At 67.3% G+C, this 115,343-nt stretch carries 100 protein-coding genes and 4 pseudogenes (1 of these 104 cut by a window edge); 55 read left to right on the plus strand and 49 right to left on the minus strand.

Annotated elements, in window-relative coordinates:
- Window positions 1–35: 35 nt before the first annotated feature.
- Complete coding sequence (gene chrA, locus KY49_RS30475; RefSeq protein ID WP_042588038.1) at window positions 36–1,271, plus strand: chromate efflux transporter; 1,236 nt, start codon at window positions 36–38, stop codon at window positions 1,269–1,271.
- A 33-nt stretch (window positions 1,272–1,304) separates the two neighbouring features.
- On the opposite strand, the gene KY49_RS30480 is transcribed toward chrA, so the two are convergent.
- Together KY49_RS30480 and KY49_RS30485 are read right to left on the minus strand one after the other, a co-directional pair.
- The gene (locus KY49_RS30480) at window positions 1,305–1,754 is read right to left on the minus strand and encodes a CBS domain-containing protein (RefSeq protein WP_042588039.1); all 450 of its coding nucleotides are present in this window, start codon (window positions 1,752–1,754) and stop codon (window positions 1,305–1,307) included.
- Window positions 1,751–2,388: pseudogene (locus KY49_RS30485) on the minus strand (dienelactone hydrolase family protein). The gene KY49_RS30480 and the pseudogene KY49_RS30485 overlap by 4 nt, the downstream one beginning before the upstream one ends.
- A gap of 350 nt (window positions 2,389–2,738) precedes the next feature.
- Between KY49_RS30485 and phaZ the strand changes: the two are divergent.
- Complete coding sequence (gene phaZ, locus KY49_RS30490) at window positions 2,739–3,959, plus strand: polyhydroxyalkanoate depolymerase (protein WP_042588040.1); 1,221 nt, start codon at window positions 2,739–2,741, stop codon at window positions 3,957–3,959.
- A gap of 50 nt (window positions 3,960–4,009) precedes the next feature.
- Here the strand turns inward: phaZ and KY49_RS30495 are convergent, their stop codons facing one another.
- From KY49_RS30495 to KY49_RS30515, 5 genes are all read right to left on the minus strand, one after another.
- Window positions 4,010–4,459 carry a CBS domain-containing protein gene (locus KY49_RS30495; RefSeq protein ID WP_042588041.1) on the minus strand — a complete coding sequence of 150 codons (450 nt, stop codon included), beginning with the start codon at window positions 4,457–4,459 and terminating at the stop codon, window positions 4,010–4,012.
- A 147-nt stretch (window positions 4,460–4,606) separates the two neighbouring features.
- Window positions 4,607–5,254, minus strand: coding sequence for a flavodoxin family protein (locus tag KY49_RS30500; RefSeq protein ID WP_231636549.1), 648 nt, complete (start codon window positions 5,252–5,254; stop codon window positions 4,607–4,609).
- 28 nt (window positions 5,255–5,282) lie between these two features.
- Window positions 5,283–7,679 (minus strand): phosphoenolpyruvate synthase, encoded by a 2,397-nt coding sequence (gene ppsA, locus KY49_RS30505; protein WP_042588043.1) that lies wholly within the window; start codon window positions 7,677–7,679, stop codon window positions 5,283–5,285.
- Window positions 7,680–7,710: 31 nt separating this feature from the next.
- Window positions 7,711–8,184 carry a hypothetical protein gene (locus KY49_RS30510; RefSeq protein ID WP_042588044.1) on the minus strand — a complete coding sequence of 158 codons (474 nt, stop codon included), beginning with the start codon at window positions 8,182–8,184 and terminating at the stop codon, window positions 7,711–7,713.
- Window positions 8,185–8,422: 238 nt separating this feature from the next.
- A complete protein-coding gene (locus KY49_RS30515; RefSeq protein ID WP_042588045.1) occupies window positions 8,423–8,899 on the minus strand; it encodes a hypothetical protein in 477 nt (158 codons plus the stop codon).
- A gap of 433 nt (window positions 8,900–9,332) precedes the next feature.
- Here KY49_RS30515 and KY49_RS30520 point away from each other — a divergent pair, with 433 nt between their 5' ends.
- Window positions 9,333–9,845: a lecithin retinol acyltransferase family protein gene (locus KY49_RS30520; protein ID WP_042588046.1), complete on the plus strand. Its 513-nt coding sequence runs from the start codon at window positions 9,333–9,335 to the stop codon at window positions 9,843–9,845.
- Between the two features lie 129 nt (window positions 9,846–9,974).
- Here the strand turns inward: KY49_RS30520 and KY49_RS38330 are convergent, their stop codons facing one another.
- From KY49_RS38330 to KY49_RS30545, 6 genes are all read right to left on the minus strand, one after another.
- Entirely contained in the window at window positions 9,975–10,136 is a 162-nt protein-coding gene (locus tag KY49_RS38330) for a hypothetical protein (RefSeq protein ID WP_197083622.1), read from the minus strand.
- 46 nt (window positions 10,137–10,182) lie between these two features.
- Window positions 10,183–12,552 (minus strand): serine hydrolase, encoded by a 2,370-nt coding sequence (locus KY49_RS30525; RefSeq protein WP_042588047.1) that lies wholly within the window; start codon window positions 12,550–12,552, stop codon window positions 10,183–10,185.
- Window positions 12,507–13,793 carry a putative glycoside hydrolase gene (locus KY49_RS30530; protein WP_442854659.1) on the minus strand — a complete coding sequence of 429 codons (1,287 nt, stop codon included), beginning with the start codon at window positions 13,791–13,793 and terminating at the stop codon, window positions 12,507–12,509. The genes KY49_RS30525 and KY49_RS30530 overlap by 46 nt, the downstream gene beginning before the upstream one ends.
- On the minus strand, window positions 13,756–14,547 hold the full coding sequence (locus KY49_RS30535) for a polysaccharide deacetylase family protein (protein ID WP_415867822.1): 792 nt from the start codon (window positions 14,545–14,547) through the stop codon (window positions 13,756–13,758). The genes KY49_RS30530 and KY49_RS30535 overlap by 38 nt, the downstream gene beginning before the upstream one ends.
- 174 nt (window positions 14,548–14,721) lie before the next feature.
- Window positions 14,722–16,053, minus strand: coding sequence for an ABC transporter ATP-binding protein (locus KY49_RS30540; RefSeq protein WP_042588050.1), 1,332 nt, complete (start codon window positions 16,051–16,053; stop codon window positions 14,722–14,724).
- A gap of 22 nt (window positions 16,054–16,075) precedes the next feature.
- Window positions 16,076–17,809, minus strand: coding sequence for an ABC transporter permease (locus KY49_RS30545; RefSeq protein WP_042588858.1), 1,734 nt, complete (start codon window positions 17,807–17,809; stop codon window positions 16,076–16,078).
- Here KY49_RS30545 and KY49_RS37875 point away from each other — a divergent pair.
- A complete protein-coding gene (locus KY49_RS37875; protein ID WP_156162642.1) occupies window positions 17,798–17,983 on the plus strand; it encodes a hypothetical protein in 186 nt (61 codons plus the stop codon). The genes KY49_RS30545 and KY49_RS37875 overlap by 12 nt on opposite strands.
- Window positions 17,984–17,999: 16 nt before the next feature.
- Here KY49_RS37875 and KY49_RS30550 read toward each other — a convergent pair whose 3' ends face one another.
- Window positions 18,000–18,959 (minus strand): hypothetical protein, encoded by a 960-nt coding sequence (locus KY49_RS30550; protein WP_042588051.1) that lies wholly within the window; start codon window positions 18,957–18,959, stop codon window positions 18,000–18,002.
- Window positions 18,960–18,998: 39 nt separating this feature from the next.
- Between KY49_RS30550 and KY49_RS30555 the strand changes: the two genes are divergently transcribed.
- Window positions 18,999–19,985 carry a ribose-phosphate diphosphokinase gene (locus KY49_RS30555; protein ID WP_197083623.1) on the plus strand — a complete coding sequence of 329 codons (987 nt, stop codon included), beginning with the start codon at window positions 18,999–19,001 and terminating at the stop codon, window positions 19,983–19,985.
- Here the strand turns inward: KY49_RS30555 and KY49_RS30560 are convergent.
- Window positions 19,963–21,039: a hypothetical protein gene (locus KY49_RS30560; RefSeq protein WP_042588053.1), complete on the minus strand. Its 1,077-nt coding sequence runs from the start codon at window positions 21,037–21,039 to the stop codon at window positions 19,963–19,965. The genes KY49_RS30555 and KY49_RS30560 overlap by 23 nt on opposite strands.
- The gene (locus KY49_RS30565; protein WP_042588054.1) at window positions 21,036–22,394 is read right to left on the minus strand and encodes a nicotinate phosphoribosyltransferase; all 1,359 of its coding nucleotides are present in this window, start codon (window positions 22,392–22,394) and stop codon (window positions 21,036–21,038) included. Before KY49_RS30565 ends, KY49_RS30560 begins: the two co-directional genes overlap by 4 nt.
- Window positions 22,395–22,701: 307 nt before the next feature.
- On the opposite strand from KY49_RS30565, the gene groL reads away from it, so the two are divergent.
- Window positions 22,702–24,336 carry a chaperonin GroEL gene (gene groL / locus KY49_RS30570; RefSeq protein ID WP_042588055.1) on the plus strand — a complete coding sequence of 545 codons (1,635 nt, stop codon included), beginning with the start codon at window positions 22,702–22,704 and terminating at the stop codon, window positions 24,334–24,336.
- Between the two features lie 503 nt (window positions 24,337–24,839).
- Window positions 24,840–25,187, plus strand: a complete 348-nt coding sequence (locus KY49_RS30575) for a hypothetical protein (protein WP_042588056.1) — start codon at window positions 24,840–24,842, stop codon at window positions 25,185–25,187.
- A gap of 185 nt (window positions 25,188–25,372) precedes the next feature.
- On the opposite strand, the gene KY49_RS30580 is transcribed toward KY49_RS30575, so the two are convergent.
- The 3 genes from KY49_RS30580 to KY49_RS30590 form a co-directional block, all read right to left on the minus strand.
- Entirely contained in the window at window positions 25,373–27,664 is a 2,292-nt protein-coding gene (locus KY49_RS30580; protein WP_042588057.1) for a heavy metal translocating P-type ATPase, read from the minus strand.
- A 125-nt stretch (window positions 27,665–27,789) separates the two neighbouring features.
- Window positions 27,790–28,329 carry a hypothetical protein gene (locus KY49_RS30585; RefSeq protein WP_052495808.1) on the minus strand — a complete coding sequence of 180 codons (540 nt, stop codon included), beginning with the start codon at window positions 28,327–28,329 and terminating at the stop codon, window positions 27,790–27,792.
- Window positions 28,330–28,646: 317 nt separating this feature from the next.
- Complete coding sequence (locus KY49_RS30590; RefSeq protein ID WP_042588058.1) at window positions 28,647–29,585, minus strand: 1-phosphofructokinase family hexose kinase; 939 nt, start codon at window positions 29,583–29,585, stop codon at window positions 28,647–28,649.
- Between the two features lie 260 nt (window positions 29,586–29,845).
- Here KY49_RS30590 and KY49_RS30595 point away from each other — a divergent pair, with 260 nt between their 5' ends.
- A complete protein-coding gene (locus tag KY49_RS30595; protein WP_042588059.1) occupies window positions 29,846–31,639 on the plus strand; it encodes an adenosylcobalamin-dependent ribonucleoside-diphosphate reductase in 1,794 nt (597 codons plus the stop codon).
- 22 nt (window positions 31,640–31,661) lie between these two features.
- On the opposite strand, the gene ftsH is transcribed toward KY49_RS30595, so the two are convergent.
- Genes ftsH through KY49_RS30610 form a run of 3 tightly spaced genes read right to left on the minus strand, consistent with a single transcriptional unit; the run spans window position 31,662 to window position 34,946 of the window.
- The gene (gene ftsH / locus KY49_RS30600; protein ID WP_042588060.1) at window positions 31,662–33,590 is read right to left on the minus strand and encodes an ATP-dependent zinc metalloprotease FtsH; all 1,929 of its coding nucleotides are present in this window, start codon (window positions 33,588–33,590) and stop codon (window positions 31,662–31,664) included.
- A gap of 23 nt (window positions 33,591–33,613) precedes the next feature.
- Entirely contained in the window at window positions 33,614–34,261 is a 648-nt protein-coding gene (locus KY49_RS30605) for a BON domain-containing protein (protein ID WP_042588061.1), read from the minus strand.
- Window positions 34,262–34,295: 34 nt separating this feature from the next.
- The gene (locus KY49_RS30610) at window positions 34,296–34,946 is read right to left on the minus strand and encodes a BON domain-containing protein (RefSeq protein ID WP_042588062.1); all 651 of its coding nucleotides are present in this window, start codon (window positions 34,944–34,946) and stop codon (window positions 34,296–34,298) included.
- Between the two features lie 242 nt (window positions 34,947–35,188).
- Between KY49_RS30610 and KY49_RS30615 the strand changes: the two genes are divergently transcribed.
- The 5 genes from KY49_RS30615 to KY49_RS30635 are packed head-to-tail and all read left to right on the plus strand — an operon-like array spanning window position 35,189 to window position 39,796.
- Entirely contained in the window at window positions 35,189–35,380 is a 192-nt protein-coding gene (locus KY49_RS30615; protein ID WP_042588860.1) for a DUF2964 family protein, read from the plus strand.
- Between the two features lie 28 nt (window positions 35,381–35,408).
- On the plus strand, window positions 35,409–36,545 hold the full coding sequence (locus KY49_RS30620) for an ABC transporter permease (protein WP_042588063.1): 1,137 nt from the start codon (window positions 35,409–35,411) through the stop codon (window positions 36,543–36,545).
- On the plus strand, window positions 36,542–37,246 hold the full coding sequence (locus tag KY49_RS30625; RefSeq protein ID WP_177316767.1) for an ABC transporter ATP-binding protein: 705 nt from the start codon (window positions 36,542–36,544) through the stop codon (window positions 37,244–37,246). Before KY49_RS30620 ends, KY49_RS30625 begins: the two co-directional genes overlap by 4 nt.
- Window positions 37,243–38,328: an HlyD family secretion protein gene (locus tag KY49_RS30630; RefSeq protein WP_042588065.1), complete on the plus strand. Its 1,086-nt coding sequence runs from the start codon at window positions 37,243–37,245 to the stop codon at window positions 38,326–38,328. The genes KY49_RS30625 and KY49_RS30630 overlap by 4 nt, the downstream gene beginning before the upstream one ends.
- Window positions 38,306–39,796, plus strand: coding sequence for an efflux transporter outer membrane subunit (locus KY49_RS30635; RefSeq protein ID WP_042588066.1), 1,491 nt, complete (start codon window positions 38,306–38,308; stop codon window positions 39,794–39,796). Before KY49_RS30630 ends, KY49_RS30635 begins: the two co-directional genes overlap by 23 nt.
- A 10-nt stretch (window positions 39,797–39,806) precedes the next feature.
- Here the strand turns inward: KY49_RS30635 and KY49_RS30640 are convergent, their stop codons facing one another.
- Window positions 39,807–40,253: a hypothetical protein gene (locus KY49_RS30640; RefSeq protein WP_042588067.1), complete on the minus strand. Its 447-nt coding sequence runs from the start codon at window positions 40,251–40,253 to the stop codon at window positions 39,807–39,809.
- Between the two features lie 173 nt (window positions 40,254–40,426).
- Between KY49_RS30640 and KY49_RS30645 the strand changes: the two genes are divergently transcribed.
- The 3 genes from KY49_RS30645 (at window position 40,427) to KY49_RS30655 (ending at window position 43,545) form a co-directional block, all read left to right on the plus strand.
- Window positions 40,427–41,377: a universal stress protein gene (locus tag KY49_RS30645; RefSeq protein ID WP_042588068.1), complete on the plus strand. Its 951-nt coding sequence runs from the start codon at window positions 40,427–40,429 to the stop codon at window positions 41,375–41,377.
- 31 nt (window positions 41,378–41,408) lie between these two features.
- Window positions 41,409–42,050 carry a hypothetical protein gene (locus tag KY49_RS30650; RefSeq protein WP_042588069.1) on the plus strand — a complete coding sequence of 214 codons (642 nt, stop codon included), beginning with the start codon at window positions 41,409–41,411 and terminating at the stop codon, window positions 42,048–42,050.
- 91 nt (window positions 42,051–42,141) lie between these two features.
- Window positions 42,142–43,545, plus strand: a complete 1,404-nt coding sequence (locus KY49_RS30655; protein WP_042588070.1) for an MBL fold metallo-hydrolase RNA specificity domain-containing protein — start codon at window positions 42,142–42,144, stop codon at window positions 43,543–43,545.
- Between the two features lie 57 nt (window positions 43,546–43,602).
- Here the strand turns inward: KY49_RS30655 and KY49_RS30660 are convergent, their stop codons facing one another.
- From KY49_RS30660 to KY49_RS30670, 3 genes are all read right to left on the minus strand, one after another.
- Complete coding sequence (locus KY49_RS30660; RefSeq protein ID WP_042588071.1) at window positions 43,603–44,643, minus strand: zinc-dependent alcohol dehydrogenase family protein; 1,041 nt, start codon at window positions 44,641–44,643, stop codon at window positions 43,603–43,605.
- 80 nt (window positions 44,644–44,723) lie between these two features.
- Complete coding sequence (locus tag KY49_RS30665) at window positions 44,724–45,722, minus strand: bifunctional enoyl-CoA hydratase/phosphate acetyltransferase (RefSeq protein ID WP_042588072.1); 999 nt, start codon at window positions 45,720–45,722, stop codon at window positions 44,724–44,726.
- 82 nt (window positions 45,723–45,804) lie between these two features.
- Entirely contained in the window at window positions 45,805–46,353 is a 549-nt protein-coding gene (locus tag KY49_RS30670) for a hypothetical protein (protein WP_231636551.1), read from the minus strand.
- A gap of 184 nt (window positions 46,354–46,537) precedes the next feature.
- Here KY49_RS30670 and KY49_RS30675 point away from each other — a divergent pair, with 184 nt between their 5' ends.
- From KY49_RS30675 to KY49_RS30690, 4 genes are all read left to right on the plus strand, one after another.
- The gene (locus KY49_RS30675; protein WP_042588073.1) at window positions 46,538–47,377 is read left to right on the plus strand and encodes a universal stress protein; all 840 of its coding nucleotides are present in this window, start codon (window positions 46,538–46,540) and stop codon (window positions 47,375–47,377) included.
- An 8-nt stretch (window positions 47,378–47,385) separates the two neighbouring features.
- Complete coding sequence (locus KY49_RS30680) at window positions 47,386–48,585, plus strand: acetate/propionate family kinase (RefSeq protein WP_042588074.1); 1,200 nt, start codon at window positions 47,386–47,388, stop codon at window positions 48,583–48,585.
- Between the two features lie 69 nt (window positions 48,586–48,654).
- Window positions 48,655–49,158: a universal stress protein gene (locus KY49_RS30685; RefSeq protein ID WP_042588075.1), complete on the plus strand. Its 504-nt coding sequence runs from the start codon at window positions 48,655–48,657 to the stop codon at window positions 49,156–49,158.
- Window positions 49,155–49,988, plus strand: a complete 834-nt coding sequence (locus KY49_RS30690) for a universal stress protein (RefSeq protein WP_042588076.1) — start codon at window positions 49,155–49,157, stop codon at window positions 49,986–49,988. The genes KY49_RS30685 and KY49_RS30690 overlap by 4 nt, the downstream gene beginning before the upstream one ends.
- A gap of 42 nt (window positions 49,989–50,030) precedes the next feature.
- Here KY49_RS30690 and KY49_RS30695 read toward each other — a convergent pair whose 3' ends face one another.
- Window positions 50,031–50,501, minus strand: a complete 471-nt coding sequence (locus KY49_RS30695) for a universal stress protein (protein ID WP_042588077.1) — start codon at window positions 50,499–50,501, stop codon at window positions 50,031–50,033.
- Window positions 50,502–50,733: 232 nt separating this feature from the next.
- On the opposite strand from KY49_RS30695, the gene KY49_RS30700 reads away from it, so the two are divergent.
- Window positions 50,734–52,731 (plus strand): PAS domain S-box protein, encoded by a 1,998-nt coding sequence (locus tag KY49_RS30700; RefSeq protein WP_042588078.1) that lies wholly within the window; start codon window positions 50,734–50,736, stop codon window positions 52,729–52,731.
- Window positions 52,728–53,375: a response regulator gene (locus tag KY49_RS30705; RefSeq protein WP_042588079.1), complete on the plus strand. Its 648-nt coding sequence runs from the start codon at window positions 52,728–52,730 to the stop codon at window positions 53,373–53,375. The genes KY49_RS30700 and KY49_RS30705 overlap by 4 nt, the downstream gene beginning before the upstream one ends.
- A 117-nt stretch (window positions 53,376–53,492) precedes the next feature.
- On the opposite strand, the gene KY49_RS30710 is transcribed toward KY49_RS30705, so the two are convergent.
- Window positions 53,493–53,738 (minus strand): hypothetical protein, encoded by a 246-nt coding sequence (locus KY49_RS30710; RefSeq protein WP_042588080.1) that lies wholly within the window; start codon window positions 53,736–53,738, stop codon window positions 53,493–53,495.
- Between the two features lie 220 nt (window positions 53,739–53,958).
- Here KY49_RS30710 and KY49_RS30715 point away from each other — a divergent pair, with 220 nt between their 5' ends.
- From KY49_RS30715 to KY49_RS36545, 10 genes and pseudogenes are all read left to right on the plus strand, one after another.
- Window positions 53,959–55,344, plus strand: a complete 1,386-nt coding sequence (locus KY49_RS30715; protein ID WP_231636558.1) for a phosphatase PAP2 family protein — start codon at window positions 53,959–53,961, stop codon at window positions 55,342–55,344.
- A gap of 12 nt (window positions 55,345–55,356) precedes the next feature.
- On the plus strand, window positions 55,357–55,545 hold the full coding sequence (locus KY49_RS37880) for a hypothetical protein (RefSeq protein WP_156162643.1): 189 nt from the start codon (window positions 55,357–55,359) through the stop codon (window positions 55,543–55,545).
- 41 nt (window positions 55,546–55,586) lie between these two features.
- Window positions 55,587–55,715: a hypothetical protein gene (locus tag KY49_RS39080; protein WP_269433333.1), complete on the plus strand. Its 129-nt coding sequence runs from the start codon at window positions 55,587–55,589 to the stop codon at window positions 55,713–55,715.
- A gap of 38 nt (window positions 55,716–55,753) precedes the next feature.
- Window positions 55,754–57,832, plus strand: coding sequence for a copper-transporting P-type ATPase (locus KY49_RS30720; RefSeq protein ID WP_042588081.1), 2,079 nt, complete (start codon window positions 55,754–55,756; stop codon window positions 57,830–57,832).
- 235 nt (window positions 57,833–58,067) lie between these two features.
- Window positions 58,068–58,634 (plus strand): hypothetical protein, encoded by a 567-nt coding sequence (locus KY49_RS30725; RefSeq protein WP_042588863.1) that lies wholly within the window; start codon window positions 58,068–58,070, stop codon window positions 58,632–58,634.
- Between the two features lies 1 nt (window position 58,635).
- Window positions 58,636–59,064 (plus strand): hypothetical protein, encoded by a 429-nt coding sequence (locus KY49_RS30730; RefSeq protein WP_042588082.1) that lies wholly within the window; start codon window positions 58,636–58,638, stop codon window positions 59,062–59,064.
- Between the two features lie 426 nt (window positions 59,065–59,490).
- Window positions 59,491–60,264, plus strand: coding sequence for a fumarate/nitrate reduction transcriptional regulator Fnr (gene fnr / locus KY49_RS30735; protein WP_042588083.1), 774 nt, complete (start codon window positions 59,491–59,493; stop codon window positions 60,262–60,264).
- Between the two features lie 224 nt (window positions 60,265–60,488).
- Complete coding sequence (locus KY49_RS30740; RefSeq protein ID WP_080493366.1) at window positions 60,489–61,490, plus strand: Acg family FMN-binding oxidoreductase; 1,002 nt, start codon at window positions 60,489–60,491, stop codon at window positions 61,488–61,490.
- A 33-nt stretch (window positions 61,491–61,523) separates the two neighbouring features.
- Window positions 61,524–61,859, plus strand: coding sequence for a c-type cytochrome (locus KY49_RS30745; RefSeq protein WP_042588084.1), 336 nt, complete (start codon window positions 61,524–61,526; stop codon window positions 61,857–61,859).
- A gap of 383 nt (window positions 61,860–62,242) precedes the next feature.
- Window positions 62,243–62,542, plus strand: a pseudogene (locus KY49_RS36545) (STAS domain-containing protein); the annotation flags it as partial.
- A gap of 37 nt (window positions 62,543–62,579) precedes the next feature.
- On the opposite strand, the gene KY49_RS30760 reads toward KY49_RS36545, so the two are convergent.
- Window positions 62,580–62,819 carry a hypothetical protein gene (locus KY49_RS30760; protein ID WP_042588087.1) on the minus strand — a complete coding sequence of 80 codons (240 nt, stop codon included), beginning with the start codon at window positions 62,817–62,819 and terminating at the stop codon, window positions 62,580–62,582.
- A 60-nt stretch (window positions 62,820–62,879) separates the two neighbouring features.
- On the minus strand, window positions 62,880–63,530 hold the full coding sequence (locus KY49_RS30765; protein WP_042588088.1) for a BON domain-containing protein: 651 nt from the start codon (window positions 63,528–63,530) through the stop codon (window positions 62,880–62,882).
- A gap of 226 nt (window positions 63,531–63,756) precedes the next feature.
- Between KY49_RS30765 and KY49_RS30770 the strand changes: the two genes are divergently transcribed.
- Window positions 63,757–64,422 carry a nitroreductase family protein gene (locus KY49_RS30770; RefSeq protein WP_042588089.1) on the plus strand — a complete coding sequence of 222 codons (666 nt, stop codon included), beginning with the start codon at window positions 63,757–63,759 and terminating at the stop codon, window positions 64,420–64,422.
- A 108-nt stretch (window positions 64,423–64,530) separates the two neighbouring features.
- Here KY49_RS30770 and KY49_RS30775 read toward each other — a convergent pair whose 3' ends face one another.
- The 5 genes from KY49_RS30775 to KY49_RS30790 all read right to left on the minus strand — a co-directional run bounded on the left by KY49_RS30775 (window position 64,531) and on the right by KY49_RS30790 (window position 71,388).
- Window positions 64,531–64,968: an Hsp20/alpha crystallin family protein gene (locus KY49_RS30775; protein ID WP_042588090.1), complete on the minus strand. Its 438-nt coding sequence runs from the start codon at window positions 64,966–64,968 to the stop codon at window positions 64,531–64,533.
- A 182-nt stretch (window positions 64,969–65,150) separates the two neighbouring features.
- Window positions 65,151–65,426 (minus strand): DUF1488 domain-containing protein, encoded by a 276-nt coding sequence (locus tag KY49_RS30780; RefSeq protein ID WP_042588091.1) that lies wholly within the window; start codon window positions 65,424–65,426, stop codon window positions 65,151–65,153.
- A gap of 803 nt (window positions 65,427–66,229) precedes the next feature.
- Window positions 66,230–67,597, minus strand: coding sequence for a TniQ family protein (locus KY49_RS36550; protein WP_082062477.1), 1,368 nt, complete (start codon window positions 67,595–67,597; stop codon window positions 66,230–66,232).
- A gap of 1 nt (window position 67,598) precedes the next feature.
- Window positions 67,599–68,759 carry an AAA family ATPase gene (locus KY49_RS30785; RefSeq protein WP_042588092.1) on the minus strand — a complete coding sequence of 387 codons (1,161 nt, stop codon included), beginning with the start codon at window positions 68,757–68,759 and terminating at the stop codon, window positions 67,599–67,601.
- Window positions 68,725–71,388, minus strand: coding sequence for a DDE-type integrase/transposase/recombinase (locus KY49_RS30790; protein WP_082062478.1), 2,664 nt, complete (start codon window positions 71,386–71,388; stop codon window positions 68,725–68,727). Before KY49_RS30790 ends, KY49_RS30785 begins: the two co-directional genes overlap by 35 nt.
- A 301-nt stretch (window positions 71,389–71,689) precedes the next feature.
- Between KY49_RS30790 and KY49_RS30795 the strand changes: the two are divergent.
- A pseudogene (locus tag KY49_RS30795) lies at window positions 71,690–72,445 on the plus strand (mechanosensitive ion channel family protein); the annotation flags it as partial.
- Between the two features lie 38 nt (window positions 72,446–72,483).
- Here KY49_RS30795 and KY49_RS30800 read toward each other — a convergent pair.
- The gene (locus KY49_RS30800) at window positions 72,484–73,905 is read right to left on the minus strand and encodes an aminotransferase-like domain-containing protein (protein WP_042588094.1); all 1,422 of its coding nucleotides are present in this window, start codon (window positions 73,903–73,905) and stop codon (window positions 72,484–72,486) included.
- Between the two features lie 158 nt (window positions 73,906–74,063).
- On the opposite strand from KY49_RS30800, the gene KY49_RS30805 reads away from it, so the two are divergent.
- From KY49_RS30805 to KY49_RS30825, 5 genes are all read left to right on the plus strand, one after another.
- Window positions 74,064–76,388, plus strand: coding sequence for an FdhF/YdeP family oxidoreductase (locus tag KY49_RS30805; RefSeq protein WP_042588095.1), 2,325 nt, complete (start codon window positions 74,064–74,066; stop codon window positions 76,386–76,388).
- A gap of 13 nt (window positions 76,389–76,401) precedes the next feature.
- Complete coding sequence (locus tag KY49_RS30810) at window positions 76,402–77,319, plus strand: bestrophin family protein (RefSeq protein WP_042588096.1); 918 nt, start codon at window positions 76,402–76,404, stop codon at window positions 77,317–77,319.
- Between the two features lie 117 nt (window positions 77,320–77,436).
- Entirely contained in the window at window positions 77,437–77,766 is a 330-nt protein-coding gene (locus KY49_RS30815) for a hypothetical protein (RefSeq protein WP_042588097.1), read from the plus strand.
- Between the two features lie 235 nt (window positions 77,767–78,001).
- Complete coding sequence (locus tag KY49_RS30820; protein WP_042588098.1) at window positions 78,002–78,346, plus strand: hypothetical protein; 345 nt, start codon at window positions 78,002–78,004, stop codon at window positions 78,344–78,346.
- Window positions 78,347–78,453: 107 nt separating this feature from the next.
- Entirely contained in the window at window positions 78,454–80,052 is a 1,599-nt protein-coding gene (locus KY49_RS30825; RefSeq protein ID WP_042588099.1) for an ABC transporter substrate-binding protein, read from the plus strand.
- A 42-nt stretch (window positions 80,053–80,094) separates the two neighbouring features.
- On the opposite strand, the gene KY49_RS30830 is transcribed toward KY49_RS30825, so the two are convergent.
- The 3 genes from KY49_RS30830 to KY49_RS37885 form a co-directional block, all read right to left on the minus strand.
- Entirely contained in the window at window positions 80,095–81,402 is a 1,308-nt protein-coding gene (locus KY49_RS30830) for an Nramp family divalent metal transporter (RefSeq protein WP_042588100.1), read from the minus strand.
- Between the two features lie 75 nt (window positions 81,403–81,477).
- Window positions 81,478–82,734, minus strand: coding sequence for an oxalate decarboxylase family bicupin (locus KY49_RS30835; protein ID WP_042588101.1), 1,257 nt, complete (start codon window positions 82,732–82,734; stop codon window positions 81,478–81,480).
- 222 nt (window positions 82,735–82,956) lie between these two features.
- Window positions 82,957–83,109 carry a hypothetical protein gene (locus KY49_RS37885; protein ID WP_156162644.1) on the minus strand — a complete coding sequence of 51 codons (153 nt, stop codon included), beginning with the start codon at window positions 83,107–83,109 and terminating at the stop codon, window positions 82,957–82,959.
- 27 nt (window positions 83,110–83,136) lie between these two features.
- Here KY49_RS37885 and KY49_RS30840 point away from each other — a divergent pair.
- From KY49_RS30840 to KY49_RS30870, 7 genes and pseudogenes are all read left to right on the plus strand, one after another.
- A pseudogene (locus KY49_RS30840) lies at window positions 83,137–84,747 on the plus strand (ABC transporter substrate-binding protein).
- Between the two features lie 10 nt (window positions 84,748–84,757).
- Window positions 84,758–85,828: an ABC transporter permease gene (locus KY49_RS30845; protein WP_042588102.1), complete on the plus strand. Its 1,071-nt coding sequence runs from the start codon at window positions 84,758–84,760 to the stop codon at window positions 85,826–85,828.
- Window positions 85,829–85,906: 78 nt separating this feature from the next.
- Entirely contained in the window at window positions 85,907–86,821 is a 915-nt protein-coding gene (gene nikC / locus KY49_RS30850) for a nickel transporter permease (RefSeq protein WP_042588103.1), read from the plus strand.
- Window positions 86,811–87,695: an ABC transporter ATP-binding protein gene (locus tag KY49_RS30855; protein WP_080405544.1), complete on the plus strand. Its 885-nt coding sequence runs from the start codon at window positions 86,811–86,813 to the stop codon at window positions 87,693–87,695. Before nikC ends, KY49_RS30855 begins: the two co-directional genes overlap by 11 nt.
- On the plus strand, window positions 87,692–88,468 hold the full coding sequence (locus KY49_RS30860; RefSeq protein WP_042588105.1) for an ABC transporter ATP-binding protein: 777 nt from the start codon (window positions 87,692–87,694) through the stop codon (window positions 88,466–88,468). The genes KY49_RS30855 and KY49_RS30860 overlap by 4 nt, the downstream gene beginning before the upstream one ends.
- 86 nt (window positions 88,469–88,554) lie before the next feature.
- Window positions 88,555–88,809, plus strand: coding sequence for a GlsB/YeaQ/YmgE family stress response membrane protein (locus tag KY49_RS30865; RefSeq protein ID WP_042588106.1), 255 nt, complete (start codon window positions 88,555–88,557; stop codon window positions 88,807–88,809).
- A gap of 322 nt (window positions 88,810–89,131) precedes the next feature.
- Window positions 89,132–89,467 (plus strand): type 1 fimbrial protein, encoded by a 336-nt coding sequence (locus tag KY49_RS30870; protein WP_042588107.1) that lies wholly within the window; start codon window positions 89,132–89,134, stop codon window positions 89,465–89,467.
- A 57-nt stretch (window positions 89,468–89,524) separates the two neighbouring features.
- On the opposite strand, the gene KY49_RS30875 is transcribed toward KY49_RS30870, so the two are convergent.
- The 3 genes from KY49_RS30875 to KY49_RS30885 form a co-directional block, all read right to left on the minus strand.
- The gene (locus KY49_RS30875; RefSeq protein ID WP_010089606.1) at window positions 89,525–90,397 is read right to left on the minus strand and encodes a LysR substrate-binding domain-containing protein; all 873 of its coding nucleotides are present in this window, start codon (window positions 90,395–90,397) and stop codon (window positions 89,525–89,527) included.
- Window positions 90,398–90,530: 133 nt separating this feature from the next.
- Window positions 90,531–91,427, minus strand: a complete 897-nt coding sequence (gene bla / locus KY49_RS30880; protein ID WP_042588108.1) for a class A beta-lactamase — start codon at window positions 91,425–91,427, stop codon at window positions 90,531–90,533.
- A gap of 152 nt (window positions 91,428–91,579) precedes the next feature.
- A complete protein-coding gene (locus tag KY49_RS30885; protein ID WP_042588109.1) occupies window positions 91,580–92,425 on the minus strand; it encodes a peptidoglycan DD-metalloendopeptidase family protein in 846 nt (281 codons plus the stop codon).
- A gap of 454 nt (window positions 92,426–92,879) precedes the next feature.
- On the opposite strand from KY49_RS30885, the gene KY49_RS30890 reads away from it, so the two are divergent.
- On the plus strand, window positions 92,880–93,776 hold the full coding sequence (locus tag KY49_RS30890) for a LysR substrate-binding domain-containing protein (RefSeq protein WP_042588110.1): 897 nt from the start codon (window positions 92,880–92,882) through the stop codon (window positions 93,774–93,776).
- A gap of 320 nt (window positions 93,777–94,096) precedes the next feature.
- Here KY49_RS30890 and KY49_RS30895 read toward each other — a convergent pair whose 3' ends face one another.
- Window positions 94,097–95,113 carry an aldo/keto reductase gene (locus tag KY49_RS30895; protein WP_042588111.1) on the minus strand — a complete coding sequence of 339 codons (1,017 nt, stop codon included), beginning with the start codon at window positions 95,111–95,113 and terminating at the stop codon, window positions 94,097–94,099.
- A 141-nt stretch (window positions 95,114–95,254) separates the two neighbouring features.
- On the opposite strand from KY49_RS30895, the gene KY49_RS30900 reads away from it, so the two are divergent.
- Window positions 95,255–96,166 (plus strand): LysR family transcriptional regulator, encoded by a 912-nt coding sequence (locus KY49_RS30900; RefSeq protein ID WP_042588112.1) that lies wholly within the window; start codon window positions 95,255–95,257, stop codon window positions 96,164–96,166.
- Between the two features lie 72 nt (window positions 96,167–96,238).
- Here KY49_RS30900 and KY49_RS30905 read toward each other — a convergent pair whose 3' ends face one another.
- Window positions 96,239–97,402: a porin gene (locus tag KY49_RS30905; RefSeq protein ID WP_042588113.1), complete on the minus strand. Its 1,164-nt coding sequence runs from the start codon at window positions 97,400–97,402 to the stop codon at window positions 96,239–96,241.
- A 382-nt stretch (window positions 97,403–97,784) separates the two neighbouring features.
- On the opposite strand from KY49_RS30905, the gene KY49_RS30910 reads away from it, so the two are divergent.
- Complete coding sequence (locus tag KY49_RS30910) at window positions 97,785–98,882, plus strand: OpgC domain-containing protein (RefSeq protein WP_042588866.1); 1,098 nt, start codon at window positions 97,785–97,787, stop codon at window positions 98,880–98,882.
- A gap of 61 nt (window positions 98,883–98,943) precedes the next feature.
- On the plus strand, window positions 98,944–99,825 hold the full coding sequence (locus KY49_RS30915; protein WP_042588114.1) for an alpha/beta hydrolase: 882 nt from the start codon (window positions 98,944–98,946) through the stop codon (window positions 99,823–99,825).
- Window positions 99,826–99,942: 117 nt separating this feature from the next.
- On the opposite strand, the gene KY49_RS30920 is transcribed toward KY49_RS30915, so the two are convergent.
- The 3 genes from KY49_RS30920 to KY49_RS37890 are packed head-to-tail and all read right to left on the minus strand — an operon-like array spanning window position 99,943 to window position 102,533.
- Window positions 99,943–100,476 carry a gamma carbonic anhydrase family protein gene (locus KY49_RS30920; RefSeq protein ID WP_042588115.1) on the minus strand — a complete coding sequence of 178 codons (534 nt, stop codon included), beginning with the start codon at window positions 100,474–100,476 and terminating at the stop codon, window positions 99,943–99,945.
- Between the two features lie 15 nt (window positions 100,477–100,491).
- Window positions 100,492–102,102: a 3-keto-5-aminohexanoate cleavage protein gene (locus tag KY49_RS30925; protein WP_042588116.1), complete on the minus strand. Its 1,611-nt coding sequence runs from the start codon at window positions 102,100–102,102 to the stop codon at window positions 100,492–100,494.
- 53 nt (window positions 102,103–102,155) lie between these two features.
- Entirely contained in the window at window positions 102,156–102,533 is a 378-nt protein-coding gene (locus tag KY49_RS37890) for a hypothetical protein (RefSeq protein WP_156162645.1), read from the minus strand.
- On the opposite strand from KY49_RS37890, the gene KY49_RS30930 reads away from it, so the two are divergent.
- Window positions 102,517–103,995, plus strand: a complete 1,479-nt coding sequence (locus tag KY49_RS30930) for an aminotransferase class V-fold PLP-dependent enzyme (RefSeq protein WP_042588117.1) — start codon at window positions 102,517–102,519, stop codon at window positions 103,993–103,995. The two genes, KY49_RS37890 and KY49_RS30930, sit on opposite strands and share 17 nt — an antisense overlap.
- Before the next feature lie 330 nt (window positions 103,996–104,325).
- Window positions 104,326–106,314 carry an RNA polymerase sigma factor RpoD gene (gene rpoD / locus KY49_RS30935; RefSeq protein ID WP_175550654.1) on the plus strand — a complete coding sequence of 663 codons (1,989 nt, stop codon included), beginning with the start codon at window positions 104,326–104,328 and terminating at the stop codon, window positions 106,312–106,314.
- Window positions 106,315–106,422: 108 nt separating this feature from the next.
- Here the strand turns inward: rpoD and KY49_RS30940 are convergent, their stop codons facing one another.
- Both KY49_RS30940 and KY49_RS30945 read right to left on the minus strand, forming a co-directional pair.
- Complete coding sequence (locus KY49_RS30940) at window positions 106,423–106,626, minus strand: cold-shock protein (protein ID WP_042588119.1); 204 nt, start codon at window positions 106,624–106,626, stop codon at window positions 106,423–106,425.
- Window positions 106,627–106,797: 171 nt separating this feature from the next.
- Window positions 106,798–107,892, minus strand: coding sequence for a potassium channel family protein (locus tag KY49_RS30945; RefSeq protein ID WP_042588120.1), 1,095 nt, complete (start codon window positions 107,890–107,892; stop codon window positions 106,798–106,800).
- A gap of 557 nt (window positions 107,893–108,449) precedes the next feature.
- Between KY49_RS30945 and KY49_RS30950 the strand changes: the two genes are divergently transcribed.
- From KY49_RS30950 to KY49_RS30960, 3 genes are all read left to right on the plus strand, one after another.
- Complete coding sequence (locus tag KY49_RS30950) at window positions 108,450–110,642, plus strand: type I secretion system permease/ATPase (protein ID WP_042588121.1); 2,193 nt, start codon at window positions 108,450–108,452, stop codon at window positions 110,640–110,642.
- Window positions 110,626–112,050: an HlyD family type I secretion periplasmic adaptor subunit gene (locus KY49_RS30955; RefSeq protein ID WP_042588122.1), complete on the plus strand. Its 1,425-nt coding sequence runs from the start codon at window positions 110,626–110,628 to the stop codon at window positions 112,048–112,050. Before KY49_RS30950 ends, KY49_RS30955 begins: the two co-directional genes overlap by 17 nt.
- Before the next feature lie 93 nt (window positions 112,051–112,143).
- Window positions 112,144–115,343: the 5' portion of a beta strand repeat-containing protein gene (locus KY49_RS30960; protein WP_231636562.1), read on the plus strand. Its footprint extends 1,558 nt past the window's final position; only the first 3,200 of its 4,758 coding nucleotides appear in the window; its start codon is at window positions 112,144–112,146; the stop codon falls past the right edge of the window.

Below are 115,343 nucleotides of genomic sequence, written 5' to 3' on the forward strand. Positions count from 1 at the left end.
ATCAGCGTTTTTACTTCTCCGGGATCGCCAGCCAAATGGAAGCCGGCAGGTCAACGTCCAGTACGGTCCGGGCCGGTTCGGCGCTCGAAGTGTTGCGGGTATTTCTGAAGCTCGGCGTCACGTCCTTCGGCGGACCGGTCGCGCACATCGGCTACTTTCACCGGGAGTTCGTCAAGCGCCGCGGCTGGCTCGACGACGCAGCCTTCACCGACCTGATGGGCCTTTGCCAGTTCCTGCCCGGTCCGGCCAGCAGCCAGCTGGGCTTCTCCATCGGCCTGCTGCGGGCCGGATGGCGCGGCGCGCTGGCGGCATGGTGCGGCTTCACGCTCCCGTCCGTCGCGTTGCTGCTCGCCTTCGCCGCGATCGCGCCGGCGCTGAACGGCCCGGTCGGCAGCGGACTGATTCACGGCCTGAAGCTCGTGGCGGTCGCCGTCGTCGCGCAAGCCGTATGGGACATGGCCCGCCGTCTGTGCCCCGACCGTCGCCGCGCCGCGATCGCGCTCGTCGCGGTCGCGCTTCTGAACGCACTCGCCACGGTGTATGCGCAGCTGCTGGTCATCGTGCTCGGCGCGGTGCTCGGGTTCGCGTTGTGCGAAACCTCGGCGGCGGCCGCCACGGCAACCGCGCGCCGGCATGCCGACGCAGTCCGCCTATCGCGAACGGCAAGCGCAATCGCGCTGGCGCTTTTCTGCGCGCTGCTGTTCGGGCTGCCGGCACTCGCGGCGGCCGACCCGACCGGCGCCGTTCGCGTGTTCGACGCGTTCTATCGCTCCGGCGCGCTCGTATTCGGCGGCGGCCACGTAGTCCTGCCGCTGCTGCAGCAGGCGACCGTCGCGCACGGATGGGTGTCGTCCACCGATTTCCTCGCGGGATATGGCGCGGCGCAGGCGGTGCCGGGGCCGCTGTTCACCTTCGCCGCGTTTCTCGGCTGGATCATGGGGCCCGCGCCCAATCATGTGTGGGGCGCAGTGTTGGCCACTGCCGGCATTTTCCTGCCCGGCTTGCTGCTGGTATTGGCCGCGTTGCCCTACTGGCAGTCGCTGCGCGCCCGTCCCGCGGCGGTCGCGGTGCTGTCGGGCGTCAACGCCGCGGTGGTCGGCGTGCTGGCGAGCGCGCTTTACGCACCGGTCTGGACCAGCGCCGTGTTTTCCGGGATCGACTTCACGATCGCGACCGTGGGCTTTTTCCTGCTGACGCGCTGGAAAGTGCCACCGCTCGTCATCGTCGTGCTTTGTGCGGCGGCTGGCATCGCCGAGGCGATGCTGCGCTGACGCGCGCTGGCCGTTGCAGCGACCGAGCCGGCGCTACGTGCGCCGCTTTTCCTCGAGATGCGGCTGGCGCGCCGCGACGAGGCGCAGTTCGTCGAGCAGGCTTGCGGCGGCATGCAGCAGGTCGTCCAGCGTGACGACGCCGATGAGCCCGCCGTCGTCCGCGACCACCGGCAGCCGGCGCACGCCATGCCGACGCATCCGTCGCGCGAGCAGCCAGACGTCGTCGTCGCCGTGCGCGACCACGGCCGGCTCCGACATCACGTCGCCGACGAACAGCGCAGCGGCATCGGCGTCCGGGCTCACCACCGCGAGCACGATATCGCGGTCGGTCAGCACGCCGACCGGCACGCGCACGCCGTCCTGTTCGCGCACCACCACGAGGTCGCCCGCATGCAGGCCGCGCATCCGCTCGGCCGCCTCGATGACGGTCGTCCGTGGGCCGCAGGTGGCGACCTCGCGCGTGCACAACGTGGCGGCGTTCATTTGTCCTCCTTCCGGCCGCCGAGCCAGCGGGCGAACCATGCGGCGGCGAGCCGCGCGACCGCGTCGAGCGCACCGGGCTCCTCGAACAGGTGGGTTGCCCCCGGCACGATTTCGATCACCGTTTCGCACGTCAGCCGCGCGGCCGCCAGCCGGTTGAGATGCAGCACCTGTTCGTCCCTTGCACCGACGATCAGCAGCGTCGGCGCGGCCACGCGCTCGAGCGCATCGCCGGCCAGGTCGGGGCGGCCTCCGCGCGACACGACGGCGCCGACGGCAGGTTCGCGCGCGGCCGCGACGAGGGCGGCCGCCGCGCCCGTGCTCGCGCCGAACAGGCCGAGCGGCAGCGGCCGGCATTCCGGCAGCGCGCGTATCCACGCAATCGCGGCGCACAGTCGACGGGCGAGCAGGTCGATGTCGAAACATAGAGCGCTGTGACGCAGTCGACCTGCTCTTCGTCGCGATCGAGCAGGTCGAACAACAGTGTCGCGAGTCCGGCGTTCACCAGCGTCTGCGCGACCGCGCGGTTCCGCGGGCTGGAGCGGCTGCTGCCGCTGCCGTGCGCGCGCTGTGGCATCGTCAGCACACCGTCGAGCCTGGTCTGGTCGATCGGGATTGCGATCTCACATGTCTGCATGTCGCGCCTCGCTTGCCACGTACCGCGCCGGCTACGGGACCGTCAGCCAGCGGACCGCCTCGCGCACGCGCGACGCCTGTCCCACGACTCTGCGCAATTCGCCATCAGTCTTCACGATCGTTCGTCTGCGGTTGCCGTCGATGCATGTCACGGTATGTCGTGCGAAACAGGGCGAAATTGATCCAGGTCAGCCACGGATGGGTGCGCTGCGTGATGGATCAGCGCATATGCGGGGGCCGGTGATTTCCGCGCCCGCACTTGACGCCCGTCAAATCGAACTCGGGACATGCGCCGACAGTGATCGTGCAGAGACATCCGCAACTTTCTGAAGGACTTTCTGAAGGCCCGCCATGTGGTACGACCTTGTCGAACAACAGCGTCAATGGCTGCGCGCGTGGCACGCGGCGACCCGGCACGCGTGCGATGCGTGGCCCGCGGCGGCATTGGCCCATGCCGCGTCGTCCTGGTTCACCGACCTGTACGCGCCCCTGCTCGGCGTGCCGGCCGACCCGCCGCCATTCGCGATCGGCGCCGTCGCGCCCGACGGCCGCCGCGTCGACGAGCAGATCGTCGCGCGCATGCCGTTCTGCCGCCTGCGCCGCTTCGCACGCGCCGGCGCGCGGCGCACGGTGCTGCTGTGCGTGCCGCTGGTCGGCCATGTGGCCGCGATGATGCGCGATACCGCCGAGGGGCTGCTGGCCGACGGCGACGTGTGCGTCACCGACTGGCTCGATGCGCGCGACGTGCCGCTCGACGCGGGCCGCTTCGGCCTAGACGAATACGTGGCGATGCTCGACGGCTTCATCGACGCGCTCACACGCGACGGCCGGCCGCTGCACGTCATCGCCATCTGCCAGGCTACGTTTCCCGCGCTCGGCGCGCTGGCGCTGCGCGCGCGGCGCGGCTGCGCGCAGCCCGCGAACGTTACGCTGATCGGCGGCCCGCTCGACGCGCGCCTGCATCCCAGCGCGCTCGGCATCGCGGCCCGGTCGCATTCGCTCGATTGGTGCCGCCATCATCTGATCGACGTCGTGCCGGCCGGTTTCGCGGGGCACGGCCGCCGCGTGTTTCCGGCGTACCTGCAGCGGGCCGAGATCGCGATTCTCTATCCGCATCGCTATCTGTCACTAATGGAGCGCTATGCGCAGGCGATGTCGCGCGGCGACGCGCAAGCGCTCGCCGACGCGCAACGGGAATTGCGCGCGTACGCCGCGCTGCTCGATATGCCGGCCGAATACTTCCTCGATACCGTCGACGTCGTATTCCAGCGCGCGAGCCTCGCGAACGGCGACTGGCACGTCGGCGGCAAGCTCGTCGAACCGGCCGCGCTGCGCGGCGTTTTCCTGCTGACCGTCGAGGGCACGCGCGACGCGGTCACCGGGGCCGGGCAGACGCATGCGGCGCTGGAAATGTGCTGCGGTCTGGCGCCGCACGAGCGGCGGCGCCTCGACGTCGACGGGTGCGATCACTACGGACTGTTCACCGGCGAGCACTGGCGCGACGACGTGCATCCGGTGCTGCAAACGATGTTCGCGCAGGCCGAAGCCGCTCGGGCGCGGCGACGTGCCTGACGAAGCAGGGTTCGTCGCACCGGCGTGCCGGCACGCAGCGGAACCGCCCGCTAAGCGCGGAACCGTTGTTCCTCGATCTGCTGCAGCTTGCCGATTTCCGCGATCCCGCCGAACAGCGCCGCAAGGTATTCGACGATATCGTCGAACGTGACGATGCCCGCGAGCCGGCCCGCATCGTCGACGACCGGCAGGCGGCGGATGCCCGAGCGGCGCATTGCATCGAGCGCGACGCCGATCTCGTCGGTGTCGGACACGACGATCAGGCCGCGCGACATGATCTGGCCGGCCGTGACCTGCTCCGGATCGTCGCCGCACGCCATCACCTCGAGGACGAGATCGCGATCCGTCACGAGGCCGATCGGCACGGCATCGCCGTTGCGATACTCGATCACAACGATGTCGCCGACGTGAGCGCGGCGCATGCGCTCGGCCAATTCAAGGGCGCTGGAATCGACCGTGCAGGATTCGACCGGCTGGGTGCTGACTCTTCCGACATGCATGATGTGTCTCCTGTTTCGCAGACCAATGACGACATGCGCGCAAGCCGTCTGCCGGCGGCCGCACGCGGCTGCGTGAGATCAGGTTAGGTGCGGCTGCCCCGCGGTGCTTGATGCACGTCAACGCACCCGACGAGGCATAGGCTGGCATCAGCGTGCCGCGGTCGTCGGCGTCGCTTCCGCCAATCTGCGCATGGCCTGTTCGGCAAACGCCGTCAGAATCGGGCTGGCCTCGCCGTGCAACGCCTCGCGCGCGGTCACCCGACACTCGGCGAGCGGCGGCCTGGGCGCAAGCATGCGCATTTGCGCGAGCGCGGAGTCCGCGCCGCGTTGCGCGAAACTGCAGAAGAACGCGACGCGCGGCAGCCGCTGCCGATTTGCATCGAGATAGGCGAGCACCGGCGACGACACGCTACCGGCCCAAACCGGGGTGCCGATCACCACGAGGTCATAGGCGGACGGATCCTGCTTCGACGCGGCGATCTCCGCCGGTTTCCGATTGATCGCCTCGACGAGCGAACGCAGAAAGCCGAACGGGCCGATGCGGCTGCGCGTCTCGACGATCTCCTCGACGTCGGCATGCAGCATCGTCGCCAACGCGGCTCCGACCCTGCGGGTCGTGCCCGTGCGCGAGTAAAACACCACGAGGATCTTGTCGGCATACATGGCTTGCTCCTTGACATCCGCACCCACGCGGGTGCTTCCCCTCTGTGTCGAGGTTAGGTGCCGAGACGCGGCCGCTCGCTGATCGAAATCAATCGCGCATGTCGTGACGCGGCACGCCGACCATCGGCGCATCGGCCGACGTCTTCGGCCTGCCGGTCAGCTATGCGGCCCGCCCGGCCTGTTCCGCTACCGCGACATGCCGCTTGACTGCGATGAAGCTGTCGGGGCTTACCGAGATCGAATCGATCCCGCAGCCCACCAGGAATGCCGCGAACTCGGGATGATCGCTCGGCGCCTGTCCGCACAGGCCGACCTTGGCGCCCGCATCGTGGGCGGCCTTGATCACGCTCGCGATCATCCATTTCACGGCCTCGTCCTGCTCGTCGAAGAGGCTCGCCAGCTCCGCGGAATCGCGATCGACCCCGAGCGTGAGCTGGGTCAGGTCGTTGCTGCCGATCGAAAACCCGTCGAAGCGCTGCGCGAAGGCGTTCGCCAGGATCACATTGGACGGTATCTCGCACATCACGTAAACCTGCAGCCCCGCGTCGCCGCGCCGCAGCCCGTTCTCTGCCAGCACCGCGAGCACGCGGTCGGCTTCGGCCGTCGATCGGCAGAACGGAATCGTCACGATCACGTTCGTGAAGCCCATCTCGTTGCGCAGGCGCGCAATCGCGCGGCATTCGAGTGCGAAGCCGTCCCGGTAGCGCGGCGAATAATAGCGCGACGCGCCCCGGAACCCGAGCATCGGATTTTCCTCGCGCGGCTCGAACTGGGCGCCGCCGATCAGGTGCGCGTACTCGTTGGTCTTGAAGTCGCTCATACGCACGATGACCTGCGCGGGATGGCAGACCGCCGCAATGCGCGCCAGCCCGCGCGCGAGCCGGTCCACGAAATAGGTCGTCGGATCGCCGTACCCCGCCGTCAACGCCGAGATGGCCTGCCGCGCGTCGTCGTCCTTCAGCGCGTCGAAGTGCGCAAGCGCCATCGGGTGGACCCGGATGTGGTTGCTGATGACGAACTCCATGCGCGCGAGCCCGATCCCGTCAGCGGGAATTCGCCACCAGCGAAACGCTGCGGCCGGGTTCGCCAGGTTCAGCATCACCTTGGTGCGGGTGGCGGGAATGCTGCCGAAATCGATCTCGTCGACCTCGTATTGCGCGATGCCGTCGTAGACGAAACCCTCCCCGCCTTCCGCGCACGATACCGTCACCTCCTGCTGGTCGTGCAGCATGCGGGTCGCATCGCCGGTACCGACGATCGCGGGCAGTCCCAGTTCGCGGCTCACGATGGCAGCATGCGAAGTACGGCCGCCGTGATCGGTGACGATGGCCGCGGCGCGACGCATGATCGGCACCCAGTCGGGGTCGGTCGTCTGCGTCACGAGTATCGCGCCATCGACGAAGCGCGCGCTATCGCGCGGACTGTCGATCACGCATACACTGCCGGCCGCGATCGCCTCGCCGACACTCACGCCCGAAAGAATCCTGGCGCCCGTCCTGCCGAGGCGCCAGGTTTTCACGGCGCTGGCCTCACGCCGCGACTGCACCGTTTCGGGACGGGCCTGGACGACGAACAGCTCGCCGCTCGCGCCGTCCCTTGCCCACTCGATGTCCATCGGCTGGCCATAGTGCGCCTCGATCAAGCAGGCCCAGCGGGCAAGCATCAGGATCTCGGGGTCCGACAGCACGAAGGCCGCGCGCTCGGCTTTCGACGTCGGCACGTTGCGGGTCGGCGCACCGCCGTCGTGCGCATAGATCAGCTTGTGCGCCTTCTCGCCGAGCGTCTTGCCGATGATGGGGCTCAACGACGGATTGGCGAGCAGCGGCTTGAACACCTCGTATTCGTCGGGATCGACCGCGCCCTGGACGACGTTCTCGCCGAGCCCCCATGCCGCACTGATCAGAACCACCTTGTCGAAGCCGGTCTCCGTATCGAGCGAGAACATCACGCCGGCGCCTCCAAGGTCGGAGCGCACCATGCGCTGCACGCCGATCGACAGCGCGACCCGCAGGTGGTCGAAGCCCTTCTCGTCGCGATAGCTGATTGCGCGGTCGGTGAAGAGTGACGCGTAGCAGCGACGGCAGGCGTCGAGCAGCGCACGCTCGCCACGCACGTTCAGATAGGTTTCCTGCTGGCCCGCGAAGCTCGCGTCCGCGAGATCCTCGGCCGTGGCGCTCGACCGCACGGCCACGTCGACGTCGTCCTGCCCGGCACGCCGGCACAGCGCGCGATAGGCGTCCCGAATCGCATTGGCGATGTCCGCTGGCCATTCGCCGCGCAGGATTGCGCGCCGAATCGACGCGCCCGCCTCCGCGAGCGGGATCTTGTGCGCGTCGAGCTCGGCGAGCACGTTGCCTATGGTCTGCCGCAGCCCGTTCGCATCGATGAAGCGCCAATAGGCGTCGGCGGTCGTTGCAAATCCGGGTGGCACTTTCACGCCTTGCGCAGAAAGATGGCTCGTCATTTCGCCGAGCGACGCGTTCTTGCCGCCGACGCGCGGCACGTCGCCGCGCCGCACGTCGTCGAACCACGCGATGTGCGCGAACTGGTCGGTCATCGCCAGTCCCTCCCGTTCGTGTCGTGCGCCGCTAGATACTGAGATAGCCCTGGAACGTCCACGGCAGTTCCATGCGCTCCGCGGCGCCCAGGTCCTTTTCCTGCGCTCGGCACGTCCCCGAAAACCCAGGCGCGCCATCCCGCGAAAACACCGGCACGAACATGTAGATGCCGTTGATCGTCACGAGGAAATCGGGATTGAAGGCCGACGGCGCATAGATCGTGATCGTGCGGAAAAACGCGGTCGCATCGCCCCGCTCGCCGGGTCCACCCGCACCTGCCGCGAGCAAGCCTGCCGCGTCGTAGCGTGCCGGCAGGTCTTCGGTCAGCTCGCCGCGCCTGACCTTGTCGCCTGGCGTCAAGACAAGACGGACGCCCGGATACGGCAGGCAATAGGCCGGCGGAGCGACAGGGCCGTCCGGGCCGAGCACGAGCGGTGAGTAGGCCCACATTGACAGGAAAAGCGAACGTGTGCGTTGCGCAAAGTATTCAGAAAGCCAGTTCATTACCGGTCTCCGTTCGAACGGTTCGGTCGCCAGCGCACTGCGTATCACGATCGCGCGGTCGGGTTCCGCGCGCCGTCGCGCATGCACCTCCAGTGAAACCAAGCGTGGCACCATCGTCCGGCGGCGGCTTGATGAAGATCAAGCCTGCCGGGGTGAGACGCTCACGCCCACCCCGGCAGGCGCGCGGCATTCCCGGGCCGACCCGCCGCAGCCGGAATGAGCGCGAGAATCGAGCCCTTTACGGCGTTCCGGGTTCGCGCGGCTGCGGACATCCCGGACACTGGCGTGCGACGTCGCGCCGATCCGGGTCCGCCCAGTACAAGCGCACGTCGACACCACCACGGCCCGGCACGACGACATGCCGCACCTCGAGCGCGTTGCCACTCCGCGCCAGGACCGTGTAGCGCCCCGGCGGCACGCGGGTAAACAGAAACGGACCCGCCGTCTGCACGTCGAGGATGGGCTTCGTTCCCGACTTGATCGTGACGTCGATGTCAGACAGGTATTCACCGGTCCTCGACGCCAGCGTGATCCGCAGGTTGTATCGGGGCGCGACGTCGAGAAACGCGATGGCGTCGTCGGCGCCGATCCCTCCCGTGATGTACTCAATGCCGCTGAGCTCGATCCGCACGGGTGACTGGTCCGCCAACGCGGTCGCACCGGCGCCGAGCAAGCACATTGACGCGAGCAATGCGCGCACGATTCCGATCGACATCTCTTCCTCCAGATGGTCGTGACATGCATGCGCGTCGCACCGTCCGTCGTATCGCACAACGCACTGTTCCCGCGCCGCTGCATGTCCGTTTGGTAACGATGTCAGCGTCCCGCTGAATGCCGAAATCCGCTTGACTCAGGTCAAGCCGGCAGTCCCGATCGGAAAACTGGCCCGACCTCGCCCAAGCTCGCAACCGCCGACATTTGTCCGCGACGGCTATCGGCAAACATTCCGACGCACGTCGGAAATTTCTGACACGACGGCCGCACATCGGACAGCAAGTTCAGGCCACGCTGATTGTCGCTGCCCGCCCCGCCGCCAATACTGAAGGCGTGACAGGAAGCAACGTGTTCAGCGGTCACGCGACGGGCCCGGCCGGCATTCCGGCTCCGCCGACGGACCGGGCGCAAGCCGCCACGCAAGGGAGCAGGCAATGAACCATTCGATTCACACGCAATCCGGCGACGCTGCATACGGCCCCGACCTGCCGGTTGGCGCGCATCTGATGGCCCAGCGCCTCGGCTATGCGCATCACGGAATCCACATCGGCGGCGGCAAGGTGATCCACTACGCGGGGCTGTCGCGGGGCGCGAGCGGTGGCTCGGTCGAGGTGGTCTCCGTCGACTGTTTCGCCGCCGGTTCCGGGCTAGTGATCATGCAGCATGACTGCACCCCTTATAGCGGAGCCGAAGTCGCGCGCCGCGCGGCGTCGAGGCTCGGCGAATGCCATTACCGGCTGCTCACGAACAACTGCGAACATTTCTGCCTGTGGTGCCTGTTCGGCGTGGCGCGCAGTGAGCAGGTGGAAGCCTGCCTGCGCAATCCGGCCCACGCGGCGGTGGTCATCGTCATGCTGGTCATGTGCAGGATCGCCGGCACATGGCATGCAGCGACGCACGACGAAGCCACCGGGAGCCAGGATCCGTCTTGGCGATGCGCCGCCTAACGTCACGCACCGGCCGGATGAATTGACGTCGAGCCTCAACCCGCGCATCGGAACCGGCAGGCGGGTGATGCCGGAACACGCGCGCCGGAAGCCAATCCGATGTGGCGAAGCGCGACCGGGACCGCCGCTTCACCAGAGATCACGGCGTGCGGCTCGCGCGCCGGCCCAGCGTTTCGCCTGTGCGATCGCGATGCGAATCGCGCTGCCTTCGCTTCGGCCCTGCCGAAGCAACGCGTTCGCGTTCGCGATCTCGATCGCCGTGTCGCGGACCCACAGCGGCAAGTTTCGCATCGAAGGCTGGTAACGGCCGGAATCTCAGAGCATCTTCGCTTGCCGGTCAATACAGCAGAAACGCGCCCCGCTCGCGCGCGAACGCCGCGTTCTGCGCGTCGACAACCCGCTCGATCTCATCGAGCGGCCGCCCGTCGCGCAACAGGTCGGCCACCGCCTGCGAACCGACCGACGCGCGGATCGCGTCGATGTTAAAACGTTCCGGATAGCGCCGATGCAGCACCAGCGCCAGCGCAAGACCCACGGTCCCGGGCCGCCACGTCCCCGGCAGCCGCGCGATCCGCACGCCTTCGCATAGCGCGCCGCGATGCGTCCCTTCCGTCGGCACGAAGCGGATCGGTACGAATGTCGCGCCGACGTGCATCGCGCGGAGGTCGTCAGCCAGCACACGGCCATCAATCCACGGCGCGCCGATCACGCCGAACGGGGTCGCGGTGCCGCGTCCGACGCTCACATCCGCGCCCTCGACGAGCCCCAGGTCCGGATACAGCGACAACGCGGCCGCGTCGCGCAGATTCGGCGACGGCGGCACCCAGCCGAGCCCGGTATCCTCGAAGCGCATCGATCGCCGGTAGTGCTGCATCGGCACCACCGTCAGATCCGCGCCGATCCGCAGCCGTGCGTTGAACAGCCTCGTCAGCTCGCCGACCGTCATTCCGTGCATCAGCGGCAACGGGTAATAGTTCGTGAACGACGCGGGCCCGGCGTCCGACACCGGCCCGCCGACCGTGTCCGCGCCGAGCGGGTCCGGCCGGTCGAGCACGAGCACCGGCACCTGCGCGGCCGCCGCCGTTTCGAGTGCGTAGCCGAGCGTCGCAATGTAGGTGAAGAAGCGCACGCCGGCATCCTGGAGATCGAAGACGAGCACGTCCACGTCCGACAATGCCGCCGGCGCGATCCGCCGCCGCTCGCCGTACAGGCTGTGAACGGCTACGTTGGTGTGCGCGTCGAGCGTGTCGCCGAACGTCGTGTCGAGCTCGGTGTCGATCCCGTGCTCCGGCGCGAAGATCGCCGTGAGCCGCGCTCCCGGCGCCTGCGCCAGCAGGTCGATCGTGCGGCGGCCCGCGCGGTCGAAGCCGCTGCGATTCGTGACGAGACCGATGCGCTTTCCGGCGACGGCCGCGAAGCCGCTCGACGCGAGCACGTCGATGCCGGCGAGCACCGGGCCGGACGACGTGGGCAAACGCGCCGCGCGCGCAACAGCTGGCGCCGTCGCGGGCACGCGCGCGGCGATTTGCGCGCCCGACACCGGCGGCGCGCTGCTGGACACGATGCCGAGCACGGCGCCGCGCAGCGGCTGCGCGTCGCCCGCCGCATCCGGATACAGGCGGCTCGTCAGCACGACGACGAAGCGGCGGGTGACGAAGTCGATCCACAGGCCGGTGCCCGTATAGCCGAGATGCGCGAGCGCGCCTGCCGCCGGCAACCGGTAGCGATTGGCAACCAGCGGCGGCTGCAGCGCCCAGCCGGCGGTGCGGGCGTCGCCTTGCGCGTCGAGCGTCGCCGACGTTGCCAGCACGGCGACGCTCTCGGACCGCAGGATGCGCTGGCCGTCGAGCGCGCCGCCCTGCAACAGCATGCGTGCGAAGCGTGCGAGATCGTCCGCGGTCGAGAACAGGCCCGCATTGCCCGAGACGCCGCCCAGCGCCGCCGCGACCGGATCGCTGACGCGGACGCGCGCCGCAAGGTCCTCCCGCCGGCTGGTGGGCGCGATGCGCGCCGCCGCGCGCAAGCCGGGCCGGAACTGCGTATCGCGCATGCGCAGCGGCGCGAACACATGCGTCGCACACCATGCGTCGAGCGGCTTGCCGCTCACGCGCTCGACGATCTCGCCGAGCGCGACGTAGTTGATGTCGCTGTAGATCACGCGCGCGCCCGGCGGCGCAAGCAGCAGCATCGCCGCGACGTCGGCCAGCACCGCCGCGCGCGTGCGCAACGCCCGCGCCGACGACACGCCGGCCGGCAGGCCCGACGTATGCGCAAGCAGTTGCCGGATCGTGATGCCGTCCTTGCCGTGCGCGCCGAAAGCCGGCCAGTATCGGGCAGCTGGCGCGTCCAGCGCGAGCCTGCCGCGCTCCGCGAGCTGCATGATCGCCGTCGCGGTGGCCACGGCTTTCGTCAGCGAAGCGAGATCGAAGACGGTATCGGCCGTCATGGCTTCGGACGCGGGTCCGGTCGTGCGCACGCCACGCACGACCCGATCCCGCACGCCGTCGGCGTCGCCGACCAGCACGACCGCGCCGGCGAGATGGTGGTCCGCGATCTCCGCGGCAATGGCAGCGTCGATCCGGACCGCCTGCCCGCTTGCGTCGTGAAGCGTTGCATCGCGCGCCGCACCCGTGCCGGGCAGCGTCAGCATCAGCGCGCAGATCAGCGCGGCAACGTGTCGGGATCGTAGCGGTTGCGCGGGTTCCATAGCATCCACCCGTCGGTGCCGGCCGCGTCGGCGGCGTCCACTTGCGCGCGAATCTCGTCGGCATCGAATACGCGATGATCGAACGCGTAGTCGCGAAACGCCTGCAGCCACGGCCGGAAACGCACGCCGTCCAGGCCGGTGCGGCGCATGGCTTCCGTGAGCGAGCGGGACACGATCTCCCCCGGCCGGTCGGTCGGCTTGCGGCAGCCCGGCAGCCCCCACGTGAACCCGGACGGATACAGCATCGGCGAAATGTAGTCGACGACCCGCCCGAACGTCTCGATCCGCTGCCCGATCGCGGTGTCGTTGAAGTTCCAGCACACGTAGCCGAAGATGTCCGCCGACAGGTAGACGCTGTACGGCCGCAGCCGCTCGCGCGCGCCCGCGAGGAACCCGGTGATCGCCGCCACACGGTTGGCCTCGGTGTTGGGCTCGCCGAACCGCAGCCCGTTCGCGTCCGGAAAGCGCAGATAGTCGAACTGGATCTCGTCGAAGCCCATGCGGGCGGCCTCCTCCGCGACGTCGTAGTTGTGCGCCCATGCGGCGCGCGCGGTCGGATCGATCCAGCGCTGGTGCTCGCGGTCGCGCCAGATCTCGCCGGCGGCGTCACGCACCGCCCAGTCGGGATGCGCGCCCGCCAGGCGGTCGTCCTTGAACACGACGATGCGCGCGATCAGGTAGAGGCCGCGCGCGTGGAAGGCCCTGAGCAGGTTCGGCAGCTCCGCCGCGTCGCGCCCGCTGCCGGGCACCGGGTTCGCCGCGCCGGCGGCTTCGCGTGCCACGCTGCGGTAGGGCGTTGCCCCGCTGTCGCCCTTCACGTCGATGACGAGCGCGTTGATGGCGGTCCTGCCCTGCAGCGCCAGCGCCGCGTCGCGCAGCGTGCGGTCCGTGACGCCGTATGCCGACAGATAGACGGCCTTCGGCCGCAGCGCCGTCATGCGAATCGTGCGCGCGGTCGCCTGCCCGTCCAGCGTGATCGCAGCACGCGCGTAGCCGGGCGTCGTCACGCTGACAGGCGTGTCGATTCCGTCGGTCGGCACCGCAAACGCACCGTCGGCATCGGCGACGCGGGTCGCCCCCGACGCGTAGCCGACCGCGCCCGCGAGCGGCCGGCCGCTCGCGGCATCGACGACGGTGACGGTCACCGTCGCCGCCTGCGCCGGGAGCGCGGCGAGCAGCAGCAGGAGCCGTAGGATCGCGTGCCTAACCACGGCAGTCTCCGGCAGTGCGCAGCAGACCATTGATGCAGCGCGTGTCGCACGCGTCGGTCATCAGGTAGCGCGGCAGCGCCAGCGCTGGGTCGGCAAGCCGCACGGGGCGCGCGTCGAGCGTGAATGCGGCGACGTATCCGGCCTGAGCCGCGAGCTGCTCCGTGTCGGCGTCGTGGATGCCGAACGGCCAGGCCAGCAGGCGGACCGGCCTGCCGGTCGCGGCTTCGAGCCGGTCGCGCGACCGGCTCAATTGCCAGGACGCGAAGCGCCGGAAGTCGTCCGGCGTGCGCCGCGCGCGCTCGGTCCTGAAGTTCGGATGCCAGTACGTGTGGGACTCGATGTCGAAGCCGCCCGCCCCGTCGAGCGCGCGCAGTTCGTCCCAGGTCATCGCGTAGCTTGCGTTGGAGATCGCCGACGGATAGATGAACAGCGTGACCGGCGCCGGATGCTGCGCGAGCAGCGGGCGCAGCACGTCGTAGACGGAGCGATGCCCGTCGTCGACCGTGATCGCAACCGCGCGCGCCGGAACCGCGCCGGAGTCGCCGGCATGCCAGCGCACCACGTCGGCGAGCGGCACGATCCGGTAGCCGGCCGCGTCGATCGCGCGAAGGTGCGCGCGGAACGTGTCGACGCGCACCGTCATCGAATCCAGCTTCTCACTGGCGAACCGGTGATAGGCGAGGATCAGCACGCGCGGCGGCGGCGCCGGGAGCGCATCGTCGCCGAACACGGCCGACGGCGCGAACGACAGCAGGAACAGGCAGATGATCAATCGGACGGTCACGATGCACCTCGCGCAATAGCCGTTCCTCATTCTTGGCGATTGCGTCGGATGCGCGTTGAGTCAGATCAAGCGGCCGCGCAGCGCATGCGACGGCAGGTCACGCGACGGTTCCGAACCGCGCGCCGGCGCCTCCGACGAAGCCGGCAACGAGCGTGCCGTCCGCGCCCGTCGCGCTCAACGGCCGAAGGTGCGCGTATGGTCGTCGTAATCGAACAGCCCCGCGTAGCGGCCCCAATCGATCACCACGCGCAACACCTGATCCGCGTTGCGCGCGTCGAGATGATCCTCCAGCTCCAGCTCGAAGCGTGCGCGCGGCGCGCGATGCCCCTCGCGCTCGCCCAGCACTTCGTCGATATGCGCGGCGAGCGGCACGAACCGCACGAGATGCTCGCGAAACAGGCGCCGGCGCGCGTCGTCGTCGCCGCGCGCGAAAACGTGCCCGGCCGCCGTCAGACGGATCGTCTGCTCGCGCCATTCGGCGAATTCCAGCATGTGCAGCGCCGCCGCCAGCGGAAACAGCGCGTCGACCCTGAGCGCCAGCGCCGACGCGAGGCCGCCGAGCGCCGCGTGGCCTTCGTGCGGCGCGGCCGCGAGCGCGTCGATGAAACCGGCCAGATGATGGCTCGACACGTCGGGAAGCCGCGTCGCCAGCCCGCCGCGGGCCGCGTCCCCGCTGTCGCCCGCGCCGGCGGACCGGGCGGTCAGCGCCGCGTAGATCTCGCCGACGATCGCCTGGAAGGCCGGATCGCGCCGATTGCGCGGATGCGGCAGGCCGACGCGCAACGTCGCCTCGACGTGCCCGGGGCCGGTGCCCAGCACCTGGATGCGGTCGCACATGAGGACCGCCTCCTCGATGTTGTGCGTGACCATCATCACGGCCTTGATCGGCAACTGGCGCGCGTTCCACAGGTCGAGGAAATCGGTGCGCAGCGTTTCCGCCGTCAGCACGTCGAGCGCCGAGAACGGCTCGTCCATCAGCAGCAGCACCGGGTCGCTGACGAGCGCGCGCGCAAAGCCCACGCGCTGGCGCATGCCGCCCGACAGCTCGCGCGGAAACGCCGATTCGAAACCGTCGAGGCCAATCAGCTCGATCGCGGCAAGCGAGCGCTCGCGCGCGACGTCCGTGCCGACGCCGAGCGCATCGAGGCCGAGCTCGACGTTTTCGAGCACGGTCAGCCACGGGTACAGCGCGAAGGTCTGAAACACCACGGCGATACCGTCCGTCGGGCCGGCCAGCGGCCTGCCGCGATACCACACGGCGCCGGACGACGGCTTGACGAGGCCCGCCGCGATGCGCAGCAGCGTCGACTTGCCCGATCCGGAGCGGCCGAGCAAACCGAGAATCTCGCCCTCGCGCAACGCCAGGTCGACATTGGCGAGCACGCGCAGCGGCGCCCCGGACGGCATCGCGAAGGACTTGCACACGGCTTCCAGTTCGAGCACGGTCGCGTCCGTGGCCGCGGGCGCGGCTTCGATCGGCGCTTCGTCTCCAGCAAGGTTCGACATGGCGCCTCCGGGGCATCGGGTGTCAATCCAGCCGCGTGCGGCGTTCCGCGAACGCGTACATCGGGCGCCACACCAGCCGGTTCGCCGCGGTGACGAGCAGCGACATGACCGCAACGCCCAGCGCGATGCGCGGATAGTCGCCGGCCTCGGTCATCCGCGCGACGTACGCGCCGAGCCCGCCGGCGGTGAGACGCGTGCCGCCCCAGCTGACGGCCTCGGCAACGATGCTCGCATTCCATGCGCCACCGGACGCCGTGATCGCGCCGGTCACGAAATAGGGAAACACGCCGGGCAGCATTACCCGGCGCCACCACGCGCCCGGCCGGACCCGGAAGCTCTCCGCCGCTTCGCGCATGTCGGCCGGAAACACGCTCGCGCCGGCAATCACGTTGAACAGGATGTACCACTGGGTGCCGAGAATCATCAGCGGACACAGCCAGATGCGCGGATCGAGCCCGAACCGCACGATGCCGAACACCGCGACCGGAAACAGCAGGTTGGCCGGGAACGCGGCAAGGAACTGCGTGACGGGTTGCACGCGCGCGGTCAGCCCGGGCCGCAGGCCGACCGCAATGCCGATCGGCACCCAGACCAGCGACGCCAGCACGATCAGCACCGTCACGCGCGCGAGCGTCAACAGCCCTGCGTGGGCGACGACGCTTACATCCGTCCAGGACAGCGTCGAACGGCCGAACCGGACCAGCGAGACCGCCGCGTAGGCGACTCCTGCGCCGCACAGCGCGAGCCAGAGGGCATCGCCCGCGCGCGACGGCATCGCGATGCGCGGCCGCCACGCGAACGCGCCGGCCGCGAGCCGCGCGCGCGCGGCCCGGTGCAGCAGCGCGCCGGCCGGCGCGCGCAAGCGCGCGACCCACCGCGAACGCTGGAACAGTTCGAGCACCCAGCTGCGCGGCGCGACCTGGACTGCAGTGTCGCCGTAGCGGAAGCGGTCCGCCCATGCCACCACGGGCCGGAACAGCAATTGGTCGTACAGGACGATCGCGACGCTCATCGCGACGATCGCCCAGCCGACCGCGGCGAGGTCGCGATGCGCAATCGCCTGCGCGACATAGGCACCCACGCCCGGCAGGTCGATCCGCAGGCTGCCGACCGCGATCGCCTCCGACGCGGCCACAAAGAACCATCCGCCCGACATCGACATCATCATGTTCCACACGAGCCCCGGCATCGCGAACGGCACCTCGAGCCGCCAGAAGCGCTGCCATGCGGACAGCCGGAAGCTGCGGCTCGCCTCGTCGAGATCGAGCGGCACCGTGCGCAGCGCCTGGTAGAAGCTGAACGCCATGTTCCAGGCCTGGCTCGTGAAAATCGCGAAGACCGCCGCGCATTCCGCGCCCAGCACGTTGCCCGGGAACAGCGACAGGAAGAACAACACGGTAAACGACAGGTAGCCGAGGACGGGCACCGATTGCAGCACGTCGAGCAGCGGGATCAGCACCCTTTCGGCGCGGCGATTCTTGGCGGCGGCTGTCGCGTAGGTGAACGTGAACACGAGCGACGCGACGAGCGCCGCGAACATCCGCGTCACGGTGCGCAGCGTGTAGCCGGGCAGCGCCGCGGGCGATAGCGAGATCGCCAACGGATGCTCGATCGTCAGCGGCCCCGTCATCTGGCGCGCCGCCACGCCCAGCAGCAGCATGAAGCCGAATACGAGCAGCGTCGCGACGGCGTCCCGCCAGCCCGGCGCCGGCAGCGCCCAGCGCCCTCCCCGCAACACTTCCGCATGGTGTTCCACGCCGCGCCTCCCGCCCGTTACGGGCGATTCATCTTCGCGGCACGCCGCGCCGTCGCGCTTGACATGCGTCAAGCGGGATGTCACGGCATCGATTTCATCGCGGGCGCGCCGCATCCGCGCGAATTTGATGTCCGTCAACGCACCGTTGCCGCTTCGTTCGTAGATTCGCGGTGAGGGCTCCCTTACGCGCTCAGGTGGCACGATACGCGGCGCTGAGCGCGGCGACGAACGCGTCGAGGCGGTCCGGCGCGAGCCGATTGATGCCGGCCGCCCCTTCCCGCCCGCCGCCGCCCGGGAACGCGCGGCACAGCCGGTCCGCGCCGCGCGGCGCGGCGAGCGGCGCGCGCACGCTGACGGTGTAGTTGCCGTCCGGCGCGATCGTCAGCACCGCATGCGCGCGGTCGGGCGCGTCGCGCGCTAGCTGGTTCGCGAACGCGCCGCGCACCCGGCGCGCCCAGCGCGCGTCGGGCAGCACATACGCCCGCGCGCCCGGCATCACGAACGCCGCGCGCTGCCGAGCCGCGCAGGCGAGGTCGCGGCGCCGGTTGTCGTCGAGCTGCAGCGCGAGCGGCGAGGCCGCGAAATCGAGCGGATTCACGCACGAGCGCAGCGACGCGTAGACGGCGAGCGGCGGCATGAACAGATCGTCTGCGGAATCGCCGTAGGCGTTGTAGTTGATCGCTTCGCCGAGCGCCTGAAGCCGGCGCGCATCGGGCTCGGCCAGCCCGGCCTGCGCGGCGCGCCGGCCGGCGGCCTCCACGAGGTTGTCGCCATAAGCACCCACCACGGCCCACAGGCGATGCCGCCCGGCCAGGTGACGGTCGACGATGAGGCTCGTGCAAACCGTCGGCGCCGTGTCGATGCATGCATGAAGGCAAGCGTGAACCGGCACGACGCCCGGCTCGTGGTGGTCGAAGTACACAACGTCGACGCCGCCGTCGAGCAGCGCCGTCAGGGCTGCGCCGTTCGCGTCGAGCGAGATGTCGAGCACGGTCACGGCGTCGCCGCGCACGGCCGGCACGCGCGCGAGCAGCGCGATGTCGCGTTTCGGTCCGGTCACGAGAATCGACGCAGCCGGCGATGCGAGCCGCAGTTGCTGCAGCGCGCAGATGCCGTCCGCGTCGCCATTGAATACGTCGTAGCGTTGCATCGTTCGTCCCCCCGGTCACCTGAAGCGAGGATGTCCGTCATGTCGCACAGCACCTTCGATCTCTTTGCATTCTCGACCAGCCGGTCATTCGGCGAACGAATCGCCGCGCATCTCGGCGTTGCGCTCGCGCCGCACGAAGAACGGCCGTTCGAGGACGGCGAACACAAGACCCGCCCGCTCGTCAGCGTGCGCGGGCACGACGTCTATGTCGTGCAATCGCTGCACGGCGAGCCGGGCAGCTCGGTCAACGACAAGCTGTGCCGGCTGCTGCTGTTCATCGGCGCGCTGAAGGACGCATCCGCTGCGCGCGTCTGCGCGGTCACGCCCTACCTGTGCTACTCGCGCAAGGACCGCCGGACGCAACCGCGCGACCCGGTGTCCACGCGCTACGTGGCGGCACTGCTCGAAGCCGTCGGCGTCGACCGCATCGTCACGATCGACGTGCACAATCTCGCCGCGTACCAGAACGCGTTCCGCTGCCCGGCCGAGCACCTCGAAGCCAACTGCCTGCTGGTCGACTGGTTCGCCGCGCAGGCGGGCGAACTGCCGATCGTGGTCGTGTCGCCGGATGCGGGCGGCGTGCACCGCGCGGAGGATTTCCGGGCCCGGCTCGCCGCGCGGCTCGGGCGGCCGGTCGACGCGGCCTTCGCAGGCAAGCTGCGCAGCGGCGGCGTCGTGACCGCGAAGCCGCTCGTCGGCAACGTGCGGGACCGCTGCGCGGTCATCGTCGACGATCTGATCGGCTCCGGCACGACGCTCGCACACACGGCCGCGGACTGCCGCGCACTCGGCGCGCAGCGCGTGTATGCGGTTGCCACGCACGGGATGTTCTTCGACGACGCCGCCGAACGGCTCGGTGGCGACGCGCTCGACGGTGTCGCGGTCACCGACACGGTGCCGCCGTGGCGCGTGCCGCCCGGTGCGCTGCGGGACAAGCTCGTCGTCCTCGACAGCGCCCCGCTGTTCGCTGAAGCGATCGCGCGCATCCATCGCGGCGGCTCGCTCACGGACCTGCTGCGGCGCTGACGTGCCGCGCCATCCATTCGCGCTCGCAGCAGCCGATGTGCCGGAACGCGAGCGCGACGTACGCATGCGCGCGATCGCGCCAGAGCGGCGTCGCCCGAAATGCCGGCTCGCGCAGATGCCAGACGGCGAGCCGCGCGCGCGTCATCGCGCGGCAGCTCTGGTAGAAGTGCACGAGCGCGCCGTCGACGTCGTCGCTGCTGGCTGCGCGATACGCGTCCAGCAGCGCACACGCGAAGTCGGGCGCGCCGAGGCGCTCGCATTCGAGCGCCAGGAAGCCGATCTCGTCGGCCGCGTCCTGCGTGCGCAGCCGCTCGCAGAATTCGAGGCAATCGATGATCGCGATCGGCGCGTCGAGGCAGACATGCTCGGGGCGCAGGTCGCCGTGCCCGGCCACGACGCGCCCTTGCCGCACCCGTGCGTCGAAGCGCGTGGCGTCGCCGTCGAGCAGCGTGCGCTGCAACGCGCAGATCGTCCGCACGATGTCGGCGGACTGGCCGGCACCCGGCTTGCACAGCGCGCGTTCGTTGCCGTCGAGCATGCCGCGCAAGCCATCCCGGTACGACTCGGCGCCGATCCGCGCGGGCGCGAGCGACCGGTAGAACGCGCTCAGCCGCGCCGCGATGCGGCGCGCGTCGTCCGGCGTGGCGCTTTGGTGCAGCAGCGCGTGGTCGAGCATCCGTTGCGCCGGCAGGCGTTTCATCTTGACCAGCCAGTCGACGATCTCGCCCGCGCCACCCGGATGGATACGTCCGTCCGGACCGGCCGCGAGAGGCACCACGTCGAGATAGACGTCCGCCGCGAGCCGGCGGTTCAGGCGCACCTCCTCGTGGCAGAAGCGGCCGCGCGCGGCGAGCGAGCGGAAGTCGAGCTGCGGCGCCCGCACCGGCTTCTTCAGTTTCCACGCGTGACGGTCGGTGAGGAATACCCACGACATATGGGTCTCGATCGCCTGCGCCGAGCGCGTACCGTCCGGCCACACCGCCGGCTCCCGCAACTGCGCGACCTTTTCCTTCAGCGCGAGCGCGCGCAGCCGCGCGGTGTCCGCGTCGATCATGCGCCCCTCTGCGCCGCTTCCATCCGCGCGACCAGCGCGGCCAGTGCCGGCGAAATCCGGACCTCGACCGACACGACCGGCTCCAGCATGCGCACGGCGTCGGGCAGTGTCGCGAGCTCGCGCATCGCATGTCGGCGGCTGTCGTCGAGCGTCGGGACGGCGACCCGCGTGCCGTCCGCCATCGCCGGTCGCAGTAGCACGACGCCGTCAATACGCTCGCCGTCCAGTGCGAGGCAATCGACCGCGATCCGGCCGTCCGGGCCGTAGCGCCGGAACACCTGCTTGCGCCCCGGCCAGGTTGCCTTGCCTTCCGAACGCTTGCGGCGCGGCGCGCCCGCGTATTCGACCAGCTTGTACGCGCAGTCGAGATACGGTGCATCGGCGGACGTGTTCATTCGCGTGCCGATGCCGAAGCCATCGATCGGCGCATGCTGGCGGACCAGGTCGTGCAACCGATATTCGTCTAGATTGCCGCTCGCGAAGATCGTTGCGTCCGTCAGGCCGCCCTGGTCGAGAATCGCGCGGACGCTGCGTGCGTGCGCCGCGAGATCGCCGCTGTCGAGCCGCACGCCCTTGATCCGGATGCCGTCGGCCGCGAGCCGGTGCGCGAGCGCCACCACCTTGCAGGCCGCACGCTCGGTGTCGTACGTATCGATCAGCAGCAGCGCGTTATCCGGCTGCGAGCGTACAAAATGCTCGAACCCCAGCGCCTCGTCGTCGTGCGCCTGCACATACGAATGCGCCATCGTGCCGTAGGTGGGAATCCCGTATTGCAGGCCGGCCAGCAACGTCGCGGTGCCGGAAAATCCCGCAAGATAGCTCGAGCGGGCCGACAGCAGCCCCGCTTCCGCGCCATGCGCACGGCGCAAGCCGAAATCGACCAGCAGCCGCCCGCGCGCGGCGAGTACCGCGCGCGCTGCCTTGCTCGCGACGAGCGTCGCGTAATGCAGCAGGTTCATCACGCGGCTTTCGACGAGCTGGGCTTCGCGAATCGGCGCGGTGATGCGCAGGATCGGCTCGTCGGCGAAACACACGGTGCCTTCCGGCAGCGCGTCCACCGAGCCCGTGAACCGCAGGTTCGCGAGCGACGCGAGAAACGCCGGCCGGAAGCGGCCGGTCCCAGCCAGGCGCTCGATGCACGCGTCGGTGAACTGCACGCGCTCCAGGTAGTCGAGCACCGGTTGCAGGCCCGCCGCCATCAGGAAGCTGCGCTGCGGCGACAACCCGCGCACGAAGAACTCGAAGCTCGCGACGTCGTTCATTCCAGCGTCGAAATACGCCTGCAGCATCGTCAGCTCGTAGAGATCCGTGAGCAGCACGTCGTCGCAGCCGGCGTCCGGCAATCGCGTGGCCATCATGCCTCCTTCCCCGCGCCGTCCCGACCGTGCCCGAGGCGCCGGCCCGTGCCGGGTTGCACACCCGATACGCGCGCGGCCGTCCGATCTTGACGATGCCATCTTCAACGGAAGTCAGCATAAATTCCCGGGCCTCAGCAACGTTGCGCGAGATCAATCGTCCGTGGCGTGCCGCGCCTTGAACTTGTTGACTCAGATCAAGCCGCGCGGCCGGCCGGCAGGTGGAATATCCGCATCCGTCGTCGGTCGTGCTTTTGGCCGGGAGACGGATGCCTTGTGTCCGGCGTCGTCAAGTGGGAGGCGAATCGTGTCCGCTAAATCGCTGGTCTTTCATCAGGATGCGCGTCAACGGTTGCTGAACGGCGTCAACGCCATGGCCGAAGCGGTAAAGGTCACGCTCGGACCGGGCGGGCGCAACGTGATCGTCGAGCAGGCCGGCGCCGCGCCGCTCGTTGCCAATTCAGGCGTCGTCGTTGCCGGCGCAGTGGACCTGCCCGATCCGTTCGAGGAAATGGGCGCGCGGCTGCTGCGCGAGGTCGCGATCCGCACGAGTGAAGTCGCCGGCGACGGCACCACTACCGCCACCACGCTCGCCCAGGCGATCGTGGTCGAGGGCATCAAGTGCGTCACGGCCGGCCACGATCCGATGGCGCTCAAGCGAGCAATCGAGACGGCCGGCAGAACCGTCGTCGCCGAACTGCACCGCATCGCCAGACCCTGCGCGAGCGCCGACGAAATGCGCCAGATCGCGACGATTTCCGCGAGCGGCGACAGCACGATCGGCATGCTCGTCGCGCAGGCGGTAGGGCGCGTCGGAAAAGAAGGCGCGATCAGCATCGAGGACGGCACGAAACTCGACGACGCGCTCGAGACGGTGGACGGCTCGCTGATCGATCGCGGCTTCCTGTCGCCCCTGTTCGTCGAATCGGACAGCCACAACGTCGTGCTCGACGAGCCGCGCATCCTGCTGTGCGACATGAACGTCAGCGGCATCGCGCAGTTGCTGCCCTTGCTGGAGGCCCTCAGCACCACCGGCAAGCCGCTTCTCGTCGTCGCAAACGAAGTGGAAGGCGAAGCGCTTGCGACACTCGTCGTCAATCATCTGCGCGGCACGCTGAAATCCTGCGTGATCCGCTCCCCCGGATTCGGCGAAGCGCGTACCGAGCAACTGGGCGACCTCGCGGCGCTGACGGGTGCGACAGTGATCTCCTCGCAGACGGGACGCACGCTGGAGCGCACGACGCTCGACGAACTCGGCGCCGCGCGCCGTGTCGAGATCACGCGCGATACGACGACCGTCATCGCCGGGCTCGGCGAGCGCAAGCGCATCGATGATCGGACTCGCGCGCTGCGCGCACGGCTCGACGCGACACCGCCCGGCTACGAACGCGACGCGCTCGCCCGCCGCTTGACGAAGCTCGCGGGTGGCGTCGCGGTGATCCGCGTCGGCGCGGCGACCGAAACCGCGCTGCGCGAGCGCAAGAATCGCTTCGAGGATGCATTGCATGCGACGCGCGCCGCAATGGAGGAAGGCATTGTGCCAGGCGGCGGAGTCGCGCTGCTGCGCGCGCGGCACGCACTCGAAGTCGACGGCGCGAGCTTGGCGGACGTGCAGCGCACCGGCGCCCGCATCGTGCACGACGCCCTCGCGTCGCCGCTGCGCCAGATCGCCGAGAATGCCGGCGCCGATGCGCAGGCCGTCGTGCATGCGGTGGGCGCCGCGTCCGGGGCGTTCGGATATGACGCGGCCAACGCGGCGTATGGCGACATGATCGCGGCCGGAATCGTCGATCCCGTCAAGGTTGCGCGCTCGGCGCTGCAGAACGCCATCTCGGTCGCTTCGCTGCTGCTCACGACCGACTGCATGATCGCGCGCCGCCCGCCCGCCGACGCAGCGGCGGGTGGCGCAATCGGCGGAAGCTGGCCACGTGATTTTGCCTGAACCAATGTCTGATCAGCAATGTGTCACGCCAACGTTCGACATGCTGACGTGACTTTCACCGGATGCCGTCAAATCGCCGGGGAAATTGACCGAACTCGACTATGACGCATCCACCGATCGCAGAAGACATGCCCGGGGATCGAACGGGGGCACAACTTCGCGCTGATGGGTCTTAAGACTATCTCGACACCTTTGCCGCACCCGACGTCGAGACAACGTTCAAAGTCTCCGCGTGCATGCGGACGCTGGGTCATGAGAGCGTCGAAGTATTCCCGGCGGCGGAATGGGAAGCGTTCAAGGCGCTTGTCGCCGGTCTTGCTTGAGGATGCTTGCGAGCAACTTCGGCACTGCGGGTCGGGGCAGGAAAATCCGGCGCACAGCCGGCGCGTCGAGTCGCAGCCACCGGTTGACGCGTGTCAATCTTTGGCCTCGTCCGAATACCTACGCTGAAGCTGTGGGCGGCATCGTTCCGATGCGCGCGCGTTTACTGAGCGGAGGCCGTCATGCGAACCGGACATCATTTCCTTCCCGAACTCCGGCACGCGACCGTGCCGACCTATTTCGTGTCCTATCTGTTCCCGCTGTTGCTCGCGATCTACGAGGTCTATCGCGTCGCGTACTGGGTCGACAATCACGGCTGGCGATTCAGCGAGTTGTCTCAGGCGGGATACGAGTTCACGCTGATGCTGGCCGTGTTTGCGCTGCAGGTGATCCTCGACACGTCGTTCTTCATCATCGCATGGGCCGGCCGGCACCCGGACGCCCAGCACCGGCTCGGCAACATGGCGTTCGGCATCGTGTGCTCGTCGCTTGTGCTTGGGTTCGACGTCATGCTGCAGGTGGCGTTCTGAGTGCCCGGCGCATCGCGAATCGAGCGGCGTCCGGCACCGCTATTACCTGATCGCGTGGATGTCGTGAAATCCGGAAGGCGCCACACTGTGTGGCGCCTTGTCAGGTGGATCCGCCGACTGGCGCAAACAACCCGGCAGCGAAGCAGCCGATACAAAGGCACATCGGCTGCATCCGGTTGCGCGCCCTAACCTTCCACACCGAGCGCGTGAAACAGTTCCTCTTCCTGAGCACAATGAAGCCGGACAATGGCCTCCAGCCCGTACAGCAGGCGCTGAACCTCCCGCAAGCCTGCCGGGTCCGGTCCGTCGGCGGGCAAATCCACCGTCATCTGCTCAAGCACGCGGATCATCCGGAAAATCTCCCGATGCGCGCCGCTCATCGCAGCTAGCGGATCTTCCCCGCCCAGCAATGGCACAAGGCGCGGATAAATATCGACATCATCGGATCTTTCATGCGGAACCAGACTGCGGGCCAATGTCGCGTTCATGTCGGCGAGCGAAGTCCGCAACGCAGCACCGGAAAGATCCGGGAGACGGTCCGCCAGGTCCCTGATCTGTTGCAGCACCGGTGAGAGCCGGACATGTTCCGCATCCAGTCTATCGACGTCGACGGGTGCAAGCCCGCCCGCCATCGAAGTCGATCGTATCCGCAAGGCGCGCAGTGCGTTGACAATCACCGCGACGTCTATGATTTCCTGAAACACCGCGCCTGCAATCGGCGGCAGAAACCCGCACGCCGCGATGACCATAGCGACGATCGACAGCGCCATACCCGCCACGACGCTCTCGAGTGCGATCCGACGCGTCCGTCGTGCGATTCGCACCGCCTCCACGAGGCGGTCCAGGCGGTCGATCAGCAGCACGATGTCGGCTGCTTCGGACGCCGCCGCCGCACCACGCGCCCCCATTGCGACACCCACGTCGGCAACGGCCAGCGCGGGCGCATCATTGATGCCGTCCCCGACCATGATCACCACGCCTTCGCGCCGGGCAGCCTGAATGACCGCGAGTTTGTCCGTGGGGGTCTGTTCCGCCCGCACTTCAGTGACGCCGACCAATGTCCCGACGGTTTCGGCGACGTCGCGTCGGTCACCGGTCAACATCACTAGTCGCCTAATTCCCTCCCGCCGTAGGAGACGCAGCGCTCTTGGTGTCTCGAGGCGCACCTGATCGGCCAACTGGATGGCACCGATCATGACGCCGTCCACACCGACGAATACCGAGGCCCCGCCTTCGCTACTCACGCGCCTGAGCAGCGTTTCGCTCCACGGCGCGGCCGTCGCATGCGCAGTGACATGCGCAAACGAGCCGATCACGACCGCCCGGCCATCGACCTGCCCGGTCAAGCCCGCACCGGGGCTTTCATGGACAGACAATGGCTGTGACAGACTGACGTGACGCTCGCGAGCCGCGATCGTCAGCGCCTCGGAGATGACATGGCCGGACGCTTGCGCCAGCGAAGCCGCGAATCGCAGTACGGTGTGCTGAGTCACCTCGGGAGCGCTCTCGATCGCAACGAGACGAGCGCGGCCACCGGTGAGCGTTCCCGTCTTGTCGAAGAAGAGAATGGACGCTTGTGCGAGCCGCTCCAGGGCGCCGCCGCCCTTGACCAGAATGCCGCGCCTGGCGCAACGCGACATGCCGGAGACGATGGCGACCGGCACCGCCAGGATCAGCGGGCACGGTGTCGCGACGACCAGCACGGCGAGCGCACGCCCGACGTGTCCGGTCACCATCCAGCTTCCGCCGGCGATCAGCAATGTCAAGGGCACGAAAAACCCCGCATAGCGGTCTGCTAGCCTCGCTGCCGGGCTACGCTCCTGTCGGGCGGATTGCACCATGCGGACGATGCCGGCAAGCGTGCTGCCGCCGGCGCTCGCGGAGGCCACCATCTCGAACGGCGCGCCCGCATTGACTACGCCGCTGCATACGGATTCTCCCGGCAACCGACGCCGAACAACCGGCTCGCCGGTCAACATGGATTCGTCCAGTTCGGCCTCTGCGGTCAGCACGCCGTCGACGGGGACGAACTCACCGCTGCGCACAAGAAGTCTGTCACCGGGACTCACGACATCCAGAACCACTTGCCGCCACGCTCCATTTTCGAATCGCATCGCGTGATGCGGCGCGCGATCCAGCAGCGCCGTCATCTCGCGTTGCGCCCTGCTTTGGGCATATTGCTCGAGCGCACGGCCGCTCACCAGCATCAACCCGATGACCGCTGCGGCGAGATACTCGCCCAGCGCTAGCGCGAGGCCGATCGCGAGCCACGCGAGTATGTCGATGCCGGATTCGCGCCTGATCATCGCTCTTGCACTGGAAACGGTCAGCGCAAGCAGAACCGGTGTCGCGCCGGCAAGCCACATTGCTCGGGCAAGCGTGCCCATGCCAGTCATGGCGAGCGTCAGCCCCGCCACCAGCGTGGCTGTCGAGACAAACAGCAATGCAAAATCGACGATACGCGAAACGGGTGACATGGCACGTGAGCATGGTCCGCCGTAGGCCCAGAATCGGAACTGATTGGGGTGGCGGCGAATGGTGATGTCCGCTTCAGTCCAGGGATTGCAATCCAGACTTGTGACGCACGCCATTTCCCTCCTCGCTATTTCGTCCCTTCACGGGGCGGCATCCGGTATTGTTGATGCCACATCATGTTGTTCATCATTTCCTGCTGCATACGAAGGTACTGGTCGCTCATGTACTGCCGTTTCCGCAGTTGCTCGGGCGTCAGGTGAGAATAGTAGCCACCCATGTGGCCCCATCCTCCGTCGCCGGGACCGGCTCCGCCCATCATCCCGGGGCCGCCTTTTCCCATCATCCCCGGACCCATTCTGTCGTAGCCCATCACTCCCGGTTCCCACATGCTCCGCATGATGCTCATCGCGCTTTGCATTGTGTCCCAGTGCTGCTGCAAGAGCTTCTGACGCTCCTGCGGATCCTGAGTCTTGCGAATCTGGTTCATTTGCGCATTCATGACGCTCATCTGCTCCTGAAGTTGGGTCAGATTCTTGTCAAATGAATCTGTGTTCGGACTCTGAGTCTTCGAACTGCTTGGCGTCGTCGCGCTGTCTTTCGATGCGGCGTGGAGCGGAGGTGACATAAAGGCAAGGCCGATGGCCATTGAGAGCAGTATCGTTTTCACGGTGCCTCCGCTTCGACATTGGGGGAAAATCGCCGACCGTCCGGCGATCTACCTGATTACTTTTTCAATCAGCATACGGCCGGCCCCCTGACTACCTTTGACACGCATCAAAAGTACTCGCACGTTCGAGTTGCGCCAGCAGGCCGAGAAACCGCCCGCGGCACGATGCGAGGGCAGCCGCGAAGAATGATCGCGAATTCACTCTCTGCCGGCACGCAAGCTCGCCGCCGATGGAGGTCAACATGCCGATCGGGACGGAATTGGCGCCGCGGCGAGTGATGCGCCCAGGTGAACAGGCCGCGCCAACAACGCAGCCGTCAATACATGAGTTCCGCCACCAGCTCCGCATGGATCCGCTCCACGTCCTCGCGCGTGCACAGGGCCGTCCCGGGAGTCGAAACGGAAGAAGCTGATGCCGCGAGTGCGTAGCGGCACGCGTCGTCGAACGGCGCACCACGCCCGAGCGCCCAGATCATGCCGCCGACGAAGCTGTCGCCGGCGCCGACCGTGCTGCAGACCGTCATCGCTCTGCCGGGCATTCTCCATGCGCCATCCCGCGAGATCACGCACGCTCCACGCGCGCCCAGCGTCAGCGCGACGACCTCGGCGCGACCCGCATCGACGAGCTCGCGCGCCATGCGGCATGCCGCATCTTCGTCGAGCGGCGTCCCGGCCAGCGCACTCAGTTCGCCGAGACTCGGCTTGACGAGATAGACGCCGGCATCGAGGGCTGCTTGCAGCGCGGGGCCGGCGGCGTCCACGACGACTCGGCTGCCTCGCGCGGACGCCGCCCGCGCCAGCCTTGCGTACAGGTCCGCCGGCGCGCCCGCGGGCAGGCTGCCGCTCAACACCAGATAGCGCGGTGGGGGATGCATGCGCTCGAGGTGGGCGTCGACGTTCCGCCATTCGTCGGCGGCGAGCGACGGGCCCGGCATCAGGAAGCGGAATTCGCGGCCGGTCGAAGTCTCGTGCACGCAGAAGTTCTCGCGAGTCTCGCCGGCAATGGCCATGCGCACGGCGGGCAGGCGCTCGGCCTCGAGCAACGCGGTCAGCACCTGTCCCGTCGGGCCGCCGGCCGTATATAGCGCGACGCAGTCGCCGCCCAGGCGGTGAACGACACGCGCGACATTGATCCCGCCGCCGCCGGGGTCGCGCCTCGGCGCCGCGCAGCGCAGCTTGTGCGTATCGACGATGTGCTCGACCGATGTCGCGACATCGACGGCGGGATTCAATGTCACGGTGACGACGTCGGTCATCGAATGGTCAGCATGAAGGCAAGGGTTCGGATGGCTATGCAGTGCAGGCTTGCCCACGACGGCCGTGCCGACGTCGGTCGCGATGCGCCCGATCCGTTGCGGCCACCGTGGCACGCCTGCCTCGCGTCACCCTACGCTCGATGCCGCAGGTTTCGTTGACCGGCGTCAAGCGATGCCCGAAACGGCCGGAATTGCGTTCGATCAACGATTCGCCATTCGCGCCTCGTACAGTGAACCATTGATCGTCGCGGAGTCTCGCCATGGACGAACAGCCACTTTGCAAGACCGTGTTCGCCGACCGCTATGCGCGGCCCGGCGAAACGACTCGCGCCGCGGCGTTCTACCGGGTCGCGCATGCGCTTTCGCTGGCCGAGCCGGCAGCGTCGCGGGCGCAAGTCAAGCAGGCGTTTCTCCGCAACCTGCAGCGCGGCGCGATCGGGGCCGGGCGCATCCTCGCCAATGCGGGCGCCGGGACGGACTGCACGATGGTCAACTGCTTCGTGCACCCGCTCGCCATGCCCGACGAAGCGGCCGTGCACGCGGTCGACGCAGCGCTCGCGCAGGCGCTCGACGAGGCACGGATCACGCTGCTGATGGGCGGCGGCATCGGCTACGATTTCTCGCAGGTTCCGCCGGCCGGCGCGTACGAGCGGCCCGGCGCGGAACAACGAGGCGCGTGTGCGGCAATCGACCGGTTCGACGCGATGTGCCGCATGCTGCCGTTCACTGGCCCGCGCCGCGGCGCACAGATGGGCGTGTTGCGCTGCGATCATCCGGACCTGCTCGCGTTCGTCACGGCCAAGCACGGCCGGCGGCGCTGGCCGACGTTCAACCTGTCGGTCGGCGTGACGGACGCGTTCATGGAAGCCGTCGTGCACAACCTGCCCTGGACGCTCGCGCATCGCGTCCCGCCGCCCGCCGGTGCGAACGCGCCGGCCGCGCTGCCCGACGGCCGACATGCATATGCAACCGTGCCGGCGCGCACGCTGTGGCAGGCGATCGTCAACGCGGCGCGCGACAGCTCCGAACCCGGGCTGCTGTTTCTCGATACGATCCGCGACACGAATCCGCTGCGCGGGCACGAACGGATCGACGCGACGAACCCGTGCGGCGAGCAGCCGCTGCCCGCATACGGCAGCTGCGTGCTCGGGCCGATCGATCTGTCACGGCTCGTGCGGCATCCGTTCGGCATCGACGGCGCGCCGCGCTTCGATTTCGCGCTGCTCGCGGAACTCGTGCGCGTGCAGGTGCGCCTGCTTGACAACGTGCTCGACCTGACGACGTGGCCGCTCGCCGCGCATGCGCGCGAGGCGCACGCGAAGCGGCGGATCGGCGTCGGCGTGACGGGCCTCGCCGATGCGCTGACGATGCTGCAGCTCCGCTACGACGGAGCGCCCGCGCGCATGGTCGCGCGCGAGATCGCGCTGACGATGCGCCAGCACGCATTCGGCGCGTCGGCGGCCCTCGCCGCCGAGCGCGGCGCGTTTCCGGCCTACGACCCGGCCGACTATCTCGAGGGGCCGGCACACCGCGCGCCGCTGCCGCTGGCCGTGCACCACGCGATCGCGCGGCACGGGCTGCGCAACAGCCATCTGCTGTCGTTCGCGCCCGCCGGCAGCGTGAGCCTCGCGTTCTGCGACAACTGCTCGAACGGCATCGAGCCGGCCGTCGGCTGGGTGCAGCGGCGCCACGTCCGCACCGGCGACAATCGCGTGCACGCGTTCCGCGTCGAGAACCACGCGTACCGGCTGTTCCGGCAATTGCACGGCAATCGCGCGGCGCTGCCCGACTACTTCGTCACGGCGGCGCAAGTCGCGCCGGCCGATCACGTCGCGATGCTCGCGGCGCTGCAGCCCAGCGTCGACGCCGGCATCTCGAAGACGGTCACCGTCGATCAGCGCTGTTCGCTGTCGCAAGTCGACGCGCTGTTCTTTCTCGCGTGGCGCGAGCGGCTCAAGGGCATCACGATCTTCCGTCCGGATCCGCAGCTTGCGTCGGTCGTCGCCGACGACGCGGCGAACCGCGCCGACACGCCGGCGTGCATCACCTGCTGAGCCGCGTGATTCCGGTTACCCGTCATGCCTGGGTGTCAACTGTCCGGGCATCCGCCGTCGCGTCGGCCGGCGCACTCGCATCCGGCCGCCGGGCCGGCCGCGCGGCGTCGACCGGCGCCGCGATCAGCGCCACCAGCGTGTCGTGATCGATCGCCTCGCGCTGCAGCAGCCGCCGCGCGATCCGCTCGAGCGCGTCGCGATGCTCGGCGAGCGTCGCGGCGACCCGCGCGTGCGCGTCCGCGAGCAGCGCGCGCACTTCGTCGTCGATCAACTGCGCGGTGTGCTCGCTGCAGCGCCCGTCGCCCGGCGTCCACGCGCCGGGCACGCCCGCGCGCGGCGCGCCGTCGTCGAACGTCGCGAGGCCGATGCGCTCGCTCATCCCGTATTGCATGATCATGTGGCGCACCATCGCGGTCGCGCGTTCGAGATCGTTCTGCGCGCCCGTCGACACGTCGCCGAACACCAGCTCCTCGGCGACCCGCCCGCCGAGCAGCGCGTCGAGCCGGTCGAGCAGCTCGCTCTTGCGCAGCACGTAGCGGTCCTCGGTCGGCACCTGCTGCGTATAGCCGAGCGCCGCGACGCCGCGCGGGATGATCGACACTTTCTTCACCGGATCGCAGTGCGCACGGCATTGCGCGACGAGTGCATGCCCGGCCTCGTGATAGGCGATCGTCTCTTTCTCCTGTTCATTCATCACGCGGCTCTTGCGCTCCATGCCGGTCATCGCGCGATCGATCGCCTCGTCGAAGTCGGCCATCTCGATCGCCGGCTTGCCGAGTTCGGCCGCATGCAGCGCGGCCTCGTTGACCACGTTCGCGAGATCCGCGCCGACGAAGCCCGGCGTGCGCGACGCCAGCTCGGCGAGATCGACGCCGGCCGCGAGCTTCACGCGCTTCACGTGCACGCCGAGGATCTGCCTGCGGCCGTTGAGATCGGGCCGGTCGATCGCGATGTGCCGATCGAAGCGGCCCGGGCGCAGCAACGCGGGATCGAGGATTTCGGGCCGGTTGGTCGCGGCCATGATGATCACGCCGGAATTGGCCTGGAAGCCGTCCATCTCGACGAGCAACTGGTTCAGCGTCTGTTCGCGCTCGTCGTTGCCCGACATCATGCCGACGCCGCGCACCTTGCCGAGCGCGTCGAGCTCGTCGACGAACACGATGCACGGCGCCTTCTGCTGCGCCTGCTCGAACAGGTCGCGCACGCGCGCCGCGCCGACGCCGACGAACATCTCGACGAATGCCGAGCCGCTGATCGAGAAGAACGGCACCGCCGCCTCGCCGGCAACCGCGCGCGCGAGCAGCGTCTTGCCGGTGCCCGGCGCGCCGACGATCAGCACGCCTTTCGGGATCTTGCCGCCGAGCCGCTGGTAGCGCTCCGGGTTGCGCAGGAACGCGACGAGCTGCTGCAGCTCGGCCTTCGCCTCGTCGATGCCCGCGATGTCGTCGAACGTGATGCCGGTCGCCTGCTGCACGTACACGCGCGCCTGGCTCTTGCCCATGCCGCTGAAGTCCTGCAGCCCGCCCCGCCGTCGCAGCATCATGTTCCAGATGAACACGAAGCCGATCAGCGGCAGCACCCACGACGCGAGCGCCGCGAGCCAGCTCGTGTCCGGCGTGCCGTGATAGCGGATGCCGGCGGCGCTCAGCGTGTCGACCAGGTGTTCGTCGGTGACGCGGTTGGTCGAGAAGCGCCACGGCGCGCCGGCCTCCTTCACGACGGACGTCTCGGAAGCCGGCAGCATCGCGCCGGCCTCGGGCATCTTCAGCGTGCCCGAGATCGACGCCTGGCCGATCTCGAGATCGTCGACGAGCCGTGCGGTAACGAGCCGATGGAAGTCGCTGTACGCGATCGACGTCGTTTCCTGATGCGACGACAGCAGTTGCACCGCCACCAGAATGAAGAACCCGATCGCGATCAGCAGGCTGGAATAGTCGAATTGCTTGTCCATGACGGGAGGCCGGCAGCCGCGCGTCACGCGACCGTCAGCCGGTCGACGACTTCCCGGACACCCTTGACCGACCATGCCGCGCCGCACGCGGCGCGCCTGTCGGCCAGCGAATCGACGGTGCCCGACAGCGTGACGACGCCGTCAGCCGCATCGACCGAGATCGCGGCGGATTCGCGCTGCGCGCGGCGCGCGAACGCGGCGGCGATCTGCGCGCCGACGTCCGACGCCGTGTGCGCGGCACGCACCTGGATACGGTTCGCGACGCCGACGACGCCGGCCATCCGGCTCACGATCGTTTCCGCCGCAAGACGCTGGTACCCCCAGTCCACCTCGCCGTCAAGGGTCACGCAGCCGTGGTCGACCTGGGCCCGGACCGGCTGGTCCTGCAGCGCTTCCTGCCACTTGAACGCGGACATGATCGCCGCCGCGAGATCCTGGTCCGCGCGGGCGGAAGGCGGCGCCGCGACCGCCAACTCGAGCACCAGCGCGCGTGCGCCGCCGACCCGCTGGGCCGCCTTCTGCGCCGCGAACTTCTGCGCCCAGCTCGCGACCGTGCCGCGCAGCGTGACGACGCGATCACGGACGTCGACGTCGATCCGGCGCGCGTCGAGCGCCGGGTCCCAGAACAGTTCCTGTTCGACGTGCTGCTTGAGCGTTGCATCGGATTTCATGGGATTCTCCCGTCGGGCGCCGGTTTCGGCGGTGTCACGCCACGTCGAGGTTGTCGACCACCACCCGGACGCCGCGCGCCGACCACGCGGCCCAGCGCGCGGCCTCGCGCTCGGCCTTCGAATCCACCTTGCCGGAAAGCGTGACCGTGCCATCGTGCACGTCGATTTCGATGTGCCTGATCTCGCGCTCGGCATGCCGCAGGATCGCGCGCTTGATGCTGGCTCCGATATCGTCGGCGCCGACGTCGCCCAGTACCTCGATATGGTTCGTCACGCCGATCACCCCGCGCATCTGCGAGATCGTGCGCACGGCGACATGGCTCTGGTAGGCCCAATCGACCTTGCCCGACAGCGTGATCCAGCCGCGCTCGACCTGCACCCTGACCCGGTCGTCGTGCAGGCCGACGGTCCAGTGCAAGATCGAGCGCACCGCGTCCGCGATGTCCTCGTCCGTGCGCAAGTCCGCGACGGGCAAGCGCACAGTCATGTCGACGACGACGGCCTTCACGCCCGACACCCGGTTCACCGCCCGCTCCACCGCGAGTTTTTCCGCATAGCTAGCCGGATGCCCGGACAGCGTCACGATGCGGTTTGCGACCTCCACGCCGATGCGCGCCGCATCGACGGCCGGATCGAATTCAAGCTCTTCCTGCACGTCCTGCTTGAGTTGCTTGTCCGCGTTCATTGCTCGCTCTCCATCGAGACACGGCGCCGGATACCGCCGCACATGAAGCGACTGTGTGCGCCTGAGCAGCCGGTTCCCTGATGCAGGTCAACGGTTGCGTAAAACACGCGGTGCGCCCCCGCATGGCGCGCCCGCCGTTTTCGTCCGTTGATACAGATCAAGCGCGCCGCGCTCCCGCACGCGATCATGACCTCGATCGCGCGTCCGCCGGGCATCCGGAGGCCATCATTCAGGAGGACTTCATGGTACGCAAGCAATCCCGGATCGTGCTCGCAACGATCTTCGTGTTCATCGCGCTCGGCGCGTTGGCTGGCATCGTGCACGGCATGCTGTTCGACAACCAGCGGGTATTTGCATTTGCGATCGTCGCGCTGGTGGCGGGCATCGCCGCGTTCGTCGCGCTGCTCAACCCGACCGCGCGGGACGAACGATAGCGGGCGCAAACCCGCGCTAGCCGGCATCATGAACGGCATCCTGCGCCTCGCATTCAAGCTGCTCGTCAACGACAGCGCGAAATTCACCGCGCTGATCGTCGGCATCACGTTCTCGGTGCTGCTGATGATCGAGATGACGTCGCTGTTCGCGGGCATCCTGAACAAGTCGTCCGCGTCCGTGATCAACATCGGCGCGAAGATGTGGGTGATGGACCCGGCCGTGAAGACGATCGCGAACAGCATCGGCATGCCCGACTACGTGCTCGACGCGGTGCGCAGCACCGACGGTGTCAAATACGCGGTGCCGCTCTACTCGGGCGCGGCGCTCGTGAAGCTGCGTTCCGGCACCTATCAGGCTGTGACGGTGGTCGGCCTCGACGATGCGAGCCTGCTCGGCCGCCCGACGATGCTGCAGGGGCGCATCGAGGACATTTACGCGGAAAACGGCTTCATCGCGATCGACGACACCGAGTTCCGCAAGCTCGAGAATCCGGCGATCGGCACCGATTTCGAGTTGAACGACCACCGCGGCGTGATCGTCGGCATCGCGAAGGTCGCGGCAAGCGGGCTGTTCGGCACGCCGACGCTCTACACGACCTACGCGCGCGCGATCCGCTACATCCCGTCGCCGCGCTTCACGACGTCGTACATCCTCGTCGAGCCGAAATCGAACGCGGACATCCCGCACATCAAGGCGGTCGTGAAGGCGCTCGGCTATCGCGCGTACACGCGCAACGAGTTCATCGCGCAGATCGCGCGCTTCTACAAGTACGAGACGGGGCTCGGCACCAACATCATGCTGATGACGGTGATCAGCTTCATCATCGGGCTATCGATATCGGGGCAGACGTTCTATGCGTTCATCCTCGAGAACCTGGACAAGTTCGGCGCACTGAAGGCGATCGGCGCGAAAAGCCGCGAGCTCGTCCTGATGATCCTGTTCCAGGCGACCTTCACCGCGCTGACCGGCTACGGGATCGGCGTCGGGCTGTGCGTGCTGATGATCAGCCTCGCGAAGCTGCAGATTCCCGACTACGCGGCGCTGATCACGTACGGCAACCTGGCACTCGCGTTCGGCATGGTGGTCGTGATCGCGACGCTGTCGAGCTATCTCGGCGTGCGGCGCGTGCTGCGCATCGAGCCGTTCGACATCTTCCGGGGCTGACGATGAGCGGCATCGCGATCGACGCGCGCGGCGTCAGCAAGTGGTTCGGCGAAGGCGCCGCACGCACGCAGGCGTTGTGCGACGTGTCGATGCAGGCGCGCTTCGGCGAGATGCTGCTGATCGTCGGGCCGTCCGGCAGCGGCAAGACGACGCTGCTGAGCGTGATCTCGGGCATCCTGCGGCCGGAAACCGGCACAGTGTCGATCGACGGCGTCGACCTGTGGGCGCAGCCGCACGACGCGATCGCCGATTTCCGGCTGAACCGGATCGGCTTCGTGTTCCAGGACTATCACCTGTTCCCGCGGCTCACGACGGCCGAGAACGTCGCGATCCCGCTGATCCTGAAGCGCCGGCCGTGGGACGACGCGCTGAAGGAAGCGCTCGCCTACCTCGACGTGGTCGGACTCGCGAACCGCGCGCAACTGCCGCCCGTCAAGCTGTCCGGCGGCGAGCAGCAGCGCGTCGCGATCGCGCGCGCGATCGTCAGCCAGCCCGACCTGCTGATCCTCGACGAGCCGACCGCGTCGCTCGACGGCGACACGGGCCGGGTGATCATCGACTTCGTCAAGCACCAGGTGCTGAACGACACGCGCTGCATCGTGATCGTCACGCACGACGCGCGGATCTTCGAATACGCGGACCGCATCCTGAAGATGGAAGACGGCAAGCTGAACGGCATCGAACGCGGAGGCGCGCGATGAAGCACCGCCTCGTGTTCGTCATCGCGCTCGCGGGCTTTCTTGCGAGCCTCGTCGCGGCGTGGGTCTACAGCCGCCAGGAACCGCCGCAGCCGCCCGTGTTCAAGCCGGCCGCCAACCCGTATGCGCGCGGCGTCTATGCGAACGGGATCGTCGAGAGCGAGCAGCCGGCCGGCGCGAACGTCAACGTGTACCCGGACGTGTCGGGCGCGGTGACGCGGGTGCTGGTGCACGACGGCGACGCGGTGAAGGCCGGCGACGCGCTGCTGACGATCGACGATTCGGTGCAGCGCGCAACCGCCGCGCAGCTCGCCGCCCAGGCCGACGCCGCGGCCGCGATGCTCGACGAGCTGAAGGCGCAGCCGCGCCGCGAGGTGCTCGACGTCGCGAGCGCGCAGATGACGGCCGCGCAGGCGAGCCTCAAGCTCGCGCAGGACCAGTACGACAAGCAGCGCCGCGCGTACGACATCGACCCGAAGGCGGTCAGCCGCGACGCGCTCGACACGGCCGCGAACGGCGTGCGCGTCGCGACCGCGAATCTCGGCGTCGTGACGCGCCAGTACCAGCTGACGAAGGCCGGCGCGTGGAACTACGACGTGCGCAACCAGCAGGCGCAGGCGATCGCGCTGCGGCGCGGCGCGGACGCGGCCGCCGCGCTGCTCGCGCGCTATACGCTGCGCGCACCGACCGACGGCGTCGTGCTCGCGATGAACGCGGCCGTCGGCACCTACCTGAGCCCGCAGGGCCTCTACGACACCTATGCGCAGGGCAACGCGCCCGTCGCCGTGCTCGGCACGCCGGGCGACCGGCTGCAGGTGCGCTGCTACATCGACGAGATCCTGATCCACCAGTTGCCCGACCTGCGCGCGCTGAAGGCTCACATGTTCGTGCGCGGCACGTCGGTCGAGGCCGACCTGCAGTTCGTGCGCGTGCAGCCCTACGTCACGCCGAAGATCGAGTTGTCTGACCAGCGCACCGAGCGCGTCGACGTGCGGGTGCTGCCGGTGATTTTCCGTATCGTGCCGAACAAGGATGTGCGGCTGTTCCCGGGGCAGGTCGTCGATGTGTACGTGGCCGGCAAATGACGGAATGAATCGCGGGCGCGCCGCGCGGCGCGCAATGGGTGCGCTCGCGCTCGCCGCGCTGCTGGCCGGATGCGCGGTCGGCCGCGATTTCGTGCGGCCGAGCGCGCCGAGCGTGGCGCGCTTCGTGGCGCCCGACGATCCTGCCGCGACGTCCGGCGCGTGGACGGGCGGCGGCCGGACGCAAACGCTGTCGGCGGCCGAACCGCTGACGCGCGACTGGTGGACCCGCTTCGGCAGCCATGAAATCGACGCGGCGGTCGGCGATGCGCTGGCCGGCAGCCCGACGCTCGCGGGCGCGCAGGCGACGCTGCGGCGCAGCGAACACGCGCTGCGGGCGGGCGAAGGCATCTTCTTCCCGCAAGCCGATGCGCAGGCGGGCGCGTCGCGGCAGCGCTATTCGCCGCTGCGCACCGGCCAGGCGCTGCCGGGCACGATCTTCAACCTGTTCACGCTGTCGGCGACCGTCAGCTACACGCTCGACCTGTGGGGCGGCGAACGCCGCCAGGTCGAAGCGCTGGCGGCTGACGTCGACGCGCAGCGCCAGGCGCTGGCGGGCGCCTACCTGATGCTGACCGCGAACGTCGTCAACACGATGATCGCGCACGCTGCCTATCGCGACGAGATCGCCGCGACGCGCGAGATGATCGGCCTGCTCGACGAACAGATCCGCCTCACGCGCGCGCAGGTGACGGCGGGCGCGACGGCCTACGTCGCGGTGCTGACGCTGGAGTCGCAGCGCGCGTCGCTGGAGGCGACGCTGCCCGCGCTCGAGCAGAAGCGCGCGCAGGCCGACGATCTGCTCGCGCTGCTGGCGGGACGCTACCCGGCCGACTGGCGCACGCCGGACGTGTCGCTCGACGCCATCGCGCTGCCGGCGAGCCTGCCCGACACCGCGCCGTCTTCCCTGGTGCGGCGCCGGCCGGACATCCTGCAGGCGGAAGCCCAGTTGCACGTCGCCAGCGCGCAGGTCGGCGTCGCGACGGCGGCGCTGTACCCGAACGTCACGCTGTCCGCTTCAGGCGGCTTCGACAGCGTCGTCGCCGGCAAGCTGTTCGGGCCGGCCGGCCACGCGTGGAGCGTCGGCGCGGGGCTCACCGCGCCGCTGTTCCATGGAGGCGCGCTCCTGAACCAGCGGCGCGCCGCGCAGGACGCCTATGACGAAGCCGATGCCGCCTACCGGCAAGTGGTGCTGTCGGCGTTCTCGCAGGTCGCCGATACGCTGCGCGCGCTCGCGCACGACGCGTCGGCGCTCGACGCACAAGCGCGCGCGATGGCAGCCGCACGCGATGCGCTGGCGCTCACCCAGGCCGGCTACGAGGCGGGCATCACTGGCTATATCCAGCTGCTCGTCGCCGACACGCAGTTCCACCAGGCGCGCATCGCGTGGCTGCAGGCACTCGCGCAGCGACTGCAGGACACGGTCGCGTTCTATGTCGCGCTCGGCGGCGGCTGGGGCGAGGCCGCCTGACCCTGCCCGCTCAGCGCGCCGCCGGCACGGCGGGCCGTTGCCACGGCGGCAGCTCCGCCCAGCCGAGCGGGCCGTACACGGTGCCGCCGGCCGCCTCGATCGCCTCGACAAATGCCTGCAGCGTCGCGCCTCCCGGCACGGTGAGCGTCGCACCGTCGACGAAATCCTCGCTGTGCAGCCACGGCGCCGCGCCGCGATTGATCTCCTCGACGCTGTACGCGGCTCCGTGCCGTCCCGCCTCGGGCGGCAGCAGGCGTGGCGCGTCGAATGCGACCTTGAGGACCTGGGTGCGGGAATCGCTGTACGGCGGCTTTGCGACGTCCTGGTACGGAATCTCCGCCCAGCTTTCGCCGCATTGCTCGTCGAGCGACAGGCAGGTGAACCACGCCCACGGCGCGCGCACGAAGCACAGCCGGTAGCCGCTGCGGGCCCCGTCCAGATTGGCGATCAGCGTCATGTTGCGTCCCCCGTCGAAGCGACGCGCACCGCCCATTGACCCCGGTTGCGCGCTCACGCATGGGCCGACTATCCGGCTGCCGCAAGGCCCGGACGTTGATCGGCGTCAAGCTGCCGCGTCGTCGGCAGCACAGAATTTCTGTGAATGGTCGCAACCCATAACGAGGCTCCCCGATGATTTCCGATAGCTCAAGCGGCGCAATTTCAACGCGGCCCGGCCGAATCCTCGTCGCAATCGACGGGTCGGCATCATCCGGGCAGGCGCTGACATACGCACATAATATTGTCCCGTCCGGCGGGCAGGTCTGCATCGTCACCGTGGCGGACAATCCGCGCACGCTCGTGCCGACTGGCGCGGCGACGGCGGCCTATCTGGATTCGGCGCGCGCGGAGCTACTCGGAGATGCGGTCGCGGTGCTCGGCATGGCCCGGGACGCGTTCGCTCGCAGCGACGTGCATGTCGAGACCGAAGTCATCGACCTTTCCAAGCGCTGTGGCGACGTCGTGCATGCGCTGCTCGACATCGCCCGGACGTGGCAAGCCGAGCTGGTCGTCGTCGGAGCACGCCAGCATCACGGCTTGCTCCGCTGGCTCGAGGGCGCTGTCTCGGAGCCGCTGGCCAGGCAGACCGGATGCCCGATCGTCATCGTCCCCGACGGCTGCGGCTCCGTCGTCGAGCATGCGCCCCGCCGCATCCTGTTCGCGACTGACGGAAGTCCGCCGGCGCTGCGGGCCATGCGGTTCGGCATCCGGTACGCGTCGGCGGATACGGCGCTGCGGGCCGTCTACGTCGTCGACCGCGCCGTCCGCTTGACGGACTTCGTCCCTATCGATGTTCTCGAAAATGCGTTCGTCGAAGAAGGCGAGCGCGCGCTGGCGGCCGCGGCATCGGTCCTTGCGGAAGTGTCGGCGCATGCCGGCACGGCGATCGTGCATACGCACCAGACCAGCGATGACGTGCCTCGGGCGATCGCGCGCGAAGCAACTGCCTGGCAGGCCGACCTGATCGTGATGGGTTCGCACGGCCGGCGCGGCATCACTGGCTGGATGCTCGGCAGCGTCGCGTTGCACGTGGCACGCATCACGCGCGTCCCGCTGCTGCTCGCTAACGCACGGGAAACCTGACGCGTCGCGCCGACCGCAGCGAGGCCATATCGTGGGAACGCTGGCCGTACTCTTCGTCGCCATTCTTCTGCTGAATCTCATTCCGGCGTTTGCTCCGCCGACGTGGATGGCCATGTCGTGGGTCGGCTTCAGCCTATCCGACATCAATCCGTTCGTGCTCGCCATCGTCGCCGCCTGCGCCGCGACGATGGGGCGCGTGGTGCTGGCCGCTTTTGCCCGCACGCTGGTGCGAGGGCGATGGATGCGCGACACCGACCGGGAGAACATCGACATCGTCCGAACCTGGCTCTCAAGGCGAAGACGGCTCACCGCCGGCGTCTTCTTCCTCTATGCGCTCGGTCCGTTTCCGTCCAACTACCTGTTCATCGCGTACGGACTTTCCGGTCTGCCGCTCGGCGGTATCGGCGTCGCGTTCTTCATCGGGCGCGCCGCGAGCTATGCCGTGTGGGCCTATCTCGGCAGGTTTGCGGCTGCACACATCGATCTGGAGCCGCAGTGGGGCGAGACGTATCTCAGCGGCTATTTCGTCGTCTCGCAGTTCGTCCTGATCGGTTGCGTGTATGTCCTCCTAAAGATCGACTGGAAGACGCTGGTCACGGATCGCAGGCTGAGGTGGCACCGTCCGGCGGCACGCCCGGATCGCAACGATCACGAATGTTCTTCACGCAGATAGGCGCGGAAATTCATGATTTCCATCAAGGATCGGACGCGTGGCCGCGATGTAATCGAATCATCGAAACCCGCAACTTGCATCGAGACGAGCAATGAAACTGACCTTCCTGGGCGCGACCGAAACCGTCACCGGCTCGAAATACCTGGTCGAGCATGGCGGCCGGCGCGTGCTGGTCGACTGCGGCCTGTTCCAGGGCACGAAGAACCTGCGCCTGCGCAACTGGAGCCCGCTGCCGTTCCCGCCCGACACGCTGGACGCGGTCATTCTCACGCACGCGCACATCGACCACAGCGGCTACCTGCCGGTGCTGGCGAGCGACGGCTATCACGGGCCGGTGTACTGCACGGCGGCGACCGCCGAACTGTGCGAAATCATGCTGCGCGACAGCGCGCGGCTGCAGGAGGAGGAAGCCGATTTCGCGAACCGCCACGGCTATTCGAAACACCATCCGGCGCGGCCGCTCTACACGATGGACGACGCGCTGCGCGCGCTGCGCCTGCTGACGCCGCGCGCATTCGATGAATGCGTGCCGCTGGGCGGCGCGCTGTCGTTCCGGCTGCTGCCCGCCGGCCACATTCTCGGCGCGGCGAGCGTCGTGATGAACTGGAATCACAAGGTGCTCGCTTTCTCGGGCGACCTCGGCCGCCGCCACGACCCGATCATGCGCGCGCCGACGCCGCCGGCCCATGCGGACTACGTGGTCGTCGAGTCGACCTACGGCGACCGTCTGCATCCCGATTCGGACCCCGAAAGCGAACTGGCCGCGCTGTTCGAGAAGACCTTCGCGCGGGGCGGCGTGGTGGTGATGCCCTGCTTCACCGTCGGCCGGGCGCAGCAGATCCTGCATTACATCGCCCGGCTGAAGGCGACCGGCCGCATGGCGCACGTCCCGGTGTATCTCGACAGCCCGATGGCGACCGACGTGACCGAGGTCTATCGCCATCACCTCCTCGAGCACCGGCTGACCCTGTCCGAGTCGGACGCGCTCGGCCATGCGGCGACCATGGTGCGCACCGTCGATCACTCGAAGGCCATCGCCGGGCACCAAGGCCCGATGGTGATCATCGCCGGAAGCGGAATGGCGACGGGCGGGCGGGTGCTGCATCACCTGACCCGCTACGCGCCCGACGCGCGGAACACGATCGCGCTGGTCGGCTACCAGGCCGCCGGCACGCGCGGCGCGGCGCTCGCCGCGCACGAGCCGACCCTGAAGATCCACGGCGAATACGTGCGGGTGCGCGCGCAGGTCGAGACCATCGCGGCGCTGTCCGCCCATGCCGATTACGACGAGATCCTGCAGTGGCTCGGCGCGATGCAGCAGCCCCCGGTCCGCACGTTCGTGACCCACGGTGAGCCGGCCGCCGCGGATGCGCTTCGCCGGCGCATCGAGGAGCGGCTGCATTGGCCGTGCGAAGTGCCGACCTATCAGCAGACGGTCGATCTCGACGAGGTCGCGGCGGCCGGCGCGGACGAGGTCGCGGCGCTGTCGCGCTAGGCAGGTTGTGCGCGCACGGCAGGGCGGGCAACGCGTGGCCCGCCCTGCCCGAATTGCTCAGCTCACTTCGATGATGACCTTGAGCGCGTACGTTTCCGCCGCGCGGCCGAACGTGTCGTACGCCTGCCCTACGTCGTCGAGCGAGAAGCGGTGCGTGATGAGCTGCGTCGGATCGAGCCGCCCTGCACGCACGGTCTTCAGCAACATCGGCGTGCTGACGGTGTCGACCAGCCGCGTCGTGATCGCGATGTTGCGATCCCAGAGCTTCTCGAGGTGCAGGTCCGCCTTCACGCCATGCACGCCGATGTTCGCGACCACACCGCCCGGCGCGACGATCGACGTGCACAACTCGAACGTCGCCGGAATGCCGACCGCCTCGATCGCGCAATCGACGCCGACGCCGTCGGTCAGCTTCAGCACTTGCGCGACCGTGTCGCCGGCGCGGCCGTCGATGCAATCGGTCGCGCCGAAGCAGCGCGCCACGTCGAGCCGATTGCGATCCGGGTCGATCATGATGATCCGGCCGGGCGAATAGAACTGCGCGGTCAGCAGCGCCGCGAGCCCGATCGGGCCGGCGCCGACGATCGCGACCGAACAGCCCGGCTGCACCTTGCCGTTCAGCACGCCGCATTCGAACCCGGTCGGCAGGATGTCGGACAGCATCACGAGCGCGTCCTCGTCCACGCCGGGCGGCACCCGGTACAGGCTCGTCTCGGCGTGCGGAATCCGCACGAATTCGGCCTGCGTGCCGTCGATCCGGTGCCCGAGGATCCACCCGCCCGTCGCGCAGTGCGAGTACAGGCCGCGACGGCAGTTGTCGCAGCGGCCGCACGACGAGATGCACGAGACCAGCACGTGATCGCCCGGCATCAGCGTGTTGACCGCCGCACCGACCTGCTCGACGATCCCAACGCCTTCGTGACCGAGGATGCGCCCCGGTTCGCACGACGGCACGTCGCCCTTGAGGATGTGCAGGTCGGTGCCGCAGATCGTCGTGCGCGTCATCCTGACGATCGCGTCGGTCAGCGCCTGCAGTTCCGGCATCGGCCGCTGCTCGAGCGCTTTGCGCCCGTTGCCTTGGTAGATGAGTGCTTTCATTGCATTTCCTCCGTCGCAGGAGGCGCTTCCCCTGCGCTCATGAATATAGGAAGCGGACTGGCCGGCTCGCTTGACCTTCATCAAGCTGGAAGGCCCGATTTGCGCCAGGCGTCGGCGAGCAGCGCGGCCAGCGCGCATGAAGCGAGCCTCACAGCCACGCCGTCCGCCCTACTCGTCAGCACGATCGGTACGCGCGCGCCGACCGCGACGCCGGCGCTCGCTGCGCCGCCGAGATACTCGAACTGCTTCGCGAGCATGTTGCCGGCCTCGATGTCGGGCACGACGAAAATATCTGCGCGGCCCGCGACCTTCGAATCGATCCCCTTGTCGAATGCCGCGCGCTGTGACACCGCGTTGTCGAACGCCAGCGGGCCGTCGACGATTGCGCCCGTGATCTGGCCGCGTTCAGCCATTTTGGCGAGCGCCGCCGCATCGAGCGTCGAGCGCATCGCGGGATTGACGGTCTCGACCGCGCACAGCACGGCGACACGGGGACAGGGCACGCCGAGCGCGTGCGCCACGTCGATGGCGTTCTGCGTAATCGCCACCTTCTGCGCGAGATCAGGTGCGATGTTGACGGCCGCATCGGTCAGGATGAACGGCCGTGGATAGGCTGGAGACTCGATCAGAAAGCAATGGGAGATTCGCTTGCCCGTGCGGAGGCCAGATTCTGTCGCGACGACCGCCGCCACCAGTTCATCGGTGTGCAGGCTGCCTTTCATCAACGCGGCGACCCTGCCTGCCGCTGCGAGCTCAACCGCCCGCGCGGCAGCCGCGTGGCTGTGCGGCACATCCTCGATCGGCCAGCGGTCGGGATCGATACCCTCCGCTCGCGCTACGGCCAGCACCTTCGCTCGCGGGGCAACGATCAGCGGCTCGATCGACGCATGAAGTGGCGAGTCGCGCAGCGCGGCCAAGGTCGCGATGCTGGCCGCGTCGGTTGGGTGCACGACCGCGATCACGAGCGGCGGCACGTCGCGGGCGCGCGCGATCAGCGCAGGGAGCGTGCCGTCCGCGGATTGCAGCAGGCCCGGTAGGTTCGTGCTGTCGGCCGAGCCGAATGTGGCGCTCCCGTTCATGTCTCGAGGACGTAAGTGCCGGGTGCCGGTCCCGATCCCGGCGTTGTGGCCACCCATTCCCCCCGTGACGAAGGCGCCATGCTCATTTCACAGGGACGCTCTCCTGCGCCGCATGCACGCCGGCCCGGCGCCGCGCGGGCTCTGGCACCGCCGCGGCGCCGTCCTGCCGAATCGCCGCCGTCATGCCCTGCTCAAGCGCCTCCATCCAGTCGCGCCACGGCATGCTGGCCTCGTTAACCACCGCGAGCCGGCTGAGGTCAGGCAGCCAGTCCGTCTGATATTTGTCCAGCCAGCCTGTCTGGTATTCGCGCAGCCACTTTCGCCACGCCGTCGCGCTCTCATACTGTGCGCGCAGGCACGCGTCCCCGGCGTCCCGCCAGATCTCCACGCTTGCGATCACATAGTCGCGCAACATGCGCTGGACCGCTTCGCCAAACGTGCTCCAGTCGCTCGTGTCCGCGAGCGCTTCCTGCAACCGCTGCGTCGCATCGCAATCCCGCTCGATGCGGCGCCCTATCAGCGCATGCCACTCGCGCCGCCAGTCCTGGCCCAGCGCCAGCAACCGCAGCCCTGCATCGCAGCCAGTGCGCACGCCGTCGAACGGCGTTACCTTGGCGTCGTTCATCATCATCCCCCTTTCGATCCGGTCGGTTGATCGGGATCTCGTCCCGCGCCGCTCCTCGGAATTTGGCGAAGCGACCGTTTCACTGTGTGTTCGAGGCGCGTGGCCGCGGTTGATCTGAGTCAAGCGTGCGACCGGCCTGCTTCATAGACTGGATTGCACTGACGGATTCACCGTCGATGGAGCGACTGCGATGAGCTACAAGAGCATCGTTGTGCACCTCGATACGAGCGATCGCGCGCACGCGCGCCTCGAGTTTGCGTTGCGGCTCGCGCGGCGCTTTGACGCACACCTGACCGCGCTGTCCGCGATCTACACGCCGGAACCCGTTTCGTTCTACGTGATGGCCGGTTCCGCAGACTATTTCCGGGAACACCGGGAACGGCGCGACGAACGCCTTGCCGCGCTCGAGCGCCTGTTCCACGCGGAGACGACACGCGCCAAGGTGTCGGCCGACTGGATCGCCGCGGACGCGCGCGCCAACACCGTCGTGCCACGCCATGCGCGTCATGCGGATCTCGTGATCGTCGGCCAGAGCGATCCGAACGATCCCGAGACCTACATCGACGACCAGTTTCCCGAGAACCTCGTGCTGTCGGCCGGCAGGCCGGTGCTGTTCGTCCCGTACGCGGGCGACTATCCGTCGCTCGGCGAGCGCGTGCTCGTCGCGTGGGACAGCAGCCGGGAGGCGGTGCGCGCCACCCACGACGCCATGCCGTTCATCGAGCATGCGAAGCGCACGACGGTCGTCGCCGTCGGCAACGGCAACGACCCGGACGCCAACGTGCGCATCCCGGGCGCCGACGCGGCGCTGATGCTCGCGCGGCACGCATCGGACGTCAACGTGCTCGACATCGAGTGCGGCGCCGACGCGTCGATCGGCGACACGCTGCTGTCGCGCGCGTACGAGACCGGCGCCGATCTGCTCGTGATGGGCGCTTACGGTCATGCGCGCTGGCGCGAACTTGTGATGGGCGGCGTGACGCGCACGGTGCTGGCGTCGATGACGCTGCCGGTCCTGATGTCGCACTGAGCGATACGATGCGTACGCGTGCGATCCTCGTGATCAACGCGGGCTCGTCGAGTGTCAAGTTCGCGGTATTCGCGTATCCGCCGCATGGCGATCCCCAGCGCAGGCCGTTGCATGACGGCGAGGCGCTCGTCAGCAGCGACGGCGTCGGCGTGCGATTCGACGCCGAACCGCCGCGCCGTCTGGCGCCTGCCTGCGGCGATCCCTATCGCGAGATCTTCGCGCAAATCGTCACGTGGGTCCGCGAGCGGCTGACGCACGTCGCACTGGGCGCAGTCTCGCACCGCGTTGTGCACGGTGGCGCGCGTCATGCGGCGACGGTCGTCGTCGATGAAGACGTGTTCGACGCGCTCCGCACGCTGACGCCGCTCGCGCCGCTGCACCAGCCGCACTGCCTGGACGCGATCGCCGTGTTGCAAGCGGCATGGCCGGGACTGCCGCAGGTCGCGGTGTTCGACACCGCATTCCATCGCACGCTGCCCGTCACCGAGCAACGGCTGCCGTTGCCGCACGCGTGGTTCGACAAGGGCGTGCGCCGCTACGGATTCCATGGCCTGTCCTACGCCTACCTGTCCGTTGCGCTCGACGAAGCCTTCGGCACGCGCGCGCGAGGCCGCGTTATCGCCGCGCATCTCGGCAGCGGCGCGAGCCTGTGCGCGATGCGCGCACTGCGCAGCGTCGCAACCACGATGGGCTTCTCCGCGCTCGATGGCCTGATGATGGGCACGCGCTGCGGCACGCTCGATCCTGGCGTCGTGCTGCATCTTCTCGACGTCGGGCACCTGTCGCCCGACGCGCTCGGACAGATCCTGTATCACGAGTCGGGGCTCAAGGGCGTATCGGGCATTTCCGGCGACCCGCGCGTCCTCCTCGAGCGTGAAGCCGCTGGCGACGCAATGGCGCGCGATGCACTGGCGCTGTACGTCCATCGGATCGTGCGCGAGGCGGGCGCGCTGGCCGCGCTGCTCGGCGGCCTCGATATGCTGGTGTTCACGGCCGGCATCGGTGAGCATTCCTCCATACTGCGCGAGCGGATCTGCGCGACGTTTGACTGGCTCGGCATCGAGTTGGACGCGGCGGCCAACGCGCGGCATGCACATGTCGTGTCGCGCCCGTCGAGCGCGGTCGCCGTGGTCGTCGAGCCGACCAACGAGGCCTGGATCGCGGCGCGCGATGCGATATGGCTGCTACGGGACGGCCGCGGCGCTTGATCCAGATCAGCGCGACCACGCCGCGTGCGCCGATGATGAATGCATCCACGCCTGTTCAAGGGAACCGCCATGTACTCGCATATCCTGGTCGCGCTCGACGGCAGCGAAACATCCTCGCATGCACTCGATGCCGCGCTGACCCTCGCGTCGGAGACGGGTGCGCGGCTCACTCCCGTCTACGTCATCGACTTCCTGGTGCCGGCCTATGACGCGCTCGGCTACGATCCGTCGATCCTGATCGACGCGTTCCGCGAAGAAGGGCTGCGCGTCACCGACGACGCCGCGCAACGGATGGCCGAGCGCGGCGTGTCCGGCACGCCGCAGATCGCCAACGTCCAGCCGGCCGGCGAAGACATCGCGGATCGCATCCTGCTCGTCGCGCGAGAAGTGGGTGCCGACCTGATCGTAATGGGCACGCACGGCCGGCGCGGGTTCCGGCGCCTCGTGCTCGGCAGCGTCGCCGAGCGCGTGCTGCGCGGCGCCACGCGCCCCGTCCTGATGATTCCGGCGCGCTGCGCGCCGCAGCCCGCCGCCGCAACCGTCGCGGCCTCGACCGAAAAGGAGCCGTCATGAGCTACAAGACCTTGCTCGTCCATCTCGACGACAGCGAGCGCTGCGCCGCACGCGTCAAGCTCGCGCTCGATCTTGCGGAGCGCTGGAACGCGCACCTGATCGGTCTCTACATCGTCTGCCAGGACCTGTTCGAGCCGCTGTTGCGGCCCAGCGAGCCGCTCAAGCTCGCCGTGTACGAGCGGCTGTGCGACGAGCGCCGCAAGCAGGCGGAGGAGCGCTTCCTCGACGCGGCCGAACGCGCTGGGCGCAGCGTCGAATGGCGGGCGCCCGCCGGCCCCGCGACCGAGACCGCAATCCTGCATGCGCGTCACGCGGATCTGCTCGTGCTCGGCCAGCAGGCCCCCGATGACCGCATGACGTACATCGCCCGCCATTTCGTCGAGGACGTCGTGATGGCCAGCGGCCGGCCGGCCATCATCGTGCCTTACGCGGGCCAGGTGCGAACGCTCGGCGAGAACGTGCTGATCGGCTGGGACGGCGGCCGCGAGGCCGCGCGGGCGGTGGCCGATGCGATGCCGCTGCTGATGCGCGCGCGGTTCGTCAACGTCGAAACGGTCGCGCGCAAGCGACCCGATCCGGACAAGACGCCGGCCGGCGTCGACGTCGCCGCGTACCTCGAGCGTCACGGCGTGCGCGCGTCGTTCTCGACGACGCCGCGCGAGAACGACATCGGCTCGGGCATGACGCTGCTGAACCGGGCCAGCGACCTGCACGCGGATCTCATCGTGATGGGCGCGTACAGCCATACGCGGATGCACGAGCGCGTGCTCGGCGGCGCGACGCGCGCCCTCCTCGAAACGATGACGGTGCCGGTGCTGATGTCGCATTGACCGGCGCACGGGGCGGCCACATCCGGGCGCCCCGTTTTCCGTTTACAGCACCGCGGCGCCCGCTTCCGGCGCGTCGCGTACCAGCAGTACCGGCCGGTCAGCGGTGCGCAGCAGCGACTCCGCGACGCTGCCGAGCAGCGCCCGGCGGATGCCGCGGCGTCCGTGCGTGCCCATCACGATCAGGTCGGCGTCGCATTCGGCGGCGGCGCGGGCGAGCGCGCACGACACGTCCTCGCCGCACGCGTCGACCGTCAGCGCGGTGCCGCGCACCCCGCTCAGCCGGAAGGCGGTTTCCGCATCGGCCACGACCGTGCTGACCGCATCGGTGTCCAGCCCACGCCAGTCCCGCTGCTCGACGTAGCCGCTGTCGACGTTGGTGAGCCGCAGCGCATCCGAGACGACGCACACCGCCACCACCAGCCCGCCCGACGCGCGGGCGAGCCGGATCGCCTCGTCCAGCGCAAGCCGTGCGCCGCGGCTGCCGTCCAGCGCGGCAAAGATCCGTTCGTACATATCGCCTCCCGATCACGCATCCCGTTTCCCCAGTCTGGGCCGGGCGCGGCGCCGACGCTTGACGCGGGTCAAGCCCGGCCGGCGTCGCCCCGGGTCGCGCCCCGATTGGCGAATATCGGCAAAAACGCGCACAATTCCTGCCATACAAAGCCGTATCTGCCGGTTCCCCCAATCTGTTTCACGCCCGGCCGTCGCCTGTCGGCGGCGGCGACATCGTTCAGGATGATCGCCCATGACCGCGCATGTGCCTTCCTCCAACGCCGCCCCCAAGGCGCGCCGGGGCCGGCCCTTGCCGCGCGCGACCCGGGCCGCGCTGCTGACGCTGGCGATCGGGGTCGTTGCGTCGCTCGCCGCCGCGAGCATCCTGCAGATGCGCGCGCACGACGCGGCGCGTGCGCAATTCGAGCGCGACGCGACGCGCATCACCGCAGGGCTCCAGCACAACCTGCTCGACGCGACCGCCGTGCTGCGCGGCGCGCGCGGCTTCGCGGCCGCGACGGCCGCGCAACCGGGCGATGCGTGGCGGCGCTACGTCGCCGGCCTCGATCTCGACAGCCTGCAATCGCCCGTGCGTACCGTCGGCATCATCGGTACAGCCGGCGTCGCGGACGACGATCAGGCGACGCAGCGCGCGTTGCGGCGCGCGGCCGAAACCGGCAAGGTGGCGCTGGCGGCACGGTTCGTGCGGGACAGCGCCGACGCGACAGCCAACCGCCCCGACCTCGCGCTCTATCTTCCGATCGGAACGGGCGGCGACGCGCTGCCGACGGGCAACCCGCAGCGGGCGGCGACAACCGGATTCGTGTACGCCGGGCTCGACGCGCAGCGGCTCTTCGATCTGCCGCCCATTGTTCCGCTCGGCCTGCGGGCCACGGCCGACAATCCGCCGACGGTTGTCTATACCGGCGGCCTGAACGCCGGCGAAGCGCCCGCCGCCGGCGAATCCGCGCGGCGCACCGACACGTTGACGTTCGGCGGCACCACGCTTTCGCTCGCGTACAGCGCGCCCCTTCCCGACGCGTCGGGCACCGCGATCGCGGTGCTGCTGGCCGGCCTCGCGCTGTCGCTGGCGTTCGCCGCGAGCGTTCATCAGGCCATCGCCCGGGGCCAGCCCCAACCGGGTGCGCCCGGCAGCGGCAGCCCGCTCAGCGAAGCGCGCATGATGGGCATCATCCGGTCGTCGATGGAGGCCATCATCACCATCGATGAAAGTCAGACGATCGTCATCTTCAATCCCGCGGCGGAACACGTGTTCGGCGTGTCCGCGATGGACGCGATCGGCGCCCCGCTGTCCCGCTTCATCCCGGAACGCTTTCGTGCCTCGCACGCGAAGCACGTCGAGCAATTCGGCGTGACGGGCGTGTCGGAGCGGCAAATGGGGCGGCAGCGCGTGCTGTTCGGGCTGCGCGGCGACGGCACGGAGTTTCCGATCGAGGCGTCGATCTCGCAGATTCGCGACGGCGCCGACAAGCTGTACACGGTCATGCTGCGCGACGTGACCGAGCGCGTGCGCTCGGAGAATGCGCTCAAGCAGTCACGCGAGGAGCTGCGCGAGCTGTCGGCGAACCTGCAGAACATTCGCGAGGAAGAAAAGACGCGCATCGCGCGCGAACTGCACGACGATCTTGGCCAGCAGCTCACCGCCCTCAAGATGGATCTGTCCGCCGTCGAACTGGGGCTGGCGAGGCAGCCCGCCCCCGGCGGCGGCGTGCGCGACCAGTTGAGCGGGATGCACCGCCTGATCGATGCGACCGTCGCGTCGGTCCGCCGCATTGCAGCGGACCTGCGGCCCGTGATGCTCGACGATCTCGGGCTCGTCCCCGCGATCGAATGGCTCGCGAACGATTTCACGCATCGCTACGGTATCGAGGTCGAGCGACACATCGATCCCGCCGACACGATCTTTACCAGCGCCGGCGCGACCGCGCTGTTCCGCATCGTCCAGGAGGCGCTGACCAACGTCGCGCGGCACGCCGACGCGACGCGCGTCGTGCTGACGCTGAAGGTCGACGACGGCTACTGCATGCTGCGCATCGCCGACAACGGCCACGGCGCGCCGGAACGCCCGCAGGCCGTGCGCGATCATCCGTCGTTCGGCCTGATCGGCATCCGCGAGCGCGCGCACATGCTCGACGGCACGGTGACGATCGACAGCGAGCCGGGCAACGGTTTCACGATCACCGTGGCGCTGCCGCTCCACGCGATTCAGCAGAGAGGCGTGCTGTCATGATCAAGGTACTCCTCGCGGACGACCACGCGCTCGTGCGGGAAGGCCTGCGCCACATCCTGCAGAACGCCAGCGGCTTCGAAGTCGCCGGCGAAGCGCAGGACAGCGTATCGACGATCGCGCTCGCGCGCAGCACGGACGCGAACGTGCTGGTGCTCGACCTGTCGATGCCCGGGCGCAACGGCGTCGAGTTGATCAAGCAGATTCGGGAGGAACGGCCGACGCTGCATATCCTCGTGCTGACGATGCACGCGGAGCAGCAGTATGCGGTGCGTGCGTTTCGCGCGGGCGCGTCCGGCTACATGACCAAGGAAAGCGCGAGCGCCGAGCTCGTCGCCGCGCTGACCAAGATCGCTGCCGGCGGCGTCTACGTGAGCCTCACGATGGCGGAGCAGTTCGCGCAAAGCCTCAACGAGCCGGCTGACCTGCTGCCGCACCAGCGCCTGTCCGATCGTGAATTCGACGTGTTCCGCCGGATGGCGGCCGGCCAGTCGATTTCCGAGATTGCGCACGAACTGTGTGTGAGCGTGAAGACCGTCAGCACCTACAAGACCCGCATACTCGACAAGATGCAGATGCCGAACGAAGCGGCGCTCGTGCGCTACGCAATGCGGCACAAACTGTTCGACGATTCCGACGAACTCTGACGGCTGGCTCCATGATTGCCGCAATCAGGGCGCGGGAACGGACACCGTTGCGTCACATCACGACCGGTGAACTTGGGAACTCGTCGACTGGCGGGCGGGTGGCCGGAAAGTGCGTCTTCAGCAGCTCGGTAACCTGTTCGATACCCTGCAGAACACCCGACGCAGGCGGAAGCGCAGCCGCGCCTTGGCGACCGCAATCAGTACTGCCCCGGTATCCCCGGCGGCGACCGTGCAGCGGCTGGGTGCCTGTGTGCCGCTCCCCAGGGGCAGCTTCCAGTTCTTTTCGCCCAGTTCCAAAGCCATGTACAGCTGGCGAGCTACCGTCGTATCCTGCCCTTGAAGGGCTGTGTCGGGCGCATGCATTTGCGTGCTTCTTACGAGAAACGAGTCTCCGAATCCTCGTCTTACTCTAGGGGCTTACTTCCACGCCCCTTCCATAGGAAGTATCTAGCATGCTGACATGTGGAGGAGATCGTGCGCGTACTCGTCGTCGAAGATGCATGCCGGCATGCACGCGCTCACGGCCCGATCCGCCGCTGGCGAGCTGCCATCGGGCGGTGATACAGAGCTCGTCAGGTCATTCATGCAAGCGTTCCTGTCATTGTGGCGGCGACATGTCCTATCCGTCACGGCAACCCTGATTCTGCTCACCGGCAGCGCCTGGCTGTTCCTCGGTGTGCTGGAAGACGTGATTTCGCGGGATCCGCTCCTGCAGGCGGACCTCATTGTCTGGCGCGCCCTGCAGGACCTCCGGCCATCGTGGCTCGACAGCGTGATGACCGGGGTGTCCGAATTTGGCGACGCCGCGGTGGTCGTCCCCGTTGTGCTGGCCGTACTTTCGTGGCTGATCTGGCATCGACTCTGGCGCGCGGCGCTGTACTGGCTGGCCGCGGTGGGGGGCGCCGAGGTCATCGTCAAACTGCTCAAACTCCTGCTGCATCGCGCCCGGCCGCGTCCATTTGCTGCGGGCATCGAGAGTTTCTCGTTTCCGAGCAGCCACGCAACGCTTGCCATGGTCACATATGGCTTCCTCGCGTTTCTGCTCTGCGAAGGCCAGCGGCACCGGACGCGCGTCGCTATTCTCGTGACTGCGACGATCACCGTGACGCTGATCGCGGCGTCGCGCCTCTATCTGGGCGTGCACTGGTTGTCGGACATCGTCGCGGGCATGAGCCTCGGTCTTGCGTGGGTCGCGGCTCTTATCATTGCATACTCGCTCAGCACAGCCCGGCCCATCAGGTCGCAGTGCCTCACGTGGATTGTCATGATGACACTGCTGACAGGTGCCACGCTGCACATGGTCCGGTGGCACGTTACGGACGTGGCGCTCTACACGCCGCTTCGCCATATCACGCGGATGACGGCCACCCAGTGGCGCTCGGATGGATGGCGTGCGCTACCGATGGGACGGGTTGCGGTGGTTGGTCGGATCGACGAGCCGTTCGTTGTTCAGTGGGCGGGATTCTCCGCAATGATCGGGAGCGCGCTGCAGGCCGTCGGTTGGAAAACGGCTGACAGCGGGCTGGCCTGGCTGCGATGGGGCGCGCCTCGCGCGGTAACCCTCAAGTTCCATGACGGCGCTCCGCCGGCGATGACATTCGTACAACGCGATTCGGCCTCACCAGACAAGCTGTTGGTGTTGCGGTTGTGGTCGAGCGATTGCATCCTTGAACGGCCGGGCGGTCCGTCTGGCGATATGCCGGTCTGGGTCGGCACTGTCACGCGCGAGCGTGTGTCGGCACCCTGGTCATGGACGGTCTCGGTCCCGTCGGTTGACGAAGATTTCGCGTCACCCGCGAACGCGTTCGGTCAACGCTTTCCTGAAGCGCGACGCGTCACGCGCGATGACGCGGCAAGCGCTCAATTCAGGCAGTGGGATCGCCGTGTTTGGCTTGTGTGCGCTGGCGGACGCGCACGGGAGCCAAGTCACGGAGTGGCGATGAACCCAGGGTTGGATCCATGCGAGTAACAGGAAACGTTCATGCATGCCTGGCTCATCTCGATTACCAAGGGTCTGCATCGCTGGCTGGCGGCCTTGTTTTCCGCGCAAATGTGGAATCGATCGCGGCAGCCGACACAGAAGCCGGCGCGCATCCTCTTGTCTATAGCGGGTGCGCCATTCGCAGTCGTGCTGTCGGTCAAGTACGGCCTGGGGGCACGATTGCGGTAAGTGGCCGCTGACGGATTCTTCATCTCGTTACAAGACGCTCTATGGAAACCATCGAGGCATTTAACCAGGCGCTCTTCTTGATGAGCGATACCATTTCTGCAGCGACGCATGCCTGGCAAAGTTCCGATCTGCCCCGGAGAAATACGTGGACTCCCGGCCTGCCGAGCTGACGCCTCCAGCACCTGACGGCACGATCTATACCTGCCCGATGCATCCGGAGATACGCCAGGACCATCCCGGCCAATGCCCGAAGTGCGGCATGACACTGGAGCCCATACTGCCGGACCTCGACGAAGGCGAAACCCCGGAACTCGCCGACTTCCGACGCCGCATCTGGTGGATGCTGCCATTGACTGCCGTGGTATTCGTTTCGGCAATGTTCGGCCATCGGCTCGAATGGATGTCTGCATCAACCGAAAGCTGGGTCGAGTTCCTGCTCTCCACGCCCGTCGTCCTGTGGGCCGGCTTCCCGTTTTTCCGGCGATGCGTGCGCTCGTTCCTCAACCGCAGCCCGAACATGTGGACGCTCATCGGGCTCGGCACCGGCGCGGCCTACCTTTACAGCGTCGTCGCCACCGTCTTCCCGAGCGTGTTTCCGGAGACGTACAGCGCCCACGGCCGGGTGAGCGTCTATTTCGAAGCGGCGGCAGTCATCATTTCGCTGACGCTGCTCGGGCAACTCCTCGAGCTGAAGGCGCGCTCGCAAACATCCGCCGCCATCAAGGCGCTTCTCCGGCTCGCGCCCAAGACCGCCCGACGCATCAACGCCGACGGCTCCGAGGAAGATGTCCCGCTGTCTCACGTGCACGTCGGAGACCTGCTGCGCGTCCGGCCGGGCGAGAAAGTCCCCGTAGATGGTGTCGTGACCGACGGCTCGAGCGCGCTCGACGAATCCATGATTACTGGGGAGCCCATTCCCGTGACGAAGCGCGTTGGCGCCCCTGTCATCGGCGCGACGATGAACACCACTGGCAGTCTGGTCATCCGGTCCGAAAAGGTCGGCTCCCAGACCGTGCTGTCGCAGATCGTCCAGATGGTCGCGCAGGCGCAACGATCCCGGGCACCCATGCAGCGGATGGCCGACAAGGTGGCCGGTGTATTCGTCAGTGCCGTCGTCGGCATCGCGCTGCTGACGTTCGTGGTGTGGGGCCTGCTTGGGCCCGAGCCCAGCTGGGTATTTGGCCTCATCAATGCGGTCGCCGTGCTCATCATCGCGTGCCCGTGCGCGCTTGGCCTCGCCACGCCGATGTCCATCATGGTCGCCAGCGGCAAAGGCGCCTCCAGCGGGATTCTATTTCGCGATGCGGCGGCCATTGAAAATCTGCGCAAGGTCGACGTGCTGATTGTCGACAAGACAGGAACACTGACCGAAGGGCGGCCGGCCTTCGACCGGGCTGCGGGCACCAACGGCTTTACGGCCGAGGAAGTCCTTCGACTCGCGGCGAGTCTCGACCAAGGCAGCGAGCATCCGGTTGCTGCCGCCATCGTCGCGGCTGCTCGCGACAAGCGTCTGGCCCTGGAACGTGCGGAGAAGTTCGAGTCCGCGACAGGCATCGGGGTGCGAGCCCGCGTTGCCGGCCGAAAGCTGGCATTGGGCAATACGGCGTTGATGCAGGCGGATTCTGTATCCGTCGCGTCGCTCGCCAACGAAGCGGACAGCATGCGGGCGCAAGGCGCAAGTGTCATGTACCTGGCGGTCGACGGACGCCTGGCGGGACTGCTGTCGGTAGCCGATCCCATCAAGGCGACGACGCCGGAAGCGCTCGCGACGTTGAGGGAAAACGGCATTCATGTCGTGATGGCGACCGGCGACGGAGTGGTGACGGCCAAGGCCGTTGCCGGGAAGCTCGGCGTCGACGAATTCCACGGCGAGGTCAAGCCGGCCGACAAGCTTGACCTGGTGACGAAGCTTCAGCAAGCCCGGCATGTCGTGGCAATGGCGGGAGACGGCATCAATGACGCGCCCGCGCTTGCCAAGGCGGACGTCGGCATTGCCATGGGAACAGGCACGGACGTGGCAATGAGCAGCGCGCAGGTGACGCTCGTGAAGGGCGACCTGCGCGGCATCGCGCGCGCCCGGAAGCTGTCCGAGGCGACCGTCGCGAACATGAAGCAGAACCTTGCCTTCGCGTTCCTGTACAACGCGCTTGGCGTGCCCCTGGCTGCCGGGGTGCTTTACCCGCTCACCGGTTTGCTGCTCTCGCCGATGATCGCCGCGCTTGCGATGAGCCTGAGTTCGGCCTCCGTCATCTCGAACGCGCTGCGGCTGCGTCACGCCAGGATCTAGTGTCACCTACCCGTCCCTGCGGGACATGAATCAGATGAGGCATGGCGCCCAATCGTTTTCATACCGACGGCATTTCACTTCGGCATGTGAACATACAGCTCGCGCGAACGTTTCCGCAGTGACGCGATCGAAAGATCGAATGGTTTCCTTGAGGCATGTCAAGCGCCGCCGCTCATAGACACGCACGATGGATTCAACGAGCGCAATGACGGACCGCTCGAACAAGGAAACCGCTATGGAAATCTCGTTACGCGACCTGCTCACGGTCCTGCACGGCATGGGATTTGGAGCGTTGTTCATGCTGGCGTTTTCCGGTGCGCTCGCGGAGCTGTACCGGATGTCGGCGCCCGGCGCGCCGACCGTCCCCTCTCCCCGCGAGCACCGGCTGCTCATGCTTTACCTGTCGGCGATGGTGATCCTCGCTTGGACGAGCGTGTTCTCGGGCGCCTACGTCGTCTATCCGTGGTACCGGGCGATTCCGCCGGCGGGGCTGACCGATCTGGCCAACTATCCGCAACGGCTGCTCCTTGCCAGCCCCAACACGTCAGGCTGGCATAGCCTCGGGATGGAATGGAAGGAACACGTTGCGTGGCTCGCGCCGATTTCGATGACGATGGTCGCCTACGTGTTCGGCAAATACGGTCCGTCGCTCGTGAAGCTGCCGCAGATTCGCCATGCAGTTCTGGTGTTTGCAATCGTCGCGTTTGCGACCACTGCCGTCGCGGGTGCATTCGGCGCCTTTCTGAACAAGTACGCCCCGGTCCGCGGCGGCCCGGCCATTCATCTCATGACGGGAGAATGAAATGAACCCGACCGAAACCCGTGAATCTGCACAACGCGCGGCCGACCAAGGGCGTCGCCAGCCCTCCTCATCGCGCGAACATGCGCAACCGGCACACAGCGTTGCGACCGAATCCGTCGATAACGGCCCGGCCGCCGCGGCCATTCTTGCCGCCGGCATCGGTTGCTTCGCTGTCGGACTGTTTGCACTGGCCGGCGATGCTTCAAAGGCCATCGCGCATTTCTTCACGTTCTACAAGCCTACCGGGCCACTTTCCGGCGTAACGACGAGCGCGATCGTCGTATGGCTGCTCTCATGGTTCGTGCTGTCGCGCCAATGGGGCAAGACGTCGGTGACGCTCAGCCGCGTCATCTTCGTCTCGTTCGTTCTGCTGGCCCTGAGCGTGCTGCTCACTTTCCCGCCATTCATGGATCTGCTCCAGGGAAAGTGAATATCGGCGGCAGATTCTTGTGAACGGGCGCCACGCGATGTGGCGCCCTTCGTTATTTTGCGACACGGATGCCGAAACGATGGTGGAATCGCCGTCCGACAGCGGCGGCCCGCCGCTCTCGCGACAATTCGGCGTACCCCTGTAGGAATCGTCCTACGTCGCTTCCATGCCACCTACCGCATCTTCAAGCCACGCTGATTTCGCTCGGGTTCTACACCGTCCATACTGACCATCATCAAAGCCGGATAAACGTGCGCCGCCTCGAACGCCAGCGGCGTCGCCGTCCGGCGACGGTACGATCGATCGGCCCATGCCGATGCGGTTGACTTCCACGAAGACGGCGAACCATCGACGCCGCTTGCAAAATGGTGGACGCGATCTTGCCCTGGTCCCGTTCGCCACTGACCCAACGAACTGGAGCAGATCATGCTGAGCCATGTCGATGCCGTGACGGTCGCCACCTCCCGCTCCGTCATTCCGCTGTACCCGGTCGAACCTGAGGACCAGCCCAAGCGCACCGCGTCCCGCTGTTCGTCCTGCGCGCTGCGCACCGTATGCATGCCGCAGTCGCTGACGCCCGCGGAATTCGCGCGTATCGATGCGATGATCTGGACGACGCGTCATGTGAAGCGCGGCGAGACCCTCTACCGCGCGGGCGATGCGTTCCACAGCATCTACGCGGTGCGTACCGGCTCGTTCAAGACCGTCATTATGCATCGCGACGGCGACGAGCAGGTGACGGGCTTCCAGATCGTCGGCGAGCCGCTCGGACTGGACGGCGTGCATGCCGGCCGCCATAACGGCGACGCCATCGCGCTCGAAGACAGCACCGTCTGCATCATTCCGTTCGGCCAGCTCGAACAGCTGTGTCACGAACTGCGACCGATGCAGCATCACGTCTACCAGATGATGAGCGGCGAGATCGTCCGCGAATCCAGCCTGATGCTGCTGCTCGGCACGATGACGGCCGAGCAGCGCGTCGCCGCGTTCCTGCTGAATCTGTCCAAGCGCTTCAAGGCGCGGGGCTACTCGTCGGCGGAATTTGTGCTGCGGATGACGCGTGACGAGATCGGCGACTATCTCGGGTTGAAGCTCGAAACGGTCAGCCGCATGCTGTCGAAGTTCCAGCGCATGGGGATGGTCACCGCGCAGGGCAAGCAGATCCGCATCGTGGACGCAGACGGCCTCAAGCGCCTCTGAGCATTGAAACGCGCAAATGCGGCGTGCCACCATCGTGGCCTCCCTCCTCGATCGCCCTCGCACGCCTTCAATCGTGCGCGCTTGATCCGCCTCAAGGCTGGCCGCCCGGCTCGACATTGGCTTCCCTCGGCCATCCGCGCTTGACATGGGTCAACGGGCCCCGGCCGCTTACTGACAGGATGAAAATGCAATCCGCCGGTTGGCGGCTACCTGGAGATCGCCGGATGAACCCCCTTACCTCACTCGCAGCAGGTGTCCCGCTCGACGATCAATTGAGGTCGCTGCTGCGCTATGCGGTGCTGGCGCCGTCGAGCCACAATTCCCAACCGTGGCGGTTCATCGTCGACGGCAACACCATTGCCGTCTGCGCGGACCGGGTGCGCGCGCTGCCGGTCGTTGATCCGTTCGACCGCGAGCTAATCATCAGTTGCGGCGCGGCGCTGCTCAACCTGCGCGTCGCGCTCGTTCATGCGGGCTTCGCGCACATGATCGGCACGTTCCCGTCCGACGTCGATCCCGACCTGCTCGCGCTCGTGCGCGTCTGCGGCGACGGCTACGCCGACGCGAGTCTCGGCGCGCTCTTCGACGCGATCCCGCAACGGGTCACGACACGCGCGCCGTTCGCGGCCGACCCCGTTCCCGGCGCGCTGCAGCGTGAACTGGTCGAGGCCGGCACGGCGGAAGGCGTCGACGTGGGCTGCGTAGAGTCACTCGCCCGGCGGGCTCAGATCGCCGAGCTGGTCGCCGACGCCGACCGCCAGCAATTCGCGGACCCGCGGTTCCGGCGCGAACTGGCGAGCTGGGTCGATCCTCGCCGGCGCGTCGATGGCATGCCCGCGTTCGCGGCGGGCGTGCCGGCGCTGCTCGATTACGCGACGCCCATCGTCACGACCGCGGTGCGCACGTTCGATCTCGGCCACGGGCTCGCCGCGCTGCATCACCAGCTCGTCGGCGCGTCGCCGCTGCTGGTCTGCATCGCGAGCGCGCGCGACGACCGCGATGCGTGGCTCGCCGCGGGGCAGGCGCTGGAGCGGATGCTGCTCGTCGCCGCGCGCGCCGGCTACACGGCGTCGTACCTGAACCAGCCGATCGAAACGGCCGCGCTGCGCAAGCAACTCGCGCACCTGTTCGACCTCGGCGGCGAACCGCAACTGCTGCTGCGCGTCGGGCGCGGCCCGCATGCGCCGCATTCGCCGCGCCGGCCGCTCGACGAGGTGGTGTCGTAATCCGGTCCTGCCAGCCCCGCCAAGGAGCAGAACATGAACTTCACGCGCCCTCTCGCCGCCGGCCTGCTCGCCGCGGCGGCCGGCATCGCCGCCGCGCAGACGGCGGTGCCGGAGCCCACCGAGCTCGTCGACGCGCAGCACTGCATGTTCTGCCATACGCCCGACATGCCGTTTCTCGCGCCGTCGTTTCACCAGATCGCGGATCGCTATCGCGACAAGCCGCGCGCGGCCGAACAGCTCGAAATCAAGCTTCGGCTCGGCGGACGCGCGCACTGGGGCGACACGCCGATGCCGTCCGCCGCCGAGCGCGGCGGTCCGCTGTCGCGCGACGACGCGCACCGGCTCGTGCAGTGGGTACTGAGCCAGTAGCCGCGCCGGCCCCATGACGGCTGCACTCAGGGGCACGCGTGCCGACGTCGCGACGAAGACGGCGCCCGGCAAACACCGACACACGCGGCGGCGCACAACCGGCGGCCGGCGCGCGTCCCTACCGCGTTCGCGCCGGGGGCTGAACCTCGCCGCAAGCGCAGGCGTGGACGCCGACACCGCATGCCTGACGCGCCCGGCCATGCGGGGTATCCGGCTGCAGCTCGACTACTGGAATGCCGAGGAACGCCTGCAACGCGAGCGCATAGGGCATGCCGTCGTGATTTACGGCAGCACCCGCATCGTCGCGCCGGCTGTGGCGAACGCGCGGCTGGTCGACGCGAACCAGGCGCTCGCGGAGCGGCCGCACGACGCGCGCCGACGGCGCGGCCGAGCCCGTCACCGACATCGACGTCAGCGCGGCGGACCGGCTCGTCGCGCTGGCCGACGAACTTCGGGAGCGCGGGATCGCGCTGTGCTTCGCCGAAATGAAAGGGCCGGTCAAGGATCGCCTGCGCGCCTACGGGCTGTTCGACACGTTCGGGCCGGCGAACTTCTTTCCGACGGTGACGGATGCCGTCGCCCACCATGTCCGGCAACGACGGGAGGACGCGCGGGCCGGCCACGTGTCGCGCACGCGTCGCAGGCAGGTGCGGCGCAAGCTCAGGCGGCCCGCGCGACGCTGACAGCGGACGACCTCCGCATCGGGCGGGCCGGTTCGCGTCAGAGGGTGAACGTGTCCGACTTCTTCATTTCGATCCACGTCATGCCGGTTCGCAGCCCTTCCAGCGCCGCTTCGCGCTCGCTGGCGAAAATCCGGCTGTGCGCGAACGCGCGTTCGCACGTGCCGTCGGGCGCCTTGTGCGTCACATGGATCCGGCACTGGTAGCCGCCCCCGTCGGCGGCGGCCGTTTCGATCGCCACCGACCAGTCCGCTTCGTGAAGTTCGCCTGAAACTGTCATTTCCACCCCCACATCCATCCCGCGTCGGTTCCGCGCCGCGCCATCTCGAGCCGCCGCCGCTCAGTCGACCACGAGATTGTCGACGACCGCACGCACACCCCGCGCCGACCAGGCTGCGCCGCGCACCGCCTTGCGTTCCGCGAACGAGTCCACCTTACCGGACAGCGTCACGGTGCCGTCGCGCACCTCGATCCCGATGTGCTTCGCTTCGCGCTCCGCGTGACGCATGATCGCGCGCTTGATGCTCCCGCCGATGTCGGCTGTGCCGACAGCGCTCGTCACGGCGATGTGACTCGTCACCCCGGTCACGCTGCGCATCTGCGAGATCGCGCGCACCGCGAGATGGCTCTGGTACGCCCAGTCGACCTTGCCGGACAGCGTGATCCAGCCGTGCTCGACCTGCACCTTGACGGCGTCGTCGTGCAAGCCGACCGTCCAGTGCAGCACCGAGCGCACCGCGTTCGCGATGTCCTCGTCGGTTCGCACGTCGTCGTTCGGCAGATGCACGGTCATGTCAACGACGACGGCCTTGACGCCGGCCACGCGATTCGCCGAGCGTTCCACAGCGAGTTTTTCCGCATAGCTCGCGGGGTGACCCGACAGCGTGACGATGCGGTTCGCCACTTCGACGCCGATTCGCGTCGCGTCGATTGACGGATCGGACTCCAACTCTTCCTGCACATCCAGCTTCAATTGTTTGTCGGTTTTCATCGCCTGCTCTCCTGTGAGCCGCGGCGCACGAATCCGCCGCGTTACAACAAGATTTGCACGCGTGCGGCTTCGTTTCGCTGATGCAGGTCAACGGACGCGTGACGCGACCACGCAGGCGTTGCCGCAGCGCGGCTTGACCGAGGTCAAACGGCCGCTGGTCGCTCGTCCTATCGTGAGGTCGTCGCGCGCCGCGCTGCGCGCGAGTCCCTGTTTCGAGGAGACTCCTATGTCTGAACTGCAGCTATTGACCTACTCGCCTGCGCCGCCCGCCCGGCCTGCATCGCCGCAGGGCGAGTCGCCCGCGAGCATCAACCTGCCGCGTCCAGCGACCGACGGCGGTGCGCCGTTGATGACGGCGCTCGCACTGCGGATGAGCTCGCGCGAATTCGCCGCCACGCCGCTCCCGCCCACGACGCTCGGTGCGCTGCTGTGGGCTGCGGACGGCATCAACCGGCCGGCGAGCGGTGGACGCACGGCGCCGTCCGCGCATGCGTTCAACGAAATCGACATCTACGTGGCGCTGCCTTACGGCGTCTATCGTTACGATGCATCGGCCCATCGGCTCGTGCTAAAACATGCGGTCGACGCCCGCAACATGACCGGGTACCAGGATTTCGTCGGCCAAGCGCCGCTCGATCTCGTCTACGTGGTGCGGACGTCCGCAATCCTGGCGATGCCCCCACAGCAGCGCGATGTGCTTTCAGCGATTGCGGCCGGCGCAATCGCACAGAACGTTTCGCTTTACTGCGCTTCGGCCGGACTGGGAACGGTCGTCCGCGGCTGGATCGATCACCGGGCGCTCGCGGATGCGCTGAGCCTCAACGAGGACGAACTGCCGATCCTTGCGCAGACTGTCGGTTACCGGACCGATGGTGCGGAGCTGGCGGCTTGAGCCGATGCGCAACCGTCGTACCCTTACGTAGAGAATCGGCGCGCGGCTTGTGCCGCCCGCCGTGTCCTTCCCTGCGGCCCATGCGGTGTCGTATCGGTCATCATCCGGTCAACTGATCGTCAGCTTCTTCTGTCCAACCGGCGCCTTCTTCGGCAGCGTCAGCGACAGGATGCCATCCTGATAGGCCGCCGTCGCGTTTGCCTCGTCGATTTCGTCCGCAAGCGAGAACGAGCGGCTGATCGCACCGCTGTAGCGTTCGCGCCGGATCACACGCTCGCCTTCCTTCTGCTCCTTGTTGCGTTCGATCTTCGCGTTGATCGATATCGTCCGGCCGGTGACCTGAACATCGATGTCGTCCTTCGCAACGCCGGGCAGTTCGGCCTTCACCGTATAGGCTCTGTCGCTTTCGGTGACGTCGATCTTCATCGACGCAAGATCGGGCTCGTCCGTCATCGTTGTCAGGCCCCGCAGCGGCCGGAACAATCCTTGGAACAGATCGGAAACGGGTTCGATCGAGAATGGATCGTAACGCGTCAGATTGCTCATGGTTTGTACTCCTCGAACGGTTGGATGGGGCCGGCGCTTTCGTCCCGACAGGACCGGTCCGCAATTCAGAATGCGTCAGCACGACACGGCATGTCGCGCGAGGGACGAACGTTCTTCGCTACAAATCAGCGTAGCGGCAGGTGCCAGCCGCGGCTTGATGTGCGTCAACAGCACAGACCGGGTCATGTACAGAACCGGAACAAGCCGCTGTGAAGCAGGACCGGCCGTCCCCCGACCTCTTCCAGCATGCAGCGCGCCGCACGCTCGATCACGGGACGATGGCGCGCGAAAGCATCGGCGAGGTCCTGTTCGCGAGGCGACGCGGCGCCAAAGTGGTCCTCCAGCGCCTCGGCCGTGATCGCGCACCGCACGCGACCGCCTTCGACGAGCGCCGGAAAAGCCAGAACGAGATCCGGCCCACAGTACTCTGGCTTTTCGGCAGGAAACGAAATCTGCATGATGGTCACCCGATGCGCCAGTACTCGGTTTGGTGCCTGCTGCCAACAGCGTAGATTTGCCTGCCTGCGCGCGGTTGACTTGTGTCAACCCAGCCGCGCGGGAACATCGAACGGGCAAGCTACCGTTACGTCGACAGATTCCGCGGTCTCGCCCGCAATGCGCTCACTCCCAGTGAAACGCACCGTACTCGCTGATCTTCAGGCCAAACGTCTGTGCACTGCGTTCGAGGTGAGGGGTGGAGCGCAAGCGAAACGTCGCTGTTCCGGGGCGGCGCCTGGTCAGCGTCACAATCCAGGCCGGTGAACTGAGCTCGGCTCGATCGCCACAAACCTTTACCGAAGTCAATTTCGAAAAACAGCGAGACCTTCCCTTACCCTACAGCGCGCGTCTCGACTCCGACATCACCGGAACTCGGATCAAGAGCCGTGTTCGGAGGTCATCCGATACTCGATTGCTCAGGTGCTTGAACAGTTCGCTCGCGTGCCCGGCCACTGTCATTTCTGTATAGGATTACATGGGCGTGTCGTACAATTTTGGCAATACAGATGCATATTTCTTCGATGAATCGATCGCGCGGGTCGCACACCGTCTGTCAAATGATTCAGCATCCTAATCGATATTAATTTATCTGATCATGTGATGACGATGCTCACCAATTTCCAGCTACCAACACTGGTTGAAACTGGATCGTCAACGAATTGCCGAGTGGGAAGCAGCCAATTGCCCGGGACATTCTGCGAATAGCTTTGCTTCGCAATTGAGGTGCCGTTTCCGATTTCAGCTCGCGGATCGGCGCCTCCACTCAGCGACTACGCCCTGCTCTTTTAGGTACCACTCCACCCTGGATTTGCGCACTGCGCACCAACACGTTGTCGCGATGCGTGATTATCAGCCGGTACTGGTCTCGCAAGGCGGCCTCGATGCGTCGCCAACTCGGGTATGTATGCTGCTCGAGCAAGGTTTGCACCACGCGTAAGGCACACGTCGAAATTCGCTCGCGTCGCGCAATCTCGCGCGCGACTGCGGCTTCCAAGCGTTCCTGTCGGCCAAGTCGAGCAATTTGGCGCACAAGGTCAGGAAATCGTCTATGGAGCGAACTACGGTCAACTTCGAGCTTTCGCGCTACCTCGCGCATACTGCCACAGGGCCTTTCCCCCGACGCATAGCTCGATAACGCTTTCTCAATGCGCGTCCAATCCGTGTTGACGTGTGAAGTCCGGGACACCTTCGACACGATCTCGGCTGGAAGCGTTCGAAGCATCGCACGGGCCCAGGCATCTTGCCGGCCTCGCATCAGATCAACGAGCGGGATACCAAACACCCAGGAAATGCGCAGCAGCGCTCTGATTGAGGGAAAGCATTTGCGGTGCCGCCAATCCGATATGTTCCCGTTTTGGGTTGCACATAACTTGCCGAACGTTAATGCTTTCCCATGCGTGATCACATCAATCCCCGCCTCAATCATGGTTGGCCAATTCGACGGCGATAGTTCGCTCAAGCCGTCCGCCTGAAGTGCCAGCACCGCTGAAAAATTCTCGGAAATCCACTTGTCATATTGAGAGACTTGGGAGGCTTCACACGTATCCGTACACGCGCCCAGCCACGCACGACATCGTGAGCAAAATCCCGAAACACGATGCCGGTCGAGTTCATGGCGATGCTTGAATCCACAATGAGGACAGGTGTCGGTTAACTCCAGATGATGTACCGGACACGCCTTCACGAGACCAATTGACCAAATGAGCCGCTCGTATATCCGCGTCCCCTGCTCGAGATCTTCGTGCAAACACTTGGGGCACCAGCGGCGCGAGTCGGCGAGCCAGCCTGTGATATTTCCAACGGCACGCTTGATGGGCAACAGCGTCAATTGCTCCAGATCTCGCCGCGCGACAAGCGGCTCAAGGTAAAGGATCCAGGCATTTGCGGTCCTGCCCCCGCCATTGACATAGCCCAATCGCTGCCCGGAAGCAAATGGGCGTTTTTTCCAGGTCGGCGTGGCCGGCCAATCAACGAATGCGTTGACCAGCGCGCTCACTGATACCTGGGCGTCGGCTGCCATGTGTGCCACGTAGTCCGACAACTTTTGACGCGCAGCCGAATCGATTGCCTGCGGAAACGTATCAAATTGCGCCCGCGCAGGCAGTCGATAGGTCGCGTCGTATGTCAGCATATTAGTTGCAGAACCAGCCCCGGCTTGGCCTGGTCCTTCCAATCCGGTTGCGATGCGTAACGGTTTTGCTAGCCTCTGGGCTATCGTCGATGGCAGCTTCGCTTGCAACCGGCGCCGGCTCCGTGTGCCCGCGGTCTTCGGGATGGGGCGCACCCTCGACGCGCCGGTAACCTGAATAGATTTCCTGCCGGAGGCGTTCGAGCGTCGAGGGCGGATAGCAACTATGAAGCAGCACCGGATGATCAATCCGCTTTCCCTCCGCCATCGCAATCGACATCGCTTTGACGAGGATGCGCTTCAAGTGGCCGATGCACCCCAGCGACTGATCAAATAACATCTCGGCGAAGCGCCCCAATGAACAACCCTCATTAAATGGGATGCAATTCTGGAGCGCGATCAGGCCGTGCATGAACTGTTCCGCTTCGTCACGCTGATAGGGCCTGAAATGAATCACTTCACCGCGTCGCGCGAGTTGTCCGCTCTGCGTCACGAGTTCGTAAAGCTCATATGCGCCAGTCAGCAAAAGGCGCGTATCGACCCGGTTGACGATGGAGCGCAACGTGTTGGCGTGCCGCTTCACATGCTCATGCTGACTGGACAGCAAAATATTTGATGCTTCGTCAACGAAAATCAGCGCCGGTGACCGCATCACCATTGCACGTCGCAGACGTTGTCGAAGTATGCGAAGTGACGGCCGCGGATGCCGGTCAAAGACAGGGACGACCACCTCACGTCCCGCGACCATGCGCTTGACCTCGGGCACGCTTTCGCCAATTAGGGGAATTTGCAGTGCACCGAGGATGGATTCATAGAAATCCAACCAGTCAAAACGATCTCGCTCCGCTGCCCATGCCTCCACCCATGCTGCGGGAATGCGATGTGAATCGTCCGGAAACGCATCAAAATACTCCCGGTTGATCATTTGACACAAGACTTCGCCCAACGCGCTCTTGCCGACGCCCGCTGGCCCGACCAGAACCAGCATCGTTCCGCGCAAGCCGCTGTCAATCATTGACCGGAGTTCGGCGAGCTTCGCGTCGAACAACGGATGCGCCACGATGGAATTCCGGAAGAACGCCAGTTTCACGGGAGCAGCCGCCTCCTCCAGTTCACGCGGATACAAAACGTCAGTGCGTGTCGTCGACCGGATATCTGCGCCCATGAACGCCTCCTGCTGCCAGTTTCTCGAACACCGATTCCATCGACACCCCTCGCGACTCCGACTCGTCCATACGATCGACCTCCAATGGCGGAACGGTTGGTGGCAACGTCACGATCGGCAATCGATGTCTCTCCGATTCAATCATCTGTTTGGCCAGTCGTGTCGTCTTGACGATGGCCTGTTGATGGGATGCATGGGTTCTGCGACACAAAACGAGCCGCTCTTCAGCCCGTGCTTGACTTACGAAATCGGTCGTCTGTTCGTCCAGCCGCCAACGCGTCGAGTACATCGGGATCCATTCCCCGTCGACACGGGCGTACGCGATTTCCGGTCGCAGCAAATGCATTTTTACCTCGACTGGTCGCTGATGATAGCGAGCCGACTCCAGCCTTGGATTGCGATACCAGTCATAGTTCAATCTCAACCCTCGTTGCGCGTCCAGGATCCGTGTTGTTCCGTGCGCGGTCGGAAAGGCATGGGGTATGCAGTCCGCATAGCGTTTGAGACGATTGAGCCGCTCCCCGGAACTCAACATCCCGGTCTCGTAGAAAGAGCGAGGCGACGCCCGCAGCGTCCCATGACGCCGCGTATCGTAAATATCGAAGAAGAAACGTTCGAGCCCCTCATACAGGTCAGGCAACGTCAATCTTGCCAGCCGCGCTGGATTGGTTTCTGCCGTCAATTCACGGACGCAACGGCGCATCTTGGTGTTGCCCGGCAAATTGTGGAGGAGCATCGTTTGAGTCACACCGAAGTAACGTTCGATCACCGCGCCGTACCGGCAGGCAGAAGCGGGACGGCTCTTGGCTTCGATCCGCAGAAAATTCAATAGATTGAAGAAATCTCTGGAGCCGAACTCCGCACCGCCATCGAAGATCAAAGTCGCGGGCACACGTCCGAAACGACGGATCATATCCAGGACGGCCGCCATGCAACTCAAGTAGCGCGGGCTAAGCAGCGAAAGATAGAATCCCAGGATTCGGCGGCTATACGCGCAAATCAGCAACGTTAGGTACGGTCGCCCCAACGTTTCGCCGCTCTCCATCGAGACTACTTCGATCTCCAGCGGCGTATGGTCGATGTGGACAAATTGCATCGGATAGTCGCCATGGACGGGTGTCTCCCGATTCATTGTCCAATGCAACGGTGTCACCTGATAGGCGGCCTTTCTCCCCCGTCGTTTCCGCTCCATCCTTGCCCCATTCTCCCGTTTGATGCGCTTCAAGAACGTTTGCTTCGAAACGGTTTCACCGATCTCCGCCAACTCGTCGCACAGCTCGCCGTACACGAACCATTTGGACTTGCCGGTCAGCGTCTCGTATTTTTCCTCAATCGCCTTGGTCATCAACTCGTCGACTTCCGGTTTCACCTTGATGAGGCGATTTCCGCGCGCTTGCCACCGCGGCAGGAAAGCTGCCAGGACGTCGGATCCGCAGGCCGTGGCCTCGCGCTTCTTTCGCGCGTACTCCCGGTATGTTCGATCCGAGTACTCGCGAACGGCCGCGCTCCGATCTCCGGCCTCCCAGGCAGCCAGCAGATCTCGCATCTTCTGTGCATGCTGTACGGCTCGCGTGCTTGCACATCGCCACGGCGAGTCCACGGTCAACCCCGGGGGATCGTCAACGCGGTCAATGAGCACGAGGGTTCCGGACGCGTAAGCCTGCTCGACAAACGACTGCCGCAGTATCAATGGCTCTCGATCCTCTTCCGACTGCAGCAACACCTCGAGATTCCCGGACGCGGCAACGGTGTAGTGCGTACCTGCCAGCGTGAGCTTTGCACCAACAGCCAGCAGTTCTCGATGCCAAGGTGGCAAGCCATCATTCGCGGGTTGCGCGAATGAATGCTGGTACAGATCGAGCGCTACCGCGTCCCTGAAGACCATGAAGCGATTGCAATCCTTCACGAATGCACTGGACCAGTCCGAGAGAATGCGCCGCTCTGCGAGGGCCAAATAGAAATCGTCCTTCGCGCGATGAGGAAGAGCATCGAACAACTCGCCGAGCGTTGCGTATCCGTTCAACTGAAAAAATTCAGCGAGTTCCCGGTCGAATCCCCGCTCGACGGACCCGCTATCGAGCAAATAAGTGCGGAGAAAATCCTGATTACGGCTCACCCGGTCAGACAGTTCCCGGTCCGTTCGAAGGCGGTACGTCAGACCCAGAGCGATCGCCGCCGCCTCAACCTGCGGCGACCGCGTTTGATTGCCCGCCACCACAAAACGGCCGCCGCTTTGCTGGTCTGATTTTTCAGTGCGGGCGAATGGCAGCCAGTCATCCAGATAAAGCTGATCGGCCGTCATCACAAGGAACGCGGGCACATGGTTGTAGTGAATGGTTTGCCCGTTCCGACTTGGATATGCAATATTGAGAGAAATCGCCCCGTCGAGGTAACCGACCACCTGATCATCAAACATGTAACTGAGCGCGGCTCGTCGCTCGAGGGCATTGGCCACATTCACATACATACCCATTTTGGGACAGGGTAGACGGCTCGGCGCCGCGTGCGGCTTCGGCACCGTCCAGCGCGCCGGCTGGCGAAATGCCTCAAGAATGCGCTGACGCGTCGAAGGTGGGGTTTCCAAGCGATCGAACAGCGCGTACAACATATCAGGATCGAAGCGCAACATGATCGCTCCCTTTTCGCAATCACTGCGCGCGCTGCGCTGGCCCGCTCTTCGTCGCTTCCGACGTCTCAGCAATCACTTGAATGACGCAGCCTTCGGACAGGCCAACTCGCCGACCTCCCAACGCCGGATGACGTGCACACCAGCATGGCACGGTCGAGCATCGCGGTCGGCATCGACATCCACAGTAGTCGACGCCGGCAAGAGGGCTGGAGAATTCCTTCGTATATTTGCAACAAATTGCAATTTATGTAAATTCCAGTGAACCAATTCGCTTCCAAATGGAAGTTTTATGAGTTCCTCTACACTGATCTTCAAGGACACGCTGCTCGGCCTCGTCGCGGGCGTGCAGCTGTCGTCGAACGACATGCTGCGGATCGGCGACTGGATCACGATGCCGTCCGCCGGCGCGGACGGCACGGTGATCGACATCACGCTCAACACCGTCAAGGTCGCGAACTTCGATCACACGATCATCACGGTGCCGACCTGGAAGCTGATCAACGAGAGCTACCAGAACTGGCGCGGGATGACCGAGGCCGGCGGGCGCCGCGTCAAGCGCGCGCTGTTCATCGACGCGACGAGCGTGCGCTTCCTCGACGCCGGCGAGATCGCGCGGCTCGAACGCCTGACGCTGCTGAAGGACTATCTCGGGGAAAAGGCCGACACGCTCGCGCAATGGAACGGCGCGCTCGGCGCGGACGGCGCATGCGCGGCGAACCGCCGCCAACTGACGAACCTCGGCACGTTCCGCGCGTATGTGGCGAACTATCTCGCGCGGCATCCGCGCATCCGCCGCGACATGACCTGCATGGCGCGGCAGCTGCCGCTGACCGCCGAAGGCATTCCGCTCGAGCTGTACTGCTTCACCGACACGACGACGTGGGTCGATTACGAGTCGATCCAGTCGGACCTGTTCGATCACCTGATCGCGGTGCTGCCGGAGTTCGGGCTGCGCGTGTACCAGCATCCGTCGGGGTTCGACATGCGGCAGATGGCGGCGGCCTCGCCGCGCGCGCCCGCCGCGCAGATGGAGCGGGACGCCACGCCGGCCGCCTGACGCCCGCGCCGCGCCGGCCGGACCCGGCCGGCGCACGCTCACGCTTTCGCGCACTCCCCGGCCAGCCGCCCGAGCACCTTCAGCGCCTGCTCGATCTGCGCCGACCACGGATAGCTGTAGTTCAGGCGGATGAAGTGCCGGTAGTCGCCGCTGGTCGAGAACATGTGCCCGGGCCCGACGGTGATCCGCTGCGCGAGCGCCAGCTGGTACAGGCGCATCGCGTCGACCTGCGGCGGCAGCTCGACCCACAGCACGTAGCCGCCCTGCGGCTGCGACAGGCGCGTGCCCTCCGGAAAGAAGCGCCGCACCATCGCGCTCATCAGGTTCGCCTGCTGCGCATACTGCTTGCGGATCCGCCTCAGGTGGAAGTCGTATCCGTCGTGCTTCAGGTATTCGGCGATCGCCAGTTGTTCGGTCACCGGCGTCGCGAGCGTGTTCAGGAATTTCAGCTTCTCGACCTGATCGCGATACCGGCCCGGCATCGCCCAGCCGATCCGGTAGCCGGGCGACAGGCTCTTCGAGAACGACGCGCAGTGCAGCACGAGCCCGTCCCGGTCGAACGATTTCAGCGCGCTCGGCCGCGCGTCGCCGTAGTACAGCTCCTGATAGACGTCGTTCTCGATCACCGGCACCTGGTGCTTCGCGAGCAGCTCGACGAGCGCGCGCTTGCGCGCATCCGGCATCAGGAAGCCGAGCGGATTCTGGAAATTCGGCATCACCATGCACGCGGCGATCGGCTCGCGTTCAAGAATCCCAGCCAGCGCGTCGATATCGATCCCGTCGCCCGGATGCGTCGCCACCTCGATCGCGCGCATGCCCATCCGCTCGATCGCGTGCAGCATCGCGTAGAACGTCGGCGACTCCACCGCGATCGTATCGCCCGGCTTCGCGACCGCCTGCAGGCACAGGTTGATCGCTTCCGTCGCGCCGATCGTCACGACGATCTCGTCGCGCTCCACCGTGATCCCGCTCTCCAGGTAGCGCCGCGCGATCTGCCGGATCAGCTCCTGGTTGCCGGGCGGCAGGTCGTCGATCACGCCCCAGCGCGTGCGCCGGCGCGCGATCGTCTGCGCGTGCCGCGCGAGCCGCTGCACCGGAAACTGCGCCGCGTCCGGATACGGCGAGCCGAGCGGCACCGCGTCGTCGCGCGAGATCGAGCGCAGCGTCGACAGCACGAGCCGGCTCACGTCCACCGACGACGGCGCGGCCGTCGGCGTGGACGCATGCAGCTCCGCGACGGCCGCCTGCGCGATGCGCGCCTTCACGAAATAGCCGGACTGCGGCCGGCTCTCGATCAGCCCGCGGCTTTCGAGCACCAGGTACGCGCGCAGCACGGTCGTGATGCTGAGCCGGTGCTGGCGGCTCGCCTGGCGCACCGACGGAATCCGCTCGCCCGGCCGGTAGACGCCGTTGTCGATCTGCGCCTCGAGATCGTCGGCCAGTTTGTCGTAGCGCTTCACGTGAATTTCTTTCAAATTGCCTTCAGGCGTACAGTTCTGTGCCGCAATGCGTCAGATTGACGCGACTGTACTCTTTTTTGGAATGAACAGGTGTACACGCAGTGGGCGGCGGGCCGCGCGTAACCTGCGTCCATCGCTTCCCCCCCGACATCCGCATCATGAAAAAGAAGCCCGCCAACGCACGCATCGAGCCGTACACCCATCCCGCCGCCGGCTGGGGTGCGCTGAAGGCCGTCACGATCAACCTGATCAAGGAAAAGGTCTCCGGCGGCAACTACCGCACGCTGTTCCGCCAGAACCAGCCGGACGGCTTCGACTGCCCCGGCTGCGCGTGGCCGGACCGCAAGCATGCGTCGACCTTCGAGTTCTGCGAGAACGGCGTGAAGGCCGTCGCGGCCGAGGCGACCGGCAAGCGCGTGACGCGGGCGTTCTTCGCCGCGCACACGGTCACCGAACTGCTCGAGCAGACCGACTACGAGCTCGAACAGCACGGGCGGCTCACCGAGCCGATGATCTACGACGCGCGCACCGACCGCTACGTGCCGGTCGCGTGGGACGACGCGTTCGAGCTGATCGCCCGTCATCTGCGCGCGCTGCCCGACCCGAACCAGGCCGCGTTCTACACGTCCGGCCGCGCGAGCAACGAGGCGGCGTTCCTGTATCAGCTGCTGGTGCGCCGCTACGGCACGAACAACTTCCCCGACTGCTCGAACATGTGCCACGAGGCGACGAGCCGGGGGCTGCCGCCGTCGGTCGGCGTCGGCAAGGGCACGGTCACGCTCGACGACTTCGAGCTGGCCGACACGCTGCTGATCTTCGGCCAGAACCCGGCGACGAACCATCCGCGGATGATGGGCGAGCTGCGCGAATGCGCGAAGCGCGGCGCGACGATCGTGTCGATCAACCCGCTGAAGGAGCGCGGCCTGGAGCGCTTCGCGGACCCGCAAAGCCCGCTCGAGATGCTCACGATGTCGGGCACCAACATCGCGTCGACGTTCATCCAGCCGACGATCGGCGGCGATTTCGCGCTGATCAAGGGCATCGCGAAGCGCGTGCTCGAACTCGACGACGCAGCGCGCAAGAACGGCGCGGCGCGCGTGCTCGACACCGCGTTCATCGCGGAGCACACGGCCGGCTTCGACGCGTTCGCCGCCGACCTGCGCGCGGAAAGCTGGTCGGCGCTCACCGCCGAGAGCGGCGTGCCGTACGAGCAGATCGACGGCCTCGCGCAGCTTTACGCGCGCAGCGAACGCGTGATCGCGACGTGGGGGATGGGCCTCACGCAGCACAAGCATTCGGTCGCGACCGTGCAGATGCTGACGAACCTGATGCTGATGCGCGGCAACATCGGGCGCCCCGGCGCGGGCCTGTGCCCGGTGCGCGGCCATTCGAACGTGCAGGGCAACCGCACGGTCGGCATCGAGGAAAAGCCGTCGCAGGCGTTCCTCGACCGGCTCGGCGAGGTGTTCGATTTCGAGCCGCCGCGCGAGCACGGCTACGACGTCGTCGAGACGATCGAGGCGATGCTCGAAGGCCGCCTGAAGGTGTTCATCGGCCTCGGCGGCAACTTCGCGATGGCGACGCCCGACACGCCGCGCACGTGGGAAGGGCTGCGCCGCTGCGACCTGACCGTGCACATCACGACGAAGCTGAACCGCAGCCACCTGATCCACGGCCGCGACGCGCTGATCCTGCCGACGCTCGGCCGCACCGAGATCGACCTGCAGGACAACGTGCCGCAAGGCGTGACCGTCGAGGATTCGATGAGCATGGTGCACGTGTCGTACGGGATGAACAAGCCGGCGTCGCCGCACCTGATGTCGGAGACGGCGATCGTCGCGCACATCGGCCATGCGCTGTTCGGCAGCGGCAAGATCGACTGGCTCGCCTACAAGGACGACTACGCGAAGGTGCGCGATGCGATCGAGGCGACCCTCGACGACTTCTACGACTACAACGCGCGCATCGCGAAGCCCGGCGGCTTCCATTTGCGTGTCGCGTCGCGCGACCGCGAATGGCTGACGCCGACGGCCAAGGCGAACTTCATCGCGCACGCGCTGCCGTCCGACACGCCGATCCAGCGCGCCCGCGCGCTGCACGGCGCGCGCCTGATGACGCTGATGACGACCCGCTCCCACGACCAGTACAACACCACCGTGTACGGGCTCGACGACCGCTATCGCGGCGTGTTCGGCCAGCGCCGCGTCGTGTTCGTCAACCCGGACGATCTCGCGATGCTCGGCATGAAGGCCGGCGAATGGGTCGACATGGAGACGGTGTGGCACGACGGCATCGAGCGGCGCGCCGACGGCTTCCTGCTCGTCGCCTACGATATTCCGCGCGGCTGCATCGGCGCGTATTATCCGGAGACGAACCCGCTCGTGCCGCTCGACAGCGTCGGCGACGTCTGCAACACGCCGACGTCGAAATCGCTGCCGGTGCTGCTGCACCGCGCCGCCGCGCCGGCCGTGCAGGCCGCCTGAAGGAGAACGCGCGATGATCGTCCGTCCCCGCGAGCACTGGCTGCGGATGCTGTTCGTCTGGAACGGCTCGGTGCTGCAGACGATCCTGCCGCAGCTCGCGCTGACGCTGGCGATCAGCATCGTCGCGCTGTGGACCGGCGGGCGCGTGATGGGCGAGAAGGTGCCGCTGAACCCGACGCCGTTCACGCTGATCGGCCTCACGCTGGCGATCTTCGCCGCGTTCCGCAACAACGCGAGCTACGACCGCTATCGCGAGGCGCGCCATCTGTGGGGCGGCGTGCTGACCGCCGCGCGCACGCTCGCGTCGCAGACGCTCGCCTACCGCGTGTTCGACACCGACGGCGAACGCCGCGCGTTCATGCTCGCGCTGATCGCGTTCGTGTACGCGCTCAAGCATCAGCTGCGCGGCACCGACCCCGCAGCCGACCTGCGCGCGCGCCTCGACGACGCGACCTGCGCGCAGGTCGAGCCGCTGAAGTTCCGCCCGGTCGCGATCCTGCATCGGCTGCGCACGACGCTCGCCGCGCGCGCCGACGCCGGCCGCCTCGCGGACACCCGCCTGTGGATGCTCGACGCGCGGCTCGACGAGCTGGTCGCGATGGTGAGCGGCTGCGAGCGCATCGCGTCGACGCCGATCCCGTTCTCGTACGACGTGCTGCTGCACCGGACCATCTACGCGTATTGCATGCTGCTGCCGTTCGGCCTCGTCGATTCGATCGGCGCCGCCACGCCGTTCGTCACGGTGTTCGTCGCGTACACGCTGATTGCGCTCGACGCGATCGCCCATGCGATCGCCGAGCCGTTCGGCGCCGGCCCGAACCATCTCGCGCTCGATGCGATCACGCGGCAGATCGAGCGCACGCTGCTGGAGCTGAACGGCGAACCGCTGCCGGACGAAGTGACGCCGGGCAAGTACTATCGGCTCCCCTGACGCGCGCGTAATAAACCCTCACAAACGATACAAACCACCCGTCAACACGCCGGGCGCACGGCCCGTTCTTGGGTCAAGCGCCGGAAATTCCTCCGCGCAACGACAGGAGAACACACCATGCGAGCCCTCACCCGCCACCTCGCGATCGCCGCCACCCTGATGTCGGTGCTGACCGGCAGCGCGTTCGCCGACACGCCGTGGCAGAAAGCGCACCCGCGCCGCGAAGAGGTAAATCAGCGCCTCGCGAACCAGAACCGCCGCATCCACCACGAAGTCAAGGAAGGCGAGATGTCGCACGCGCAGGCCGCGCGCCTGCACCGCGACGACCACAAGATCCGCCAGGAAGAGCGGGACATGGCGGCCCAGAACGGCGGTCACCTCACCAAGCCGGAACAGCGCGTGCTGAACCAGCAGGAAAACGCGGTCAGCAACAAGATCGGCCAATGAGCGCCCGGCCTCGGTGAACTTCGGACGCCCGCTGCCGCGTTGCGGCCGCGGGCGCTTGTTGTTTCGAATCGTTTCAGCGCGTCATGCGCGTCACGCCCTGCGGGTATACTTCGCCGTCAACCGCCTCCCGCATCCGCCGCGACGCACCGCGCGATGCCGAGCGGTTTCGTTGCGAAGCTTCGCGTTTCGCCTGCCCCGCGTTCCAGCCTCGACACGAGAGACCCGACGACCCGCCATGAAACAATTCCTGCTGCTCCTCCCCGCCGTTGCCGTGCTCGCCGCCTGCGGTTCCGCGCCGACGTCCGATTCGTCCGGCTCGGCCGATTCCGGCGCCGGGGCGATGATCTACGTGTCGTCGCAGCGCCCCGCCGACGCGATCGCCAACTGCCTCGACAGCCGGCTGTCGGACGTGCAGCGCTCGCACCACGGCGGCGTGACCGACATCACGGTCGGCTCGCGCTCGTACTTCGTCACGCTCACGCCGTCCGGCTCCGGCTCGGTCATCAAGGTCGTGCGCGGCACCGCGAGCGAGCCGCCCGAGGAAGCGATGCGCTTCGCGATCGCGCGCTGCGCGATCTGATCCACCGCACCCGCGCGCGATCGCCCGATCCGCGCGCGCCGAATATTTTTACCCGGGCGTCCGTCGATGAGAGAATCGCACCACGATCTCTTTCCGATGGAGCCCGCATGAAGCATCTGCTGTCCAGGCTGTTCGTCAGCGCCACGCTCACCGCATTCACTGCGCTCGCGCCGATGGCGCCGGCCCACGCGGCGACGCCGCCCGGCATCTTCGTCGTCGCGACGCAGCTGGCCGAGTTCACGACGCTCGACCCGAGCGTGATCTACGAGCTCGTGCCGTCCGAATATGCGGCGAATACCTACGAACGGCTCGTGCGCGTCGACCTGAAGGACCCGACGCGCTTCGACGGGCAGATCGCGCAATCGTGGAGCGTCGGCGCGGACGGCGTCACCTACACGTTCAAGCTGCGCCCCGGCCTCACCTTCCATTCCGGCAATCCGCTGACCGCCGACGACGTCGCGTGGTCGCTGCAGCGCACCGTGCTGCTCGACAAGGGCCCGGCCGGCGTGCTCGGCGATCTCGGCCTCACGAAGGCGAACGTCGCGCAGAAGGTTCGCGCACTCGATCCGCAGACCGTCGTGCTCGAAACCGACCGCAAGTACGCGCCGAGCTTCGTGCTCAACGTGCTGAGCGCGTGCCCGGCTTCGGTGTTCGACCGGAAACTGCTGCTGTCGCACCAGCAGGGCAACGATCTCGGCAGCGGCTGGCTGCGCACCAACGACGCCGGCTCCGGCCCGTACAAGCTCGTCAAGTGGACGCCGAACGAGAGCATCGTGCTGCAGCGCTTCGACGCGTACCGCACGCCGTATCCGATGCAGCGCGTCGTGCTGCGCCATGTGCCCGAGGCATCCGCGCAGCGCCTGCTGCTCGAGAACGGCGACGCCGACGCGGCGCGCAACCTGAGCCCCGACAGCCTCGCCGCGCTGTCGAAGGCCGGCAAGATCAAGGTCGCCGCGTGGCCGGTGTCCGCGCTGATGTACCTGAGCCTGAACACGAAGAACCCGAACCTCGCGAAGCCCGAGGTGCAGGAAGCGATGAAGTGGCTCGTCGACTACGACGGCATCCAGCGCAACATCGTCAGCGCCAGCTACAAGATTCACCAGACGTTCCTGCCGGAAGGCTTTCTCGGCGCGTCGAACGCGCGCCCGTACAAGCAGGACGTCGCGAAGGCGAAGGCGCTGCTCGCGAAGGCCGGGCTGCCGAACGGCTTCACGGTGTCGATGGACATGCCGAACGACTACCCGTTCCTCGAAATCGCGCAGGCGCTGCAGGCGAACTTCGCACTGGCCGGCATCCAGGTGAAGCTGATCCCGGGCGACGCGAAGCAGGCGATCGGCAAGTATCGCGCGCGCCAGCACGACATCTTCATCGGCGAATGGTCGCCGGACTACATGGACCCGAACAGCAACGCGCGCGGCTTCGCGTGGAATCCCGACAATTCGGACCAGTCGACGACCAAGCTGCTCGCGTGGCGCAACAGCTGGGACATCCCGCAACTGACGAAGGACACCGAGGCCGCGCTGGCCGAACCGTCGCCCGCGAAGCGCGCGCAGCGCTACGAGGCGCTGCAGAAGGCGGTGCTCGCGCGCTCGCCGTTCATCGTCATGTTCGAGAAGGTCGTGCAGGTCGCGACGCGGCCGGGCGTCACCGGCCCGGAAATCGGGCCGATCAACGATCTCGTGTCGTACCGGACGCTGAAGAAGTAACGACCCTCGCCCGCGCGCCGTCGTCGCCGGCGCGCGGCGCGTTCAGTTGAACGCCGCCCACACCAGATACGCGTTCAGCGCGACGATCACGACCGTCGCCGCGCCCGCCGTCACCCGCAGCGGCGCACTCATCGCGTGCGCGCCCATCACGTCGCCGCGCGCGGACAGCATCAGCAGCGCGATCATCGGCATCGGCAGCACGAAGCTCAGCACGACCTGGCTCAGCACCATCGCGTGCGTGACGTCGCACCCCAGCGCGACCACGGCGAACGCCGGCGCGACCGTCACCGCGCGCCGCGCCCACACCGGCATCCGACGCCGGATGAAGCCCTGCATCACGACCTGCCCCGCCATCGTCCCGACGACCGAGCTCGACACGCCCGACGTCAGCAGCGCGACGAGGAACAGCGCGCCCGCCGCCGGCCCGAGCACCGGAACCAGCGTGTGATACGCGTCGCCGATGTCGGTCATGCCCGGCGCGCTCCGGTGGAACGCCGACGCCGCCATCATCACCATCGCGAGGTTCACGACGCCCGCCAGGCCGAGCGCTGCGACCACCTCGCGATTCGAGAAGCGCACGAGCCGGCGGCGCTCGGCGTCGTTGCGCGGCGCGGTGCGGCCCTGCGTCAGCCCGGAATGCAGGTACAGCGTGTGCGGCATGATCGTCGCGCCGATGATGCCGACCGCGATCGTCAGCGCCGCGTGATCCGGAAGCTGCGGCACGACGAGATGGAACGCCGCCGCCGGCCAGTCCTGCGGCGCGATCAACAGCTCGCCCAGATAGCAGGCGCCGATCACGCCGACGAGCGTTGCGATCGCGGCTTCCAGCGGCCGGAACCCGCGCTTCTCCAGCGCGAGGATCGCGCAAGTCGCGAACCCGGTCGCGACCATCCCCGCGAGCAGCGACAGATGGCACAGCAGCCCGAACGCGAGCGCGCCGCCGAGGAATTCGGCAAGATCGGTCGCCATCGCGGCAACTTCCGACGCGATCCACATCCCCCATACGACCGGCGCCGGAAAGTGCTCGCGGCACAGCTCGGCGAGATTGCGCCCGGTCACGATGCCGAGCTTCGCCGACATCGCCTGGAACAGCATCGCGATCGCGTTCGCGGCCAGCACGACCCACAGCAGCCGGTAGCCGTACGCGGCGCCCGCCTGGATGTTGGTCGCGAAGTTGCCGGGGTCCATGTAGCCGATCGACGCGATCACGGCGGGACCGACGAACGGCAGCAGCGCGGCGGCGCCGGTGCGGCGCCCTTCCAGGGCGGCGCGCGCCGCGTGCTCGGTCCGTTCGGTGGACAGGCCCGGCAGCGCGAGGCTGCCGGCGGGTTTGCTCGAAATGGGAAGCATGGTCGGGTTCGGTTCGAAAGAAGGAGGCGGAGGATGGCGAAGGCGACCGGCGCGCCGCTTGCCGGCCGCTCCGGCTCACACTGGCACGACGTCCGGGCGGTTGCGCGGAATCTGTGCGATCACGTCGGGCGCGAGATTCAGGTGCGCCTCGACGAGCTGCGGCGGCGTATGCGCGAGCCAGTCGGACAGCGACACTTCCGCATAGCGCTCGGACTTGAAGATCTCCAGGAACACGAGATCGGTGTTGCCGGTGTTCTGCACGTAGTGCCCGAGGCTCTTCTTCACGTAGCCGACGTCGCCCGCGCGGAAATCGGCGGTCTGCGCCTTCGGGCCCGTGTCGAACACCGTCATGCGCGCGTCGCCCTGGATGTAGTACTGCCACTCGTCCGCGTTCGGGTGCCAGTGCAGCTCGCGCATCCCGCCCGGATGCACGGTGACGAGTGCCGCCGAGACGGTCTTCGATACGTTGAAGTTGCTGCTGTCCGCGATCCGCACTTCGCCGCCGCGCGTCTTCACGACGGGCTTCAGGTCGCCGAGCGAGAAGACGAACGGCTGCGGCGGCGCGCCGCGCGACGACGCGGCCGCGCGCTGCGCCTGCGCGAGCGGGCCGGGATCGTCGCCCTGGAAGATCCACAGGTTGTCGAGCGGAATGTTCCGGAATGCGTCGGCCGGCACGCCGAAGTTGCGCGCGAGCACGTCGGGCGGCGTATGCGCGATCCAGTCGGTCAGCAGCAGCGTGTTGAATTCGGACGCGCGGCCGTTATCGAACGCGAGCAGGAATTCCGCGCCGTCGCTTCCGAGCCCCTGCAGCGAATGCGGCAGGCCGGGCGGGAAATACCACAGGTCGCCCGTCTTCACGTCCTGCACCGACGGCCGCCCCTGTTCGTCGAGCACGGTGATCCGGCAGCGGCCGTCGAGCATGAATGCCCATTCGGCCTGCTGATGCCAGTGCATCTCGCGAATGCCGCCGCGCGTCAGCCGCATATTGACGCCTGAAATGGTTTCCGAAATCGCGAAATCGTCCTGCGTGACTTCACGCGCCCAGCCGCCGTTCTGAATGCGCTTGTGCGCATTATTGAACGACGCCCAGAATAACGGCATGCCGTTGATATCGGTCGCGGGCGGATCCTGAAACGACGGAAACTGATTCGCCAATGCCGGATTCTTCGGCCCCGGATCGGTCAGGCTCCGGCGATTGCGCGCATTGACCGCGCCTTCCGGCGGGCTGTCCGGATTGCCGAACGAGGCGGCCTTCGCGGCCACGGCCAGGCCGGCCGCGGCAACCGCGCCGGCCGTATTCGCAAGCATCTTGCGTCGGGACAGATTCGTCATGATTTCCTCTTCATTTCTGCAATTAATCGAATTGCCGGCACGGGGCGATCATTCGTTTTCAGATTAACGAATGAATTGAGCAGCCAGCGACACAAGTTAAATGCAAATCGAGGAAAAAATTAAATGAATAATTAAGATTGGCTCATGATTTAAACTGATCTACTTTAAGTTTGTAATAAATGCATCGGCGCGGCAATTTGCGCGCCGTCGCCCGCCTATCCTTCACGCGTATTCCATAGTTTTTCTCATCTGGCGCGATTTTTTTGGCTTCGTTAGATGAATGTCCATACCCGTTCCGGCGACAACGATCCAACCGCCGATGACCGATGCGTCACCCACAACCGTGAACTGCAGCGCCCGTTCGACCATTTCCAATCCTGAACACCAACCGATGGAGCCCGCATGAAACTGCTGACACCCCGGCGCACCTCCACCCTGGCAGCCCTGGCCGCCGCATCCGTCCTCGCCGCCGCCGCGCTGCCCGCCGCATGCGCGGCAACGCCGAAGGACCTGTTCGTGATGGCCACGCTGCTGGACGAATTCACGACGCTCGATCCGGGCGAGGTCTACGAGCTGGTGCCGGAGGAATACGTCGCGAACACCTACGACCGCCTGGTGCGCGTCGACCTGCGCGACCCGTCGAAATTCAACGGCGACGTCGCGCAGTCGTGGACCGTGAGCCCGGACGGGCAGACCTTCACGTTCCGGCTGCGCCCCGGCCTCAGGTTCCATTCGGGCAACCCGCTGACGGCCGACGACGTCGCGTGGTCGATCCAGCGCACGGTGCTGCTCGACAAGGGCGCGGCTGCGGTGCTCGCCGGCATCGGCCTCACGAAGGCGAACGTCGTCGCGAACGTGAAGAAGCTCGACGACCTGACCGTGTCGGTCACGACCGATCGCAAATACGCGCCGACCTTCGTGCTGAACGTGCTCGGCGCGTGGCCTGCGTCGGTGGTCGACAAGAAGATGCTGCTGGCGCACCAGCAGGGCAACGACTTCGGCAACGGCTAGTTGAAGACCAACGAAGCCGGTTCCGGCGCCTACAAGCTCGTCAAGTGGACGGCCGGCGACAGCCTCGTGCTGCAGCGCTTCGACGGCTACCGGCTGCCGCTCGCGATGAAGCGCATCGTGCTGCGTCACGTGCCCGAAGCGGCCAGCCAGCGCCTGCTGCTCGAAAACGGCGACGTCGACGCGGCGCGCGACCTGAGCCCCGACGATCTCGCGGCGGTCGCGAAATCCGGCAGCGCGAAGGTTGCGCCGTCGCCGCAGGCGACGCTGCTGTATCTCGGCCTGAACACGAAGAACCCGACGCTCGCGAAGCCCGACGTGCAGGAAGCGCTGAAATGGCTCGTCGACTACGCGGGCATCCAGGGCCATGTCGTGAAGACGACCTACAAGGTGCACCAGACCTTCATGCCGGACGGCTTCATCGGCACGCTCGACGCGAACCCGTATCGGCTCGACGTCGCGAAGGCGAAGGCGCTGCTCGCGAAGGCCGGCGTGCCGAACGGCTTCTCGATCACGATGGACGTGCGCAACGACTATCCGTACACCGAGATCGCGCAGGCGATCCAGGCGAATTTCGCGCAGGCGGGCGTCAAGGTGCAGCTGATTCCCGGCGACAACAAGCAGACCCTCGCGAAATACCGGGCGCGCCAGCACGACATCTACATCGGCGAATGGTCGGCCGACTACATCGATCCGCACAGCAACGCGCAGGGTTTCGCGTGGAATCCCGACAATTCCGACAGGTCGAGCTATAAAATGCTGGCCTGGCGCAACGGCTGGGACATTCCGCAGCTCACGAAGGACACCGACGCCGCGCTGGCCGAGCCGTCCGCCGCGAAACGCGCGCAGCGCTACCAGGCGATGCAGAAGGACCTGCTCGCGCGCGCGCCGTTCGTGATCCTGTTCGAGAAGGTCGCGCAGGTCGCGACGCGGCCCGGCGTCAGCGGGCTCGAGGTCGGGCCGATCAACGATCTCGTGTCGTACCGCAACCTGAAGAAGCAATAAGATTCACCCCATGTCGACACCCGCCTCCTCCCTGGAAACCCTCCGCACGCTCCCCGCGCGGCGCCCCGGCGTGCGCTGGGCGCTGCGCGTGCTGCGCTGGGCGCTCACGCTCGCCGTCACGTTCGCCGGGCTGCTCGCGCTGACTTTCGTGATCGGCCGCAAGGTGCCGATCGACCCCGTGCTCGCGATCCTCGGCGATCGCGCGTCGGCCGACGCATATGCGGCCGAACGCATCGCGCTCGGGCTCGACAAGCCGCTCGCGACGCAATTCCTGATCTACGCGCGCGACGTGCTGCACGGCAATCTCGGCATGTCGCTGCTGACGGCGAACCCCGTGCTCGACGACATCAAGCGCGTGTTTCCGGCCACGCTCGAACTCGCGACGCTCGCGACGCTGATCGGCATCGCGATCGGCGTGCCGCTCGGCGTCGCGGCCGCGGTCAAGCACAACCGGCCGATCGATCACGTCGCGCGCTTCGTCGGGCTGATCGGCAGCTCGGTGCCCGTGTTCTGGCTCGGCCTGATGGGCCTGCTGCTGTTCTATGCGCGGCTGCACTGGGTCGCGGGGCCCGGCCGGCTCGACCCGGTGTTCGACGGGATGGTCGACACGCGCACCGGCAGCCTGCTGATCGATGCGGCGCTCGCCGGCGAATGGGACGTGTTCCGCAACGCGCTGTCGCACATCGCGCTGCCGGCGGCGATCCTGGGCTACTACTCGGTCGCCTACCTGAGCCGGATGACGCGCTCGTTCATGCTCGACCAGCTCGGCCAGGAATACATCGTCACCGCGCGCGCGAAGGGGCTCCCGGAAGCCCGCGTGATCTGGCGCCACGCGTTCGGCAACATCGCGGTGCCGCTCCTGACCGTGATCGCCCTCACCTACAGCAACCTGCTCGAAGGCTCGGTGCTGACCGAGATCGTATTCGCGTGGCCGGGACTCGGCTCGTACCTGACGGGCGCGCTGCTCAACGCCGACATGAATGCCGTGCTCGGCGCGACGCTCGTGATCGGCGCGATGTTCATCACCGTCAACCTGCTGACCGACGCGCTGTACCGCGTGTTCGATCCGCGCGCGCGTTGAGGACCGTTACCTGATGACCGCTTCACTGCTCGTTGTTCCCACGCTTCGCACGCAATCCGCGCCCACCGGAGGCCGCCGATGAACCCCGCACGCGTCACGCTGCGCGCGTGGCTGCTCTCCGACGCGCCGGCCTCGCGCTCACAGGCCGCGCTCGGCCTCGCATACCGCCGCTGGCGCCGCTTCGCCGCGAATCCGCTCAACCTGTTCGGGCTCGCGATCCTCGTCGCGCTGCTCGCCGTCGCGATCGTCGCCCCGCTGATCACGCCGCACGACCCGCTGCGCCAGGTGCTCGCCGACCGGCTGCTGCCGCCCGGCTCGCCGTCGCACTGGCTCGGCACCGACCAGCTCGGCCGCGACATCCTCTCGCGGCTGATCGGCGGGTCGCGCCTGACGCTCGGCATCGCGCTGCTGGTCGTCGCGATCGTCGTGCCGATCGGCCTCGCGATCGGCACGACGGCCGGCTATGTCGGCGGGTTCGTCGACAGCGTGCTGATGCGCATCACCGACGTCGCGCTCGCGTTCCCGAAGATCGTGCTCGCGCTCGCATTCGCGGCCGCGCTCGGGCCCGGCGTGATCAACGCGGTCGTCGCGATCTCGATCACCGCGTGGCCCGCATATGCGCGGCTCGCGCGCGCCGAGACGATCCGCATCGCGCAGGCCGACTACATCCATGCCGCGCGGCTGCAGGGCGCGTCCGGCCCGCGCATCCTGCTGCGCTACATCGTGCCGCTGTGCATGTCGTCGGTGATCGTGCGCGCGACGCTCGACATGGCGGGCATCATCCTGACCGTCGCGGGCCTCGGCTTCCTCGGCCTCGGCGCGCAGCCGCCGAGCCCGGAATGGGGCTTCATGGTCGCGTCGGGGCGCAACGTGCTGCTCGACGCATGGTGGGTCGCGACGCTGCCCGGCGCGGCGATCCTGCTCGTGAGCCTCGCGTTCAACCTGCTCGGCGACGGGCTGCGCGACGTCTTCGATCCGCGACATGGAGCGTGACATGACGACGAATCTCGACTCCACGCCGCTGTGCGAAATCGACGGGCTGCGGATCGGCTTTCGCGGCCACGACGGCGCCGTCACCGATGCCGTGCGCGACCTGTCGCTGACGCTCGCGCCGGGCGAGCGGCTCGGCATCGTCGGCGAATCGGGCTCCGGCAAGTCGCTGACGGGCCGCGCGCTGCTCGGCCTGCTGCCCGAAGCCGCGCGCTGGTCGGCGCGCACGCTGCGCTTCGCGGGCCACGACCTGCTCGCGATGGCGCCGCGCGAACGCCGGCGGCTGTGCGGCAGCCAGATGGGGATGATCCTTCAGGATCCGAAGTATTCGCTGAACCCGGTGATGACGGTCGCGAAGCAGATGGGCGAGGCGTTCCGGCTGCACGAGCCGGGGCTGCGCGGCCGCGCGCTGCGCGAGCGGATCGTCGATGCGCTCGCGGCCGTGCAGATCCGCGATCCGGCGCGCGTGGCCGATGCGTATCCGCACGAGCTGTCGGGCGGCATGGGGCAGCGCGTGATGATCGCGATGATGGTGTCGACCGGCCCGCGCCTGCTGATCGCCGACGAGCCGACCTCGGCGCTCGACGTCGCGGTGTCGATGCAGGTGCTTGCGGTGCTCGACGCGATGATCGCGCGGCACGGCACCGGCCTGATGTTCATCAGCCACGACCTGCCGCTCGTGATGTCGTTCTGCGACCGCGTCGCGGTGATGTACGCCGGGCGCGTCGTCGAGACCTGCGCGGCGCGCGACCTGCGCCACGCGACGCATCCGTACACGCGCGGCCTGCTCGCGGCGACCCCGCCGCTCGCGAACCCGCCCGACGAACTGCCGGTGCTGCAGCGCGACCCGGCCTGGCTGGCGGAGGCCACGCAATGATCGATATCAACCACGTCTCGATCCGTTTCCCGACCCGCACGGGTCACGTCGACGCCGTGCGCGACGCGAGCTTCGCGGTGCGCGAAGGCGAGGTGTTCGGGCTCGTCGGAGAATCCGGCTCCGGCAAGTCGACGCTGCTGCGTGCGCTGACGGGCCTCGTGCCGGTGGCGTCCGGCAGCCTGTCGATCGACGGCCGGCCGGTCGGCGGCAAGCTCGATCGCGCATTCCGCCGCCAGGTGCAGATGGTGTTCCAGGACCCGTACGCGTCGCTGCATCCGCGCTTCACGGTCGACCAGACACTGCGCGAGCCGCTGTCGATCCATGGGATCGGCGACGCCGATGCGCGGATCGCGCGCGCGCTCGCCGAAGTCGGGCTCGGGCCCGCGTTCCGCTTCCGCTACCCGCATCAGTTGTCGGGCGGCCAGCGGCAACGCGTCGCGATCGCCCGCGCGCTGATCGTCGAGCCGCGCGTGCTGCTGCTCGACGAACCGACGTCCGCGCTCGACGTGTCGGTGCAGGCCGAGATCCTGAACCTGCTGCGCCGCCTGCATCGCGAGCGGCGCCTCACGATGATCCTCGTCAGCCACAACCTCGCGGTGGTCGGCTTCCTGTGCCAGCGCGCCGCGGTGATGCAGCACGGCGAGATCGTCGAGCAACTGTCGGTCGAGCACGTGCGCGCCGGGCAGGTCACGCGCGACTACACGCGCACGCTGCTGCGCGCGACCGAGGGCTATCGCCGGATCGATCCGGCAATCGACGCGAGCGCCGCGTAACATCGGCGCAGCATGTCCGCGCGGGAACCCCTGCGCGTCGCGCGGGTCCATTCCGCATTCGTCAATGCAAGGAACCGGAGGTACGCATGCTGCAATTCGTCGAAACCCTGGTGGTCGGGTTCATCATCGGCCTGCTCGCCCGCGCGCTCAAGCCGGGCAACGACAGGATGGGCGTCGTGATGACGACCGTCGTCGGTGTCGTCGGCTCGCTGATCGCCGGCTACGTCGGCCACCTCGCCGGCTGGTATGCGCCGGGTCAGGGCGCGGGTTGGATCGCGTCGATCATCGGCGCGATCGTGCTGCTGGTGATCGTCGGTGCGGTGCGCAAGTGCGCGGGCTGAACGCACGCCGCGTCGCGTCACCGAACGGCCGCTCGTTTCGAGCGGCCGTTTTGCATTCGGGGTGCCGCAATGCGAAGCGCATTGCAAGCACTTCGTCCAACCGACGATCGTAATGCGCCCGGTATTACCCTGACTTGCGCCAACGCAGCGACCGCATATATTCAATCGTACAGATTCGAATTCATTTGACTTTCTCCGTTGTTTCCCTGATTTCCCCTCAAGAGGTTCGATGAACTTGCCGTTTACGCACTCAGCTTCGCAGCGTTGACGGACTGCCATTCGAGCGGCCTCGCTGCGACGCGCTTCTACCCTGGAGCCTGTCATGAAGCCACGCTTGATTGCCGCCTCGTTGCTGTTGGCTGCCCCGCTTCTGGCCACGTCCCCGTCCTTTGCCGGCGGGGCGTCCGGCGTCATCCACTTCAGCGGCATGATCGTCGAGCCGCCCTGCTCGTTCTCGCTCGATACACCCGACGCCGCACCCGCGCGCGTGCGCCCGGACTGCCCGCGTCCCGCGGCCGGGCAAATCGCGTTCGTCGACGCGGCGAGCCAGCAGGCAGTCAAGACCACGACCTTTACTCAGGCTTCGCGCGCAATCGTTTTACCTAAGCGTCCGGACAACGATCGTGCGCCGATGATCGCGGTCGTGACGTACCAGTAACGCCGGCTGCCCGCGTCGCGCGCAGCGGGCTGCGCACGCCTTCGGCGCGGTCGCGTGTCAGTCGCGATGGCGCGCGATCCAGTCGCTGAATGCGCGGATTTTCTGCTGGCTGCCGGCGCTCTCGGGATAGACGAAGAAGTAACGCGCGCCCGTTTCGAGCACGACGTCGAACGGCCGTTCGAGCCGGCGCGCGCTGACGTCGTCGTCGACGAGCGTCACGTCGCCGATCGCGACGCCGAAGCCTTCCATCGCCGCGTTCGTCGCGAGATCGAGCGTGTCGAAGCTCGGCCCGCGATCGGCATCGACCGTGCGCACGCCGGCGTGGTCGAGCCACGCGCGCCAGTCGCGATGGTCGCGCGTCGGGTGCAGCAGCGTGTGGCGCGCGAGATCGCCGATCTCGGCGAGCGGCGCCGTTTGCCGCAGTCCGGGCGCGCAGACGGGCGTGAGCCGCTCGTCGAACAGCGGCAGCGCGCAAACGTCCGCGCCCGGCGACGTGCCGTAGACGATCGCCGCATCGAACGGCTCGGTCGCAAAATCGACGTCGTGCTGCCACGCGGTCGTGATCTGCACGTGCAGATCGGGGTGCTCGCCCTGGAAACGCATGATGCGCGGCAGCATCCAGCGCATCACGCAGGTCGGCACCTTCAGCGCGAGATCGGTGCGCTGCCGCGTGAGCTTCATCGAGATGTCCTCGATCCGTGCGAAGCTCTCGTTGACGACCGGCAGCAGCTGCTCGCCTTCCGCCGTCAGCGTCAAGCCCTTCGCATGCCGCTTGAACAGCGGAAAGCCGTAATGCGCCTCCAGCGTCTGGATCTGCCGGCTCACCGCGCCCTGCGTGATGCAAAGCTGCTCGGCCGCGCGCGTGAAGCTGCGGTGACGAGCGACGGTCGAGAAGATCTGCAGCGCGTGCAAGGGCGGAAGTCGGCGCATGGCGAAGCGAAGTGAGCGGACGAAACGCGCGCCGCCTTCGGCGCGCGCAGACCGACACGATAAGCGAAACGCCGGTTTCGCGCGAGGCGGCGCCCCGGGCTGTCGGATAGCGGTGAATCGGGCAGCGGTGAAATCAGCCGGCGGCAAGCGCGGCGGCCGCGATGCGCGCGGCCTCGGCGACGACGTCCGCGCGCGGAGACGCATCGGCGCCCGGCTGCGTAAACGACGCCGCGATGACGAGCGGCGCATGCGACGGCGGCCACACCACGGCGACATCGGTCGTCGTGCCGTAGCCGCCCGTCCCGGTCTTGCCCGCGACGCGCCAGTCGGACGGCACGCCCGCGCGAATGCCCTTGACGCCGTTCGCAGTGCCGAGCAGCCACTTCGTCAGTTGCGCGCGCTCCGGTGCGCCGAGCGTATCGCCGAGCAGCAGCCGGCGCATCGTTTCGGCCATCGCCAGCGGCGTCGACGTGTCGCGCTCGTCGTCGGGCCGCGCCGTGTTCAGCTCGGGCTCCCAGCGGTCGAGGCGGAACAGCGTGTCGCCGCTGGCGTGCGCGAACTCCGTGACCGTCTGCGGGCCGCCGAGCACGCTCATCAGCAGGTTCGCCGCGGACTTGTCGCCGGATTGCAGCATCGCTTCGCACAGTTGCCCGATCGTCATGCCGGTATCCGCATGCCGCTCCGTGACGGGCGAGCCGGGCACGAGCTCGTAACGCCGATACAGGATGCGACGCGGCAGCAGCGATGCGTCGAGCGCGCTGCGCGCGAGCATCGCTGCGGCGGCAACGACCGCGAAGGTGCCGCAGAGCGGGAAGCGTTCGCGTGACCGGTGCGCGATCCGCGCGCCGGTCGCGGTGTCCAGCGCGGCGACGCCGAGCCGGCCGTTCGACGCTCGTTCGAGCGCGTCGAGCTGCGACTGCGCGACACGCAGGTGTTCATGATCGCCGACGGGGGCCGGCGCGCACGCGGCGACGAACGGCGCGGCGACGGCGGCAAGCAGCAGCGAGCGGCGTGACGGAGAGTGATCCATGGATGGCGGGTCGACTGCTTATCGGTGGCGGCCTGTCGGGACGAGCATTCACGCTTGCGCGAACGGCCGCGCGCGTGCTCGTGCGCTGGCGACAAGCGTAGCAGCGACCGCGCGCGTATTCCAGCGGCAGCCGTGCCGCCGTGCCGCTGTGCTCAGCCTTGCGTCGACGGCAGGTACGGCATCGGGTTCACCGGCTTGCCGTCGCGCCGCACCTCGAACAGCAGCGCGACGCGCGAATTGTCGAGATCGCCCATCTCGGCAATCTCGTCGCCCTGGCGAACGACGTCGCCCGTCTTCACGAGCAGCTTGCGGTTGTGCGCGTAGGCGGTCAGGAAGTCCGCGTTGTGCTGGACGATGATCAGGCTGCCGTAGCCGTTCAGGCCGACGCCGGCATACATCACGCGGCCGGCGGCGGCCGCGCGCACCGGGTCGCCGGGCTGGCCGGCGATCTGGATTCCGCGGTTCTGGCCGGGCCTGAACGATTCGATGACGCTGCCGCGCGCGGGCCACGACAGCGCGACGCCGCTCGCATGCCGTTTCATGTCCTTGACGACCTGGCGATCATTCGCCGACAGCGCGGCCGGCGGGCTCGAGGCCACCCCGCTCGCGGCGCCGGGCGCGGCCGCCTGCGGCGCCGTCGCGGCCGGCGCCTGCGGCGCTTGCTGCTTCACGATGCGCAGCGCCTGCCCTGCCCGCAGCCGGCTGTGCGCGCCGAGCCTGTTCCACGTGCGCAGGTCGGCCACGCTGCAGCCGTTCGCCGACGCGATGCGCGACAGCGTGTCCCCGCGTTTGACGATATAGCGATGCGCGACCAGGATCGGGGCTGGCGGCGGCGTGGACGCGGCGGCGGCCTCCGACGGGGCCGCGTTCTGTGCCGACGCGCCCGCGAGCGTATCGCTCGGCGGCACCGGCGGCGTGCTGGCGCAGCCGGCCATGACGAAGACGGCGCCCAGGGCCGACAGCCATGCCGTCCTGACGTTGATCTCGCGCTGTTTCATGGTCGACACGACTCCGATTTGACAATCTTTCAAGCATCTCAAAAACGTCGCGGCCGACGTGTAACCGGTTGCAAACATTGATGACAAACGATCACGGAGCGAGCGGCGGCGCAGACTCGATACCGGTAATACGGTCAAATCGGGAAAAACTTGACGCCTGGCGACAGGATTCGCGCAAAAAATTCCGGCGTCACCTCAACCATTCGGCCAGGTCCGAACAGGCGAGCGCGACGCCGACGCACAGAAAGAACAGGTGCAGCGCGATCTTGAACGCCACGCCCCACGACGGATCGACATGCATGACGGGGCTCCTCGGGTTGGTGTGCGGGCATGATCCGGCAATGTTCGCGCCCCGAAAATGCGGAACCGGCGAAGCCTGCCTCAGGCAATGCCTGAGCCCGCGCCCGCCGTTCCTGCTACCTTATCGGCAAACCCAACGACATCCGTCCCCATCATGCGCTTCGACCTGACCGACCTGCGGCTTTTCCTGCACATCTGCGAGGCGGGCAGCATCACGGGCGGCGCGGAACGCACGCACATCACGCTGCAGGCCGCGAGCGAGCGCATCCGCGGCATGGAGGACGAGCTCGGCGTGCCGCTGCTGCACCGGACCAAGTCGGGCACGCAGGTCACCGACGCCGGACGCGCGCTCGAGCATCATGCGCGCACGGTGCTGCAGCAGATCGACCACATGCGCGGCGAGCTGCAGCAATACGGCCGCGGGCTGCGCGGCCATATCCGGCTGCTGTGCAACACCGCGTCGCTCAGCGAGTACCTGCCGGACGCGCTGGCCGAGTATCTGCCGCATCATCCGAAGCTGTCGATCAGCGTCGAGGAGCGGTCGAGCCAGGACATCGTGCACGCGATCCGCAACAAGACGGCGGACGTCGGCATCGTCGCCGATTCGGTCGGCCTCGGCGGGCTCGAGCAGAAGCCGTTTCGCGAGGACTGGCTGATCGCCGTCGTGCCGGCCGGCCATCCGCTCGCCGCGCGCGACAAGGTCGCGTTCGACGAGATCGTCGATTCGGATTTCATCGGCCTCACCGACGGCAGCGCGCTGCAGGTGCATCTCGCGGATCAGGCCAGGGCGCTCGGCAAGCGGATCCGCTACCGCGTGCAGTTGAAGAGCTTCGATGCGATCTGCCGGGTGATCGAGAGCGGCGTGGGGATCGGGATCGTGTCACGGCATGCGGCGTCGCGGGCGATGCAGACGATGGATGTGCGGATGGTCGAGCTGTCCGATGCGTGGAGCCATCGGAAGCTCACGCTGTGCGCGCGGTCGTTCGATGCGTTGCCGAAGTACACGCGGGAGTTCGTCGGGTTTCTGGCGGGCGAGCCCGCATGCGAGTAAGTCCATCAGCACGCTCATTCCGGCTGCCTGCAGGTCGCGTTGCAGCCGGTGCGCCGCGTCCCGGCAAGCCTGCCGCTCCCAGTCGGTCGGCACGGCGTCGAAGGTGTTGAACGCGTCGCTGCCCCAGAATCCCCGCCCGTCGCGCTGACGGTCGAGCAACAGCATCACCAGGCGCGAGATGCCGACGCCGAAGCAGCCCATTCTGACGAATTGGGGAAGGCGCGATGGCGAACCGGCAGCCCGCCGCGCGCCATCTGGTTTTGCCTGAGGCTGCCTCGGGCGCGCGCGGCGGGCGGTTCGGCGGTTTGGCCGCAGCCGCCTCAACCCTTGCGGGAAGCCCCCCGCCCCTGCTCGCTGTCGAGGTGCGCCATCTGCGCGGCCGGATAACGGTCGCCGGCAGCCGCCCCGGCGGGCACCGCCGCTTCGATGCGCGCGAGGTCATCGGCCGTTAGTTGCATCTCAAGCGCCGTCAGCGCGTCTTGGAGTTGCGTGCGCTTGCGCGCGCCGATCAGCGGCACGATGTCGTCGCCGCGCGTCAGCGCCCACGCGATCGCGACCTGCGCCGGATTGCTGCCCTTTCCGTCCGCGACCGCCCGCAGCGCGTCGACGAGCGCGAGGTTGTGCGTCAGGTTCTCGCCCTGGAACCGCGGGCTCGCCGCGCGGAAATCGCGCCCCACTTCCCGCGCCGCCGACCAGCGCCCGCTCAGCAGCCCGCGCGACAGCACGCCGTACGCGGTCACGCCGATCCCGAGTTCGCGGCAGGCGGGCAGGATCTGCGCCTCGATGTCCCGCGACAGCAGCGAATATTCGATCTGCAGGTCGGCGATCGGCGCGACGGCCGCGGCGCGGCGCACCGTGTCCGCGCCGACTTCCGACAGCCCGATATGCCGCACGTACCCTGCCTTGACGAGATCGGCGATCGCGCCGACCGTCTCCTCGATCGGCACCGCCGGATCGACGCGCGCCGGCCGGTAGATGTCGATGTAGTCGGTGCCGAGCCGCTTCAGCGAATACGCGACGAAATTCCGGATCGCCTGCGGCCGCGCGTCGTAGCCGACGAACGCGCCCGCCGGATCGCGCAGCGCGCCGAACTTCACGCTGATCACGACCTGCTCGCGTGCGTGGCCGCGCAACGCGTCGCGGATCAGCATCTCGTTGTCGCCCATCCCGTAGAAATCGCCGGTGTCCAGCAGCGTGACGCCGTGGTCGAGCGCCGCGTGCAGCGTCGCGATGCTCTCCGCGCGGTCGGCCGGCCCGTACATGTCCGACATGCCCATGCAGCCGAGCCCGATCGCCGACACCCGCGGGCCCGTGCGGCCCAGTTGACGCAGTTCCATGTCCCGTTCCTCGCAATGTTGAGTGGATGGAGCGGATTCTGGCGGCGTTCCGGCGCGCGATAAAGGCGAAAGAATCCACCAATCCATTCGACGCTGATTAACAATGGAGCCTGTCCTCATCCGCCGGATCTCCCGCCCCGCATGGACCATCTGCACGCTATGCGCATCTTTGCGCGCGTCGCCCATCTCGGCAGCTTCACCAAAGCGGCCGAACAAATGCAGCTACCGCGCCCGACGGTCAGCAATGCCGTCCAGTACCTCGAGAAACATCTGAAGATTCGCCTGCTGCAGCGCACGACGCGACGCGTCGCGCTGACCGCCGAAGGCGCGACCTACTACGAACGCTGCGCGCGGCTGCTCGCCGATCTCGACGACGCCGAAACGCTGTTCGAGGACGCCGGCGCGTCGCCGCGCGGCGTGATCCGCGTCGACCTGCCCGAGCGTTTCGCGCTGGACAAGGTGATTCCGGCGATTCCGTCGTTTCACGCGCGGTACCCGGACCTGCGCATCGTGATGAGCACCACCGACCGCTTCGTCGACCTGATCGCCGACGGGATCGATTGCGCGGTGCGGGTCGGCGCGCTTTCCGACACGTCGCTCGTCGCGCGGCGCATCGGCGAGCTGGCGCAGGTCAACTGCGCATCGCCGGCCTATCTCTCGCGCCACGGCACGCCCCGCTCGCCCGACGACCTGCCGGAGCACGTCGCGGTCGGCTATTTCTCGAGCCGCACGGGCCGCGAGCTGGACTGGGAATATGCGGACATGGATACCGGCGAGATGCACGCGGTGAAAATGCGCAGCATCGTGTCGGTCAACAGCTCGCAGGCTTACCTGGCTTGCTGCGTGGCGGGGCTCGGGCTGATCCAGGCGCCGCGCGACGGCCTCGACGCGCCGCTCGCGGACGGCACGCTCGTCGAAGTGCTGCCGGAATGGAATGCGGCGCCGCTGCCGGTATCGGTGGTGTTTCCGCACGGCCGGCACCTCGCGCCGCGCGTGCGGATTTTCGTCGACTGGCTCGCGAACGCGCTCAGCCGGCCGGCAGAGGCCGGCTGAACAGCGCCGCAGCGGGTTCAGGCCGCGTCAGGCCGGTTGCACGCGCACGCCGGACGCGCCCGTCAGAACCCGTCAGAACTTGTGGCGAATCGCCGCGCGCACGGCGAACTGGTTCGACGACGACGACGGGCCGTCGGTGCCGACCACGTAGCCGCCGTCGGCGGCCGTGCCGGTCCGGTCGCCGGCGACCTTCTGCCACGCGCCCTGCAGATACACGTCGGTGCGCTTCGACAGGCTGTAGTCGGCCATCAGGCCCACGGTGTGGTACTTCGGCTTGATCGGGCCGGTCGCGGCGTCGAACTTGCCGTCCGTGTACACGTACTGCGCGCCGACGAAGAAATCGGACGTCAGCTGGTACTTGCCGTTGATCTCGAAATTCTGGAACTTGGTCGCGGTCAGGCCAAGGCCCGAGAACGTCGCCGTCGGCAGATAGACGGTCGACACCGGGTTCTTCACGTCGGTCTTCGTGTAGACGAAGCCGACCGTCGCCGGGCCGAACGTGTAGTTGATGCCGCCGCCGAAGATGCGCAGGCGGTCGGCGACGAAATTCGCGTCGTCGGCCGCGATCGCGCCCGCATTGCCGTTGCCCGGGCTGTTCGCCTGCAGGTAGGCCGCGGCGACCTGCAGGCCGGCCAGCGAATACTGTGCGCCGATGCTGTACTGGCGGTTGGTCGAGAAGCCGGTGCTGTTGCTGAAGCTGTAGGTGCCGCCGACCTGCAGGCCGTTCCAGTCCGGGCTCGCGTACTTCACCGTGTTGTTGACGCGGAACGAGTTGTCGGTGTTGTCGTTGTCGAACGGATGCGAGAACAGCGTGCCGCCCCAGTTGCCGTTCGCGGTCAGCGGCGCGAGATAGTCGACGAGCGCATCGTACTGGCGGCCGAACGTCAGCGTGCCGAAGCGCGACTCGGACAGGCCGACGTACGCCTGGCGGCCGAACATGCGGCTGCCCTGGCCGAGCCGGCCGTTGTTCACGTCGAAGCCGCTTTCCAGCACGAAGACCGCCTTCAGCCCGCCGCCCAGGTCTTCCGAGCCGCGCAGCCCCCAGCGGCTGCCCTGCGCATAGCCGCTCGCGAGCTGGTAGTTGGTCTTGCCGACACCGTTCACTCGGACATTGTTCGTATAGTTGAAGCCCTCGTCGATCAGGCCGTACAGCGTCACGCTGTTCTGCGCGAACGCCGGCGCAGTGAAGGCGGCAAAGGTGGCAAGCGCGGCGGCGGAAATGACGTGCTTCTTCATGGCGAATCTCCAGAACCGGATGGCCGGGCACACCCTCGAGGCGCTCCGGCGTGAGTCTTGTATGGCCCGCTCGGCGGGCGGCGCGGGGTGGCACGCCGCGCAATGTCCAAAATGGTGTCACGTCGGAAACCAATCGTCTACCGGGGAGCGGCTCCGCTTCGGCAAGCGTTGCGCCCTTCCAACTGGCCCCATTGTGCCGATTGCCGGGCAAGCCTTGCGGGCCGCGGGCGGCGACTATGCCATTCGCGTAAACCCGAAAAATGTCGCATCGATGGCACAATGCGCATCTGTTTGTCACATTTCCTCACGAATACATGCTTGACCCCGATTCATGCGCGGCGTGTGCCTGCCGCGCACGCGGCGGGCGCCGGGAGCCGGGCCGATGAGCGCCGCCGCCAAGCCCGGCCGCTACGCCGAGCTCGATTTCTTCCGCGGCCTCGTCCTGCTCGTCATCGTCATCGACCACATCGGCGGCAGCATCCTGTCGCGCGTCACGCTGCACGCGTACGCGCTGTGCGATGCCGCCGAGGTCTTCGTGTTCCTCGGCGGCTTCGCAACCGCGATCGCGTACAACTCGCTCGCCGAGCGCCACGACGAGGCCGCCGCGCGCCAGCGCTTCATCCGGCGCGCGTTCGAGATCTATCGCGCGTTCCTCGTCACGGCCGGCCTGATGCTGCTGATCACCGCCGCGCTGAGCGCGCTGGCGATCGACGGCCCGAACATGCCGACCAACGATCTCGACGGGCTGATCCAGAAGCCGCTCGCCGCGCTGCGCGACATCCTGCTGTTCCGGCGCCAGCCGTACCTGGCGTCGGTGCTGCCGATGTATGCGTTCTTCGCGCTGCTCGCCCCGCTCGCGCTGCCGCTCGCGCGCACCCAGCCGTGGCTGCTGCTCGCGTTCAGCACGTCGCTGTGGTTCGCCGCGCCGCACGCCGCCGCCTACCTGCCGACCGTCGAAGGCACGCCGTGGGACTTCAATCCGTTCGCGTGGCAGTTCCTGTTCGTGCTGGGCGTGATCTCGCGCTGCCAGCCGGTCTACCAGACGCTCGCGCCGAAACCGCAGGGCTGGCTGCTGACGGCCGCGTCGCTCGCGATCGTCGCCGCGGGCGCCTATTACCGGCTGCGCATCGAGCCGTTCCCGACCGATCCGTCGATCAAGCAGAACCTCGGCGCGCTGCGGCTCGTGAACTTCCTCGCGATCGCGTGGCTCGCGGCCAAGCTCGTGCACCTCGGCTGGATGAAGAAGGTCGCGCACGCAATGCCGTGGATCGGCACGATCGGCCGCCAGGGCCTGCTGAGCTTCGTCGCCGGCACCGCCATCTCGCTCGCGGTCGATTCGCTGCTGTACCAGGCGACCGACGGCTACCTCGACGTGCCGCTCGGGCTGACCGCCGACGTCGTCGCAATGGGCCTGCTGTATCTCGTCGCCAAGCTCTACGCGCCGCTGACGTCGCGGCTGCCGTTCCGCGCGCGGCGCTAAAGCGCACGGCCGTCATCCGCCGCTGCTACGATAGGCGGCGACACTCCTGAACCCGCTCGACATGCGCCGATTTCTCCTCCTGCTTGCCGCCGCGCTGACCATCGGCTTCGCCGACTCCGCCGAAGCCACCCCTTCCGCCCAGACGGCCCAGGCCGCCCCGATCAACGACGACAGCAGCGTCGTGATGCGCACGTTCCGTTCGGCGGCGCTGCAGCGCGACTGGTCGTACACGGTCTACCTGCCGCCCCGCTACAACCCGGAAGGCGCGCGCTACCCGGTGCTGTACCTGCTGCACGGCAATGCGGGCAACGCGAACGACTGGATCACGCAGGGCCGGCTGCAGGCCACCGCGGACACGCTGATCGAGCGGCACGACATCCCGCCGGTGGTGATCGTGATGCCGCAAGGCGGCACCGACTGGTACGTCGACCGCAAGGAGCGGATGCAGAGCGCGTTCCTCAACGACCTGCTGCCGGACGTCGAGGCGCACTTCGCGGTGTCGAACCAGCGCGCGGGCCGCGCGATCGGCGGCGTGTCGATGGGGGGCTTCGGCGCGCTGCGCTTCACGCTGCTCGAGCCGGGCCTGTTCTGCGGCGCGATGCTGCTGAGCCCGGCCATCTATGCGAACGAGCCGCCGCTGAACTCGGCGGCCCGCTATGTGGGCGTGTTCGGCGACAAGCAGTTCGACTCGCGCGTCTGGCACGAGCTGAATTACCCGGCGCTGCTGCGCGGCTATTTCGCGCGGAGCTGGCGCGTGCCGATGTTCATCGCCGTCGGCGACGACGACCTGTCGATCCAGGCCGAATCGAGCGTGCTGTATACGCAGCTACGCCGCGCGCAGAACCCGGCCGAGCTGCGCGTCGTCGACGGCGGCCACACGTGGGACGTGTGGCGCGGCCTGATCGCGCCGGCGCTCAGGTACACGCTCGAATGCGTCAAGTAGGAACGGCGGCAGGCGCGGACGACGCAAGCTTGCGCGCCTGAGCGGGTTGCGCCGGCCGGCCTGACGACGAGCCGGCCGGCGCTTCCGCTGCGTGACGGAACCGCTTCCCGGATCAGGTCACGCCTGATCCATGCGGTGCAACGCCGCCTTGTACATCGGCCTGCGCACCTCGGCGTAGAAGCCGATATTGGTCCGCAGCCTGGCCACGTCCTCGTCCGTCAGGGCTCGCACGACCTTGGCGGGTGCGCCGAGGATCAGCGAGCGCTCGGGAAACACCTTGCCCGCCGTGACGACGGCGCCGGCGCCGACCAGGCACTGACGACCGATCACCGCGCCGTCGAGCACCACCGCCTGGATGCCGATCAGCGAGCCCTCGTCGATCGTGCAGCCGTGCAACACGGCCTGATGGCCGACCGTCACATGCGCGGCGATCGTCAAAGGGCACCCTGCATCGGTGTGCAGCACGGCCCCGTCCTGGATGTTGGTGCCGGCCCCGACGACGATCGGCTCGGTATCGCCACGCAATATCGCACCGAACCAGACGCTCGAATCCGCGCCCAGCCGGACGTCACCGACAATCGTCGCCGTGTCCGCCACGAACGCACTCGCATGGACGGTGGGCACTCGGTCGCCCAATCGATAGAGAGTCATCGAACGTTCGCTCCGTCATGCGCGCTTCAGTTGCGGTTGACGCGACTTGCCGGCCGGCAGGCCGAGCATGTCCCGCACCTCGGCCGCGGTTTGCACGGCGACGCCCCTGGCGAGCAGGTCCTCGCGCAGCATGCGCACCTGCTCCCATGTGCCGCGCGCCTTGCGAACGCCCCCGGGAACCCGGCTGTCCTGCACGTTCAGGCCGTCCTCCAGGCCGATGCGCACCCCGTCCAGTTGTAACGCGTGCGCGAGATCCGCCAATAGCGCCTGCAGCGGCCCCGGCAGCAGCAACGACACGAGCGATGACGGAAAGCTGTCGCGCAGCCGTGCGACAACCGGCTTCAGCTGTTCGACCGCGAGATCGATCGCACGCTGCCTGTCGGTTGCGTCGCCGGTCGCCACGCAACGGGTGATTTCCTGCCTGACGGCAGGCGCGATCAGCGAATCGTCCTCCACTTCCCCGCTGACCGGATCGCGACGATATTGATCGACGGCCGCCACCAGCATGAACAGCACGGGCTGGCCGGTCGCTTCGAGGAACGCCCGGTACAGGGTCGTCGCGTTGTCGATGATCGTGTGATTGAATACCTCCACCTCCGGGCGCGTGCCGACGCGCTGAAAATGCGCGAACTGCTCGGCCAGGAAATCCGGCGCGTTGTCGTAGCCGCCGCCGCCCTGGAAAATCACCGCGCCCGGGCTCAGCGACGCGACCTCGGGCACCGCCGCCTCGCCGTAGGATTTCAGATGGGCGCGCCGCAACGTGCTGCGCGAGCCTTGACGGTCGCCCCGCACGCTCGTCGACAGGTTCAGGATCGCCGTCGTATCGGCACGCCTCACGGCCGGTACGATCGCGTCGTAATGATCGACGACGATCTGGTTGCGCTGCGTGCCGACCGTGACGACGCCCAGTCCGGGAATCTCGAGTTGCGCACGGTCGCCGAGTTCACGCGTATGCAAATGCACGACCGCCGCCCCTTCCCGGATCGAGCGGACGGTTTCGTCCACGATCGCATCCGGCGTGATCGGCAGAACCGGCGAGCGCCCCTTGCCCGCCTGCCAGTAACCGGCGCCGCACGCTTTCCAGCCGGATTTCTCCAGCTTCGCCAGCAGCCCCGGCGCGTCTTCGCGAATCGAATCGATCAGCCCAGGCGGGAAATAGCTGTGCAGCTTCGCGTGATCCCAGACGAGGTCGCCGCGGTCGTTGGCCACCCATCCGTAGGTCGTCAATTGCAGCACGATTCGCCTGGCCAACTCGACCGACGACAGGCCCGCCAGCCATTCACGCGGGATTGCGGCGCTGCCGGAAGCCTGCGCGGGCGGCGCATGCCAGGCTCCATCCCGATGCGTCCATCCCATTTCCTCCAATGCCAGACGAGCGGCAGGCTGGTTGAATAGTTGTGCCAAAAAATCATCGGAAATAGAAATACCATGTCCCGATTCGATTAACCATCCGCCGGCCGGAACGGTTTCCCAGCCGTCGGATTTCAAACGATCGACGATTTTCTCGGCTTGCGCGGAATTGAATAACTGGTGAACGAGACAGGACGGAATGAAAGTCGGCTCGAGCGGATCGAGCCACTTCGGCACGGCCCCAGTGGGTGCGGCAGTGATGTACATACGCGTCATGGGAAATCTTCCTGTTGGTTGAGAAGAAATACATGAAGCAACGTTGCTTACGATCAGCTTATATAAACCACCCAGAAATACAAGGCTTCTGAAGTAAAAATGATTGGAAAATGAAAGAAATATTTGAGAAACGCTGAAATGATTTGATTGATTATTTGAGAAGCGCAGAAATTGTTTAAACCAACTAAAAACTCCGGCAATTTGCAGACACGCGTGAGTCGCGATCGTGGCAAAAAAAGCGCGTACACGGCCGAGCCTGCCGACGTCACCGGCACAACCGCAAACGGCACCTGGGGCAGCGCCGAACGGTAGAAAAATATTCCCCTAAAGGTGCAATTCCCAACGAAATTTGGATCCTTTTTCCCGGTTGCACCCCGTATCATTTCCTGCACTCCAGCGCAGCAACCGAAAGAAATGAGCGAGAACAACACATTGCATTACCTCGACTACGCGGCGACGACGCCTGCCGATCCGCGTGTGATCGAATCGATGGCCGCCTGTCTCGGCGTCGACGGCATATTCGGCAACCCGGCGTCGAGTTCGCATCGGGCGGGCAGGCTGGCGCGGGCAAAGGTGGAACGGGCACGCGAGCAGGTTGCCGCGCTCATCGGCGCGGATGCGGACGAAATCGTCTGGACGTCGGGCGCCACCGAATCCAACAACCTGGCGCTCAAAGGCTACGCAGATAACGCACGCGAAAAACGCCACCTGATCACGAGCCGCATCGAGCACAAGGCCATTCTCGACACGATGGCCAGCCTTTCAAGGCACGGCTTGTCGGTCTCCTACCTCACGCCGACGCGCGACGGCGAAATCACGGCCGACGCCGTGGCGGCGGCGATTGGCCCCGAGACCGGCCTCGTGTCGCTCATGCTCGTGAACAACGAGATCGGCACGCTCACGAACATCGGCGAGATCGCGCGAGTCGTGCACGCCGCCGGCGCCCTGCTCCACGTGGATGCCGCGCAGGCGCTCGGCAAGACCCCGATTGACGTCCGCGCGCTCGGCATCGACCTGATGTCGATGTCGGCGCACAAGGTCTATGGGCCCAAAGGAATCGGCGCGCTGTTCGTCCGTCGAGACATTGCGGACCGAATCGCGCCTCAAATGCACGGTGGCGGACACGAGCGGGGCCTGCGCTCGGGCACGCTCGCCACCCATCAGATCGTCGGCATGGGGACCGCGTGCGAACTGGCGGCCGATGAACTCGGGACCGACAGCGCACGGATTTCCGCGCTCAGCGCGCGCTTAAGGGATGCGGTGCTCGCGATCGGGGACGTCGAGCAGAACGCGGCCGCGGCGCGACGCATCCCGCATACCTTGAGCCTGACCGTGAATGCGCCCGGGTTCTTCCCGTTCATGCTGGGCGACGCGCTCGCCGTGTCGTCCACCTCCGCGTGCAATTCGGCCGCCGGCACGCCGTCCCACGTCCTGACGGCCATCGGCCTGGACGCGGACGCGGCCGGCCGCACCGTCCGCATCAGCGTCGGACGCTTCACGACGGAGGAGGACGTCGATTTCGCGATCGCCTGTTTCCGGCAAGCCATCGAGCAATGCCGGTCCACCGCGGCAAACGGGTTCGCCGCGTCGCGCCAGATCATGCCGGATGACCTGAAAGCCATTCGCGACGCGGGCTTCCGCGCCGTGATCTGCAACCGGCCCGACGGGGAAAGCGCCGATCAGCCGGCCTTTGACGAGATCGCCGCCGCGGCCCGCGAACTGGGGCTCGACGCGCGATACCTCCCCGTCAGGTCCGATCACATCGGCGACGCGGAAGTCGATGCCTTCGGCGCGATGGTCGACGCATTGCCGAAGCCCGTTCTCGCCTATTGCCGAAGCGGAAATCGCGCCGGGTTGCTCTGGAATCGGCTGGCGACTCGGCGGACGGCCTGACTCGCCGGTTCGCAGCTTGAAGACCACCTCTTGTTTCAGGAGGTGGTCTGTGACCCGAGATTTAGGACCTGGCCCATTCAGCTCCCCAAAACACTCTTCTGCGCTCGCCCACAAGCTGGCGCGTCGCGGCCGCCCACCATCAAGTGTTGCGTCGCACAACGTCGTCCAGTATAATTTAGGGTTCCCCATTTAGCGCGCACCAGAATCCGCGAAGAGGCATACCGGCCTCGACTGTCCGCGCGCCATCCCACGATTTCGTTCGCACGTCGACGGGCTTGACAGCCTGTCGTATCCGCAACGATCGTCGGCCAACCTGCGGAGGAGAATGTATTGGCAAATCCAGTTCGCGACGATTCAGCATCCCGTGTGATCCCGGTCACGTCCAAGACCAGCCGCCGCGCCCCGAAGGGAAAGACCCAGGGCGTCGCCACACCGGTGGACATCGCGTCGACCGCTCGCCAGGACGAGGAGCGCCAACGCCAGATGCGTGCGCTGATCGCGCTTGGCCGCGAGCGCGGCTATCTCACCCACGCGGACATCAACGATCACCTGCCCGACAATTTTGCGCAAACTGCTGCGATGGAAACGATCGTCAGCACGTTCAGCGATATGGGCGTGGCCGTGTACGAGCAGGCCCCGGACGCGGAGACGCTCCTGCTGAACGACGCCACGGCTGCCGTTGCATCCGATGATCAGGCGGACGAGGAAGCGGAGGCCGCACTGTCGACCGTCGATTCCGAATTCGGTCGCACGACCGATCCGGTCCGGATGTACATGCGTGAAATGGGCGCCAGCGAACTGCTGACCCGCGCCGGCGAAATCGAGATCGCAAAGCGCATCGAAAGCGGCCTGCAGGACATGATTCAGGCGATCGCCGCATGCCCGACGGTCGTGTCCACGATTCTTGCCGACGCGGACCGCATCGCGGCCGGCGAACTGCGCATCGACGAACTGGTCGATGGCATCAGCGACGCCACGGATGAAAGCGAAATGACGCTTGAAGCCGACGAAGTCGAAGTGGAAGCCGACGCCTCCGACGATGATCCGGACGGCGACGACGACGAAGCGGACGCCGGCGATTCGGAGAAAGCGAACACCGCCCGCCTCGAGGAGCTCACGAGCGACAGCCTCGCGATTTTCGCGCGCGTGCGTGCGCTGTTCGAACGGTTGCCGGATGTGCCGGCTGCCGACAAGGCGCGCTCCGCGGCCGCCGTGCAGGTGCGCTCGGAGATCCAGCGCGAACTCGCGCCGATCCGCTTCACCGCCAAGACGATCGATCGCCTGTGCGCCAGCGTGCATGACCAGGTCACCGAGGTTCGTGCGATCGAGCGCAGCATCCTGGAGATCGCGGTCGACCGTTGCGGCATGCCGCGTGACGCGTTCGTCGAGTCGTTCCCGGGCCACGAGACCGACCTTGAATGGACCAGCCGCACGGCGGCGACTTCGAAACAATTTGGCGCGGCGCTCGAGCGGCACCTGCCGGCCATCCAGGCCGGGCAGCAGAAACTCATCGACATCGAGTCGCGGGTCTCGCTGCCGCTCCAGCAGCTCAAGCAGATCAACCGCCAGATGAGCGCCGCGGAGTCGAAAATGCGGCAGGCCAAGCGACAGATGATCGAGGCGAACCTTCGCCTCGTCATTTCGATCGCCAAGAAGTACGTGAACCGCGGGATGCAGTTCCTGGATCTGATCCAGGAAGGCAATATCGGACTGATGAAGGCGGTGGACAAGTTCGAATACCGGCGCGGCTGGAAGTTCTCGACGTACGCCACCTGGTGGGTCCGGCAGGCTGTCACGCGTGCGCTGGCCGATCAGGCGCGGACCATTCGCGTGCCGGTCCACATGATCGAGACGATCAACAAGCTGAACCGGATTTCACGCGAAATCCTGCAGCAGACCGGGCAGGAAGCGCATCCCGCCGTCCTCGCGAAGCGCATGGAGATGTCCGAGGAGAAGGTGCGCAGCATCCTCAAGATCGCCAAGCAGCCGGTCTCGCTCGAGACCCCGGTGGGCGACGATGCGGACGCGACGCTCGGCGACATGATCGAGGATGTCTCCGCGAGTTCGCCGGCCGAAGCCGCGATTCACGCGAACATGCGCGCCGCGATCGACGAGGCGCTCGACGGGCTGTCGCCGCGCGAGGCCAAGGTGCTGCGGATGCGATTCGGGCTCGATACGACCTCCGATCACACGCTCGAAGAGGTCGGCAAGCAGTTCGACGTGACCCGCGAGCGGATCCGTCAGATCGAGAGCAAGGCGATGCGCAAGCTGATGCACCCCAGTCGCGCGGACAAGCTGAGGCCCTTCCTCGAGCGATGAGCAAGGGCGCCGGCGCGTCCGCCCTTGCGACGCGCCGCGCCAATCGCGCAGCGATCATGCTTCGGCCTGATCGCTGCGCCGCCGCGCCGTGGTCGCGGCGTGGAAGACTTACAGCGGCTTGATGTTCGCTGCCTGCTTCCCTTTCGGGCCCTGCTTGACGTCAAAACTGACCTTCTGGCCCTCTTGAAGGGACTTGAAGCCGCTTCCCTGTACCTCGGAGAAGTGCGCGAACAGGTCTTCGCCGCCGTCGTCCGGCGTGATGAAGCCAAAACCTTTCGTATCGTTAAACCACTTGACGGTACCGGTTGCCATGTTCTGAATGTTCCACGGAAAGCTGTTTAGATAGCGCCGCCAGCGTGCGCCAGACGTGCGGCTACCTTGTATCACAGGTGAGCCGGCGCCGACAATCGAGGTTTTTCGGCCGACGATTTCATTCGGGCAGCGGATGTCGCCGATTGATCAAACACGCATGATGCGCAAATCTCACACATCCGGATCCGGAATCCGCGCCGACTGGATCACGACGAGCGTATCGCCGGCCTGGATCCGGCACGGCGGGTCTTCGTAGAACGAATGGATCTTGCCGCCGCGGTCGAGCCCGACGACGATCGCCCCCGGCACGACGTTCGTCATGCAGCCGATCTCGTGCTTCATCGCCGGCCGTTCGACCAGCGTCGCGCGGCCGCGGGTCGACAGCATGTCGTTGACGAACGGCACGATATAGCGGCTCTGCACCGCATCCGCGAGCAGCAGCGCGCCGATCTTCGTCGACGACACGATCACGTCCGCCCCCGCCTGCCGCAGCTGCCGCTGGTACAGGTTCTCCTGGATGCGCACGACGATCTTCGTGTCGGGCGCAATGCTGCGCACCGACAGCGTCAGCAGGATCGCGGTCGGATCGTCGGTCACCGAGATGATCACCGCCTTCGCGGCGCGCACCTGCGCCTGCTGCAGCAGGTCCTCGTGCGCGGGATCGCCGAGCAGCCCGGTCACGCCGAGCGAGGTCGCGGCCTCGAGCGCCTGCTGCTGCGAGTCGATCACGATCACCGTCGCCGGATCGACGCCGCTTTCGAGCAGCTCGCGCACGGCGATCGAGCCGGACAGGCCGTAGCCGCACACGACGATGTGATCGGTCAGTTGCTTTTGCAGGCGTTTCATGCGGAATTCCTCGACGACGCGCTGGATCACGAACTGATACGCCGTGCCCAGGAAGATGAACCAGATGCCGATGCGGATCGGCACGATGAAGAAGGCATCGATCAGGCGCGCCCGCGCGGTGACGGGCACGATGTCGCCGTAACCGACCGTCGCGACCGTGACCATCGTGAAATAGACGAGATCGGCGATGCCCATCGGCGTGCTCTTCGTCGAATCGCGCAGGCCGTCGCGATCGAGATACAGCACGAGGAACGCGAGCGCGCACAGGAACACGACGAGGGCAAGGCGGAACAGCAGCGTGCGATGCGGCGACGTCGCGGGGCGCGTGAACAGCGTGCGCGCGCGCGGCGCCTGCCACGGATTGCGGGCGCGGCGCAGGCGGGAGCGCAACGACCGGCGCTGGGCGGTGGGCGAAGCCAACGGACACTCTCCTGATGGATATGGGGTCGATTCTACGATGGGCCGGCACGCTTGCGGCAAGCCCGCCAGCCCCGGGCCCGCCCACGTTGCATCGGCGATACGTCGCGACGCCCCGGACGTTTCAGCGCTGAAACATTTCGAGGCCGAGCCCGGCGGCGCCCGCCAGCGCCACGGCGCCGGTCCGCCACCGCCCTGCCGCCCTACACCTTGATCCGCGCACGAGAGCGGGAACGCCGCCGCATCGCGCGGCGCACGTGCGCAACGCCACGCCAATCATTCGTATCAGATCCGAAACAAAATCACGATTCGCGCCGTCCGGCCGGTTCGCGCATGCTCGCACCGCCTTGTTGCGCGCGCCCACCGCCGCATCTGGCCCGCTACTTGCTGTTGCTCCGATGCAAAGCAGTAGTCGACAAGCAGTCGCGCCAAGCGACGAACATCGAACGAACAGCATCGGGGTAGCGCATGAGCAAGACAGAGCGCTTGACGGCGGGGATATCCGCGCCACGGGGACTGCCGCACCTGTCCGCCCGTCACCTGCGTGGCGGGGTACTGTGATGCATTCCGCCACCACGGAAGCCGCAGCGGGCGCGGCAGGCGCACGCGCATGGGATCTGCCCCACGGATCGGGCATCGAAGACGATCCGCTGCTGGGCTGCCTGCTCGTGCTGACGCGGTTGTTCGACCGGCCGGTGGGCGCCGACGCGCTCGTGGCCGGCCTGCCGCTGGCCGGCCAGCACCTGACGCCGGCGCTGTTCATCCGGGCAGCGGCGCGCGCCGGCATTTCCGCCAAACTGGCCCGGCGCGCGCTCGACGACATCCCGGACGCGGTCTTGCCCGTCGTGCTGCTGCTGAACGACGGACAGGCATGCGTGCTGGTTCGCAGAAACGCGTCCGGCACGATGCAGGTGATCCTTCCCGAAACCGGCGTCGGCGAGGAAGCGCTCGCCCCGGCCGAGCTCGCGCAACGCCATGCCGGCCTCGTGCTGTTCGCGCGCCCCGCCCACCGGTTCGACGCGCGCGACGCGGAAAGCGCCGTGCCGCGCCCGCGCAACTGGTTCTGGGGCGTGGTCGCGCAGTCGTGGCCGATCTACGCGGAAGTGATGCTCGCGTCGATGCTGGTCAACCTGTTCGCGCTGGCGATGCCGCTGTTCACGATGAACGTCTACGACCGGGTCGTGCCGAACCACGCGCTCGAGACGTTGTGGGCGCTGGCGGCCGGCATCGTGCTCGTGATCGTGTTCGACGTCGTGATGCGCACGTTGCGCGGCTATTTCATCGACATGGCCGGCAAGAAGATCGATGTGATCCTGTCCGCCAACCTGTTCGAAAAGGTGCTCGGCATCCGGATGGCCGCGCGCCCGCCGTCGGTCGGCGGATTCGCGTCCCAGATCCAGGAATTCGAAGCGGTGCGTGATTTCCTCACGTCGGCCACCGCGGCGGCGCTGATCGACCTGCCGTTTTCGATCGTGTTCATCGCGGCGATGTTCTGGGTGGGCGGCGGGCTCGGATGGCTGCCGCTGATGGCGCTGCCGCTCGTGATCGGCGCGGGCGTCGCCGTGCAGGGGCCGCTCGCGCGAGCCGTGCAGGCCAGCCAGCGCCACGCGAGCCAGCGGCAAGCGCTGCTGATCGAAACGCTGGTCGGCCTCGAAACGATCAAGGTCAACGGCGCGGAAGGGCCGATGCAGGCCCGCTGGGAGCAGTTGCTGGGCGAAATCGCGCGGCTCGGGCTCAAGTCGCGCCTGCTGTCGGGATGCGCGGTCAATTTCGCGATGTTCTCCCAACAGGCGGCCTATCTCGCCGTGGTCCTGTGCGGCGTCTACATGATTGCCGACGACCGGCTCACGACCGGCGGCCTGATCGCCTGCACGACCTTGACGGGACGCGCGCTGGCGCCGATGGGCCAGGTGGCGTCGCTGCTGACCCGCTACCACCAGTCCCGCAGCGCGCTGGCATCGATCGGCGGCGTGATGAACCTGCCCGGCGAGCGTCCGGCCGACCAACGCTTCGTGCACCGGCCGGCGCTGCGCGGCGAAATCGAATTCCGGAACGTCGGCTTTGCGTACCCCGGCCAGAGCGGCACGTCGCTCGACGGCGTGTCGTTCCGCATCGCCGCGGGCGAGCGCGTCGGCATCATCGGACGTGTCGGCTCGGGCAAGACCACGATCGAAAAGCTCATCCTGGGACTCTATCCGCCCGCTTCCGGCAACGTGCTGATCGACGGCGTCGAGCTGCGCCAGTACGATCCTGCCGCGCTGCGGCGCGGGATCGGTCACGTGCCGCAGGACGTGATGCTGTTCAACGGTACCGTGCGGGACAACATCGTGCTGGGCGCGCCCGGTGCGGACGACGACGCCGTGCTGCGCGCCGCGCAGGTCGCCGGGGTCGCCGACTTCGTCAACCGTTTGCCGAACGGCTTCGATCTCGCCGTCGGCGAGCGCGGCGAAGCCTTGTCCGGCGGCCAGCGGCAGGCCGTCGCGATCGCCCGCGCGATGTTGCTGTCGCCGCAGGTGCTGCTGCTCGACGAGCCCAGCAGCGCGATGGACAACCGGTCCGAAGAGCTGTTCAAGGCGAGGCTCGCGGCCCGGCTCGAGGGCCGCACGCTGCTGCTCGTCACGCATCGCCCGTCGCTGCTCACGCTCGTCGACCGACTGATCGTGATGGATCAGGGCCGCGTCGTCGCCGACGGCCCGAAAGACCAGGTCCTGGCCGCGCTTGCAGGGAGGACGCTCCATGTCGCTGCTGGTTGAACCCGACGGCGCGGATACGCCGACGATGGACCGCACCGCTGCGCTCAAGGCGCTGGCCGGACGGATCGGCGCGGCCCTCAAGCCGCGCGCCGACGACACGGCGTTCATGCGCGAGCGCTGCGCGGCGGCAATGGAAGGGCCGCGCTATTTCAGTCACTGGATACTCTGGGCGACGCTCGCCTTCTTCGTCGTCGCCCTCGCCTGGGCCGCGTTCGCCGAAGTGGACGAAGTGACCGTCGGCGAAGGCAAGGTGATTCCGTCCAGCCGGGTGCAGGTGGTGCAGAACCTCGAGGGCGGCATCGTTTCCGAGATCATGGTGCGCGTGGGACAGGTCGTACAGAAAGGCCAGCCGCTGATGCGCATCGACGATACGCGCTTCACGTCGTCGTACAAGGAAGGACAGGCGAAGGACTCCGCGCTGCTTGCCCGGATCGCGCGCCTCACCGCCGAGGCGAACGGCGCCGCGTTCGTCGTGCCCGATCGGCTGGCGCAGACGAGCCCCGGCCTGCTGGACGAGGAGCGCTCGCTGTTCGAATCGCGCCAGCGCGAATTGCAGTCCAATCTGGACGTGCTCAGGCAACAGGCCGAACAACATCGCCAGGAGCTCGCGGAGAAACGCGCGCGCCAGGCGCAGCTGCAGCATAGCTATGGCCTCGTCGCGAAGGAGCTGGCGCTGACGAGCCCGCTCGTGCAGAAGGGCGCGGTATCCGACGTCGAGGTCCTGCGGCTCGAACGGCAGGCCAACGACATGAAAGGCGACCTCGACGCGACGCGGCTCGCGATGCCGCGGCTGGAAGCCGCCTATCGCGAAGCGCGCCAGAAGATCGACGAAACGACCGCGCACTTCCGCGCCGACGCGATGAAGGAACTGAACCAGGCGCGCGCCGACCAGTCCGCGCTGAGCGCGGCCAACGTGGCGCTCGAGGATCGCGTCACGCGCACGCTGGTGCGCGCGCCGCTGAAGGGCATGGTCAAGCAGATCAAGATCAACACCGTCGGCGGCGTGATCCAGCCGGGGATGGATCTGCTGGAGATCGTGCCGCTCGACGACACGCTGCTGATCGAAGCGCGCGTGCGGCCATCGGACATCGCGTTCCTGCATCCGGGGCTGGACGCCACGGTCAAGCTCTCCGCGTACGACTTTTCCATCTACGGCGGCTTTCCCGCCGTCGTCGAGGACATCAGCGCCGACACGATCGTGCCCGATCGCCCCGGCGAGAAACCCGACAGCTACTACCGCGTGCTGGTGCGCACCCGGCAGAACAAGCCGAGCGGCCGGAGCCAGCCGGTCGCGATCGTGCCGGGCATGATCGCGACGGTCGACATCCGGACCGGACGCCGGACCGTACTGCATTACCTGCTCAAGCCCGTCATCAAGACCAAGGAAATGGCGTTGCGCGAGCGCTGACACGACGACCGATTTGCAGATCCGCGGGCGGGCGCCGCATGGGGCGGCGCAATGCCTGCGTCAATACACCTGAGACAGGACGGGGAGCACGACATGGCAACGACTTCGAACGGCACCGCGGTATCCATGAGCAATACGCCACAGGCGACAAACGACGTGTTTACGTCGGCGCAGACCGGGCTCACCGACAATACGCTCACCACCGTCTACCTGAACGTGATGGCGAACGATCTCGGTGGAGCGGCCAAGACGCTCTACTCGCTCGACTCCGGCACCGAAGTGACCGTCGCGCTCGAGCAGACCGCGCTGCTGACCCAGGATACGGCGAGAGCCGAAGCCGTGAGCGCGGATTACAGCGCGCACGGCGCGCACATCTGGATCACGTCGGACGGCAAGGTCGGATACGATGCGAGCCACCTCGACGCGTCATGGCTGTCGAACAGCTTCAATACGCTCGGCTACGCGCAGGACAGCTTCACGTACGCGATCCGGTTGGGCAACGGCACGCTGAGCTGGGCGACCGCCTATGTCGACATTGCGCCGCCCGCCCCTGTCGTCGCGCTGGCGCACGACACGGGCAGTTCGGCCACCGACAACATCACGTCGGACTGCACGCTTTCGGTCGGCGGAATCGCACACGGCGCGACCGTTCAGTACAGCACCGACAACGGCGCGCACTGGAATACGAGTTTCAGCGCGGTCGAGGGAACGAATACCGTGCTGGTCCGGCAGATCGATGTCGCCGGCAATGCGTCGGCCGCGTCTTCCTGCTGTTTCACGCTCGATACGACCGCGGCCGCGGCGCCTGGCGTGGCGCTGGCGGTCGATTCGGGCAGCAGTGCCGTCGATCACGTCACCAATGTCGGTACGCTGAATGTGACCGGGGTCCAGAGTGGCGCGACCGTGCAGTACAGCGTCGACAACGGTGCGCACTGGAGCACCAGCTTCAATGCGGTCGAAGGCGTGAACAACGTACAGGTGCGCCAGATCGACGTCGCCGGCAATGCGTCGTCGGCGACCTCGTTCAGCTTCACGCTCGATACGTCGGCTGCCGCCCCCGGCGTCGCGCTCGCCGTCGATTCGGGCAGCAGCGCTTCCGACCACGTCACCAACGTCGGCACGCTGAATGTAACCGGAGTCGAGAGTGGCGCGACCGTGCAGTACAGCGTCGACAACGGTGCGCACTGGAGCACCAGCTTCGGTGCGGTCGAAGGCGTGAACAATGTGCAGGTCAGGCAGGTTGATGTCGCCGGCAATGCGTCGTCGGCGACCTCGTTCAGCTTCACGCTCGATACGTCGGCTGCCGCGCCCGGCGTCGCGCTGACCACCGATTCGGGCAGCAGCGCTGTTGACCACATCACCAACGTCGGCACGCTGAATGTGACCGGAGTCGAGAGTGGCGCCACCGTGCAGTACAGCGTCGACAACGGCGCGCACTGGAGCACCACCTTCAGCGCGGTCGAAGGCACGAACAACGTGCAGGTCCGGCAGATCGATGTCGCGGGCAACACGTCGTCGGCGACCTCGTTCAGCTTCACGCTCGATACGTCGGCTGCCGCCCCCGGTGTCGCCCTGACCACCGACTCCGGCAGCAGTGCTTCCGACCACGTCACCAATGTCGGCACGCTGAATGTAACCGGAGTCGAGAGTGGCGCCACCGTGCAGTACAGCGTCGACAACGGTGCGCACTGGAGCACCAGCTTCAATGCGGTCGAAGGCGTGAACAACGTGCAGGTCCGCCAGACCGATATCGCCGGCAACACGTCGTCGGCGACCTCGTTCAGCTTCACGCTCGACACGTCGGCCGCCGCGCCCGGCGTCGCGCTGACCACCGACTCCGGCAGCAGTGCGTCCGACCACGTCACCAACGTCGGCACGCTGAATGTAACCGGCATCGAAACCGGCGCCACCGTGCAGTACAGCGTCGACAACGGTGCGCACTGGAGCACCAGCTTCAGCGCGGTCGAAGGCGTGAACAATGTGCAGGTCCGGCAGATCGACGTCGCCGGCAACACGTCGTCGGCGACCTCGTTCAGCTTCACGCTCGACACGTCGGCCGCCGCCCCCGGCGTCGCACTGACCACCGATTCCGGCAGCAGCGCGTCCGACCACGTCACCAACGTCGGCACGTTGAACCTCACCGGCGTCGAAGCCGGTGCGACCGTCGAATATTCGACCGACGGCGGCCATACGTGGAGCACCAGCTTCAGCGCGGTCGAAGGCCTGAACGACATTCAGGTCCGGCAGATCGACGTCGCGGGCAACACGTCATCGGCGACCTCGTTCAGCTTCACGCTCGATACGTCGGCCGCCGCCCCCGGTGTCGCCCTGACCACCGATTCGGGCAGCAGCGCCTCCGACCACATCACCAACGTCGGTACGTTGAACCTCACCGGCATCGAAACCGGCGCCACCGTGCAGTACAGCGTCGACAACGGCGTCCATTGGAACACCAGCTTCAGCGCGGTCGAAGGCACGAACAACGTCCAGGTCCGCCAGATCGACGTCGCGGGCAACACGTCGTCGGCGACCTCGTTCAGCTTCACGCTCGATACCTCGGCCGCCGCCCCCGGCGTCGCCCTGACCACCGATTCGGGCAGCAGCACCTCCGACCACATCACCAACGTCGGCACGCTAAGCTTGACCGGCATCGAAACCGGCGCCACCGTGCAGTACAGCATCGACAACGGCGCCCATTGGAACACCAGCTTCAGCGCCGTCGAAGGCGTGAACAACGTACAGGTGCGCCAGATCGACGTCGCCGGCAACACGTCGTCGGCGACCTCGTTCAGCTTCACGCTCGATACCTCGGCCGCCGCCCCCGGCGTCGCCCTGACCACCGACTCCGGCAGCAGCGCATCCGACCACGTCACCAATGTCGGCACGTTGAACCTGACGGGCGTCGAGAATGGCGCGACCGTGCAGTACAGCGTCGACAACGGCGCGCACTGGAGCACCAGCTTCAGTGCGGTCGAAGGCACGAACAACGTCCAGGTCCGCCAGATCGACGTCGCCGGCAACACATCGGCGGCGACCTCGTTCAGCTTCACGCTCGATACCTCGGCCGCCGCCCCCGGCGTCGCCCTGACCACCGATTCGGGCAGCAGCACCTCCGACCACATCACCAACGTCGGCACGCTAAGCTTGACCGGCATCGAAACCGGCGCCACCGTGCAGTACAGCATCGACAACGGCGCCCATTGGAACACCAGCTTCAGCGCCGTCGAAGGCGTGAACAACGTACAGGTGCGCCAGATCGACGTCGCCGGCAACACGTCGTCGGCGACCTCGTT

The organism is Burkholderia sp. MSHR3999 (assembly GCF_000833595.1).
Taxonomy (GTDB): domain Bacteria; phylum Pseudomonadota; class Gammaproteobacteria; order Burkholderiales; family Burkholderiaceae; genus Burkholderia; species Burkholderia ubonensis.

Coding starts and splice junctions, on each gene's coding strand:
- KY49_RS30705 (WP_042588079.1), top strand. CDS start 52,728: ATGATCAAGGTACTCCTCGCGGACGACCACGCGCTCGTGCGGGAAGGC.
- KY49_RS30595 (WP_042588059.1), top strand. CDS start 29,846: ATGGACGAACAGCCACTTTGCAAGACCGTGTTCGCCGACCGCTATGCG.
- KY49_RS30695 (WP_042588077.1), bottom strand. CDS start 50,501: ATGTACGAACGGATCTTTGCCGCGCTGGACGGCAGCCGCGGCGCACGG.
- ftsH (WP_042588060.1), bottom strand. CDS start 33,590: ATGGACAAGCAATTCGACTATTCCAGCCTGCTGATCGCGATCGGGTTC.
- KY49_RS30785 (WP_042588092.1), bottom strand. CDS start 68,759: ATGGGCGCAGATATCCGGTCGACGACACGCACTGACGTTTTGTATCCG.
- KY49_RS30940 (WP_042588119.1), bottom strand. CDS start 106,626: ATGGCAACCGGTACCGTCAAGTGGTTTAACGATACGAAAGGTTTTGGC.
- KY49_RS30670 (WP_231636551.1), bottom strand. CDS start 46,353: ATGATGATGAACGACGCCAAGGTAACGCCGTTCGACGGCGTGCGCACT.
- KY49_RS30720 (WP_042588081.1), top strand. CDS start 55,754: ATGCATCCGGAGATACGCCAGGACCATCCCGGCCAATGCCCGAAGTGC.
- KY49_RS30805 (WP_042588095.1), top strand. CDS start 74,064: ATGAAAAAGAAGCCCGCCAACGCACGCATCGAGCCGTACACCCATCCC.
- KY49_RS30685 (WP_042588075.1), top strand. CDS start 48,655: ATGTACTCGCATATCCTGGTCGCGCTCGACGGCAGCGAAACATCCTCG.
- bla (WP_042588108.1), bottom strand. CDS start 91,427: ATGGATCACTCTCCGTCACGCCGCTCGCTGCTGCTTGCCGCCGTCGCC.
- KY49_RS30900 (WP_042588112.1), top strand. CDS start 95,255: ATGGACCATCTGCACGCTATGCGCATCTTTGCGCGCGTCGCCCATCTC.
- KY49_RS30770 (WP_042588089.1), top strand. CDS start 63,757: ATGTCTGAACTGCAGCTATTGACCTACTCGCCTGCGCCGCCCGCCCGG.
- KY49_RS30575 (WP_042588056.1), top strand. CDS start 24,840: ATGCGAACCGGACATCATTTCCTTCCCGAACTCCGGCACGCGACCGTG.
- KY49_RS30655 (WP_042588070.1), top strand. CDS start 42,142: ATGAAACTGACCTTCCTGGGCGCGACCGAAACCGTCACCGGCTCGAAA.
- chrA (WP_042588038.1), top strand. CDS start 36: ATGGAAGCCGGCAGGTCAACGTCCAGTACGGTCCGGGCCGGTTCGGCG.
- KY49_RS30610 (WP_042588062.1), bottom strand. CDS start 34,946: ATGAACGCGGACAAGCAACTCAAGCAGGACGTGCAGGAAGAGCTTGAA.
- KY49_RS30555 (WP_197083623.1), top strand. CDS start 18,999: ATGTCGCACAGCACCTTCGATCTCTTTGCATTCTCGACCAGCCGGTCA.
- KY49_RS30870 (WP_042588107.1), top strand. CDS start 89,132: ATGAAGCCACGCTTGATTGCCGCCTCGTTGCTGTTGGCTGCCCCGCTT.
- KY49_RS30845 (WP_042588102.1), top strand. CDS start 84,758: ATGTCGACACCCGCCTCCTCCCTGGAAACCCTCCGCACGCTCCCCGCG.
- KY49_RS30590 (WP_042588058.1), bottom strand. CDS start 29,585: ATGACCGACGTCGTCACCGTGACATTGAATCCCGCCGTCGATGTCGCG.
- KY49_RS30810 (WP_042588096.1), top strand. CDS start 76,402: ATGATCGTCCGTCCCCGCGAGCACTGGCTGCGGATGCTGTTCGTCTGG.
- KY49_RS38330 (WP_197083622.1), bottom strand. CDS start 10,136: ATGCGAAACTTGCCGCTGTGGGTCCGCGACACGGCGATCGAGATCGCG.
- KY49_RS30890 (WP_042588110.1), top strand. CDS start 92,880: ATGCGCTTCGACCTGACCGACCTGCGGCTTTTCCTGCACATCTGCGAG.
- KY49_RS30740 (WP_080493366.1), top strand. CDS start 60,489: ATGAACCCCCTTACCTCACTCGCAGCAGGTGTCCCGCTCGACGATCAA.
- KY49_RS36550 (WP_082062477.1), bottom strand. CDS start 67,597: ATGCTGACATACGACGCGACCTATCGACTGCCTGCGCGGGCGCAATTT.
- KY49_RS30760 (WP_042588087.1), bottom strand. CDS start 62,819: ATGACAGTTTCAGGCGAACTTCACGAAGCGGACTGGTCGGTGGCGATC.
- KY49_RS30730 (WP_042588082.1), top strand. CDS start 58,636: ATGAACCCGACCGAAACCCGTGAATCTGCACAACGCGCGGCCGACCAA.
- KY49_RS30635 (WP_042588066.1), top strand. CDS start 38,306: ATGTGTACGTGGCCGGCAAATGACGGAATGAATCGCGGGCGCGCCGCG.
- KY49_RS30725 (WP_042588863.1), top strand. CDS start 58,068: ATGGAAATCTCGTTACGCGACCTGCTCACGGTCCTGCACGGCATGGGA.
- KY49_RS30765 (WP_042588088.1), bottom strand. CDS start 63,530: ATGAAAACCGACAAACAATTGAAGCTGGATGTGCAGGAAGAGTTGGAG.
- KY49_RS37875 (WP_156162642.1), top strand. CDS start 17,798: ATGGTGTTCCACGCCGCGCCTCCCGCCCGTTACGGGCGATTCATCTTC.
- KY49_RS30715 (WP_231636558.1), top strand. CDS start 53,959: ATGCAAGCGTTCCTGTCATTGTGGCGGCGACATGTCCTATCCGTCACG.
- KY49_RS30700 (WP_042588078.1), top strand. CDS start 50,734: ATGACCGCGCATGTGCCTTCCTCCAACGCCGCCCCCAAGGCGCGCCGG.
- KY49_RS30615 (WP_042588860.1), top strand. CDS start 35,189: ATGGTACGCAAGCAATCCCGGATCGTGCTCGCAACGATCTTCGTGTTC.
- KY49_RS30775 (WP_042588090.1), bottom strand. CDS start 64,968: ATGAGCAATCTGACGCGTTACGATCCATTCTCGATCGAACCCGTTTCC.
- KY49_RS30530 (WP_442854659.1), bottom strand. CDS start 13,793: ATGGTCTGCTGCGCACTGCCGGAGACTGCCGTGGTTAGGCACGCGATC.
- KY49_RS30710 (WP_042588080.1), bottom strand. CDS start 53,738: ATGCATGCGCCCGACACAGCCCTTCAAGGGCAGGATACGACGGTAGCT.
- KY49_RS30480 (WP_042588039.1), bottom strand. CDS start 1,754: ATGAACGCCGCCACGTTGTGCACGCGCGAGGTCGCCACCTGCGGCCCA.
- KY49_RS30675 (WP_042588073.1), top strand. CDS start 46,538: ATGAGCTACAAGAGCATCGTTGTGCACCTCGATACGAGCGATCGCGCG.
- KY49_RS30930 (WP_042588117.1), top strand. CDS start 102,517: ATGAGCGAGAACAACACATTGCATTACCTCGACTACGCGGCGACGACG.
- KY49_RS39080 (WP_269433333.1), top strand. CDS start 55,587: ATGGAAACCATCGAGGCATTTAACCAGGCGCTCTTCTTGATGAGCGAT.
- KY49_RS30780 (WP_042588091.1), bottom strand. CDS start 65,426: ATGCAGATTTCGTTTCCTGCCGAAAAGCCAGAGTACTGTGGGCCGGAT.
- phaZ (WP_042588040.1), top strand. CDS start 2,739: ATGTGGTACGACCTTGTCGAACAACAGCGTCAATGGCTGCGCGCGTGG.
- fnr (WP_042588083.1), top strand. CDS start 59,491: ATGCTGAGCCATGTCGATGCCGTGACGGTCGCCACCTCCCGCTCCGTC.
- KY49_RS30510 (WP_042588044.1), bottom strand. CDS start 8,184: ATGAACTGGCTTTCTGAATACTTTGCGCAACGCACACGTTCGCTTTTC.
- KY49_RS30550 (WP_042588051.1), bottom strand. CDS start 18,959: ATGCAACGCTACGACGTATTCAATGGCGACGCGGACGGCATCTGCGCG.
- ppsA (WP_042588043.1), bottom strand. CDS start 7,679: ATGACCGACCAGTTCGCGCACATCGCGTGGTTCGACGACGTGCGGCGC.
- KY49_RS30860 (WP_042588105.1), top strand. CDS start 87,692: ATGATCGATATCAACCACGTCTCGATCCGTTTCCCGACCCGCACGGGT.
- KY49_RS30875 (WP_010089606.1), bottom strand. CDS start 90,397: ATGCGCCGACTTCCGCCCTTGCACGCGCTGCAGATCTTCTCGACCGTC.
- KY49_RS30620 (WP_042588063.1), top strand. CDS start 35,409: ATGAACGGCATCCTGCGCCTCGCATTCAAGCTGCTCGTCAACGACAGC.
- KY49_RS30815 (WP_042588097.1), top strand. CDS start 77,437: ATGCGAGCCCTCACCCGCCACCTCGCGATCGCCGCCACCCTGATGTCG.
- KY49_RS30630 (WP_042588065.1), top strand. CDS start 37,243: ATGAAGCACCGCCTCGTGTTCGTCATCGCGCTCGCGGGCTTTCTTGCG.
- KY49_RS30580 (WP_042588057.1), bottom strand. CDS start 27,664: ATGTCACCCGTTTCGCGTATCGTCGATTTTGCATTGCTGTTTGTCTCG.
- KY49_RS30950 (WP_042588121.1), top strand. CDS start 108,450: ATGCATTCCGCCACCACGGAAGCCGCAGCGGGCGCGGCAGGCGCACGC.
- KY49_RS30830 (WP_042588100.1), bottom strand. CDS start 81,402: ATGCTTCCCATTTCGAGCAAACCCGCCGGCAGCCTCGCGCTGCCGGGC.
- KY49_RS30520 (WP_042588046.1), top strand. CDS start 9,333: ATGAACCATTCGATTCACACGCAATCCGGCGACGCTGCATACGGCCCC.
- KY49_RS30835 (WP_042588101.1), bottom strand. CDS start 82,734: ATGACGAATCTGTCCCGACGCAAGATGCTTGCGAATACGGCCGGCGCG.
- KY49_RS30885 (WP_042588109.1), bottom strand. CDS start 92,425: ATGAAACAGCGCGAGATCAACGTCAGGACGGCATGGCTGTCGGCCCTG.
- KY49_RS30605 (WP_042588061.1), bottom strand. CDS start 34,261: ATGAAATCCGATGCAACGCTCAAGCAGCACGTCGAACAGGAACTGTTC.
- KY49_RS30745 (WP_042588084.1), top strand. CDS start 61,524: ATGAACTTCACGCGCCCTCTCGCCGCCGGCCTGCTCGCCGCGGCGGCC.
- KY49_RS30925 (WP_042588116.1), bottom strand. CDS start 102,102: ATGACGCGTATGTACATCACTGCCGCACCCACTGGGGCCGTGCCGAAG.
- KY49_RS30665 (WP_042588072.1), bottom strand. CDS start 45,722: ATGAACGGGAGCGCCACATTCGGCTCGGCCGACAGCACGAACCTACCG.
- KY49_RS30955 (WP_042588122.1), top strand. CDS start 110,626: ATGTCGCTGCTGGTTGAACCCGACGGCGCGGATACGCCGACGATGGAC.
- nikC (WP_042588103.1), top strand. CDS start 85,907: ATGAACCCCGCACGCGTCACGCTGCGCGCGTGGCTGCTCTCCGACGCG.
- KY49_RS30820 (WP_042588098.1), top strand. CDS start 78,002: ATGAAACAATTCCTGCTGCTCCTCCCCGCCGTTGCCGTGCTCGCCGCC.
- KY49_RS30920 (WP_042588115.1), bottom strand. CDS start 100,476: ATGACTCTCTATCGATTGGGCGACCGAGTGCCCACCGTCCATGCGAGT.
- KY49_RS30500 (WP_231636549.1), bottom strand. CDS start 5,254: ATGCGCCGATGGTCGGCGTGCCGCGTCACGACATGCGCGATTGATTTC.
- KY49_RS30855 (WP_080405544.1), top strand. CDS start 86,811: ATGGAGCGTGACATGACGACGAATCTCGACTCCACGCCGCTGTGCGAA.
- KY49_RS30565 (WP_042588054.1), bottom strand. CDS start 22,394: ATGGCCACGCGATTGCCGGACGCCGGCTGCGACGACGTGCTGCTCACG.
- KY49_RS30515 (WP_042588045.1), bottom strand. CDS start 8,899: ATGTCGATCGGAATCGTGCGCGCATTGCTCGCGTCAATGTGCTTGCTC.
- KY49_RS30825 (WP_042588099.1), top strand. CDS start 78,454: ATGAAGCATCTGCTGTCCAGGCTGTTCGTCAGCGCCACGCTCACCGCA.
- KY49_RS30540 (WP_042588050.1), bottom strand. CDS start 16,053: ATGTCGAACCTTGCTGGAGACGAAGCGCCGATCGAAGCCGCGCCCGCG.
- KY49_RS30645 (WP_042588068.1), top strand. CDS start 40,427: ATGATTTCCGATAGCTCAAGCGGCGCAATTTCAACGCGGCCCGGCCGA.
- KY49_RS30560 (WP_042588053.1), bottom strand. CDS start 21,039: ATGATCGACGCGGACACCGCGCGGCTGCGCGCGCTCGCGCTGAAGGAA.
- KY49_RS30895 (WP_042588111.1), bottom strand. CDS start 95,113: ATGGAACTGCGTCAACTGGGCCGCACGGGCCCGCGGGTGTCGGCGATC.
- KY49_RS30690 (WP_042588076.1), top strand. CDS start 49,155: ATGAGCTACAAGACCTTGCTCGTCCATCTCGACGACAGCGAGCGCTGC.
- KY49_RS30680 (WP_042588074.1), top strand. CDS start 47,386: ATGCGTACGCGTGCGATCCTCGTGATCAACGCGGGCTCGTCGAGTGTC.
- KY49_RS30905 (WP_042588113.1), bottom strand. CDS start 97,402: ATGAAGAAGCACGTCATTTCCGCCGCCGCGCTTGCCACCTTTGCCGCC.
- KY49_RS30495 (WP_042588041.1), bottom strand. CDS start 4,459: ATGCATGTCGGAAGAGTCAGCACCCAGCCGGTCGAATCCTGCACGGTC.
- KY49_RS30525 (WP_042588047.1), bottom strand. CDS start 12,552: ATGGAACCCGCGCAACCGCTACGATCCCGACACGTTGCCGCGCTGATC.
- KY49_RS30865 (WP_042588106.1), top strand. CDS start 88,555: ATGCTGCAATTCGTCGAAACCCTGGTGGTCGGGTTCATCATCGGCCTG.
- KY49_RS30910 (WP_042588866.1), top strand. CDS start 97,785: ATGAGCGCCGCCGCCAAGCCCGGCCGCTACGCCGAGCTCGATTTCTTC.
- KY49_RS30790 (WP_082062478.1), bottom strand. CDS start 71,388: ATGTTGCGCTTCGATCCTGATATGTTGTACGCGCTGTTCGATCGCTTG.
- KY49_RS30640 (WP_042588067.1), bottom strand. CDS start 40,253: ATGACGCTGATCGCCAATCTGGACGGGGCCCGCAGCGGCTACCGGCTG.
- KY49_RS30915 (WP_042588114.1), top strand. CDS start 98,944: ATGCGCCGATTTCTCCTCCTGCTTGCCGCCGCGCTGACCATCGGCTTC.
- KY49_RS37880 (WP_156162643.1), top strand. CDS start 55,357: ATGCATGCCTGGCTCATCTCGATTACCAAGGGTCTGCATCGCTGGCTG.
- KY49_RS30660 (WP_042588071.1), bottom strand. CDS start 44,643: ATGAAAGCACTCATCTACCAAGGCAACGGGCGCAAAGCGCTCGAGCAG.